The following is a 114,418-nucleotide window of genomic DNA, read 5'->3' as shown; positions in this document are numbered from 1 at the left end:
GGGCGGGCGGCTACACGCTGTGGCCGGAAACGCCGTCGGCGGATTTCCCGCTGACGCTGGATCTGCGCCGGCCGCCGGGGCTTTGAGCGGCCTGTAGGAGAATGTGAGTGAAGACCACGAGTGCGCAGGCACAGCCCGAAACCGGACCGGCCGAAAAGCCGGCCCGCGGCTATGCGCCACTCCCCGGCGTCGCCGATGAGATGGTCGACACGGACGGCCATGTCCGCCCGGTCTGGCGCCATTTCCTCTCGGCGCTGGAGCGGATGGACGAGACGGAGCTTTCCGGCCGCTTCGCCCGCGCCGACCGCTACCTTCGCGATGCCGGCGTGTTCTACCGTGCCTATGGCAAGGAAACGATCACCGACCGCGCCTGGCCGCTCTCCCATATTCCGGTCCTCATCGACGAGGCCGAATGGGAACAACTCTCGCGCGGTCTGATCCAGCGCGCCGAACTGCTCGAAGCCGTGGTGGCCGATATCTACGGCAAGAACGACCTTGTCGCGAACGGTCTCCTGCCGCCGGCCCTCGTCGCATCCAACAACGAATTCCTTCGGCCGCTCGTGGGCGTGCAGCCGGCCGGCCAGCATTTCCTGCATTTCGTGTCCTTCGAGATCGGCCGCGGGCCTGACGGCAACTGGTGGGTGCTTTCGGATCGAACGCAGGCCCCGTCCGGCGCGGGCTTCGCGCTGGAAAACCGCGTGGCGACGACACGCGCCTTCTCCGACGTCTATGCCGAAACCCATGCGCACCGTCTCGCCGGTTTCTTCGGTGCCTTCCGCAACGCCTTGCAGGCGGGCAAGCCGGCCGAAGACCGTATCGCCGTCCTGACACCCGGGCTTGCCAACGAGACCTATTTCGAGCACGCCTATATCGCCCGCTATCTCGGCTTCATGCTGCTGGAGGGGGAGGATCTCACCGTCGTCGGCGGCAAGGTCATGGTGCGCACCGTCGCGGGCCTGAAACCCGTCGGCGTGCTTTGGCGACGCCTCGATGCCGCCTTCGCCGATCCGCTCGAACTGAACCAGAACTCCCATATCGGCACGCCCGGCATGGTGGAGGCGTTGCGCGCCGGTTCCGTCACCTTCGTCAATGCGCTTGGCGCCGGTATCGTGGAAACGCGTGCTTTCCTTTCTTTCCTGCCCAATATCTGTCGCCATCTGCTCGGCGAGGATCAGCGCCTTCCCTCCATCGCCACCTGGTGGTGCGGCCAGGAAGACGAGCGCGCCCATGTCGCAGCCCATATCGAACGCATGATCGTCGGCCCTGCCTATTCGACCCGGCCGTTCTTCGACGACAACGAGCAGTCCGTCCTGGGTTCCTCGCTGCGCGAAACGGCAAAACGGTCGATTACGGAATGGCTTGAGACGGATGGCCCGAGCCTCGTCGGGCAGGAAGCCGTCACGCTTTCCACCACCCCCGCCTTCGTCGACGGCAAGCTCGTGCCGCGGCCGATGTCGCTTCGGGTCTTCGCCGCCCGCACCCGCGACGGCTGGCAGATCATGCCCGGCGGCTTCGCCCGCATCGGCGCTGGCGACAACGTGTCGGCGATCGCCATGCAGGAGGGCGGTTCGGCGGCGGATGTCTGGATCGTCAGCCAAAAACCGGTGGAGCGCACCAGCCTGCTGCCCGCGGAAGAGGTGTTCATCCGCAACATGCCCGGCAGCCTGCCGAGCCGCGCGGCCGACAACCTCTTCTGGCTCGGCCGTTATATCGAACGCGCCGAGGGCGCGTTGCGCATCCTGCGGGCCTGGCATGGCCGCTATGCCGAATATGCCGATCCGTCCCAGCCGCTGCTGAAGGATGTCACCGATTATCTCGACGCGCTCGATATCGACACGTCGGAAGCCGTGCCGACAAGCCTCATCCGCAACATCGACAGCGCCGTCTTCTCCGCCAGCAACATCCGCGATCGCTTCTCGCCCGATGGCTGGCTTGCGCTGAACGACCTGTCAAAGACCGCCCGGCGCTTCCACGTCAGCGTCGAGCCGGGCGATGACGCGACGCGGGCCATGACCGTCCTTCTGCGCAAGCTCGCGGGCTTCGCGGGCCTCGTGCATGAAAATATGTACCGCTTCACCGGCTGGCGCTTCCTGTCGATCGGCCGCTATCTCGAGCGCGGCCTGCACATGACGCGCCTTCTCGGGCACATGTCGGGTGAGGATGCCCCTGACGGCGCGCTCGACATGCTCTTGGAAATCGGCGACAGCGTGATGACCCACAGACGTCGCTACAACGTCGCCACGGCGCGCCTCACCGTGACCGACCTGCTCGCGCTCGACCCGCTCAATCCGCGCTCGATCCTCTATCAGCTCAACGAGATCAAGAACGAGGTCGAGCAGCTGCCGAACGCCTATGCCAACGGCCAGATGTCGCCGTTCTACCGCGAGGCGATGCGCCTGCATGCCGGCCTTGCCGTGATGACGCCGGAGACGATGACCGACGCTGTCTACAAGCGCTTCGAGGCGGAGCTCGAAAAGCTTTCCGATATCCTTGCGCAAACCTATCTGAGCTGAGCGGGAGGAAGACGCTGTGACCATGCTCTACGACGTCAACCTTCACATCGGCTACCTCTATGACACACCCGTTTCCGGCGGCCGGCATATCGTGCGTGTGCTGCCGCTTTCGCTCGGCCGGCGCCAGCGGCTGGTCGCCGGCACGATCGGCGTTGCGCCGGTGCCCGGCGAGCGTGTCGATCACAGCGACTTCTTCGAAAATCCGATGAGCGCGATCCTGTTTCGCAGCAACCACGAGCGGCTGGACATCCGCATGCAGGCCCGCGTTCATGTCGACGTGCCGCAAACCGCCGCGGACTTCTCGCCGCGCCTGGAGGCGCTGCCGTCGGAGATCGCCGGCCATTGGTCGCTCGATGCCAATTCGCCGCATCATTACACCGGCCCCAGCCCGCGCCTGAAGGACTGCCCTGAAATCGCCGACTACGCCCGCAGCACCGTCAACCCGGATATGACCGTTCGCGAGATCGCGACGGCGATCTGCGCACGCATCCACAAGGACTTCACCTACGATGCCAAGGCGACGAGCGTGGACACGACGCCGCGCGAAGCCTTCAAGCTGAAACGCGGCGTGTGCCAGGACTTTACGCATGTGATGATCGTCGCGTTGCGCAGCCTCGGCATACCCGCAGGCTATGTCAGCGGCTTCCTGCGCACCATTCCGCCGCCGGGCAAGGAGCGCCTGGAGGGCGCGGATGCCATGCATGCCTGGGTGCGCTACTGGTGCGGCCGGGTCAATGGCTGGATGGAACTCGACCCGACCAATAATATCCCCGCCGGAAACGATCACATCGTCGTCGCCTATGGCCGTGATTACGCCGATGTGGCCCCCGTCATCGGCGTTCTCAAGGGCTACGGCGAACACCAGACCAGCCAGGCGGTCGATGTGGTTCCGGTGCGCCAATCGGCCTGAATTCCCGTTTGGAAACAGAACCGCGCGCGGAATTGCGGCATCGGCGCAATTTTACGAAAACTATACCACGCCTTCCAACCGTTGAATAAGACTTCGCTGATAGGTTCACCGCATATCAGGGCAATGGCGGGTGACTCTCATGACGAAGAAGACGCAAGGACGGACGATTCTATCGCGGCTGCTGAAGGATCGCTTTGGCAATTTCGCCATGGTGACGGCCGTCACGATCCCCGTCATCCTCGCCGCCGGCGGCGTCGCCATCGACATGACCAAGATGGTATTGGCGAAAGCCGAGCTTCAGGATGCGACCGATGCCGCAGCACTTGCGGCGGCCTCCGCTCTGGCCAACGAAAAAAAGACCGCGACGCAGGCAAAGCAGATCGCCGAAGAGCTCTTTGCCATGCAAATCAGCGGCACATCCGGCGTCGTCAAGGAAGGGGACACCACGATCGTGGACGCTGCCCCTATCATCAACATCTCGCAAAAGACGACCGAGAGTAATGGCAAGATCTACAACATCGACATCACAGCAACCTATTCCGTGAAGTTCAGCGCCTTTACGAGGATGCTCGGTCACGACGGCATCAAGCTTACCGCAAAGAGTTTCACGGAAAGCGCGACCGAATCCAAGAACGCACTCTCGATGTATCTCGTGCTCGACAAATCGGGCTCGATGCTCGCGAATACCAACGAGAAGATCATACCCGAAAAAAGCTGTACACAATACAATGACAGCGGTTCTTCCATCGGCACTTTCAGCCCTTGCTACATCAAGAAAATCGAGGCCCTGAAATTGGCGGCGGCAAGCTTGTTCACGCAGCTCAACGCCGCGGACCCAAAGACGATGTACGTGCGAACAGGCACCGTCTCCTATAACAGCTCCATGTCCACGGCATCAAACTTGGTTTGGGGCACGGGCGCATCCCTCACCCAAGTGAATGCGCTGTCTGCAGGTGGCGGCACGGCCTCAGGTGCTGCAATGGAGGCAGCCTATAACAAACTGAAGGCATCGACCGAAAACGATGAGCACAAGAAAAAGAACGGCCAGGTTCCGACCAAATACATCATCCTGATGACCGACGGTAACAACAACAACACGTCCGACGACACAAAAACCAAGGACATCTGCGCGAAGGCGAAGGCTGACGGGATGGTGGTCTACGGCGTGGCTTTCATGGCGCCGACGCGCGGCCAGCAGCTTTTGAAAGCCTGCGTGAGCGAGCCCGGAAACTATTTCGCGGCGGAAAAAATGGATCAGCTCGTCGCCGCATTCAAGGCGATCGGTGAGCGTGCCGCCGCCATCATGTCGCGTCTTACGAAATAAGCCCGAATTTTGCTTCGGATCGGGCCCGTCTTGCTCCTGCAAGGCGGGTTTTCCGTATTTTCATGGCATGTAAGACACTTCGAAAATGCATGCGTCCTTTCTTGAAAACGCATATTGCAAGCGCTTCGGATAGATGCATAAATTGATTTAAACGCGCTTTTCGAAGCACCGAAAACCGACTGACGCGAGGGGCATAGTTCGCCGATGATGAACCGGGTTAACAGCAACGACCTCACTCCGGCGCCCCGCACCTCAGATGTCGAACAACTGGCGGTCGAACTTCTCGAACGGCTGAAGTATCGTATCGGCAAGGACCCGAAAGTCGCCAAGCCGCATGACTGGCTGACGGCTGCCATTCTCGTCGCCCGCGACCGTATCACCGACGCCTGGATGGACTCGACCCGCCGCACCTATGCGACGGGCGCCAAGCGCGTCTACTACCTGTCGCTGGAGTTCCTCATCGGCCGCTTGATGCGCGATGCCATGACCAATATCGGCATCATGGAAGAAATGCGCCAGGCCCTCGCCTCGCTCGGCGTCGATATCGATGTCATCGCCGAACTGGAGCCGGATGCGGCGCTGGGCAACGGCGGTCTCGGCCGTCTTGCCGCCTGTTTCATGGAGAGCATGGCGACCGTCGACGTACCGGCCTATGGCTACGGCATCCGCTACGTGCACGGCCTTTTCCGCCAGCAGATGGCCGATGGCTGGCAGGTGGAACTGCCCGAGACCTGGCTTGCCCATGGCAACCCCTGGGAATTCGAGCGGCGCGAGAGCTCCTACGAGATCGGTTACGGCGGTGTCGTCGAAACGATCAATATCGGCGAGGATAAGCAGCGCTTCGTCTGGAAGCCGGCAGAGCGCGTCATCGCGACCGCCTACGATACGCCGGCCGTCGGCTGGCGGGCGAAGCGTGTCAACACGTTGCGCCTTTGGGCCGCCAATCCGATCGATCCGATCCTGCTCGAGGCCTTCAACGCCGGCGACCACATCGGCGCGCTGAAAGAAAGCAACAAGGCCGAGAGCCTCACGCGTGTTCTCTACCCCGCCGATGCCACCCCGGCCGGCCAGGAACTGCGCCTGCGACAGGAATTCTTCTTCTGTTCGGCCTCCTTGCAGGACATCCTGCGCCGCCATCTCCAGCAATACCCGGATTTCACGTCGCTGCCGGATGCGGTCGCGATCCAACTCAACGACACGCATCCCGCCGTCTCCGTCGCCGAGCTCGTCCGCCTTCTGAGCGATGTGCATGGCCTCGACTTCGATACGGCGTGGGACATCTCGCGCCGCACCTTCTCCTACACGAACCACACCCTGCTTCCCGAAGCGCTGGAAAGCTGGCCGGTGCCGCTGTTCGAGCGCCTGCTGCCGCGCCACATGCAGATCGTCTACGCGATCAATGCGAAGATCCTCCTGCAGGCCCGCAAGGAAAAGGACTTCGAGGACCAGCGGATCCGCAGCATCTCGCTGATCGAGGAATCGGGCGAACGGCGCGTGCGCATGGGCAACCTCGCCTTCGTCGGCTCCCACTCGATCAACGGCGTTTCCGCACTCCACACCGAGCTGATGAAGGAGACCGTCTTTGCGGACCTTCACAAGCTCTATCCCGACCGCATCAACAACAAGACGAACGGGATCACGCCGCGCCGCTGGCTGATGCAGTGCAATCCGGGCCTGTTCAACCTGATCCGCGAAGCGATCGGCGATGCGTTCATGGACGACGCCGAGGCCCTGACGGCGCTCGACGCCTTCGCCGACGACAGGGACTTCCAGGAGCGCTTCGCGGCGATCAAGCGCGAGAACAAGAACCGCCTCGCCAATCTCGTCGGCAGCCGCATGGGCGTGCGCATCGATCCGACCGCGATGTTCGACATCCAGATCAAGCGCATTCACGAATACAAGCGCCAGCTTCTCAACATCATCGAGGCGGTCGCGCTCTACGATCAGATCCGCTCGCATCCCGAACTCGACTGGACGCCCCGCGTCAAGCTTTTCGCCGGCAAGGCGGCGCCGAGCTATCACAACGCAAAGCTCATCATCAAGCTCGCGAACGATGTCGCCCGGGTGATCAACAATGACCCGGCCGTGCGTGGCCTGCTCAAGGTCGTCTTCGTGCCGAACTACAACGTCTCGCTTGCAGAGATCATGGTTCCCGCCGCCGACCTGTCCGAGCAGATCTCCACCGCCGGCATGGAAGCCTCGGGCACCGGCAACATGAAGTTCGCGCTGAATGGCGCCCTCACCATCGGTACGCTCGACGGTGCCAATGTCGAGATGCGCGACCATGTCGGCGAAGAAAACATCGTCATCTTCGGCATGACGGCGGAAGAGGTCGCAACGGTGCGCGCCGAGGGGCACAATCCGCGCGCCATCATCGAGCAGTCGAAGGAGCTTTCGCAGGCGCTCGCCGCCATCTCCTCCGGCGTCTTCTCTCCTGACGACCGCACTCGTTTCACCGGCCTCGTGGATGGCATCTACAACCACGACTGGTTCATGGTGGCTGCCGACTTCGACGCCTATGCCAAGGCCCAGCGCGAGGTGGACGGCATCTGGAACGACAAAACGTCGTGGTATTCAAAAACAATCCGGAACACAGCGCGTATGGGCTGGTTTTCCTCCGACCGCACCATACGTCAATACGCCAAGGAAATCTGGAGAGCTTGATGACCACACCGCCGAACAAAGGCACGACGGACCAACCGTTAGAGCTTCTGGCGAAGGCGGACATCGATGCAATCCTCGAAAGCCGGCACTGGGACCCGTTCGCCGTGCTCGGCCTTCATGCCTCGGGCGACCGATATATCGCCCGCTGCTTCCTGCCCGGCGCGACGGAAGTGACCGCCCAGACACTGGCCGGCAAGGAGATCGGCACGCTGCAGCAGCTCGACCCCGCCGGCATCTTCGCCGGCGAGGTGTCGGTCAGGAAGTTGCAGCCCATCCGCTACCACGCCCGCAATGAGGGCGGGGAATGGGTGGTGATCGACCCCTACAGCTTCGGTCCGGTTCTGGGCCCGATGGACGATTACTACATCCGTCAGGGCTCGCATCTGCGGCTCTTCGACAAGATGGGCGCCCATCCCATGACGCTGGAAGGCGTCGACGGCTTCCACTTTGCCGTCTGGGCTCCCAATGCCAAGCGCGTTTCCGTCGTCGGCGCCTTCAACGCATGGGACGGTCGCCGGCACATGATGCGCCTGCGCCGCGACACCGGCATCTGGGAAATCTTCCTTCCCGAAATCGGGCCCGGCCACGCCTATAAATACGAGATCGTCGGGCCGGACGGTGCGCTTGTGCCGCTCAAGGCCGACCCTTTCGCGCGACGCTCGGAATTGCGCCCGGCCAACGCGTCCGTCACCACCGGCCAGATCGACCAGAAATGGGAAGACGAGGCGCATCTGAAACATTGGGCCGAGGCCGACGCGCGCCGTCAGCCGATCTCGATCTACGAGGTCCATGCCGGTTCGTGGCAGCGCCAGCACGGCGGCGGCTTCCTCACCTGGGACGAGCTGGCCGAACGTCTCATACCCTACTGCGTCGACATGGGCTTCACCCATATCGAGTTCCTGCCGATCTCGGAGTTTCCCTTCGATCCGTCGTGGGGCTACCAGACCACCGGCCTCTATTCGCCGACCGCGCGCTTTGGCGAGCCGGACGGGTTCGCGCGTTTCGTCAACGGCTGCCACAAGGTCGGCATCGGCGTCATTCTCGACTGGGTGCCGGCGCATTTCCCGACGGACGCGCATGGCCTCGGCCGTTTCGACGGCACCGCCCTCTATGAGCATGAAGATCCGCGACAGGGTTTTCATCCCGACTGGAACACCGCGATCTACAATTTCGGCCGCGCCGAGGTTCTCTCCTATCTCGTCAACAACGCGCTCTACTGGACCGAGAAGTTCCACCTGGACGGCCTGCGCGTCGATGCCGTGGCCTCGATGCTCTATCTCGACTATTCCCGCAAGCATGGCGAATGGGTGCCAAACGAGTATGGCGGCAACGAGAACCTCGAGGCCGTGCGCTTCCTGCAAACGATGAACGCGCGCGTCTATGCCGCCCATCCCGGCGTGCTGACCATCGCCGAGGAATCCACCTCCTGGCCGAAGGTCTCGGCGCCGGTGCATGACGGCGGCCTCGGCTTCGGCTTCAAGTGGAACATGGGCTTCATGCACGACACACTGCAATATCTGTCGCGCGAGCCGGTTCACCGCAAGTTCCACCACAACGACATGACCTTCGGCCTGCTCTACGCCTTCACGGAGAACTTCGTGCTGCCGCTCAGCCATGACGAGGTTGTGCACGGCAAGGGCTCGCTGATCGCCAAGATGCAGGGCGACGACTGGCAGAAGTTCGCCAATCTCAGAGCCTATTACGGCTTCATGTGGGGCTATCCCGGCAAGAAGCTGCTGTTCATGGGGCAGGAATTCGCCCAGTGGCAGGAATGGAGCGAGGAACGCGCGCTCGATTGGAACCTGCTCGAATACCCGCTGCATGAAGGCATGCGCCGACTCGTGCGCGACCTGAACGGCACCTATCGGCGCAAGGCGGCGCTACACGCGCGCGATTGCGAGGGCGACGGCTTCGAATGGCTGATCGCCGACGACCGCGAGAACTCCGTCTTCGCATGGTTGCGCAAGGCACCGGGCGAAAAGCCGATCGCCATCGTCACGAATTTCACGCCCGTTTACCGCGAGAACTACGGCGTGCCGCTTCCGGCAGAGGGACGGTGGCGGGAGATACTGAACACCGATGCCGAAATCTACGGCGGCAGCGGAAAGGGCAATGGCGGCGCCGTCCAGGCAAAAAGACACGGCGATGGAACGATAACAGCCAATATCACGCTGCCGCCGCTGGCGACGCTGATGCTCGAGCTGGATGCATAAAACAAGAATCGGGAGGAAACCTATGGAGCAGAAGCGCATTCAACCCCTTGCCCGTGACGCCATGGCGTATGTCCTGGCCGGCGGACGCGGCAGCCGCCTCAAGGAACTGACCGACCGGCGGGCGAAACCCGCCGTCTATTTCGGCGGCAAGGCGCGCATCATCGATTTCGCGCTGTCCAATGCGCTGAACTCCGGTATCCGCCGCATCGGCGTGGCCACCCAGTACAAGGCGCACTCGCTGATCCGCCACTTGCAGCGCGGCTGGAACTTTTTCCGTCCCGAACGCAACGAAAGCTTCGACATCCTTCCCGCCTCCCAGCGCGTCTCCGAGACGCAGTGGTATGAAGGCACCGCCGACGCCGTCTACCAGAACATCGACATCATCGAGGATTACGGCGTCGAATACATGGTCATCCTTGCCGGCGACCATATCTACAAGATGGACTACGAGCTGATGCTTCAGCAGCACGTGGATTCCGGCGCTCAGGTCACCATCGGCTGCCTGGAAGTGCCTCGCATGGAGGCGACCGGCTTCGGCGTCATGCATGTCGACGAGAAGGACGAGATCATCGCCTTCGTGGAAAAGCCGGCGGACCCGCCCGGCATTCCCGGCAATCCCGAGATGGCGCTTGCCTCCATGGGCATCTACGTGTTCCACACGAAGTTCCTGATGGACCTGCTGCGCCGCGACGCCGCCGACCCGACATCCAGTCGCGATTTCGGCAAGGACATCATTCCCTACATCGTGCAGCACGGTAAGGCCGTGGCCCACCGCTTCACCGCTTCCTGCGTGCGTTCCGATTTCGAGCGCGAGGCCTATTGGCGCGACGTCGGTACGGTCGATGCCTACTGGCAGGCGAATATCGACCTCACCCACATCACGCCGGAACTCGACATCTACGACAGCTCCTGGCCGATCTGGACCTTCGCCGAGATCAAGCCGCCGGCCAAGTTCGTGCATGACGACGAGAACCGCCGCGGCTCGGCCATCTCCTCGCTCGTCTCGGGCGACTGCATCATTTCCGGCTCGACGCTGCACCGCAGTCTTCTGTTCACCGGCGTGCGGGCGAACTCCTACTCACGGCTCGATGGTGCGGTGGTCCTGCCCAATGTCATGATCGGGCGTCACGCGCAGCTCAGGAATGTCGTCATCGATCGCGGCGTCGTCATACCCGAGGGCCTTGTCGTCGGCGAGGATCCGGACTTCGACGCCAAGCGTTTCCGCCGTTCCGAGAACGGCATATGCCTCATCACCCAGAACATGATCGACAAGCTGGAGCTCTAACCCGGACATGAATATCCTTTCGGTGGCATCCGAAGTGTTCCCGCTCATCAAGACGGGAGGCCTTGCCGACGTTGCCGGCGCGCTGCCGCTCGCATTGGCGGGACATGGAATACGCGTACGCACGCTGATGCCCGGTTATCCGATCGTCATGCAGCGCCTCGCCAATACAAGGGTCGTCGCCACCTTCGACGATCTGCTCGGTGAGCCTGCCCGCATTCTCGCAGCGACCCACGAGGGGCTCGATCTCCTCGTGCTCGACGCACCTGCCTTCTTCGACCGCGCGGGCGGTCCCTATACAGACGGCAACGGAAACGACTTCATCGACAATTGGCACCGCTTCGCAGCGCTCTCCTTCGCCGGTGCCGAAATCGCCCGGGGACTGCTGCCGGACTGGCGGCCGGACATCGTTCAGGCGCATGACTGGCAGGCGGCGATGACCACGGTCTACATGCGCTACACCGGCCTGCAGCACATCCCGACCATCCTCACCGTGCACAACCTGGCGTTCCAAGGCCAGTTCGGAGCCGATATTTTCGGGCAGCTGCGCCTCCCGCCGGAAGCCTTTACCGTCGACGGCCTGGAATATTACGGCGACGTCGGTTTCCTCAAAGGCGGTCTGCGTACGGCGTGGTCGATCACCACAGTCAGCCCAAACTACGCACAGGAGATCATGACGCCGGAATACGGCATGGGCCTCGAAGGGCTGCTCAATGCCCGTTCGGCAGACCTGGAGGGCATCGTCAACGGCATCGACACCGGCGTCTGGAACCCGGAAAGCGATGCGCATATCGCCAGGCCCTATACGGCGGGCTCGCTGAAGCAGCGTGCGGTCAACCGGCAGGCGGTCGCCGAGCGTTTCAACATCGAGCAGGATGGGGGTCCGATCTTCTGCGTCATCAGCCGCCTGACCTGGCAGAAGGGCATCGATATCATCGCCGATGTCGCCGACTGGATCGTCGAGCAGGGCGGCAAGCTGGTGGTTCTCGGTTCCGGCGACCAGGGGCTGGAAGGCGCCCTTCTCGCCGCCGCCTCGCGGCACCGCGGCCGTATCGGCATCGTCATCGGTTACAACGAGCCGCTGTCGCATCTCATGCAGGCCGGCGCGGATGCCATTCTCATCCCGTCGCGCTTCGAACCGTGTGGCCTCACCCAGCTCTACGGTCTGCGTTACGGCTGCATCCCCGTCGTGGCCCGCACAGGCGGCCTTGCAGACACGGTCATCGACGCGAATGAGGCAGCCCTGTCCGCCCGTGTCGCCACCGGTTTCCAGTTCACGCCCATCAATGCGGATGGCCTGCGCCAGGCGCTGCGTCGCGTCTTCAAGGCCTGGCGTGAGCCGAAGGTCTGGGGCCGCATCCAGAACCAGGGCATGAAATCCGAGGTTTCCTGGGAAAGCAGCGCCGCCCGCTATGCCGACCTTTTCTCCAGTCTCCTGACGCGAGCCAACCTTTCCTGAAGAGTATCAGCTATGACCATCAAGACCGTAACGACCGCGCCCTATACCGACCAGAAGCCCGGCACGTCCGGCCTGCGCAAGAAAGTGCCGGTCTTCCAGCAGCAGAACTATGCGGAAAACTTCATCCAGGCGATCTTCGATTCGCTGGAAGGCTTTGAAGGCGAGACGCTGGTGATCGGCGGCGATGGCCGCTACTACAACCGCGAGGTCATCCAGCTCGCCATCAAGATGGCGGCCGCCAACGGCTTCGGCCGCGTTCTCGTCGGGCGCGGCGGCATCCTCTCCACGCCGGCTGCCTCCAATGTCATCCGCAAGAACAGGGCGTTCGGCGGTATCGTGCTTTCCGCCAGCCACAATCCGGGCGGGCCGACCGAAGACTTTGGCATCAAGTACAATATCGGCAATGGCGGCCCTGCGCCGGAAAAGATCACCGACGCCATCTTCGCCCGCACCAAGACCATCGACAGCTACAAGATCGCCGATGTCGAGGACGTCAATCTCGACCTGGAAGGCACGCACGAAATCGCCGGGATGACCGTCAACGTCATTGATCCCGTCGCCGATTATGCCGAGCTGATGGAGCAGCTTTTCGACTTCGAGGCCATCAGCGGCCTGCTCGCCGGCGGCTTCCGCATCGTCTTCGATGCCATGAGCGCCGTGACCGGCCCCTATGCCAAGGAAATCCTCGAAAACCGTCTTGGCGCCGCCAAGGGCTCGGTGCTGAACTTCATGCCGCTGCCGGATTTCGGTGGCCATCACCCCGATCCCAATCTCGTCCACGCGCGCGCGCTCTATGAAACGATGATGGCCGATGACGCGCCGGATTTCGGCGCCGCCTCCGACGGCGACGGCGACCGCAACCTCATCATTGGCCGGGGCATATTCGTCACCCCCTCCGACAGCCTCGCCCTCCTGGCCGCCAACGCGCATTTGGCGCCCGGCTATGCGCAGGGCCTTGCCGGCATCGCCCGCTCGATGCCCACGTCGGGCGCGGCCGACCGCGTTGCCGAAAAGCTCGGCATCGGTCTCTACGAGACCCCGACCGGCTGGAAATTCTTCGGCAACCTGCTCGATGCCGGCCTTGCCACGATCTGCGGCGAGGAAAGCGCGGGCACAGGCTCCAACCACGTGCGCGAGAAGGATGGCCTCTGGGCCGTGCTGCTGTGGCTCAACATCCTGGCGGTTCGCAAGGAAAGCGTGCTCGACATCGTCAAGCAGCACTGGGCGAGCTTTGGCCGCAACTACTATTCACGCCACGACTATGAGGAGGTCGACAGCGAGGCTGCGAACGGCCTGATGGCCAACCTGCGCGACCAGCTCGCGACCCTGCCCGGCAAGCGCTTCGGCGCGCTGACGGTCGAGACCGCCGACGACTTCGCCTATAACGACCCGGTCGATCAGTCCGTCAGCAGGAACCAGGGCATCCGCATCCTGTTCGAAGGCGGCTCACGCGTCGTCTTCCGCCTCTCTGGCACCGGCACATCCGGCGCGACGCTGCGGGTCTACATCGAGCGCTACGAGCCGGATGCGACCCGCCACGACATCGACACGCAGGAAGCACTGGCGGACCTTATCGCCGTCGCCGACGAGATTGCCGGCATCAAGACACGGACGGGCCGCCAAGAACCCAGCGTGATCACGTAAGATGGCCCTCACCCCTCCTTCCTTCGCGCCGGGCGCCACGCTCTCCGGGGACGGAGTGGAGTTTTCGGTCTATTCCCGCGATGCCGCCCGCGTCGATCTCTGCCTGTTCGACGCCAGCGACGACAAGGAACTCGCCCGCCTCGCCATGGGTCGGGACGAGAACGGCTTTCACCGCGTCTTCGTCGAGGGCGCGCAGGAAGGAACACGTTACGGCTTTCGCGCCGATGGCATCTACTCGCCCGACCATGGCCTGTGGTTCGATCCTGCCAAGCTGCTCGTCGATCCCTATGCAAAGGAGCTAGACCGCCGCTTTGTGCATGACGTTCGCCTGACACAGTTCGGCACCGAAACGGCCGATATCGTGCCGAAGGCCATCGTCACGTGCGACCGACCCGTCGAGGTGAAGCCACCGCTTTTCCGCCCCGGCGGGTTCATCTACGAGATCGCGGTGCGTGGCTTCACCACGCTCAATCCCGACGTGCCGGAGGCCATGCGCGGAACGGTCGGCGCGCTGGCTCATCCCTCGGTGCTCGCACACCTGAAGCGCCTCGGTGTCGATGCCGTCGAGCTCATGCCGATCACCGCCTGGATCGATGAGCGGCATCTGCCGCCGCTCGGCCTTTCGAACAGCTGGGGCTACAATCCGATCGCGCTGATGGCGCTTGATCCGCGCCTGGTGCCCGGCGGGATGCAGGAGCTTGCCGATACGGTCGCCGCACTCAGGGCCGAGAATATCGGCGTGATCCTCGACCTCGTCTTCAACCATTCCGGCGAAAGCGACCGCCACGGCACGACGCTCTCCATGCGCGGCCTCGACAACCTCACCTACTATCGCCACGTGCCGGATCGGCCGGGCGAGCTGATCAACGATACCGGCTGCGGCAATACCATTGCAGGCGAACATCCCGTGGTGCGCCAGCTGGTGCTCGACAGCCTGCGCCATTTCGTGCGTCAGGCCGGGGTCGACGGTTTCCGCTTCGATCTCGCAACCATTCTCGGCCGCGAGGCCGACGGCTTTTCCGCCAATGCCTCCCTCTTGGCCGATATCTGCGCCGATCCACTGCTGAAAGACCGCGTGCTGATTGCCGAACCCTGGGATATCGGACCCGGCGGCTACCAGCTCGGCAACTTTCCCGCTCCCTTTCTCGAATGGAACGACCGCTATCGCGACGACACGCGGATGTTCTGGCGCGGTGACAGCTACAAGCTCGGCGCTTTCGTCACGGCGCTCGCGGGCTCCTCCGACATCTTCTCCCGCCATGGCGGGCATCGCACACGCAGCGTCAACTTCCTCGCCGCCCATGACGGTTTCACGCTCATGGACCTGGTTTCCTATACGCACAAGCACAACGAGGCGAACGGCGAGGACAATCGGGACGGTCACAGCGAAAACCATTCCTGGAACAACGGGGCCGAGGGCGCGACGACGGACGGCGTGGTGCTTTCCGCCCGGCGCGCCGATGTTAAGGCCCTGCTCTCCAGTCTGTTCCTTTCGCGCGGCACGGTGATGCTGACGGCGGGCGACGAAGGCGGCCGGTCGCAGCAGGGCAATAACAACGCCTACTGCCAGGACAATGCAATGACCTGGCTCGACTGGAAGGGTCTGGACGAAGGCCTGATCGAGCATACCGCCATGCTATCGGCGATCCGCAAGCGCTTTCCGGCCCTCACGGAGACGACGTTTCTGAACGGAGACGGCGATGTTGAGTGGCTGACCGCTGCCGGCACACCGATGACAGTCGAGGACTGGGAGCAGCCCGGGGCGGCGACCTTCATGGCCCTTTTCAAGACGCCGGATGTGCAGCAACGGCGCACCGTCCGCCTCGCGGTTATCGTCAATCGGAGCCATGGCGAACAACCGCTCGCCCTCCCCTTGTCGGACGGCCGCGAATGGGTCAGCCTGCTTACCGTCGGCCAAGCGCCCAACGTGATGGTGGGCGCACGCACGGTCGAAATTCTTGTCGAAAACTACTGAAATTCATTGCCCGGCCAAAGCGCGTCTCTAGAACGAATCCCGATCGATCAATGGAAGGCCCTATGCCCGCAGATATTCATTTGAAAGATGTGCCCGCACTCGTGGGAAGCGAACTCGGCGTTTCCCGCTGGTTCGTCGTCGACCAGACGATGATCGACCGTTTCGCCGACGCCACCGAGGATCACCAGTTCATTCACACGGATCCCGTGCGCGCGGCGGCCGAGACGCCGTTCGGCGGAACCATCGCGCACGGTTTTCTCACCCTGTCGCTGCTCTCGGCCATGAACTTCGATTGCGTGCCGCGCATCCTCGAGCAGACGATGGGCATCAATTACGGGTTCGACAAGGTCCGCTTCATCACGCCGGTGAAAAGCGGTGCACGGGTGCGCGGCCGGTTCGTGCTCGACGAAGCGCGCTTCCGCGGCGCGGGCATGGTGACGATCCGCTATGACGTTTCCGTCGAGATCGAGGACGAGCGCAAGCCGGCGCTCACCGCCGACTGGATCACCATCATTCAGTTCGATCCAAAGGATCGGCCGGAGAACGTCTAAAAAATCCCGCCTCGAAGGCGGGATTTTTCATCAGAGACCGGCGTCTTCCGCGCCTTCCGAGAGAAGGCCGAAGGCATAGGGCGAAAACGAGCGCCAGCATTCGACGCGATAGTCTTCCTCTCCGGTGCGCAGCAGGACGATCTCGATCTTGCCGAGCACGGTGCGTGTCGCAGCGCCGACCGGGAAGGCCCCGTTATTCAGATCGAGCGGGCAGGCGCTGGCAATCGCCGCGCCCGCATCCGGGCCGGAAACGATGATGCCCACATTGCGGTGAGAGACATCCGTCGCCGAATGCAGCGCCGAAACGCCAGCAGCAATGCCCATCAGGTCCGCGCCGGTCTCGTCGATCAGCAGCCATTCGTCCGGGCCGAGCCAGAGCGCGTGGCGACCACCGACCGAGGCGGAAGTCTTTGGACGCTGCGGCAGTTCGAGGCCGAAGGCCAGGGAGAGCGTACCGATGGCATCCGCGCCGGCGCGCAGCGAAAGACGGGTTGCGGGTGCGGCAGGCGTGACGCGTGCACCGGCGGAACCGCCATGGCTGCGGCCAAGCGGCGGCTTGCGAAGAGCTTGATCAGCCATTGAGGCGTCCTCCTTCCTTGTCGACAAAGACCATGTCGCTGACCTCGACCGCGATGGTACGGTCCGGCATCGGCACGTAGAGCGTCTGGCCCAGGCGGGCCTGACCGCCGGCGACCAGCGCCAGGGCGATCGACCGGCCGCAATTCTCCGACCAGTAGGACGACGTGACATGGCCAAGCATGGTCATGGGCTTGGGCTGGTTCGGATCGGCGACGATCTGCGCGCCTTCCTCCAGAACCACGTTCGGATCCTTCGTCAGCAGGCCGACGAGCTGCTTGCGGCCGTCCTTGACGAGATCCGGCCGCTTGAGGCCGCGGATACCGACGAAGTCCGTCTTCTTCTTGGAGACGGCCCAGCTGAGGCTGGCGTCGTGCGGCGTGACCGTGCCGTCCGTATCCTGGCCGACGATGATGTAGCCCTTCTCGGCGCGCAGCACGTGCATGGTCTCGGTGCCGTAGGCACAGGCGCCGAGTGGCTCCGCCCGTGCCCAGATGGCCTCCCATACCGCCTGGCCGTAATCGGCGGGAACGTTGACTTCGTAGCCCGCTTCACCGGTGAAGGACATGCGGAAGAGTCTCGTCGGCACGCCGCAGATCTTGCCTTCGCGCACGCTCATATGCGGGAAGGCCTCGTTCGAGATGTCGATGCCTTCGACCAGCGGCTCCAGGATTTCGCGCGCCTTCGGGCCCTGCACGGCGATGACCGCCCACTGTTCGGTGGTCGACGTCAGCCACACCTTGAGATGCGGGAATTCCGTCTGGAGATAGTCTTCCATGTGGTGCATGACGCGCGGCGCGCCGCCCGTCGTGGTGGTGACGTGGAAGCGATCCTGCGACAGGCGGCCGACGACACCGTCGTCATAGACGAAGCCGTCTTCGCGCAGCATGATGCCATAGCGGCAACGGCCGGGCTTCAGCGTGTCCCAGGCATTGGTGTACATAAGGTTCATAAACACTTCGGCATCGGGACCGACGACTTCGATCTTGCCGAGCGTGGAGGCGTCGAAGAGACCCGCGGCATTACGCACCGTACGGCACTCGCGGTTGACCGCGTCGTGCATCGTTTCGCCCGAACGCGGATAGTACCAGGCGCGCTTCCAGTTGCCGACATCCTCGAAGACGGCGCCATGCGCTTCTTCCCAGGCATGCATGGGCGTCTTGCGGGCCGGGTCGAAAAGCGCGCCACGCGAATGGCTGATCAGCGCACCGAAGGTGACGGGCGTGTAGGGCGCGCGGAAGGTCGTGAGGCCGATCTTCGGAATCTCGCGGTTCAGCACTTCGGACGCGATGGCGAGGCCATGGATATTGGACAGCTTGCCCTGGTCCGTCGCCATGCCGTTGGTGGTGAAGCGCTTGATGTGCTCGATCGAGTGCATGCCTTCGCGCACGGCAAGGCGGATATCCTTGGCACAAACGTCGTTCTGGAAGTCGACGAAGGCCTTGACCGTGGTGTCGGCACCTGCGCCTTCGCCAGCACCTGCCATGCCGCCGGTCCATTCGAAGGCGCTTTCGCCACGAAGCTCGACCTTGACGCCATTTTCGTTGCCGGTGGCACGTGCCATCAGCTCGCCGGCAGCCAGCGATTCCTCGATGGTCGCCTGAAGCCCGTCCGTGCCGTTGCACGAACCGACCGACAGGCAATCCTGCGCATAGGTGCCCGGCAGGAAGCGGCCCGAAGCGGCGTCATAGGCCACCTTGCCGCGCGACTGCGAGAAGAGATGCACGGAGGGCGTCCAGCCGGCCGACATCAAAAGCGCGTCGATGGGGATCCAGCGCGCCGAGCCGCCGCCGTTGCGGGCGACCGACATGGCGGAGACACGCAGCTTGCCCTTGGTGTCGACGACGGAATGACCGGTCAGAACCTCGATGCCGAGCTTTCGGGCTTCAGCCAGGACGGCCTCGCCGGGCTTCTCGCGGTTATCAACGATGGCGGCGATGGTGACGCCCGCCCGCTTCAGGTCGAAGGCGGCCTCATAGGCAGAATCGCTTGCCGTATAGACGCCGACCTTGCGGCCGACGGCGACGCCGAAATGGTTGAGATAGGTGCGCGCGGCCGAGGCGAGCATGATGCCCGGACGGTCGTTGTTGGCGAACACCATGTGGCGCTCGATCGAACCGGTCGCGAGAATGACGCGCTTGGCGCGGACCTGCCAAAGACGCTCCCGCGGCAGCTTCTTGTCCGGCTTGGGGAGATGATCGGTGACGCGTTCGACGAGGCCGACGAAATTGTGGTTGTAGTAGCCGAAGGCCGTCGTGCGGGTGAGAACGGTGACGTTCTCCATCGCCTTCAGCTTGGCAGCCGTCGCCTGCGCCCAGTCGTAACCGTTCTGGCCGTCGATCTTGACGGAGGTGTCGAAGTGCAGCGCACCGCCGACTTCCGGCTGCTCGTCGACGAGGATCACGCGGGCGCCCGCTTCAGCGGCGGCAAGCGCGGCGGAAAGGCCGGCGACGCCGGCACCGGCAACCAGCACGTCGCAATGCGCGTAGCGGTTGGCATAATGGTCCGGATCGTCTTCCGTCGGCGACACGCCGAGGCCGGCGGCCTTGCGGATGAAAGGCTCGTAGACCTTCTCCCAGGCGGCCTTCGGCCACATGAAGGTCTTGTAGTAGAAGCCGGCAGCGAAGAACGGCGACAGCAGGTTGTTCACGCCGCCGATATCGAAGGCGAGCGAGGGCCAGCGGTTCTGCGATTCCACCTTCATGCCGTCGAAGACTTCCTGCACCGGCGCGCGGACATTCGGCTGGCGGCGCGCGGCATCGCGGGCGACATCGATCAGGGCATTGGGTTCTTCCGGACCGGCCGAAAGAATGCCGCGCGGACGATGGTACTTGAACGAACGGCCAACCAGATGCACGCCGTTGGCGAGCAGCGCGGAGGCGACGGTATCGCCCTCAAGCGCGTGATAGGTCTTTCCGTCGAAGGTGAAACGCGCTGTCTTGGCGGGCGTCAGGCGGCCCTGACCGGCAATGCGATTGGCGCCGCTCATTTCGCGGTTCCTTCCGTGGCTTCATAGGTTTCGACGGTTTTCTCGGTGGCGGGAGAAACACCGGGAATGACGGGCTTCGGCTCACCGGCCTTGTAGGTCAGGTAGAACTTGTCGCTGACGGTATCGCGCGCCGCGTTGAAGAAGCGGCCGCAGCCATGGATGTGGCGCCAGCGCTCGAAGATCAGCCCCTTCGGATTGTCGCGCAGGAAGAAATATTCCTCGAACGCCTCGTCCGTGACGTCGGCGATATCGGTCGGGCGCGCGATATGTGCATCGCCACCGTGGCGGAATTCGAGCTCGGAGCGCTCTTCCTCGCAATAGGGGCAGTAGATGAGAAGCATCGGGTTTCTCCTGTCCCGCGCCGGCAGGCCTCAAGCCGCCGGACGCGCGGGTGAATAACGGGGTCTCAGTGCGCGACGGCCGCGGCCGCTGCCTCGTCGATGAGGCGGCCGGTGCGGAAGCGGTCGAGCGTCAGGCCGGCGGCCAGCTTGTGCGGCTCGCCCTTCGCGATGAGATGCGCGAAGAGGTGAGCGGAACCGGGCGTGGCCTTGAAGCCGCCGGTGCCCCAGCCGCAGTTGACGAAGAGGTTCTTCACCGGTGTCACGCCCTGGATCGCGGAACGATCCGGCGTGTTGTCGGTGATGCCGCCCCACTGGCGCATCATCTTCACGCGGCGGAACATCGGGAAGAGTTCGCAGATTGCGTCCAGCGTATGCGTGATGATCTGCAGGCCGCCCGTCTGGGAGTACGAATTGTACTGGTCCGTACCGGCGCCGATGACGAGCTCACCCTTGTCCGACTGCGAGATATAGGCATGCACCGAGTTGGACATGACCACGCAGGGGAAGATCGGCTTCATCGGCTCGGAAACGAGCGCCTGCAGCGGCACGGAGTGCAGCGGCAGCTTGACGTCAGCCATCGACAGGATGACCGAGTTGTGGCCGGACGCCGAAACCGCGATCTTCTTGGCGCCGATGAAGCCCTTCGAGGTCTCCACGCCCGTCACGGCGCCGTCAGGCCCACGGCGGATGCCCTTCACTTCGCAGTTCTGGATGACATGCACGCCGCGATCCGATGCCGCACGGGCATAACCCCAGGCGACCGCGTCGTGGCGGGCCGTGCCGCCGCGGCGCTGGAGGGCAGCACCGTTGATCGGATACCGGGCGGATGCCGAGATATCGAGAACCGGAACGAAGTCCTTCGCCTGCTGGGGGGTCAGCCATTCGTTGTCGATGCCATAAAGGCGATTGGCGTGGATATGGCGGCTGAAGGACTGCTTGTCGTGCACGTTGTGCGACAGCATCATCACGCCACGCGGCGAGTACATGACGTTGTAGTTGAGGTCCTGGCTCAGCCCTTCCCAGAGCTTGAGCGAGTGCTCGTAGATGTCCATGCTCTCGTCATAGAGATAGTTCGAGCGGATGATGGTCGTGTTGCGGCCGGTATTGCCGCCGCCGAGCCAACCCTTTTCGATGACGGCGACATTGGTGATGCCGTGCTCCTTGGCGAGATAGTAGGCTGCGCCCAGGCCATGGCCGCCGCCGCCGACGATGATCACGTCGTATTCCTTGCGCGGCTCGGGGGAGGTCCACTGCGCCTCCCACCCCTTGTGGCCGCGCATCGCCTCCCGGGCGACGGCGAAAACCGAATATTTGCGCATCCCGTATCCTCAATACCTCGCCGGTCGCGCCGGCTGTTTCCTGCCCCGATAAAAAGCAAATCCTGGCGTTTCGCGCCGTATCCTTTGCGACGCATTCAGGCGCACCTTGTACCACATGCGACATGACCGGCATCCGCGCTTTGCTGGCGATTTACGCCGGGCTCATGCAAATATCCTTAACACGTACGCCGACAGGCTGGACTTTCCCGCAGCGATCTGATATCCGACCCGCCAATTGCCGGCCCGTTGGGCTGAGCGAACGTCATCCATTTGCCTCGCGACCAGTCCTCGCCTGGCTTAAAACAACCAAAGGAACGGGATTCTCGTGCAGGTACTTGTCCGCGACAACAACGTTGATCAGGCTCTCCGCGCTCTCAAGAAGAAGATGCAGCGCGAAGGCATTTTCCGTGAAATGAAGATGCGCGACTATTACGAAAAGCCGTCTGAGAAGCGTGCGCGCGAGAAGGCTGAAGCCGTTCGCCGCGTTCGCAAGCTCGCTCGCAAGCGTGCACAGCGCGAAGGCCTCGTCAGCGCACGTCCGGGCGCCCGTTAATCGGCCGTCTTTTAGACGTTTTCGGATGCAAGACCGGGCGGGGGCGAATATATCGCCGCCGCCTTTTTTGACGTGAACGGATGTTTTTTCACCCTTATGAAAGACGTTCCGTGCAATTTCGGGCGCACCCGCTACAATCACCCGCCGGAATTGCTGACAAAGCCGTAGCGGTTTCCTTGCGCATGAGGCGTGAGAGAAGCTTACTTTGAGGACTCGCACTTGAATATGGCTGCATCTACCGGGTTTCTGAACAATCGCTTTCCCGCCGCCGACATGCGTCGCTCCCTGATGGCCGCGGTTGCCGCGACATCGCTCGCCGTTCTTCTGGCCGGCTGCCAGTCGACGACCTCGACGGATGTCCTCAAGGTCGAACGCGCCCAGGGTTCGCAGCAGAACATCGCGTCGCTTTCGGCCGTGATCGCCGCCAATCCGCAGGATCCCGAAGGCTACAACGTGCGCGGTTCGGCCTATGGCCGCGCCGGCGAAAACCGCCGCGCGCTGGACGATTTCAACCGTGCGATCGAACTCAATCCGCGCTTCTACCAGGCCTATGCGAACCGCGCGCTCGTGCAACGCAGCCTGGGCGATCAGGCGCAGGCGGTGTCCGACTACAACACCGCGCTGCAGATCAACCCGCGTTATGACGTGGCCTATATCGGTCGCGGCAATCTCTACCGTCAGGCCGGCCGCCTGGACGATGCGTTCCGCGATTTCAACCGCGCCATCGAACTCGATACGACCGATCCCCGTGCCTACCACAATCGCGGCCTGATCTATCAGGCACGCCGCCAGCATCCCAAGGCGATCGAGGATTTCTCGAAGGCCATCTCGCTTTCGCCGAACTCGGCCGAACCCTATAACGGCCGCGGCATTTCCTATGCGGCGCAGGGCGACGACGACAACGCGTTCTCGGACTTCAACACGGCCATCAACCTGGATGGCAAGCTGGCCGAGTCCTGGGCCAACCAGGCGCTGATCTACGAGCGCCGCGGCGAAATGGCCAAGGCTTCCCGCTCCTACTCCCAGGCGCTGCGTCTCGACCCGAACTACAAGCCGGCCAAGGATGGCCTCGCCCGCACGCGCGGCGCGGGCAACAAGCCCCAGCCCGCCTGACAGGGCGCTTGCGCTTTCCCAAACAAAAAGCCCGCGATCGTCTCGCGGGCTTTTTCAGTTTCAGACCGGCGCGAACCGTCTAGTGGTTCATCGCCTTGACGATATCGTCCGTCATCTTCTTGGCGTCGCCCAGCAGCATCATGGTGCCGTCCTTGTAGAACAGCGTGTTGTCGATGCCGGCATAGCCGGAGCCGAGCGAGCGCTTGACGAAGAGGCAGGTCTTGGCCTTGTCGACGTCGAGGATCGGCATGCCGTAGATCGGCGATGACTTGTCGTCGCGCGCGGCCGGGTTCGTCACGTCGTTGGCACCGATGACATAGGCCACATCGGCCTGTGCGAATTCCGAGTTGATGTCCTCGAGTTCGAACACTTCGTCATAGGGCACATTCGCTTCGGCGAGCAGCACGTTCATATGGCCGGGCATGCGGCCCGCGACCGGATGAATGGCATACTTGACCTCGACGCCGTTCTTCTTCAGCGCATCGGCCAGTTCACGTACCGCGTGCTGTGCCTGAGCGACCGCCATGCCGTAACCGGGCACGATGATGACCTTGCTGGCATTGGCCATGAGGAAGGCCGCATCGTCGGCCGAGCCCTGCTTGACCGTGCGCTGCACGCCATCGTCGGTCGCCGCCGCACCGCTGTCGCCGCCGAAGCCGCCCAGGATGACCGAGATGAACGAGCGGTTCATGCCCTTGCACATGATGTAGGACAGGATCGCACCCGAGGAGCCGACCAGCGCCCCGGTGATGATGAGCGCGAGGTTGCCGAGCGTGAAGCCGATGCCGGCTGCCGCCCAACCCGAATAGGAGTTGAGCATGGACACGACGACCGGCATGTCCGCGCCGCCGATCGGAACGATCAGGAGCACGCCGAGCGCCAGGGCAAGAATGACGATCAACCAGAAATCGAAGTGGCTTTCCGACAAGGTGAGCCCGACGATGAAGAAGACGATCGCGGCCAAGAGCACGATGTTGATCACATGCCGGTAAGGCAGCATGATCGGCTTGCCGGACATGCGCCCGTCAAGCTTCAGGAAGGCGATGATCGAGCCGGTGAAGGTAATCGCGCCGATGGCCGCACCAAGCGCCATTTCGACGAGCGCCTGACCGTGGATCTCACCGACCTGGCCGATGCCGAAGGACACCGGCGAGTACAGTGCGGCAGCGGCAACCAGCACGGCGGCAAGGCCGACGAGCGAGTGGAAGCCGGCGACGAGCTGCGGCATCGAGGTCATGGCGATGGAGCGCGCGATATAGGCACCGGCACCGCCGCCGATGGCAATGCCGAGCACGATGAGCACGAGACCGCCGAAGGACGGCGTTGCCAGAAGCAGCGTCGTGCCGATGGCGATACCCATGCCGATCATGCCGAGCATGTTGCCGCGGCGGCTGGTCGTCGGATGCGACAGGCCGCGCAGGGCCATGATGAAGAGCACCCCGGAAACGAGGTAGAGGAAGGCTGCGAAGTTTGCGTTCATCGGGCCGCCCTCACTTCTCTTTTTTCTTGTACATCGCCAGCATGCGCTGGGTGACGAGGAAGCCGCCGAAAATGTTGACGGAGGCGAGGATGAGCGCAACGAAGCCGAAGCCCGTCGCCACACCCGAGAGCGAGATGCCGACCGCCAGAAGCGCGCCGACCACGATGACCGACGAGATCGCGTTGGTGACGGCCATCAGCGGCGTATGCAGCGCAGGCGTGACCGACCACACCACGTAGTAGCCGACGAAGATCGACAGCACGAAGATCGCCAGGCGGAAGACGAAGGGATCGATCGCACCGCCGGAAACGCCATGGGCCGCAGCTGCCGCCGCATCCGGCACATATTCGGATGCCGCGCGAACGGCTTCGACAGCACGTTCTAGATCAGTGATTGCCTTGTCGAGAAGTTCGTTCGCCATCACTTGCCCTCCCCTTGCTGAACGGAGCCGCCGAAGTTCGGATGCACAACGGCGCCGCCGTTGGTCAGCATCGTCGCCTTGACGAGTTCATCCTCGACATTGACCGAAACCGATTTCGTTTCCTTGTCGACCATGGTCTCCAGGAACGTCAGCAGGTTCTTGGCGTAGAGCGCGGAAGCGGAGGCCGCGATGCGGCCCGGCACGTTGAGATAGCCGATGACCTTGACGCCCTCGACCTCGACGATCCTGCCGGGCTCGGCGCCTTCCACATTGCCGCCGCGTTCGACGGCGAGGTCCACCGCAACGGAGCCGTTGCGCATGGCGGCGAGCATCTGGCGGGTCACGAGGCGCGGGGCCGGGCGACCCGGAATGAGCGCCGTCGTGATGACGATGTCCTGCTTGGCGATATGGTCCGCCACCAAAGCGGCCTGCTTCGCCTGGTACTCTTTCGACATCTCTTTCGCATAGCCGCCGGCGGTTTCGGCAGCCTTGAACTCATCGTCCTCGACGGCGATGAACTTGGCGCCGAGTGAAGCGACCTGCTCCTTGGCGGCCGGACGCACGTCCGTCGCGGAAACGGCGGCACCGAGGCGGCGGGCGGTGGCGATGGCCTGAAGCCCTGCCACGCCGGCGCCCATCACGAAGACCTTGGCGGCCGGCACCGTGCCGGCTGCGGTCATCATCATCGGCATGGCGCGGTCGAATTCATGGGCCGCATCGATGACGGCCTGATAGCCGGCAAGGTTGGCCTGCGAGGACAGGATGTCCATCGACTGGGCGCGCGTGATGCGCGGCATCAGTTCCATGGCGAAGGTGGTGAGGCCGGCGTTCGCCATCTCGGCGATGGCGACTTCGTTGCCGTAGGGATCCATCGTGGCGATGACGATGGCGCCGGGCTTGTAGGTGGTGGTTTCCCCTGATGTGGGCCGGCGCACCTTCAGAACGACATCGGCGGACCTGGCCTCTTCGGCCCCGACGATGCGCGCGCCGACAGCTTCATAGTCGGCATCGAGAATTCGGGATTTAAGCCCCGCTCCGGCCTCGACGAGCACGTCCAGCCCGAGGCCTTTCATTCTCTTGACGGTTTCCACGGAAGCCGCGACACGACCTTCTGCCGTATCACTTTCACGCGCAACAAAAACACACTGACTCAAACCGTGGTCCTCCCCCCGAGACTGGCCGTGTAGAATCGCGGCGCCGGATGGCGCCGGAACAAGCTGCGGAATGCAGATGTCTGGATTAACGAAGCAGGAAGAAACCGGCGACGTTGAGAATGATGAAAAGCAGGAAGGCGCTGAAGAAGCCGGCGCTGGTGAAGAAACCGGCAGCCATGGCGATCAACAGGGCGACGCAGATCAGCGTGCCGTACTTGGCGCCTGCAATGAAGAGATTGTAGGTCTTCTCGTGCTCGGGATAATCCATCGGAGCGCCCATTTCGATCGGTCCGGTATGATGTTCAGCCATAGTCACCTTCTCCTAAGCAGCCACGCTCGCCAGCCGGAAATCCCCCATCCGATGAGCGCTTACATCCGTCGGGCCTGCGTAGCGGCCCGGCTCTTCCCCAAGCGCCAGAAGCGCACGTTGTTCAGGCCATACACAATGGAACGCCAAAGCGCAACGGCAAGGGTGACTTAGCCTTGGCCACTTTCTCCTTCCGAAAACGATGCAGGCCGGTTTCGGGTGAAACCGGCCTGCACTGCGACATAAGGGCGCAAGGCTCATCCAGCGTAAGCGCCGCCCGATAGCTGTATCCGGCGATGGCTGTCGGCAAGGCGCGCTGTCGGCCGTACCGTCAACGGGCTGAACGGCATATCGTCACCGCGGGCAAAAAGCATGCGCCGCTCGAAAGGCTCCGACTGGAAGAACGGGAAACGGGCATAGAGCGAGGACCGCACGTCCTTGCAGCGCGTCGCCATCAGCATCAGGTCGATGATGAATTTGCCCTGGTTGCTTTTCGGCGATGCCACGAAGTCGCCATCGAACACCCGCTTGTAGAAGGCTGCATGCGCCGGCTTCACCATCTGGAGAACGCGATCGGCATCGAAATAGTCGGCCGCCATCGTCGCCAGGCGCAATGTCAGATACGGAATGGCCGGCATCTCGCTCCAGATTTCGGGATCGGCCGCCAGACGCACCGGGTCGATCAGCGTCAGGCCCGCATCGAGAAACGCCTTGGTCTCGTCCGGGAACACCTTGCCCGACGAGGTCACGCGGTGATCGGGCGTGACGTGGTGCAGACGAACCGTCGAGATCAGGCGCTCTTCGTAATAGATGCCGAAGACATAGGCATGACTGTCGAAGTCGACTTCATCGATGAGAAGCGGCGTCTCCTCGCCCAGATGCATCACGCTGCCGGCCTTGTAGGCCTTGTAGCGGATGCGGGCGATATCCTCCATGTCCTCGCTCGTCTCGACGCGGCGGTACTCCACCCCGTCAAGCAGCCCCAGCAGTTTCTCAGAAAAGCGATTGGCCACCGTTCCAACGCTCGCCATAGCCCAACACCCCCGAATACACACCGGCGATACGACATCCCCGGACTGATAATCAGCGATATAAGACAATTTGTGTAAAATACCATTCATTAACCTTAATATATGGTTAACGCTAAATTTGCATAAACTGATGCAAGCGGTGGGTTTTCGAGTGAACGGGGGATGGATCAGGCGACGCGGCGGCCGCGGCGGCGCGCTTCACCCGGCTTGCGGGCGAGGCTTTCATAGCGGTCGCGAAGGGCATCAGGCGACATCGGCGCCGCAAAGACATAGCCCTGCACCAGATCGGCGCAGTGATACTTGTTGATAAGCGCGAGCTGCTCCTGCGTCTCGACACCTTCGATGACGATGCGCAACCCGAGTTCCCGCGACAGGTTGACCGTGCCGCGCAGAAGCTTGAAACGGCGCGCGTCCTCGCCGATGTTGCGCACGAAGGACCGGTCGATCTTGATGACGTCGAGCGGAAGCTGATCGAGATAGCTGAGGCTCGAATAGCCCGTGCCGAAATCGTCGATGGCGATGGTGATGTCGCGGGCGCGCAGTTCCTGCAGGATGGCCTGCACCTTGACCGGCTCTTCCATCAGGCAGCTTTCGGTCACCTCCAGATGCAGGCGGTGCGGCGCAAGCCCGGCCGCCTCCAATGCTTCCGTCACAACGCCGATGATCGACGTTCCACGCAGGTCCTGAACGGAGAGATTGACGGAGACGCTCATATGCGGCGGCCACGTCGCGCAATCGGCGCAGGCGCGGTTGATCATGAAGCGGGTGATCTCGGAGACGATGCCCATCTCCTCGGCAATCTGGATGAAGACATTCGGCGCAACGGCGCCGCGTTCGGGATGCGTCCAGCGCGCAAGCGCCTCGCAGCATTCGATACTCGTGCCATCAGGGACGAACATCGGTTGGTAAGCGACGGACAACGCATCGGCGGCCAAGGCTTCGCGCAGGTCTTCCTTGAGCTTCTGGCGATCCACGTAGCGGGCGTCCATCTCTTCTTCGAAGACGGTGACGCTGCCCTTGGCTCGGGACTTCGTCTCGAACAGCGCGAGGTCGGCGCGGATCTGCATTTCATCCAGCCGGAACTCGTCGCTCGGCACCATCACGCATCCCGCACTGAACGAGACGAGGAAGGTCATGCCGTCGAACTCATAGGTGCCGCGCAGCTGCTCATGGAAGCGGCGCATGCGTGCCTCCAAGTCGCGACGATTGGCTTCGTTCGGGAAGAACAGGATGAATTCATCACCCATCAGATGGCTGACGACGATCTTGTCCGTCGCAAGCCGACGCAGCCGCTCGCTGATCGCGCAGAGGAGGCGGTCGCCCGTAATGTGTCCCTTCATGTCGTTGACATGTTTGAAATCGTCGACGTCGAGCACCATGAAGCCCACCATGCCGGGCTTCTTGCGCTCCGTAAGCGCATCCTGAACGAGATCGGAGAAGTAGGCGCGATTGGGAAGCCCGGTCAGGCTGTCGTAACGCACCATGTGGAGGATCTTGTTTTCCGCCCGCACACGCGCTGTGACATCCTCGAAAATGAGCACGGCGCCGCCGTTTTCCCGGCGCGCCGCGGTGAACTCGAGATACAGTCCCTCCCTGACCTGCAAGAGAGCACGCGAGCGGTCACCGCTCAGAAGCTCCTGGAGCTGGCGCAGGATCGCCTTGCTCTGCTCCAGGTTCAGGAACGTGTTGCGCACGCCGTAGCGCAGGACGAGATCGAGGTGGCAATCCTTCAGCCGGTCCTGGCTGCCGAGATGCAAAAGCTCGCAGGCACGCCGGTTGGCCACCAGAATGCGATGGTCCGCATCCAGCATGAACAGGCCGTGCGGCATGTTGTTCAGCGCCGTGTCGAAACGGTCGGCGATCGTTGCGAGGTCGCGCGCCGCAAGCACGTTCTCGTACAGGAACGTGCGGACGCCGTTGGCCATGGAACGCGTGGTCATCGCGAAAGGCAGGACAAGCGTGGCGAGAACCGCGTGATAAAAATCCTGTAAAGCCAGGAAGCCGGCGGCGATTGGCAGGCAGGCCGCGAGAACCATGTAGTTGACGGTCCTCGGCGAGCCATAGTTTCGACCGACGACCGACACCATGGTGCCGAAGGTCACGGAGATACAGGCGATCTCCGCAAAGGCATCGCGGCTGACGACCAGGCTGTAGCAACAGGCCGTGCCCAGCGCGAATGTGGTGCCGACCGCGCCCAGATTGTACCAGTTCTCCCAATAGCGGATGCCCGCCATGTCGAGCGCGGTTTTGTCAGCGCGGTCGAACCGGCGCATGCCATGCGCGCGCAGCGACCAGATGAGCACGACGAACGCGCTCCACAGCAGGAAGAAGGGATCGGAGGTCTTAGCGAATACGAAGGCGAACGTGATGACATGCGAAATCATGCCCACGAAAAGGGTCTGACGGTTTCCGTACAGCGAGCTGACGAACGACAGGTATACATCAGCCGGCAGTGTGTTTTGACCCTTATCCGTCATGGACTCGGCACTCCCTATGGCATGCGAGGGTTACCGGCCAAAATTTAATGAATGATTTCGGGAGATTACCCAATAACGGGGGACTCACCCGGCAATTTTCGCGCGCACCCCCAACCCAGGAAGAACAGTTTCAACCAAATATTGCAAAATAAAGGCGGAAAGTAAAGATACTCAACCCTCCATAGGCTGATTGCGCAACTATAGGGATGAGGATACGCGAAAGTATTTATCCAAAAAGCGTACGAATAACTGCTGGGTACAACCTAAATTCACAAATGTTTGGTTAACAATTATTTTCGAATCCACCCGCGGAAAATAGTGGTCCCACGGATGATGGGCACCGGTGAGGAACGGCGGCCGTCGTCATTTCGCCTGAAAAGAGGAATTGACTGAAACAGGATTTGATATCAAATCCTGTTTTGGTATTTCTTACCCTGGAGCCCAGCATGTCGAAACCCGTCGTCGCCATTCCCGCCGATATCAGGGAGATCGAAGGCAACGTCTGGCAGGCAACCCCGAACCAGTATGTGCGCGCCGCCGTGAAAGGCGCCGATGTCACCGTCTTTCTCGTGCCGGCGCTTGATGCGGACAACGACTTCGACGGCATCCTCGACCGGGTGGATGGGCTTCTCGTCAGCGGCTCGCGCACGAATGTGCATCCTTCGCTTTACGGCAAGGAGGCAACCGAAGCGGAAGGCCCCTATGACCGCGCCCGCGACGCGACCAGCCTGCCGCTCATCAAGCGCGCGCTGGAGCGCGGCATTCCGTTGCTTGCCATCTGCCGCGGCATTCAGGAGCTCAACGTCGTGCTCGGCGGGACGCTTGCCAACGAGATTCAGGAACAGCCCGGCATATGGGACCACCGCAAGCCCGACACGCCCGAACTCGATGTCGCCTATGGCATCCGCCAGAAGGTGATCGTCAAGGAAGGCAGCTGCCTTGCGGGCGTCGTCGGCGCCGGGGAAATCCAGGTCAATTCGCTGCACCGCCAGGCCATTTCGGACATGGCGCCGCGCTTGGCCGTCGAAGCGGTCGCGGAAGACGGCACGATCGAAGCGGTCTCCGTCATCGGCGCGAAGGCGTTTGCGGTCGGCGTACAGTGGCACCCGGAATATTGGGTCGGTTCCGATCAGCCTTCCAACAAGCTGTTTGCCGCCTTTGGCGAGGCCGTGCGCGATTACGCTGCGACAAGGCACGGCATTGCGCATAGGACGGCGGCCGAATAGGTCGCTCAGTCCGCCGCGATGAAGGTGACCATGGCATCGGCCGGTTCGACGGCCTCATAAGCCAGACCATCGCCATCGACGACTGTGAGAAGCGGCTCGCCGCGCGCATCCAGCACATCGACGGTACCGTCGCCGTTCTGCGTCCATGTCCGCGCACCGGCAAGGCCGGGCCATACGGCATCGCAATCCGGACCGGCGGTAAAGCGCGTGCTGCGTCCCGAGATCGCCGCACCGCGTTCGGCAAGGCAGGCGGTCTTTGCGACAGCGTTGGTGATCGTGTAGCTGTGACCGGCCGACGGGCTGGGAATGGAACCCGACACCATCGGATCCACGTCCGGAGCCCGGTCACGGGCGGCCCAGAGCCCCAGGGAGACGACAGCGGCCAGAGCGGCGATTGTGAGCGTCTTCATGGAAATCTCCTTCGCGCGATTCGACACGAAAAGCATGCGCTCGCAAGCTTGCCGAATGGTTAACGAAGACTTTCCGGATGCTGGCCTGATTTGCGGGTAAAGGGCGTTTCCGGCACCGGCGTCACGGCCTGGCCGCGCTCGAACCAGGCGAAGAGATTATCGGCAACGAGGTCGGCCATCGCGTCGCGCGTCGCAACCGAGGCGGACGCGACATGCGGCAGAAGCGAGACGTTCGGCAGATCGAGCAGGCCGTCAGGAACGTTCGGCTCGTCATAGAACACGTCGAGCCCGACGGCGGCGATAACGCCGTCCTTCAGCGCAGCGATAAGCGCCGGCTCATCGACGGTCCAGCCGCGTCCGACATTGATCAGCACCCCGTTGCCGCCCAGCGCCTGGAGGATATCAGCATCGATCGTCCGATGCGTTTCCGGCGTCTTGGGCACGATCGCGATCAGGATATCGACCGCCTGCGCCAGGGCCATCAGCGAGGGATGGTATTCATAGGACACGCCTTCGCGCGGCCGGCGGGTGTGGTAGGCGATGTCGACGCCGAAGCCTTCCAGTCGCCGTGCGATCGCCAGGCCGATGCGCCCCAACCCATAGATGCCGGCCTTGCGACCGCGAAGGCTGAGCGGCGAGAGCGGAAAGGCGCCATCGCGCTGCCAGCGCCCTTCGCGCAGCCACGCCTCTGCCTGCGGGAAACGGCGTACGGTGTTGAGCAGAAGCCCGATCGCCGTATCGGCAACCTCGTCGTTCAAGACGTCAGGCGTATTGGTCACGACGACGTCGCGTTCGACAGCCGCCGACACGTCCACGCCATCATAGCCGACGCCGAAACTCGCGATGATCTCAAGCGCCGGCAGATGCGCGATCATCGACGCGTCGAACCGCCCGGAAACCGCCACCCCGGACACCGAGGCGGCTTCGGACCGCGCCACCAGCGACGGGTCCGCGCTGTCGATGCGCACGATGTCGAAAGCCTCCTTCAGGCGATCGACGACACGTTCACGGATGATGCCCGGAATAAGGATGCGCGGCTTGCCCATGGACGTCGACCTCTCAACCTTCCGGATGCGGCTTCAGCGGTCCGGTGGACTGGCGAATGCGCATTTCCGGCTTGATGAGATGGATGCCGTCAGGCTCGTGGCTGCCGGACAGCTTGTCGAGGAGCGCACGCGCGGCGTTGCGTCCCACTTCCGACTGGCCGTTCCACACCGTGGTGAGCGCGGGCGTGGCGATTGCCGCCTCCTCCAGGTCGTCATAGCCGGTGACGGAGACGTCGCGACCGGGCACGAGGCCGGCGCGCGCGATGCCGTTCATCAGGCCGATGGCCACGAGATCGTTCCAGCAGACGGCTGCCGTCGGCTTCTGCGGCAGCGACAGGAAATGCACCGCCGCCTCGAAACCGCCCTGCTTGGTGCGTGGCCCCGGAATGCGCAGGCTGGGATCGACCTCGATATTGGCCTTGCGCAAGGCGTTCACGTAACCTTGGTAGCGATCGCGGCCGGTGGAGGTCTGGTCCGTGCCCCCCACCATCGCGATGGTGCGATGACCAAGGCCGATCAGATGATTGGTGGCAAGCGAGATTCCATAGCTGTCGTCACCGCGGAAGATCGGCACGTCCAGCCCCTCGATGGAGCGCGCGATCAGGATCGCCGGCATGCCGTTGTCCTCGGCAAGCCGGATATCCTCCGGCGGCGTGCCGATCGCCGGCGACATGATGACACCGTCACCGCCGAGCTGAAGCAGGGTCTCGACGAAGTTGCGCTGTTTTTCGACCGAATCGTAGTGGTTGGAGAGGATGAAGGTCTGCCGGTCCCGGTCCAGCTCGCTTTCGATGGCCTTCAGGATTTCCGCGTAGAACGGGTTCATGATGTCATGCACCACGACCCCGATGATGCCGGAGCGCGACGTGCGCAGGCTCGCTGCGCGACGGTTGTAGATATAGCCGAGCGCGCGGGCCTGCTCCTTGATCCGGTCGCGCGTCGACGCCGCCACCAGCGGGCTGTCCCTCAGCGCAAGCGACACCGTCGCCGTGGAAACGCCGAGCGTCTCCGCGATGGTGGAAAGCTTGATTTTCTGTGCCACGACCCCTCCCCGGCGACCGCGCCATCCTGCGCGTTTAAAACCGTTTATTTAAACAGTTTAAATCTCGTCGGCAACTGTCTTTTCGCTGTCCCGGGCGTCGTCGGGCCCTGCGCCGTGCAGGTTTTCGTCCATGGCCCGCAGCAGTTTCAGGAGATTGCGGACGTCCTTTTCGCTCAGGCCCTCGGCAGCCTGCTGCTCGCTCAATCGTCCCGCCTCGGTGATTTTCTCGATGGAGGCATGCCCCGCCTCGGTGAGATGCACGACGGTCAGGCGACCATCCGTGCCATCCGCCCGCCGTTCGACGAAACCCTGCGCTTCGAGCCGCCCGATCGTGCGCGTCATGGTCGGTGCCTTGACGCCGAGCCGGTTGGCAAGCGCCCCGGCGGTCAGCCCGCCCTCTTCGGCAAGCGCGAGGATCACCCCATCCTGACCGGCATAGAGGCCGGTGGCGAGCAGATTGCGGGAAAGCACCGTACGCATGGATCGTGCCGCATTCACGACGGCCGCAGCAAGACCCGAGCCGGAAACGGCATCGTGCGATTTCTTCTTCTTGGCCTTCTTTCCGTCCTTGCCGTCTTTGTGCTTCTTGCCCATCGATCGCCTCGCTCCACGCCCTTGCATCACGGGCCTGTCCTTGTATGACTCAGGTTGAAGGCTGGCGGCAAGTGAGGATCGGAGGCAGGCATGGCGCATCCGAAGATGCGGTGGACCGAAAACGACCCCATGTTTGCGCCGGCGGACCGCGCGGGCTGGATTGCCGTGTTGCCGCTCGGCGCCCATGAGAGCCACGGCCCCCACCTGCCGTTCGAAACCGACACGCTGATCGCCGAGGGCATTGCGGAGCGCCTGATGGCCGTCCTGCCGGCGCACCTGCCCGTAACCTTCCTGCCTGCAGAACCCATCGGTTATTCGCCGGAGCATCTCGACGTGCCCGGCACACGCTCGCTGGACTATGCCGTCGCTATCGAACGGTGGCTGCGCATCGCCGAGGATCTCAACCGCTTCGGCCTGCGCAAGCTCGTTCTGCTAAACGCGCATGGCGGCAACGCACCGCTGATGACCATCGTGGCGACGGAAGCGCGCGTGCGTTTCGATATGCTTGTCGTGGCGACGGCCTGGACGCGGTTCGGCCAGCCGGACGGGTGGATCAAGCCGGAGGACAAGGCGATCGACATCCATGGCGGAGACATCGAGACCTCCGTGATGCTGGCGCTGCACCCCGAAAAGGTACGGATGGACAAGGCGGAGCGCTTCGGCTCCCGTCAGACGGAATTCGCCGCGCGTTTCGCCCATCTGCGCGCCTACGGCCCGCACGCCTTCGGCTGGAAGATGTCCGACCTCAATCCGCTGGGCGTGGCCGGAGACGCCAGTGCCGCGACGGCCGAAAAGGGCGAACAACTGATCATGCACGCCGTGCGCGGTCTTGTCGGCCTTATCGAGGATGTTGACGGATTCGACGTCGAAACACTTCGCTGACGGCATTTGCGCTGGCCCGTTCGATCTCCTATATCAGTCGCGACGACGGACCAGACGTCCCATCCCTCGAGGTTCCCATGACCGAAACAGCTCTTCCCAAGCCCATTCCCGTCACCGTGCTCACCGGCTATCTCGGTGCCGGCAAGACGACGCTGCTCAACCGTATCCTCACGGAGAACCACGGCAAGAAATACGCCGTCATCGTCAACGAGTTCGGCGAGATCGGCATCGACAACGACCTGATCGTCGAGTCGGATGAAGAAATCTACGAGATGAACAATGGCTGCATCTGCTGCACCGTGCGCGGCGACCTGATCCGCGTCGTGGAAGGCCTGATGCGCCGCCCCGGCCGCTTCGACGCCATCATCGTCGAGACGACGGGCCTTGCCGATCCGGTTCCGGTCGCCCAGACCTTCTTCATGGACGACGATGTTCGCCAGAAGACCGAACTCGACGCGGTCGTCGCACTGGTCGATGCCAAGCACCTGCCCCTGCGCCTCAAGGACAGCCGCGAGGCCGAGGACCAGATCGCCTTTGCGGACGTCGTGCTCATCAACAAGACCGACCTCGTCAGCCCCGAAGAGCTTGCAAGGATCGAGGCAACGGTGCGCGTGATCAACCCGTCCGCCCGCATCCATCGCACGACCCGCTCGGATATCGACCTCACCAAGGTTCTCGACCAGGGCGCTTTCAACCTGGAGCGGGCGCTCGAAAACGATCCGCACTTCCTCGATCACGATCATCCTGACCATGTCTGCGGCCCCGATTGCGGCCATGATCACCATCATCATGGGCACGACCACGATCATCACCACCATGATCACGATCATCACCACCACGATCATGACCATGACCACCATCACCATGGTCATGACCACGGCGTCTCGCCGATCCATGACGTGACGGTGCAGTCGATTTCGCTGCGCGGCGGCGAGATGAACCCGGAACGCTTCTTCCCCTGGATCCAGAAGATCACCCAGACGGACGGCCCGAACATCCTGCGCCTGAAGGGCATCATCGCCTTTGCCGGCGACGAGGAGCGTTATGTCGTGCAGGGCGTACACATGATCGTCGAAGGCGATCACCAGCGCGCCTGGAAGGACGGCGAGAAGCGGGAAAGCCGCCTCGTCTTCATCGGCCGCGATCTCGATCGCGAGAAGATCGAACGGACCTTCAAGGCCTGCGAGGCACAGAAGGCATGACGCCGGACAGTGTGACACGGTTTTCGGATAACGCCATACGCAGGAAAGACGTGTAATGCCGACAGTCGCCCCTCTCGATCTCGACGGCCATGTCGTCGCGACCGCCTTTCTCGGCGACGTGCCGTTCTTCGCCTCCGCCTCCGGCGTCATCCATCGTCTCGATCATGGCCAGAAGGCCACAGAGGCGCATGACGGCCTGCTGGCCTGCGTGCGCGACGAAGCAAACGATACGCTGATCACCGGCGGCGAAGACGGCAAGGTGCAGCGCATCGCCGCCGACGGCACCGCGACCTTGCTGGCGGAGGTGCCGCGCAAGTGGATATCCGTCGTGGCGGCCGGTCCGCAGGGCGCCGTCGGCTTCGCCGAGGGACGCACGGCACGCGTACGGCTGGCAGACGGCACGATCAAGGAATTTCCCGAAAGCCGATCCGTCGAGGGCATGGCCTTCGCGCCGAAAGGCCTGCGCATCGGGATCGCCCGTTACAATGGCGTTTCGCTGCACTGGGTCGCGATGGCGGCCCAGCCGGTCGAACTGGAATGGAAGGGCGCGCATAACGGCATCACCTTCTCGCCGGACGGCCGCTTCGTCGTCACCACCATGCAGGAAAACGCCCTGCACGGCTGGAAGCTCGATCCGAAAGCGGGTGCCGACACCCGCCATATGCGCATGACGGGTTACCCTGCCAAGGTGAAATCGTTCTCCTGGTCCGCCAAGGGCAAATGGCTCGCGTCTTCCGGCGCGCCCGCCGCCATCGTCTGGCCCTTCTCGGCCAAGGACGGCCCGATGGGCAAGCCGCCGCTCGAACTCGGCACCCGCGCCGATGTCATGGTCACCTGCGTCTCGTGTCATCCGGCGGAAGATGTCGTCGCCATCGGCTATTCCGACGGCATGGTTCTGGCGGCCCGCTTTGCCGACAGCCGTGAAGTGCTGCTGCGCCGCCCCGGCAAGGGTGCCATCACATCGATGGGCTGGAACCGCAACGGCAAGCTGCTTGCCTTCGCCAGCGAGACGGGCGACTGCGGCGTCATCGATCTGGCCGGCTGATCTTCCGCACCCCCCTAGAATGAGGAACCCGGGAGAGCAAGCTCTCCCGGGCCACTGACCACAGGGACAGGGTGGGGATTACGGTCAGTGTCTGCGCTTCTTGCAGCCGCAATCGCTGCCGCCGCTGCCGCTCAGGATGCCGAGGGCCGAGCCGTTGAGCACGCCCGAAAGCGTGCCGTTCAGGCTGTTGTTCAGCACGCCGTTCAGGACATTGTTGTCGCTGAGGACGTTGCCGACGCCCACGCCGACGCTCGGGGCGATCACGATGCCGCCGGTCTTGGTCTTGTTGCCGCTGAGGATGCCGAGGCCGAGCAGGCCGCCGGCGGACGCCTGGCCGGCACCGGCAAGAGCGATCACGGTAGCGATTGCGATGATGCGGGTCTTGTTCATGGTCTCTCTCCTTTGGTTGCGCACCTCAAAGATGCACAACTAAAAGTAATGTAAGATTCCATCAACACAACCGGATTTGCCCGATATAGCAAAGAGTTAACCATAACGTAGACAAGTTTAACGAATACTTCCGGAATGCAACCATTGCGGAAGTATCGCGGGATTTACCTGCAATATCTCAACCTTTGAGGGTTTTTTAACCACATAAGTCCAGGATTTCGAGCCGATAACCGATATGGGGCGCGGAACCGGATGCGTATTTCACAGGCCATGCTGGCCACGATCCTGCTGGTGGCAGGCGGCAATCCGTCGCTGGCGGATTCAACCATAGATTACACATTCGGTAGTGGCCGCACATCGAATATCTTCAAGGACACGACGCGGCTTCCCGCCTCCTTCGCCGAAGCAGCGCTGAGCCTTCGCGGCAGCTTCGACCTAGAGGAAACCGATATCGCCTATGCGGTGACGACGCGGGCGCGGCGGGTGCCCCGCTACCGTTTCGCGGACGAGCGCGCGGCAGGCATTGAAATCGGCCTTGCGCGCGATATCGGCAAGGCTGTCAAGTTCACGCTTCGCGGCAGTATCGAACACCGGCAGACGGGCGATGTCCTGCTCGCCCTGCCCGGCCTTCTCATCGGCTACCGGCAGGCGGACATTCTTGCCAATGCCAGCACGGGCCTCACGATCGAGCACGCGGGCGGCAAGAGCCACCTCACGGCATCACTCGCCCGCTTCGGCCCCGGCAAGGCGCGATTGACAATTCCGGGACTGCCGCGTGTGCAGCTTGAGGGCGGCAACACGCTCTACGAAGTAACGGCAGGGCATATCCGCCCGCTGCTCGGCGGCGAGGTGGGTGCAACGGTGCAGTATCGCACCAACCGTATTCCAGGCGATCCCCAGGACAATTTCGAGCGCTACCCCGCACGGACCCTGCGCGGCTCGATCGCCTTCGGCCGCGTGTTCGGCGCCGTGACATTGCTGGCGGAGGCGGGTCTGGTGCGCGTTGAGAGCCCGGACCTGGGCGCGAGCGTCGATCCGACCCGTCCGTTCCTGAAAACCGAACTCACCTGGGCGATCACCGACACGGTGGCGCTCAAGGGAAAGCTGTCACGGGATATCGCACTTGCCGACATCGATGATCCCCTGGGCGAGGATGTACGGACGCTCAGCCTGGCGCTGGAAACCGCGCTGACGGAGAAGCTGAAGCTCAGCCTCGCCTTCGAGCAGGCCTACAGTGACTGGCTCGCCTACGACTATCGGACACGCACGAATGCCACGACGGCGACCCTCACCTACACGCTCGCGAAGGGCGCGGCCGTGGCGCTGGAATACAGCCACCTCGTGCGCAAGGAGACCGACGAGACCGCCGACTTCAAGGTCAGCGGTCTCGCTGCGCGGTTCCAGGGCTCGTTCTGAGCCTCACCACTCCAGTTCCAGATGGGGCCGGCCGTTCGAGGTCTTCTCCAGCGTCCGCCCCGTTTCGTCGACGGTGCAATTCACACGCTGGCGGAAGGCGGAGAAACTGTCGAAGGTCACCACATCGACGGGCGTGTCGAAATGCAGTGTCATGCGATAGCGGCCCGGCTGGCTGGTCAGCGCCTGCACGCCGATGACCTCGGCATCGAACGGCTGGCCAAGATAGGTGCCGCGCACGCGCGAGCCAAGCATCCAGGGATTGAACGGCGGCCGGTTGCCGACCGCGGCATGCAACGTATTCCAGTCGCGAAAGCCGTATTGGGCCGCGATCAGCTCCAGGGCACGTGAATGCGAAACGGGCTGCATCTCGTCCGCAAAGCGCACACGCAGCCGCTTCGCCTGGTCTTTCAGGGTATCGATGGAAGGAAGGGGCGTCGAGAGAGGACGCATGTCGGAACTCCAGTGTCTGCATGCGTCATTTCGGAGGGAGCCCGCATTGCCACCGGTTCGCATGCGTGATGCTGGAAGACCGATTATCCTAAGAGAGACTTCACCAAAGCTTGCGCTCGCGGACGGCAGGGGCTCTCACCCTGCACTGCACATAGGTCTTCGCGGCCCGTCTGTCAAATCTCCCGCTTGCACGAGGGCCGGAAGCGTGGGAGCATTTTCCCAGGAGGAACCACCATGACATCCGTTACCCTCATCGCCTTCGCCGCCGTCGCCTTCATTGGCATTGCCACGCCCGGCCCCACTGTGCTTCTCGCCCTCACCAACGGTTCGCGCTACGGCATCCGCCGGGCACTTCCCGGAATGGTTGGCGCCGTTCTGTCAGACTTCGTGCTGATCGGCGCAGTCGCGCTTGGCCTCGGCGCGCTGCTGGCGGCTTCGGAATTCTGGTTCTCGGTCGTCAAATGGCTGGGTGCGGCCTATCTCGCCTTCCTCGGCATCCAGATGCTGCGTTCCACCGGCTCGCTCGGCCGCACTCTCGACGACATGCAGGCCGCCGACCGCAAGACGTCGCAGGCGATCTTCTCCAAAAGCCTGCTGGTCGCCGTAACCAATCCCAAGGGCTACCTATTTTTCTCGGCCTTCCTGCCCCAATTCATCGATCCAGCAGCCCCTCAGACGCAGCAATATGCACTGCTCGCGCTTGTCTTCGCAGCCATCGATTTCCTGGTAATGTTCGGTTACGCAGCACTCGGCTCGCAGGCCGCGCGCATGCTCAAGACATCGGGCGCTGCTTGGCTCGACCGCGTCTGCGGCGGCGCATTGCTGGCGCTTGCGGGCTCACTCGCCTTCTATCGTCGCGCCGCGAACTGATCAGCTCTCAGCCGTGCCAATGATCTTCGCAAGGAGGTCATGCAGGTTGTCGCGATAGCCGGAGCGGGCGGAAGGATCGCCCTCTTCGGACGTCATGGCGACGGTCAGGCCGAGGTCGGGCACGATATAGAGCATCTGGCCGCCAAAACCCCAGGCATAGTGAACCGTCTTGCCGCCGATTACCCGCTCGAACCATCCGTAGCCGTACCCGTCGTTGGAAAAGCGCGAATTGGTGCGCGACTGCCAGGATTGGCAATTCCAGTCCTCCGGCACGAGCTGCGTGCCGTCGGCGGTGCGCCCGCCATTGCGATAGAGCTCGCCGAAGGCCAGCAGCGAGCGTGTGCTCATCGCCATCTGGTTGCCGCCGAGATAGATGCCCTGCGGGTCTCGGTCCCAGGCACCGATGCGGAAACCGTCGAGCGGGCCGAGCCAGTCGCGCGCCAGCGCCAGTGTCGACTTGCCGCCGACCTTCGTCAGGATAGCCGAGAGAAGATGCGTCGAGCCCGTGGAATAGAGCATTGCCCCGCCCGGATCGTCGACGAAGGGCATGGCGAGCGCCGCACGCACCCAGTTGCGGCTGGCGACCCAGCGCCCGTAATTGCCGCCGGAGGTGCGCTCCAACCCCGCCTGCATGGAAAGCAGGTTGCCGATGGTGATGCGGCCGAGCCGCGGGTCACGTTCCGCCGGCAGGTCGCTGGCAAGGATGGGCGCGATCGGCTGGTCGACGCCTTCGAGCAGGCCCTTGGCGATGGCAATGCCGACGAGGGCCGAGATGATCGATTTCGACGCCGACTTGATGTTCGCGCTTTCGGCCGGCGTATGCCCGCCATAACCGCGCTCGGCGACGATCTTGCCGTTATGCGCGACGACGACCGCCTTCAGCTGCGACAGCGACGAGGCCGCAGACAGCGTCTCGGCGACCGTCCGCGCCGGCTGGGCGACAACGGGTTCCTGCGCGCGGGCGCCGGCGAGCGGGAATGCCAGGGCAAGGCCAATGATGAAAAGCTGCTTCCTCATGGGAAGGCAGATAGGCGACGGGCAGCGCAATTTCATGGCCGATGGCCGGGCTTCACGCAGTATTGAGAACCTGTGAGCACCCGGCCATAAGCCGATTCGTCCTCAGAAGCGGTAGGTGATACCGGCACCCACCAGCCACGGATCCAGCTTCGCCTTGCCGGTCAGCGGCGTCCCTTGGTAGTTGACCTTCCATTCGGGCTCCAGGAACAGTTTCTTCACGTCGAAGTTCACGCCCCAGTGCTGGTCGATCATATAGTCGAAGCCGACCTGCAGGGCCGCGCCGACCTTGTTCTTGACGTCGAGATCGGTGAAATCACCGGAACCGGACTGGTTATAGAACAGCGTATAGTTCACGCCCGCGCCGACATAGGGCTTGAATGCACCGAAGTCGGTGAAGTGATATTGCAGGGTCAGCGTCGGCGGCAGGAGCCAGGTCTTGCCGACCTTGCCAAGGCCGGCGATGGAATCCGCCGCGTTCACGTTCGCATAGGTGGTGCCGAGGATGAGTTCCGCCGCGATATTGTCCGTGAAGAAGTAGGAAATGTCGAGTTCCGGGACGACCGTATTGGAATAGGTCAAGCCCGAACCCGGGATCGCGTCCACATAACCCGAATCGTTCGTGATGACGCCAAGCCCGCGCACGCGGATCTGCCAGGGGCTCTGCGCCGCGATATCCACCGGCGCCTCCGCGGGCGCCATGCGCTCTGCAAGATCAGCCGCAAAAGCCCCGCTGCCGATCAGCGTCACCGCCGCGGCAAGCGCCGCGCGCCTGATCCGCACAATCCCATCTCTCTTCATGTCGTCTCTCCATCATCACGACTCGTTTTGCGACGCGACTATGAGAGCCCGGCGCTGGAGAAGCCTTTGAGATGGATCAAGTGAGAGGCATGCGAATGGACGATTGCATGGAAATCGACCGGAGACTTGTCAAACGTCCAATTAAAACAATGACAAGCGTCAAGAATGGAAAGGCCGGCCCGCAGCCGGCCATTCCTCAGGCAGCCTTTCGCGCAGCCGGCATCACGCGGCGGCGACCGCTGGGAACGAGCACGCCCGCTGCACCATCCAGCCAGCCGTCCTTCAGTTCCAGCGCGAGGAAGCGGCGGCGCTCGAAGGGACCGGGCATGACGAGATGCTGCGCCTTGGCGGCGAAAAAGCCGAAGCGCTCGTAATATTCAGGGTCGCCGACCAGAAGAACCGCACCGTGTCCACGGTCGCGCGCCTCGGTGATGGCAGCCCGCATCAGCGCGGCGCCGATGCCCTTGCCTTCATGCTCGCAATCGACGGCGAGCGGGCCGAGCAGGAGCGCCGGCACGGCATTGCCATCGGCATCGACGCCCGCTTCGACATTCCACAGACGCACGGTGCCGATCACATGCCCTTCGGCATCACGCGCAACGAAGGCAAGGCCTTCGGCCGGCAGGCGACCGCGGCGCAGCGTCTCCGACGACTTGCGGAAGCGCGCCTCGCCCATGACACGGTCGAGCAGACGCTCGCGCGCAACGACATCGCCGGCATTCTCCTGGTCGATGGTAAAGGCGGAATGCGCGAAGAACGCGCGGACAGAATCAAGAACAGTGGCCATCTCTGGGCCTCCCGTGCTCAAAACCGATTCAAACGGTATCCGGAACGAATTGTGAAGATGGCGCTCCCGCAGGGACGGGAGCGCCGGGGCGGTCAGATGACAAAAGCCTTGAGCGGCTCGAAGCCGTTGAAGGCGACCGCCGAATAGGTCGTCGTGTAGGCGCCGGCGCTTTCGATCAGAACCTCGTCACCGATCGAAAGGGTGATCGGCAGCGGATACATGTTCTTCTCGTACATCACGTCGGCCGAATCGCAGGTCGGGCCGGCGAGCACGCAGGGCTCCATCTCGTCGGCATCGCGCGCCGTGCGGATGGGGTAGCGGATCGCCTCGTCCATGGTTTCGGCAAGGCCGCCGAACTTGCCGATGTCGAGGAAGACCCAGCGATGCGCGTCGTTGTCGGACTTCTTCGAGACGAGAACGACTTCAGCCTTGATGACACCCGCATTGCCGACCATGCCGCGGCCCGGCTCGATGATGGTTTCCGGGATCTGGTTGCCGAAATGTTTCTTCAGCGCCGAGAAGATCGCCTTGCCATAGGCTTCGGCCGACGGGATATCGCGCAGATACTTCGTCGGGAAACCGCCGCCCATATTGACCATCTTCAGCTCGATGCCCTGCTTGGCCAGCTGCACGAAGACGCGCTTGGCATCGGCGAGAGCCGCATCCCACGCGTCGAGCTTCGTCATCTGAGAGCCGACATGGAAGGACACGCCATAGGACGTCAGGCCCAGCTGGTGCGCATAGACGAGCACGTCGACGGCCATCTGCGGCACGCAGCCGAACTTGCGCGACAGGGGCCATTCCGCACCTTCGCCATCCGTGAGGACGCGGCAGAAGACACGCGCGCCGGGAGCGGCGCGTGCGACCTTCTCCACTTCCTCATGGCTGTCGACGGCGAAAAGGGAGACACCGAGCGCATGAGCGCGCGCGACATCGCGTTCCTTCTTGATCGTGTTGCCGAACGAAATGCGGGTCGGGGTCGCGCCGGCATCGAGCGCCATCTCGATTTCTGCGACAGACGCGCAATCGAAATTGGAGCCCATGCTGGCGAGAAGGCGCAGGATTTCCGGCGCCGGGTTGGCCTTGACGGCATAGTAGATCGCGCTGTCCGGCAGGGCGTGGCGGAAAGCCTTGAAATTGTCGCGCACCACGTCGAGGTCGACCACGAGGCACGGGCCGTCGGGACGTCGGGTGTTCAGGAAGTCGATGATACGTGCGGTTGCCATCTCGGTATTCCCCATATCCAGGTTGCTCCGGGAAAATCCCGGAGGACAAAGGGCGGATACGAACACGCTCTGGAACCAGCCGGTGGAGACCCCGGTACCAAGCATGCGCATCAGCGCGAACGGTGAACCGAAGCCCGCCTAGGCTTCAATTCGGCTTTGTCTGCCTTGGATTGGTGGGAAACCCGACCGCACGTCCGGCAATGAAGGTGTGCCTCTTCAGTAACCCCGGCTGATGGAAAGCCGGCAGACACCAGAAAGGCCCGCACCGTCGTTGCTTCAAGATGTCCTCGCATTTCCCGGTTGGCCGGAATAGCGACTGGAGCGGTTAGTTCCAGGTACCTTACCGATGATCCTCACCAAATCGAGGGTCGGCGGACACCCACAGGCACGTGCGACTTTGGGCAGCACGGGAGATAAGAAGAATCGCTGTCGTAATCAAGAGCTTTTTTTGCGTGGCGCTATTGAAAATAATCCGCCAGCCACGACATTCGCGAAACTGGCTTTCGATGGAACTTTTTTCTACGATCGGCGACCCAAGCGCCGTCTTCAGCCGCAGGCCGCACCCGCGATCCAGCGGCACGTCTATTTAAGTGGGGACACATGGACACTTTGACCCGAATCCGGGCCTTCATCGACGTCGTCGACGCCGAGGGATTTTCCGCTGCATCGCGCAAGACCGGCCGGTCCAAGGCGCTTCTGTCCAAATATGTACGCGAACTGGAAGACGAACTCGGCGCTCTGTTGCTCAACCGCACCACCCGCCAGTTCTCGATGACCGAGCCCGGCCACACCTATTACCGCACCGCCTCCGATATCCTGAAGGAGATCGACAACCTCGCCGATCTCGTGCGCGAAAAGAACACGGACCTGCGCGGCAAGCTGAAGGTTTCGGCGCCGCGCACCTTCGTCGATGCCGAGATCGGCCAGTCGCTGATCGATTTCGGCAAGGAATATCCGGAACTGTCGCTTGAAATCGTCGCCGACGACCGCTTCGTCGATCTCGTCGAGGAAGGCTTCGACGTGGCGATCCGCATCACGCGGCTGGAGGATTCCGCCCTCATCGCCCGCAAGCTCGGTGATTTCCTTCTCAAGATCTGCGTGACGCAGGAGTTCCTCGACCGCACCGGGCCGATCAATCACCCGAGCGATCTCGCCCACCTGCCCTGCATCATCGACACGAACGGCAAGTCGCACAGCAACTGGCGCTTCGTGGATGACAAGGGTGCGGGTTTCAGCGTGCCGGTCGGCGGGCATATCGAGGTCAACAGCCCGACCGCCGCCATACGCGCGGCCGCGAGCGGACTCGGCGTCGCCCAGGTGCCGGCGTTCATCGCGCGGCCCTGCCTGGATGCGGGGCAGGTCGTTTCGATCCTCGAGGATTATCTGCCGACCGACCGCGGCATCTATGCGATCTACCCGCACAGACGCTATCTGCCGGCCAAGGTGCGCACCTTCGTCGATTTCCTGCACGGCTGGTTCCGCCGCAATCCGGGCATAGAGGCCTGAGGGTCCCAATTCCGACCCATTTGCGTTAGATTCATCCGGTCGATTCCTATCGCCGAGAGGACTGAACTTCATGCGCTTCCTGCCTCGCCTGCTCGCCGGAGCAGCCCTGCTGGCGCCGGCCACCGCCTTCGCCCATCCGCACATCTTCGCGGAGGCACGGCTGGAGGTGACCGCAAACGAGGACGGCACCATCAGCGAACTGCGCAATGTCTGGCGTTTCGACGAGATGTTCTCCGCCAGCGTCGTGATGGACTTCGACAAGAACGGCGACAACCAGCTCGATCCGGACGAGCTTGCCGAAATCGGCAAGACGGTGCTCGAATCGCTGGAGGAGTTCAGCTACTACACCACCATCACCGAGGACGGAAGAACCGTGAAGGTGGCCAAGCCGGATGCAATCAATGTCGATTACAAGGACGGCCAGCTCCTGATGTTCTTCACGGTGAAGCCGGGCGAAGTCATGCCGCTCAAGGGCAAGCTCACCTTCGGCGTCTATGATCCCACAATGTATGCCGCGATGGATTTCGCCTCCGACGACGATCTCGTCGTGGTCGGAAACAAGTTCGCCGCCTGCAAGCGCGAGGTGGTGCGTCCGGACCCCGACGAGGTTCTGGCCCAGAACCAGGCCAGCCTGACCGAGGCATTCTTCAACGATCCCGCCGGCACCGACATGTCGAAGATGTTCGCCACCCGCCTGGAGTTGACATGCTGACCCGCAACCGCGCCATCGTTTTTGTCACCGTCACGCTGGCCATCGCCGCCACCGCAACGTTCGCCCATGCACAGTCGCCGCTCGGCATCGGCGCTGCGGAGCCTGGTTTCAACACCAACGGCGCTTTCGGCGGGCTGTTCTCGTGGATCAACGCCCAGCAACAGGGCTTCTACCGCATGATGACCGGCGCGCTGAAGGATATGCGCGAAAACCCCTGGGCGGCATCCACGCTGGTCGGCCTCTCCTTCGCTTACGGCGTGTTCCATGCCGCCGGCCCGGGCCACGGCAAGGCGGTCATCTCGTCCTACATGCTGGCGAACGAGGTGGAACTTCGGCGCGGCGTACTGCTCTCCTTCTTGTCCTCCATCCTCCAGGGTATCGTCGCCATCCTGCTGGTGGGCGCCGCCTATCTCTTCCTGCGCGGCACGACCGTCTCGATGACGGACGCTACCCGGGCGCTGGAGACGGGAAGTTACGCGCTCATCACGCTTTTCGGTGCGTGGCTGCTCTTCCGGAAACTGCGTCCGGCACGCCGCGCGTCGGCGCTGGGCGCGCAGGCCGTGGAAGTCCATGACCACCACCATCACCATTCGCACGGGCACCATCATCATGCAGGCGAGGTTTGCTCGACCTGCGGCCACGCGCACGCGCCGGACCCGTCGCTCCTGAAAGGCGACCGCTTCGCGCTGCGCGAAGCATGGTCGGCCATCGTCGCGGTCGGTCTTCGCCCCTGCTCCGGTGCTTTGATCGTTCTGAGCTTCGCGCTGCTCAACGGCCTTTACCTCGGCGGCATGCTTGCCGTTCTGGCCATGTCGATCGGCACGGCCATCACCGTCTCGATCCTCGCTACGCTCGCGGTCACGGCCAAGGGTGCTGCCGTGCGCTTTGCCGGCAACGGCTCGGCAGCCGTGCGTGTCGGCACGGCGATCGAGATCGCCGGCGCACTGATGGTCATGGTCCTGGGATTGCTCCTGCTCGGAGCCTCGCTCCAGCTCTAGTTTCCGTGCTTGCGCTGATAGCGCGCCCGCAGCCAGAAGAGCAGGAAGAAGCACAGCACCATCGCCGCGCCGAAGGCGCCCGCCAGCCATGGCGAAAGATCGCCCAGCGCGATCATGATCCTGGGCACGAAGTAGAACACCACGCCCGTTCCCAGCAGAATGAGGATGGCGGCAATCGCCGTCGACCGTCCCTTGTTGTCGCCGCTCATGCCGCACCTCCTGCCACGATGTCCGCCCTTATATCCTCGAGCCGGCGCTTCTGGTTGCCATCAGCATCGAAATTGTCGGGTGCCAGCCAGGCCTCGAAGGCCTTTGCGATCACCGGCCATTCGCCGTCGATGATGGAGAACCAGGCCGTGTCGCGGTTCTCTCCCTTGGAGAGCATGTGCTGGCGAAAGACCCCTTCGAAGGAGAAGCCGAGACGGGCGGCGGTGCGTTTGCTGGCCGCATTGTCGTTGTGGCACTTCCATTCATAACGACGGTAGCCGAGGTCTTCGAAGACGTGCCTGGCAAGCAGATATTGCGCCTCTGTGGAGAGCGGCGAACGCGACATGCCGCTGCCATGCGCAATTCCGCCAATCTCGACGACGCCGTTCGCCGGGTCAGGCCGCATGTAATGCGCCATGCCGACGACCTTGCCATTGGCTTTGTCCACGATGACCTCACGCACCCAGCCGGAGGTGACTACCGCGTCCGACCAGGCATCGAAAGCCTCGATGCCGGTAAAGTCGGGCTGCGCGAAATAGCGCAGCAAAGGGTTGATGGCCATGCCGCCGAACGCATCCCACAACGCGTTAAGATGGCGCGCACGATCATAGGGCTCCAGCCGCACGTAACGGCCTTCGAGCAAAACGGGAGCGGGAGGCGGTGCCCCTTTCCAGTCCTTGAGATCGCGCATGATATCCTCCATCGGTCGTCCCGAAGGGATAGAGCAGCGGGCGGTTGCGCGCAATGCGCAAAGCAGGGAGCGGCGTTCCGCCGCCCCCCGATACAATCAGACGGTGGCAGCAGAAACCGTCGCCTCGATATGGTCGACCAGCGCATCCGCCAGTCCAAGACGGCCGGCGAGGAGATCGAGATAACCGCGCTCGGCGCGCGACTTCGGCTCTATGGCAAGCCGCGAGGCCGTATAAAGCTCGACGCGCTGTTCTTCGGTCTGCGCGGCCGCGACGATGGCATCGATATCGATCGGGTTGGCAAGTTCCGTTTCCAGGAACGCCGCGGCATCGTCGCCGAGGCCCGACACCTTCAGCTTGTCGATGATGCGGGCACGCTCGGCATCGTCGATATGGCCGTCGGCACGGGCGGCTGCGATCATGGCGCGCACGAGGATGAGCGCGAAGTCGCTGCTCACCGCTTGCGGATGAAAACCGGAATCGGCCGGAGGCGGCAGAAGTTCGGGCGTGCCGCCCTGCGCGGTTTCGGCGGGGTTCTGACCGTCCCGGTAATTCTTGTAGGCCTGGTAGCCGAGGCCGGCGATCGCGGCGAGGCCACCGATCTTCAGAGCGGAGCCGGCAACCTTGCGGCCGCTGTCTGTGCCCAGCAGGACACCGGCAATGGCGATGCTGGCGAGCGGATTGTCCTTGGCAAGCTGCGTGACCTGACCTGCGCGATCCCGCACGGTTCCACCGGCGCCGGGCACCTGCGAACCGAGGAACTGATCAAGCAACTTCTTCGCGTCAAACATGGGCGGTCTCCGTTGTTCCTGCCGACTATCAGGCAAGATAGGAATGACCTTTGCCGATTACAAACGCATAACGGGCGGCCAGGGCCGCCCGTCTGCAAATTCCGAGAATTGCGATCAGCCCTTCAGGGCAGCCGCTTCGGCGGCCAGTTTCTCGATGCCCGCCCAGTCGCCCCTGGCGACGAGGTCCTTCGGCGCAACCCATGATCCGCCGACACACACGACATTCGGCAGCGAAAGATAATCGCGGGCATTGGCAAGCGAGATGCCGCCCGTCGGGCAGAACAGCGTGCCGGCAAGCGGCGACGACAGCGATTTCAGATAGGCCGCACCGCCCGCCTGCTCGGCGGGGAAGAACTTCAGCACTTCGTAGCCTTCCTCGCGAAGGCCCATGACCTCGCTTGCCGTCGCCGCGCCCGGCAGGAGCGGAATGTCGGAATCGGAGGCCGCATCGATCAGCTCCTGCGTGGTGCCGGGGCTGACGATGAACTGCGAACCGGCCTCGACGGCCGCTTCGAACTGCGCGGCATTGAGGATCGTGCCGGCGCCGGCCACAGCGCCCTCCACTTCGTTGGCCACGGCGCGGATCGCTTCGAGGGCGGCAGGCGTACGAAGCGTGATCTCGATGGCCTTCAGCCCGCCGGCGACGAGCGCGCGCGCCAGGGGAACGGCGGTCTTGACGTCATCGATGATAAGAACCGGCACGACCGGCTGGAGCTTCAGGACGGAAAGCAGCTTGGCATTCTTGTCGCTCATGACACCACCTTTTTAAAACGATTGAATTGAAATCGGGCATATCGCGTCTGCGACCACGTGTCGAGCCTTACGCGCAATTCTTGGACTTGTCATGACACCTGTATCGTGTAGTGTTTGCCCGCTCCTGACGTGTCTCCAACAGCGAAAGCGTGCCTATGGCAAAAGAGATCGAACGGAAGTTTCTCGTGTCGAGCCAGCGGTGGCGCGCCTTCGCGGATGAAGGCATCGCCATAAGACAAGCCTACATCGTCGCGCAGGATGACCGCTCTCTCCGGGTGCGGATCTTTGACGACGGACGCGCGCGCATCACCCTGAAGATCGGCCATGCCATCCTTGTCCGCGACGAATACGAGTACGACGTCGATCGCGACGAAGCCGAGGACATGCTGCGCCATGCGATCGGCAAGGTGATCGAGAAGGTGCGCTACCGTGTGCCCCACAAGGGCCATGTCTGGGAGATCGATGTCTACCAGGGCGTCCATCGCGGCCTGGTCATTGCGGAGGTCGAGCTTTCCTCCCGCCTCGACGAGCCGGAGCTGCCCGATTGGGTGGGCCGCGAAGTGACCGGCGAAAGCCGGTATTCCAACCAGTCGATGGCGCTCGGCATCAGCAACGGCGCCAGCCTGCGCCAGCTCACCTGAACCGCTACGTCACGCCGCATTGCGGGAAATGCGGCGACGCGGTATGTGGCGACCATGACAAACGAGATTGCCTCACCGACTGAAGAGAGCGGCTTCCTGGTGGCCGCGCTTTACCATTTCGTCTCCGTTCCGCGCTTTGCCGAACTGCGCGCGCCCTTGCAGGCACTCTGCGAGGAGAACGGCGTGCGCGGCACGCTGCTGCTCGCCCATGAGGGCATCAACGGCACCATCGCCGGTCGCGCCGCCGGCATCCGCGCGGTCCTCTCCTTCCTGCGCAGCCAGCCGGAATTCGCCGGTCTAGAACATAAGGAAAGCCATGCGGCCGACATGCCCTTCCTGCGCATGAAGGTGCGGCTCAAGAAGGAGATCGTGACCATGGGCGTCGAGGACATCGACCCCACCCGCTCCGTCGGCACCTATGTTGCGCCGGCGGACTGGAACGCGCTCATCTCCGACCCTGACACAATCGTCATCGACACCCGCAACGACTACGAGACCGCCATCGGCATGTTCAAGGGCGCGGTCGATCCCAACACCAAGACCTTTCGCGAGTTTCCCGATTGGGTGCGCGAAAATACCGGCCTGCACAACAAGCCGAAGATCGCCATGTACTGCACCGGCGGCATCCGCTGCGAGAAGGCCACCGCATTCATGAAGGAACAGGGCTTCGACGAGGTCTACCACCTCAAGGGCGGCATCCTGAAATATCTTGAGGAGATTCCGCAGGAGGAAAGCCTGTGGGAGGGTGCGTGTTTCGTCTTCGACGAACGTGTCTCCGTCACGCATGGCCTTGAGGAGGGCGAGCACCGGCTTTGCCGCGCCTGCCGTCATCCGCTCACGCCGGAGGATATTGCGTCACCGCTCTACGAGGCCGGTGTGTCCTGTCCGCATTGCCATGCCACGCGCAGCGAGGACGATCGCCTGCGCTTCCGTCAACGACAGAAGCAAATGGACCTGGCACGGCAGCGCGGCGAGCGCCATCTCGGCAAATAACGCCGGCGCCGGCATCAGCCGGTGCGATGGTTGCCCTTCGGAAATTGCCCGGCCAGCGCGCTGTACCAATGGCCGCTCTTCTTCACCGTGCGCACCTGCGTTTCGTAGTCGACATGCACGATGCCGAACCGCATGCGGTAGCCTTCCGCCCATTCGAAATTGTCCATCAGGCTCCAGGCGAAATAGCCGCGCATCGGGTAACCTTCACCGATCAGGTCCGCGGTGACGCCGAGATGGTCGGCGATGTAGTCGAGCCGCATCCCGTCATTCACCGCGCCGTTCTCGACTTCGGTGTTGTCGCAGGCGCCGTTCTCCGTGATGTAGCAATCCGGAAGCGCGTAAGCGGCGTTGAGCTTGCGGACGAGGTCGCCGAGTGCCGGCGCATAAACCTCCCAGCCGATATCGGTCTTCGCAGCGGAAACCGGTGGCGCATCGACCGTTGCCGGGAAGAGCGCCGCCTCCGACGGATCATGCGCGACGCGCATCGGCGTGTAGTAGTTGAGCCCCCACCAATCGAGCGGCTGGGCGATGGTCTCCATGTCGCCCGCCTCGATCTTCGGCATGCTATGTCCGAGAGCGGACAGGAATCGCTCGGGATACGCGCCCTTGAAGACCGGCCCGAAGAAAACGCCGTTGTGGAAATCGAAGGCGCGGTCGGCAGCGGCCTTATCCTCATCGCTGTCGCTGCCGGCATAGATGCTGTGCGCGTTCAGGACGAGCCCGACCGGCAGGTTGGGCCGTTCGGAGCGAATGGCGGAAACACCAAGTCCATGCGCGAGGTTCGTGACGTGCAAAGCGTGCAGCGCGGCGTCCATGTTACGCTCGCCGGGCGCGTGGATGCCATAGAGATGGCTGAGCCACACGGAGCACCATGGCTCGTTGAAGGTCGCCACCGCATCGAGCCGGTCGCCGAGGCGCGCGATCGTGGCTTTGGCGTAGCGCTGGAAGGCATAGGCCGTCCGGCGCGCCGTCCAGCCACCATCGCCGGCCAGCATGAGCGGCAGGTCCCAATGGTAGAGCGTCGCGAACGCCTTGATGCCGCGTGCCTTGAGGCCATCGACAAGGCGGTCGTAGAAGTCCAGCCCCTTCTCGTTTATCGGTCCCGTCCCCTCCGGAATGATCCGCGGCCATGCGATGGAGAAGCGGTAGGCTTCCACGCCGAGATCCTTGATCAGGTCGAGATCCTGGTCCAGCCGGTTGTAGTGGTCGCATGCGACATCGCCGTTGTGGCCACCATGGACCCGACCCGGCATGTTGGAAAAGGCATCCCATATCGACGCTTTCCGGCCGTCCGCCTTGGTGGCGCCTTCGATCTGGAACGCGGCGGTCGCCACGCCAAAGACGAAATCGCCGGGAAAGCGGTCGGCAAGAATCTTGGGATCGGTCATGGCGGCCCTTTCAGTATGATGAAACCACTGCAACGTTGCCGTAAAAGTGGCAGCGTGAAAAATCAAACGGTTTCTGAGAGCTACGGCGCGCGCTGACGACCGTCTTCTATTCATATGTAAATCAGATGACACTTAATCAGTAATTAGGCTTCGTCGCCTAAGCTGCGTCAGGTTCTGCGGGGATAAGGGCGTGGTACTCAGAATTCCGAAGCATCTCGTGCGCAAGGGCATGTTCATCGAAACGGTGGAATGCCCGGTTACCGAATTTCAGGCCCGACGCTTTCTGATCAAATCCGAAGATGCGGTTCGCGCCATTCTGGCCACATCAGCCACCCACGCCCTGGTCAACCAGCAACAAAGCACGATCGACGTGGATGCCGTGATGAACGGCGCTGCGAAGGCGCAGGAAGAACAACGCCAGCATACACTCGAAACGGTGTCCCAATCGGCGCGCTCCCTGCGCGAAAGCTTCCTGGCGGCGCAAGCCGGCACGCTGAAGATCGAGACGCTGGGGCCGGTCGCCGACGAGATTGCCGAGCGCATCGAGGCCGCACCCGATGTCTTTCTGGAGGTCACGCGCCTCAAGACGAAGGATGAAGGAACCTATGTTCATTCGCTGGCCGTCAGCGCGCTGATGATGCAGCTCGCCCGCGCGCTGGGATACGATGACGATGCCGTACGCGAACTGGGCGTCGCCGGCCTGCTGCATGACGTCGGCAAGCTGATGGTTCCCAACGCCGTGCTGAACAAGACCGGCAGGCTCGACGCGAACGAACGCCAGCTGGTCCGCAATCACCCGGAAGTCGGCTATCGCATGCTTAAACAGCAGGGCAATGTTTCCGGTATCGTTCTGGATGTCTGCCGGCTGCACCACGAAGCCCTTGACGGCACAGGCTACCCGCTCGGCCTGAAGGGCGACAGGATCAGCGCCGAGGTGCGGCTGGCCACCGTGTGCGACGTCTTCGAGGCATTGACGAGCGCCCGGCCCTACAAGAAGGCCTGGTCGACGAGGGATGCCATCAACTGGATGTTCGATCACAACCAGATGTTCGACACGAAGCTGGTGCTACGCCTCGGCAGCATGTTCTCATGATGGCATGCAGCCGCCGCGAAGATGCGGCGGCCACCGGATTGCTGTTGTCAGACCTTGATCCAGGCGCCGTTCTTCTTTGAAGACTGCACGCAGGCATCGACAAAGAGCATGCCCTTCAGCCCATCGTCCACCGTGGGATAGACAACGGCGGCATCGACGGGCGCGCCATTGCGCTTGGCATAGATCGCGCGGGCAGCTTCCGAATAGATATTCGCAAAGCCTTCGAGATACCCCTCCGGATGACCGGACGGAATGCGGCTGACACGGCCGGCTGCGGCGCCGGCCCCGGCGCCGTTGCGGGTGATCAGGCGCTTCGACTCGCCGAAGGGCGTGTACCAGAGGTAGTTCGGATCGGCCTGCACCCATTCCAGGCCACCCTTCGTGCCATAGACGCGAACCTTCAGGCCATTTTCGTGGCCGGGCGCGACCTGGCTGCACCACAGCATGCCCTTGGCGCGCGCACCGTCCTTTTCCTTGAAGCGCATCAGGACATGGGCGTTGTCGTCGAGCTTGCGGCCCGGCACGAAGCTGTCCAGGTCGGCCGAGAGTTCTTCAAGCTCGAGGCCCGAGACGAAGCATCCGAGATTGTAGGCGTGCGTTCCGATGTCGCCCGTCGAGCCACCCGCGCCCGACTTGGAGGGGTCCGTCCGCCACGCCGCCTGCTTCTGGCCGCTCGACTCGATATCCTCGGTCAGCCAGTCCTGCGGATATTCCATCTGCACCAGGCGGATGGTGCCGAGATCGCCGTTTGCGATCATCTCGCGGGCCTGCCGCACCATCGGATAGCCGGTATAGTTGTGGGTCAGCACGAAGAGGGCGTCGCTTTCGTCGGCCAGCTTCTTCAGCTTGCGCGCATCGCCGAGCGTCGAAGTCAGCGGCTTGTCGCAGATGACGTGGATGCCGCGCTTGAGGAACTCCTTGGCCGCCTCGTAGTGCACATGGTTGGGCGTGACGATCGCCACCGCCTCGATACCGTTCTTCAGCTTGGCCTCGCGGATCGCCATTTCCTTGAAGCTGCCATAGCTGCGGGCCGGGTCGAGGCCCAGTTCGCGCGCCGACTGCTCGGCCTTTTCAGGCGAGGACGACAGCGCGCCGGCGACCAGTTCGTAGTGATCGTCGAGCCGGGCTGCCATGCGGTGCACCGCACCGATAAAGGCGCCGGAACCACCGCCGACCATGCCAAGCCGGATCCGGCGTTCGCGCGTTTCGTTCGCGCTTCCTTCGATTGCCATCGTGTGTTCCTCCTTAAAGACCCAGCATGCGCCGGTTGGCCGCCTCGTCGGTACCGCCGTCGGCAAAGTCGTCGAAGGCCTTGTCCGTCACGCGGATGATATGCGCCTTGACGAATTCCGCGCCTTCGCGGGCACCGTCCTCGGGATGCTTCAGCGCGCATTCCCATTCGACCACGGCCCAGCCGGCGAAATCGTTGGCCGCCATCTTGGAGAAGACGGCGCCGAAATCCACCTGCCCGTCACCCAGCGAGCGGAAGCGGCCGGCGCGGTTGACCCAGCCCTGGTAGCCGCCATAGACGCCCTGCCGGCCCGTCGGATTGAACTCCGCATCCTTCACATGGAACATGCGGATACGATCCTTGTAGATGTCGATGTTGTCGAGATAGTCAAGGCATTGCAGCACATAGTGCGAGGGGTCGTAGAGCATGCAGGCGCGGGCATGATTGCCGGTGCGCTCCAGGAACATCTCATAGGTTATGCCGTCGTGCAGGTCTTCGCCGGGATGGATCTCGTAGCAGACGTCCACGCCATTCTCATCCGCATGGTCGAGCAGCGGCTTCCAGCGCTTCGCAAGCTCGTCGAACGCGGTCTCGACAAGACCGGCCGGGCGCTGCGGCCAGGGATAGACGAACGGCCAGGCGAGCGCGCCCGAGAAGCTCGCCATGGCGTTCAGGCCGAGATTGCGCGATGCGGTCAACGCGAGCTTTACCTGTTCGACGGCCCATTCCTGCCGGGCCTTCGGATTGCCGCGCACTTCCGGTGCGGCGAAGCCGTCGAAGGCCTCGTCATAGGCGGGATGCACGGCGACCAGCTGGCCCTGAAGATGGGTGGAAAGCTCGGTGAGCTCGACGCCGTTCTCGCGCGCTTTGCCGGCGAATTCGTCGCAATAGGTCTTGGATTCCGCCGCCTTCTTCAGGTCGATCAGCCGCGCGTCCCAGGTGGGAACCTGCACGCCCTTGTAACCGATATCGGCGGCCCACTTGGTGATGCTGTCCCAGGAGTTGAACGGCGCGGCATCGCCGGCGAACTGTGCAAGAAACAGGGCCGGGCCCTTGATCGTCTTCATATTCGGCTTCCTCCCATGCACCCGGCCGATCCTCGCGGCCGGTTGAAGATATTCTTGCGGTACGTACCGCAGATTTTAAAAACTATCGACCTTTGACAGTGCGGGCAATGCGAAATCGACGCGCCCGCCAATGAAAGGCCGCCCGGAACGAGGTGTCCCGGGCGGCGCATCAGGAATGGATCAGAACGGCGAATCCGGGAAGTAGAAGTCCTTCGCGTTGTCCTTCGTCACCAGCGTCGCGTCGATCGTGTAGACGCCGCGGACCGGAACCTGGCCGTAGAAGTGGGCAGCCGCCATCTCAAGGGCGGTACCGACCATCGCCGGCGGATAGAGAACATCGACGGGGATCATCTTGTCGCCGTCCATGACCTTCTTGATCATGTCCTTAGAACCGGCGCCCGCGACGACATACTGGATGTCCGTGCGGCCGGCCTGCTCGATGGCCTGGAGAACGCCGACGGCCATATCGTCGTCCTGGCACCATACGACATCGATCTTCTGGTACTTGGTCAGGTAGTCCTGCATGACCTTGAAGGCATCGTCGCGGTTCCAGTTACCGTACTGACGGTCGAGAACCTTGACGCCCGAGCCTTCGATGCCCTTGTCGAAGCCGTTCTGGCGCTCCTGGTCGATCGGGATCGGCATGCCGCGGATAACGACGACTTCGGCTTCCGGCGTGGTCTCCTTGATGTACTGACCGGCCACTTCACCGAGCGCGAAGTTGTTGCCGGCGACATAGAGATCGCGCACGGTGCCGTCGTTGACGCTCGGCGCACGGTCGACAAGCGCGACGAAGGTGCCGTTGCCCTTGATTTCCTTGATGGCGTTGACCAGCGGATCCGGATCGGTCGGCAGGATGACGAGCGCGTCGATGCCCTGCGTGGCAAGATCCTGCACGGCATTCGCCTGGCTTGCCGGATCCGGCGAGGTCTTGACCACGACGTTGAGGCCCGAATGGCTTGCCATCAGCTGCTTGGCGACACGCTCGGCATGATAGATCACGCCTGCCGTCCAGCCGTGGCTGGCGGCCGGGATCGAGACCCCGATGGTGACCTTCTTCTCTTCCTGTGCGTGGGCGAAGCCGGCAAAGGCGGCAACCGCGGCGACCGTCAGGCCCAATAGTTTCTTGCGCATGAGTTTCCTCCCAAAAGCAGGTCTTGCTTCGTGGCCGGGCGACCTGTGAACCCGACTGTTCTCCCACAACCCCGGCCGCCTTGTGCTGTGGCCGGAATTGCTTGGGCTTACGACTTGCGTACCAGCGAGCGCTGGACGAGCATCGCAATGATGATGATCGCACCCTGGATGGCTCCGATCAGATATTCGCTGATGAAGTTGGAAAGCAGCATGATATTGCCGACCAGTTCGAGAATGAAGGCGCCGCAGATGGTGCCCCAGACGCGCCCTGCCCCGCCCTTCAGCGCCGTGCCGCCGACGACGACGGCAGTGATCGCCTGCAATTCCCACAGAATGCCGGTGGTGGCCGAAGTGGAGCCGAGACGCGGCACATAGAGCAGCACCGCAATCGCCACGCAGACACCCTGGATGACGAAGGCAATGGTGCGCACGCGGTTCACCGGAATGCCGGAATAGCGTGCGACATCGCTGTTGGAACCGACAGCGACCACATGACGGCCATAGCGGGTGCGGTAGAGAACGAAGGCTGCGACGATCGTCACCGCCAGGATGACGACGATCGGAACCGGCACGCCGAGAATGCTGCCGAAATAGGCCGGCCGATAGAGCGCCTGCAATTCCGGTTCGCGCAGCGTGATCGCGCCGCCCTGCGATAGCCAGGTGGTGAGGCCGCGATAGATGCCCATCGTGCCGAGCGTGGCGATGAAGGGTTCGATCTTGCCGACGGTGGTGATCAGGCCGTTCGCCAGGCCGCAGCCGGCGCCGATGATGATCGTCAGCGCCACCGCAGCCGCCAGCATCAGCGACGGATCGGCAATCGCACCGGAATTCATGAAGAGGATCATGATGCTGGCCACGAAGGCCACCATAGACCCGACCGAAAGATCGAGGTCGCCCGACGAGATGACGAAGGTCGCGCCAACCGCGATGATCGCGATGAAGGCGCTGCGTGTCGCCACGTTCGCGAGATTGTTGAGCCCGATGAAATTCGGATTGACCAGCGCACCGACGATCAAAAGCAGTGCCAGCGCCGCAAAGGGCGCGACCGCTCTCAGGTCGATATCTCGCCAGGTGCGGCCCCTCGCGCTGGTTTCTGCCGCGTCTTCGCTTGCCGTCATGTTCGTCCCCGACGTGAATGCGTTGTTGTGTTGCCGCCCGCCCTTTAAGGGTCAGGCAGCGGTCTTTTTCTTGAGGCCGGCCGAGTAGCGCATGATCTCCTGCTCGGAGATCTCTTCGCCTTCGAGAATGCCGACGATCCGCCCTTCCCGCATCACCGCGACGCGGGTGCAAAGCCCGATGATCTCCGGCATCTCTGAGGAGACGACGATGATCGACTTGCCGTCGCGCGCGAGCGCGGAGATGAAGTGATAGATCTGCTGCTTGGTGCCCACATCGATGCCGCGCGTCGGCTCATCGATGATGATGACGTCGGGCTCGGTCTCCATGACCTTGGCGAGAAGAAGCTTCTGCTGGTTGCCGCCCGACATGCGGCCGGCGACGACGCGGCCGTCGCGCACGCGGATGTCGAAGCGTCGGCGCGCCCGCTCCAGGGCGGCCGCTTCGCTCTTCGGGCTCAGGTAGCCATGGTCACCGTGCCGATCCAGCGATTGCAAGGTAAGGTTCGCCGTCATGCCGGAGTTCAAAAGCAGGCCCTTGTGCTTGCGGTCCTTGGTCATGTAGGCGATGCCGACGCGATTGGCGGCATGCACATCGCCTGCCGGCACCGGCGTGCCGCGCACGGACACTTCTCCCGCCGTACGGGACCTGAGACCGGCAACCGCTTCCATCAACTCCGTGCGCCCGGACCCGATAAGGCCGGAGAAACCGAGGATTTCGCCCTTGCGCACATCGAAGCTGGCGTCCTGCACGTAATGCGTCGACAGTCCCGTGACGGAAAGCATCACGTCTTCGTCGACGCTCGGCTCCTGCTTGGCCGGGTAAAGGCTGGAAAGCTCGCGGCCGACCATCAGCTGGGCAATGGACTCGCCGTCGAGAATGCTGGTCGGCGCCGTCTTCACCCATTGGCCATCGCGCAGCACGGTGACGCGATCGGTCAGCTCCATCACCTCGTCCAGCTTGTGCGAGACGAAGACGAACGAGGTGCCCCGCTCGCGCAGCTTGCGCACCTGGCGGAACAGGTAATTGGTCTCCTCGCGGGAGAGAACGGCCGTCGGCTCGTCCATGAAGATGATGCGCGCATCGCGGCTGATCGCCTTGGCGATTTCCACCATCTGCTTGTCGGCGATGGATAGCGAACTGATCAGCGCATTTTCATCGACATGAGAGCCGAGCTGATCGAGCACGCGGCGCGTTTCCGCACGCATGAACTTGCGATCCAGCACCCCGAAGCGCGTGACTTCGCGCCCGAGGAAAAGGCTCTCGGATACCGTCAGGTGCTCCGCGAGATTGAATTCCTGGTGGATGATGACGATGCCGAGCGCCTCGGCCTGGCCGTTCGGCGGCAGCTTGATCGGCTGGCCGTCGAGAAGGATTTCACCGGAGGTGGGCTGCTCGAAGCCCGAAAGAATCTTCACCAGCGTCGACTTGCCGGCGCCGTTCTCTCCCATCAACGCATGGATTTCGCCGGCGCGCAGCTCGAAGTTGACGCTGAACAGCACCTGCACGCCGTTGAACGACTTCGAGACACGGCGTGCGGCTAGAACAACGGGTGCGCCGTCGGCAACGTCCGAATTCATCGATTTCCTCCCTGCGGCTCCTCGACCGCTTGAGCCCTATGTAAACCTTTACACGATCTATGTAAAGGTTTACATCATCGGACATCAGGAATTTTCATCAAGCGTCGTTTGACCCTCGGGCCAGTCTGTGTAGTGTCCCGCAAATCGTTTGCACCAGCCGTTCCGGATAGAGAATCGTTTCGCATATCTGGAACCGTCGCCGCCGAGTGAGAGCCAGTTTGTCGATGTCCAGCCCAGCCACGATCGAGGATGTCGCGCGTATCGCGCAAGTCTCGATCGCGACCGTGTCGCGGGCGATCCACACACCGGAGAAAGTGGCCAACTCGACGCGGCTGAAGGTGAACCAGGCGATCGCCATCACCGGCTACACGACCAATGCGATGGCGCGCAGCCTGCGGCTTGGCCGGTCGAACATGATCCTCGTGGTCGCACCCGACATCGGCGATCCGAACTTCTCCAATATCCTCGTCGGCCTTGAGAACGAGGCGCGCGCGCACGGCTACGGCATCCTGATCGGCCATACGCAGAACGATCCGCAGCGCGGGCTGGAATATCTGAAGTTCCTCAATTCGAACCAGGCTGCCGGGCTGATCCTCTTCACCGGCATCCTGCCCTTCGGGCACCAGAGCATGACGGCACGGTTGCCGCCCAGCGTCGGCGTCTTCGAGCCCGTCTATAATGGCGGCATTCCCTATGTCGGCGTCGACGATATCGAGGGCGCACGCAAGGCGATCGATCTGCTGATCGCCGAAGGCCACCGCAAGATCGCCTTCGTCGGCGATTCACGCACGCGCCTCGCCTATGCCCGCCGGCGCCAGGGTTATGACGCGGGGCTGGACGCGGCGGGCGTACCGGAGAGCGACCGGATCGTGCTGGAGGGCGACGGCACCATCGAAAGCGGACGGCTTGCGCTGGAACAGCTCTTCATGCGCGACACGCTGCCGAGCGCCTTCATGTGCGTGAACGACCAGACGGCCATCGGCGTCATGATCGGGCTTGGCGCGCGCGGCTATGACATTCCGAAAGACTTCTCCGTCACCGGTTTTGATGACGTCCCGCAAGCGAGCTTCATGAGCCCGTCGCTGACGACGATCCGCCAGCCGCGCACGGCCATCGGCAAGAGCGCCATGGCGCTACTCTTTGAACTGCTGTCAGACAGCGAGCCGGCCGAAACGGAAATCCTGCTGCGCCCCGACCTCATCGTGCGCAATTCCGTCTCGGCACCTTCGCGGCGTTTCCAGAAGCGCTAAACCTCAGCCGTAGCGCCGCTCTTCGGCAAAGGATGCTGCCTGGGCGCGCCCGGCCGAGACCTTGAAGCTGTCGACCAGCCCTTTCAGCTTCGTGCTGATCTGCATCAGATTGTGCGTGGCGGCATTGGTCTCTTCCACCATGCCGGCATTCTTCTGCGTCATCTGGTCCATGCTGACGACGGCGGTGTTGATCTCTGAAATGCCGGCGGATTGCTCGCGCGCGGAGCTGGCGATGGCATCGATATGCCCGTTGATATGGACCACCTGCTCGCCGATATGGCGCAACGCCTCGCCGGTCTTGTTGACCAGGGATACGCCGAGCAACACATCCTCGAAGGACTTGTCGATCAATGCCTTGATTTCCTTGGCGGCCTCGGCGGATTTCTGCGCGAGTTCGCGAACCTCCTGCGCCACGACGGCAAAGCCCTTGCCCGCCTCGCCGGCCCGCGCAGCCTCGACGCCGGCATTGAGCGCCAGAAGATTGGTCTGGAAGGAAATCTGGTCGATCACGCCGATGATCTGGGTGATCTGACGCGAGGAATCCTCGATCGCGCTCATCGCCGATACGGCCTGCTCGACGACGTCGCCGGAGCGGCGCGCCTCTTCGGTGGCGCTGCCCACGACGCGCCTCGCCTCCTCCGCGCGGTTGGCGGCTTCGCGTGAGATCGTGGTGATTTCCTCGACCGCCGCCGCAGTCTCTTCCAGCGAAGCCGCCTGCTGCTCCGTCCGCCTGGACATGTCGTCCGTCACAGCCACCAGCTCGCTGGAATTGCCGGCAGCGTCCTCCGCCGCGGCGGCAATGGAGCCCAGCGTATCGTCGAGCTTGCCGATGGCGGCGTTGAAATTGGATCGCAGCCGCTCGAACTGCGGCGCAAGCGGCTTGGTGATGGACGCCGTCAGATCGCCCCCGGCCACGCGGTTCAAAGATGTATCGAGCGCGGCAAGGGCCTCCTCCTGCTCGGCATTCTGCGCCTGCCGTTCGGTCTCGACCTTGTCACGCTCTTCCTGCAACGCTTCGAGATATACCGAGATCGCATAGTCCATGTCGACGAGCGCGGCCTTGACGATGGACGAAACCTCCTCGCTCAGCGCCGCTGCCTTCTTGCGGAAGAGGAAGCCTTCAAGATGCTTGGCGATGACGTTCTGAAGGATGGAATCGAGGATCAGCGCATAGCCGCCGATATACCAGCGCGGCTCGAGCCCGAGGCGGGCATGCGTCTTGCCGATCATCGTGACCGCGTCGACATACTGCGCATCGAATGTCGCCGAACCGATCAGTTCCCAATGCTTGATCTGGCGGCCCTTCGCGCCCTGGATATGCGCCTCGCTGGAAAAGAAGCGCGCGGTCTCGGGCGTCGCGCGCGCCTTGCGGTAGAATGTGTCGAGCGCACCGTCCAGCGAAGCGGAAATCGTCGGCAGGACGCGCTTCAGCGCTGCGCGCTGCGTCACGTCGAGATCGACAAACTGGAGGCGGTCATTCAGCTGCTTGGTCTTGGCATCCTGCGCGGTCATCGGAAATAGTCCTGGTGGCCGCCCCGGAATCAATCAAAGGTTGAGGCCACAACACCCCTGATTCCCTTTAACTCTTGGGAATGATGGTAAATAAAGCCTATATCGCCACGGAAAATCGCACAAAACTTGATAGACATCAATTTTATAACGTAATGCGGACAACTGAAACGATACAAAATACAACCGGCCTAAGACTAGAAGCCTACATAACGTAACGTAAGGCAGTACATCTGCCACGAGCGAGGCTTCAACCGTCTGAAACGAAGAAGGGCGCCAGCGGCGCCCTTCGTATAGTCTGTAAAGCGCAATCAAACGTAGCGGTTCACCACGTTCTCCAGATATTCCTGACGGCCGGAGCGCGGCTGCGGATTGACGTTTCCGTTGACCACATAGGCTTCCAGCGCTTCCAGCGACGAACCGCCCGACAGGATCTTCTGCGCTTCCGGCGTCTGCCATCCGGCATAACGATCGGCGAGCGGCGCCGACAACGCCTTGTCCTCGATCATCTTCGCCGCAGCCTTCACGCCGCGCGCGCAGCAATCCATGCCGCCGATGTGACCGACCAGCAGATCCGCGGGATCGATCGACTGGCGGCGCAGCTTCGCATCGAAATTGGTGCCGCCCGTCGTGAAGCCGCCACCGGACAGAACCTGGTAGAAGGCCAGCGCCATTTCCGGCACATTGTTCGGGAACTGGTCGGTGTCCCAGCCGGACTGATAGTCGTTGCGGTTCATATCGATCGAACCGAAGATGCCGAGCGCATTGGCCAAAGACAGCTCGTGCTCGAAGGAGTGGCCGGCCAGGATGGCATGGCCCTGCTCGATATTGAGCTTGACCTCGTTTTCCAGGCCGTACTTCTTGAGGAAGCCGTAGACCGTCGCGACATCGTAGTCGTACTGGTGCTTGGTCGGCTCCTGCGGCTTCGGCTCAATGAGGATCGCGCCCTTGAAGCCGATCTTGTGCTTGTACTCCACCACCATGTTGACGAAACGGCCGAGCTGGTCGAGTTCCTGGCCGATATTGGTGTTGAGCAGCGTCTCGTAGCCTTCACGGCCGCCCCACAGCACATAGTTGTCGCCGCCGAGGCGGTGCGTGGCGTCCAGGCAGGTCTTCACGGTCGCAGCGCCGAAGGCGAAGACGTCAGGGTCGGGATTGGTGGCAGCGCCGCCCATGTAGCGGCGGTTGGAGAACAGGTTTGCCGTGCCCCACAAAAGCTTGACGCCGGTCTCGGCCTGCTTCTTCTCGAAATAGTCGACGATCTCGTTGAGGTTCTTCGTGTTCTCGATGAAGTCCTTGCCTTCCGGGCGCACATCCGCATCGTGGAAGCAGTAGAACGGCACGCCGAGCAGATGGAAGAACTCGAAGGCGACGTCTGCCTTGAGCTTGGCTGCCTTCATCGTGTCGTCGAACCAGGGACGCTCGAAGGTCTGGCCGCCGAAGGGGTCGCCGCCCGGCCACACGAACGTGTGCCAATAGGCGACGGCGAAGCGCAGATGGTCCTCCATGCGCTTGCCCAGGACAATCTCATCCGGATTGTAATGGCGGAAGGCGAGCGGGTTGGTGCTCTCGGGGCCTTCATATTTGATCTTGGCGATATCGCCGAAGAAGCCGGTGGACATGGTGTCTCCTCTCGTTTTCGTTGGTCAGTAGGCAGCGCGGATCGCCGGGTAGAGGCGGCGGTAGCGCTGATAGGCATCCTCGTAGGCGGCCGACAGCGCTGCCTCCGGATGGATCGTCTCCGCCGTCGCCGGAGGTGTCAGGATGTCCGTCGGGTTGGCGCCGGTCGCAGCGATCAGGCCGAGGCGTGCCGCACCGAAGGCAGCGCCGAAGTCACCATCCGCCGGCAGGTCGACCGGCAGGCCGAGCGCGGTGGCGATGGACTTCAGCCAGTAGCGCGAACGCGATCCGCCGCCGATGGCGGTGACGCGCGTGAGCGCGGTGCCAGCGGATTTCAGGGCTTCCAGACTGTCGCGAATGGCGAATGCGACCCCTTCCAGCACGGCTTGGGTCAGAACCGTGCGGTCGGCCTCATGGCCGAGACCGAGGAAGGCGCCGCGGATCGTCGCGTCGTTATGCGGCGTGCGTTCGCCGGAGAGATAGGGCAGGAAGGTCACGTGGGACGGCGTCTTCAGCGTATCGCCCAGCTCCTTCGTCAGGTCGGCGGCGGACGCGCCGGTGACGCGGGCGTGCCAGTTCAGCGCATCCGTGGCCGAGAGGATGACGCCCATCTGGTGCCAGGTGTCGGGAAGTGCGTGGCAGAAGGCGTGCACGGCGCTTTCCGGATTGGGCAGGTAGCGGGCATTGGCCGCAAAGAGCACGCCGGATGTGCCGAGCGAGACGAAAGCCGTGCCCTCGCGCACCGTTCCCATGCCGCAGGCGGAGGCCGCGTTGTCGCCGGCGCCGCCGGCAATGACGATGCCCTCGCGAAGGCCCCACTTCGCGGCAAGCTCCGGCCGCAACGTTCCCGCCGGCGCGGTGCCTTCCACGAGACCGGGCATCTGGCTTTCATCGAGCCCCGTTGCTGCAAGCAACTCGCTGGACCATTTGCGTGCGCCCGTGTCGAGCCAGGATGTGCCCGCCGAATCCGACATTTCCGAGAGATGCTCGCCGGCGAGCCAGAGGCGCAGGTAGTCCTTGGGCAGCAGCACCCAGCGCACCCTGGCGAAGATATCCGGCTCATTGTTCTTCACCCAGGCGAGCTTGGGCGCGGTGAAGCCCGGAAAAACGATATTGCCGGTGATCTTGCGGAAGCGCGGATCGGCATCCAGCGCTGCCGCTTCGCGGTAGCTGCGCGTATCGTTCCACATGATGCAGGGCCGGAGAACCTTGTCATCGGCGTCGAGAAGCGTCGCACCGTGCATGTGGCCGGAAAGACCGATGCCGCGCACGGCGGAAAACGCGTCGGGATGGGCCGAGCGCAGGCCGGCGATCGCTTCTTCCGTGGCGCGGATCCAGTCGGCCGGATCCTGCTCGGACCAGCCGTCGTGCAGCCGCGTGGTCGTGACTTCCTTGCTGGAGGCCGAGCCGACGACGGCCTGGTCGTCGCCGATCAGCATGGCCTTGACGCCCGATGTGCCGAGATCGATCCCGAGATACATGCGCTTCTCCCTAATTGCCGGCCGCGCCGGGCGTATCATCTGCGCCCGGTTCGGACGGAAGATTGTCCTTGATGAAGATTTCGAGCCGGATGCGCTCCTGAGCGGCAATCACCGGCAGGCCATCGGCCTTGGCGCGTAGCACGCGAATGGCGCTGCGCACCTCATGGCCGGCATCCTGGTTGAGCACGGCATCGACCAGTCCGCCTTCGAGCGCGGCGCGGGTCTCGTCGGTCACTTCGTGGGCGATCACGCAGAGGCTTCGGGCCGCGCCGGTCGCAGCAAGCGCCTTCACCAGTCCCCGGTTGCCCGCGCCGAGGCTGTAGATGCCGGCAAGATCGGGCACGTCGGCGAGACATTTGGCGATGAGGCCGAAGGAAAGCTCGGGATCGTCCTGTCCTTCCAGCACGGGCAGGACCGCGCGGGATACCGGCATGGCCGACATGGCGGCCAGGAAGCCTTCAAGGCGTTCACCGTGGTCGCGCACCCGCATCGAGCCCGCGAGCACGGCGACCGGCCCGGGCCTCTCGCCCAGGAACCGCCCCATCAGGCTGCCGGCGGTGCGGCCCGCGGCGATGTTGTCGACGCCGATGAAATGATCGCGGCCGGAATTGGCAAGGTCCGATACGAGGGTGACGAAGGGTATGCCGGCCTCGCGCGCCCGGCCGATCGCAGCCAGCACCTCCGGCGCATCGACCGCGACGGCAGCGATACCGGCAACCGCCCGTTCGATCGCACCGTCGATTTCCCGTGCAAGAGCACGACCATCGAAGGCCGGAACCGTCACCACGGAAAGCTGCGTGCGCTCGACCATCGAATGGGCACCGGCGCGACGAACCTCGTCCTCCAGCCCGCGCATGAACGGATTGTCGCCCTCGGGCAGGATGAAGACGAGCGGATAAACACGGCTCTTGGCAAGATTGGCCGCAGCCACGTCGCGGACATAGCCGAGCTCGGCAATGGCCCCTTCGACCTTGGCGCGCGTCACGCCGCGAACGCCCGGCCGATCGTTCAGAACCCGATCGACGGTCGCGAGGCTGACGCCTGCCCGTTCGGCAATGTCGTGAACTGTCGGTCGCATGTCTCCTCCGTGGCCAGACCCTTAGAGGAGTTTTTGATGTACGTAAATCAAAAAATGGATCGACGCTTCGAAAGCGGCTTTTTTAACCGCTCAGGCGCTTGCTGAAAGCGTGGGTGAAGACGATGTCCGTGGCGCTCGTCCCGGCACGGGCGAGCACCACGTCCATGAACCGATCCGTGACGCGGACCACGGCAAGACCGCCCATGAAGGCCGCGACTGGCTTGAAGATGTCGTGGCCGTCGCGGTTGTAGATCATCGGCGTCGGGTGTTCGTGGCCGTGAAAAATGCCGACGACATTGTATTTGGTCAGCGTCGCCAGAAGGGCGGCGCGCGCCTCCTCCGTCCACCAGTGCGCAGGACCGGAGCCGTGCGGATCGAAGGTCTTGGCGACGGGATCCCAGTGTTCGGTGGAAAAATCGTCCCAGCCATAGTGCTGGAACAGCACGACCGGCCGGCCGTCTGAAGCGTAGGTGGCAAGGTCCTGCTGGAGCCAGGGCAGGCCGCTGATCGCGCCCTTCGTGCCGTCGCCGCCGAAGCGCTGGAGCTGGACGAGATGCAGCCCGCTCCAATCCCAGGAATAGTTGTCCGAATCGATATCGTAATTGGTGACGGGAACCGGCGCCTTGTAGAAAACGGTGGAGCGATGGTTCAGCTCGACGTAGTCACGCAACTCGCGGCGGTACCAGTCGGCGTGCGGCGGCACGCCGTCCTGATCGAGGTCATGGTTTCCAAGCCCGGTATAGACGGGATAATGCACACGATCCGGCCCCGTGCCCTGCTGATAGCGGCTGGCGAACTGCTGAAGCTGGCGCCCTTCGCCAGGAACCTTCACCTGTCCGCCGCCATCATCCGTCATGTCGCCACCGAACACGAGACCGCGCGGCGTGGCGATCGGGCTTCCCGCGCCAGCAAGGCCCGTAGGCTTGCCATCGATCTCGCTAGGCCAGGCGTGACCGGCAATTCCGTTGACCGCTGCGACGTGCTTCAGCAAAGCCGCGTCGGTCTTGCCCTCATCCGCGCAATTCGGGCTGAGGGCGTCTGCGGAAACGAGGCAGGCATGCACGTCGCAGGAAAACAGGAAGGTGACGTCCGTCGCCGGACGCTGCGCCTGCGCGAGGCCACGCTGCCCCGGCAGGATCATCGAGAGGCCGAGCCCGCCGGCCGCGGCGAGCAGATGACGACGTGAAACGGAAATGGGCATGCGGGCCTCCGGACAGCGATTGTCGGCCCGCATTCTGATGGCATTGCCCAGGCGCGGGCAAGAGGCATGACGGGCAATCAGTGCCCGCCGCCACCGCCGACGCCGGATTGCGGCTTCTTGATGATGAAGGCGCATAGGACAAGGGTGCCGAACAAGACCGTCAGCAGCAGGAAGACATCCGCGAAGGACAGGATCGTGGCCTGCTGCTGGACGAGCCCCGACATCCTCTGGATGGCGATCGTGTTGCCGTCGAGACCGTGCGCATTGTAGTTCGACGCCATATTGCGCAGCTGGTCCATCGCTGCGGGATTGCCCCACTGCACGTGCTCGGAAAGCCGGGCATAATGCTCCTGCTGCCGCTGCGTCAGGATCGTGTTGATCACCGCGAGCCCGACCGCACCCCCAAGGTTTCGCGTCAGGTTGAAAACCCCCGAGGCGCCGCGGATCTTGTCGGGCGGCAGGGTTCCCAAGGCGACGTTGTTGATCGGCACCATGCAGATCATCAGGCCGAAGCCGCGCAGGATTTGGGGCAGGAGCAGCTCGTAGAAGTCCCAGTCCGTCGTCAGGCTGCTCATGATCCACGTGCCGTAGGCAAAACACGCGAAGCCGATCATCATCATGAAGCGCGGATCCATGCGGCTCGACAAGGCGCCGGCGATGGGCGCGGTGCAGAACATCGCAAGGCCGCTGACGAACATGGTTTCGCCGATCATCAGCGAATCGTAGCCGCGGATGCGCCCGAGATAGAGCGGATAGAGATAGGTCAGCCCATAGAGGCCAATGCCCATGACGAAGGAAAACAGCGAGCCAAACGCGAAATTCCGATTGCTGAAGGCACGCAGGTCCACCACGGGAAATTCCACCGAGAACACCCGATAGAAGAAGATCAGCCCGCCGATGGTCGAGGCGACGGCGCCCATGACGATATATTCGTCGTTGAACCAGTCGTTGGCATTGCCCTCTTCCAGCACATATTCGAGCGCGCCCAGGAAGACCGCCATAGCGGCAAGTCCGAGCCAGTCGAACTTCTTCATGAGGCTGAACTGCGGCTTGTCGAAATCGATGAGGTTCCAGGTCAGCACCGTCACGATGATGCCGGGCACGATATTGACGAGGAACAGCCAGTGCCAGGAGAAGGCATGGCTCAAATAACCGCCGACCGTCGGACCGATGGTCGGCGCAAGCGTCGCGACGAGGCCGATCATCGGCGAGACGACCGAGCGCTTCGACGGCGGAAAGATGGTGAAGGCGGCCGCGAAGACCGATGGGATCATGCCACCGCCGATGAAGCCCTGGATCGCGCGGTAGACGATCATCTGGTCGATGTTCGTCGCGGTCGCCGCAAGGGCGCTGGCAATCGTGAATCCGGCCGCCGACGTCGCGAACAGCACACGCGTCGAAACGATGCGCGCCAGCGTTCCGGACAGCGGGATCATGATGACTTCGGCGATCAGGTAGGAGGTCTGAACCCAGCCGATTTCATCTGCACCCGCACTCAGGCCCGCCTGAATTTCGGCGAGCGAGGCGGAAACGATCTGGATGTCGAGGATCGACATGAACATGCCGAAGACCATCGCGAAGAACGCGACCATCCGGCGGACGGGAACCTTGTCAGACTGCGTTGGCGCCGCCGTCAGGGCGCCAGCAGTCGGCTGAGCGGTCGCGGCCATCGCCCGCGCTCCTTCGTTCGTGAGGCCTATTCGGCTTTCGCCACTGCCGCCGTGTCGGTCGGCGCTGTCCGGCTGTCCACATCAACGACAACGCTGAGCCCGGCCCTCAGCTTGCCCGTATCGAGGGCATCCTGCGGGATTGCGATGCGGACCGGCACGCGCTGCGTGATCTTGGTGAAGTTGCCGGTAGCATTTTCTGCCGGCAGCAACGAGAACACCGAACCGGATGCCGGCGCAATTGACGTGACCGTACCGACGATATCGTCCTTGTCGAAGGCATCGACATGCAGGTGAACCTTCGAGCCCGGCACCAGATGCGCGATCTGCGTTTCCTTGAAATTGGCCTCGACGTAAAGCTGCGTGACCGGAACCAGCGCGGCAAGCCTCTGTCCGGCCGAGACGAGATCGCCGACCTGCACCGAAACATTGCCGACGACGCCGTCATAGGGCGCCTTCAGCACCGTGAAACCGAGGTCGCGCGCTGCCTTGTCGCTGGCCAGTTGCAGCGACCGGACCGTGCTTTCCGCCTCGGCGCGCTGCGCCTGCAAGACGGCGATGTTGGCCCTGGCCGAGACAATGTTGGCATCCGCGCCGACGAGGTTCGCCTTGGCCTGGTCGAGCGCGACGGTGGCGCTGTCCAGCGAGGCGGTCGTGCCGACAGCCTTCGAATTCAGCTCCTTCGCGCGCGTCTCGGCGACCTGCGCACCTTCGAGGGCGGCTTGATAGGCGGTCTTCTGCGCTTCCGCCTGGGCAAGGCTGGCCTTGGCACCTTCGATCTGCGCATCGATGCGGTTGAGCGCCAGCTTCTGAGTCGCAATCTGGGCATCCGCCTGCTCGTGGGCGATGCGGTAGTCACCGTCATCGAGCGTCACGAGCGGATCGCCGGCCTTCACCGTCTGGTTCGCCACGACGTTCACGGCCGCCACATAGCCGGAGACCTTCGGCGAGATGGAGGCAATGTCGCCCTCGATATAGGCGTCATCGGTCGAAATCATGAAGCGGCCGTTGGTCCACCACTCATAGCCGAACCAGCCGGCACCGGCCAGCAAGGCGAGCGCGATAACAGGCAGCAGCAGACGACGCCCGCCCTTCTTTTTCTCGGGCTCGCGCGCAGCATCCGCGGACGCGGACACCTCTGCGGCGGCCGGCGGGGCCTCGCCGGTCTCCGCCTCGAAATCATCGTTGACTGGACGGACCTTTGCCGTGCCGGCACCATGGGAAGTCGACATGCGAGCGTCACCATTCTCTGGATAATCATTCGAACTGAACTGTTCGGTTCGATTTGACATAATGCTATTTTTCCCCCATATCAAGTGAAATCGAACCAACCGGTTCGAAATAGTTCACCCAGGGTTTCGGACACACAACGCCAGATGGACACGACGGCAGACAGATCGACCGTTACGCAGCCGGGAAGGCGCGCCGCCGGAGAAGACCCGGCGAAGCGTGAACAGATTCTCGACGGCGCAAAACGCGTTTTCATGAAGCAAGGTTTCGAAGCCGCGAGCATGAACGACATCACGCGTGCTGCCGGCGTCTCCAAGGGCACGATCTACGTCTACTTCCAGAACAAGGAAGACCTGTTCGAGGACATGGTCGAGCGCGAGCGCAGCAAGCTCACGGAGTCGGTACGCCATGTGCTCGATGCAAATCAGGAACTGGAAAAGACGCTGGAGGAGTTCGGTACGCTCTTCGCCACCCATGTCACGAACGATTCCACCATCCGCGCCATGCGCATGGTGATCGCCGCCAATCATCGCCTTCCGAAACTGTGTCGCAATTTCTTCTCCACCTCGACGGTCAATCCCATGTCCGTTCTCCAGGCCTATCTGGACAGGCAGGTCACGGCGGGTGTCCTCGTCTGCGACGACACGGCTCATGCGGCCCGGCAGTTCATGGAACTCACCACGGTCGGCCTCTTCAAGCCCCGCATCTTCGGCGTGATGGAAGAAGCGCCGCTGAAAGCGACGATCGAGAAGAATGTAGCCTCCGCGATCCGGGTTTTCACCGCCGCCTATGGCGCAAGGCCCTGAAAGCGCCGCCATCGTCGCAATCTTATAACGAATTCGTGAAATAATGTGCGCCGGGTGGCTCATCCGCTTGTCAGCCGCCAATTTCCTCATACATACGGAACCGTTCACACACCGTACCTTGGAGAGGAACACACCGGATGGACAGCATTCTTGCACTCATGCAAGACCCGGCCGCTTGGATCGCACTCGTCACGCTCATCGTGATGGAAGTCGTCCTCGGCATCGACAACCTCATCTTCATCTCGATCCTGACGAACAAGCTCCCGGTGGAGCAGCGCGAACGCGCGCGGCGCATCGGCATCGGGCTTGCACTCGTTATGCGCCTCGCCCTGCTGGGCACGGTCGCATGGATCGTCAAGCTGACCACCCCTATTTTCGAACTCTTCGGCCACGGCTTCTCCTGGAAGGACGTCATCCTCATCGCCGGTGGTCTCTTCCTCGTCTGGAAGGCGACCAAGGAAATCCATCACAATGTGGACCCTATCGACCACAAGGAAGACATGGTCGGCCGCACGGTAGCAACGAACTTCGGCGCAGCGATTGGCCAGATCCTGTTGCTCGACCTGGTTTTCTCGGTCGACAGCATCATCACCGCCGTCGGCATGACGCCGCATCTGCCCATCATGGTCGTCGCCGTGGTCTTTGCCGTGGCTGTCATGCTGCTCGCCGCAACACCGCTCGCGAACTTCATCGAAAAGAACCCGACCATCGTCATGCTGGCGCTCGCCTTCCTGCTGATGATCGGAACGACGCTGATCGCCGAAGGCATGGGCTTCCATGTGCCCAAGGGCTACATCTACGCCGCCATGGCGTTCTCCGCTCTCGTTGAACTTCTCAACATGTTTTCTCGCCGGGCACGGCAGAAAAACAAGGGCACCACCCATCACTGACAGGAAAACCGGCGGGACATTCATCCCGCCGGTTTCTTTTGTGGGTGCCGATGAAGGTCGAAGGCGGACCGGACGGGTTGGGAGCTCGCCTGCCGTTTCGTTGGCCACGGGAAGAAACCGGAAAAATCCCCGTGTTCTCCATCGCCGTCGGGTCCGGTTGACACGGCCCGCCCTCCCCTTGCAAACCGTGCCGGAGACGGATTGTTCCTGAAAGAAGCGGCGCATATCTTCTCACGCCCACGGTGGAACCGCAGCCGTTCCGAAGGAATTTCCGCAGACATTTGCTTCATGCATGGATCCCGACATGACCCTAGAGCAGACCTTCGCCTTCGCCGTTATCGCGCTGATGATGGCGGCGTTCATGTGGGGTCGGTTCCGGTATGATCTGGTTGCATGCTGTTCGCTGCTTCTTGCGCTGGCGCTCGGCATCGTGCCCTTCGACAAGGCTTTTTCCGGGTTCTCCGACGACATCGTGATCATCGTCGGCAGCGCACTGCTGGTGAGCGCGGCCGTCGCGCGCTCGGGCATCGTCAACGTTGCGGTGAAGCGCTTCTTCCCGAACCTCACGGCAATGCGCGCCCAGCTTGCCCTGCTGCTCGTATCGGTCGCGGTGCTCTCGGCCTTCATCAAGAATATCGGCGCGCTCGCGATCATGATGCCGCTCGCCTTCCAGTTCGCGCGCAAATCCGGCGCGCCCGCCTCGAAGTTCCTGATGCCCATGGCCTTCGCGGCGTTGCTCGGCGGCCTCATGACCCAGATCGGCACCTCGCCCAACATCGTCGTGTCCCGCATGCGCCAGGAGATCACCGGCGAGAGCTTCACGATGTTCGACTTCACGCCGGTCGGCGCGACGCTTGCCGTCTGCGGCATTCTTTTCATGCTGTTCTTCAACCGCATCGTGCCGAAGCGCGGCAACAACAATGCCAGCATCGAGGAATCGCTGGAGGCCGCTCCCTATTCCTCGGATGCGACAGTTGAAGAAGGCTCGTCCTCCGTCGGCAAATCCCTGAACGAGGTGCTGCGCAATGGCGACGGCGAGGTGATCGCGACCGCCGTCATCCGCGGCAACACCCATCTGCGGCCGCTACCCGACATCGTCCTGCAGGCCTACGACACCATCTTGATGGAAGGCACGGCCGGCGGGCTCGACAAGGTGGTTTCGGCGGCAGGGCTCGCGCTCTCCGGAAAGCCGATCCTCCTGGAACGCGGAGAAGACGGAGAAATCAGCGCGATCGAGGCGGTGGTCGGCACGGAATCGCGCCTTGTCGACCTCTCGGCACGCAGCATCGGCCTTTTCCACTCCTATGGCATCAACCTGCTGGCGGTGAGCCGCCAGGGCCAGCGCCTGCGGGAAAAACTCTCGGAAGTGCGCCTGCGCCCCGGCGACCTCATCGTCATCCAGGGCAACGACCGCACCTTGCCATCGCTCCTGCCGGAACTCGGCCTTCTGCCCCTCGCCCAGCGCGAAATCCTGCTCGGTGCGCCACGGCGCGCCATGATACCCGTGCTGATCCTGGTGGCCGCCATGGCGGCCACCGCTTTTGGGATTGTGCCTGTCGCGACGGGATTCTTTGCCGCGGCCGTCGCCATGGTCCTGTTCAAAACCGTGCCGCTGCGTGAGGCCTATGCCGCGCTCGACGGGCCTATCCTCGTCATGCTTGCGGCCCTCATTCCCGTATCCGACAGCCTGCGCACGACGGGCGCCAGCGAACTCATCGCCGAATGGCTCGGCGCAGTCGCCGTGCACCTGCCGCCCTTCGGGGCCATAGCCCTGATCCTGCTCACAGCGATGGCCGTGACACCCTTCCTCAACAATGCCGCCACCGTGCTCGTGATGGCCCCGATCGCGGCGAGCTTTGCCGCCACGCTGGGCTACAGGCCCGAGGCTTTCCTGATGGCGGTTGCAATCGGCGCCGGCTGCGACTTCCTCACGCCCGTCGGCCACCAGTGCAACACGCTGGTCATGGGGCCGGGCGGCTACAAGTTCTCCGACTACCCGCGCGTCGGCCTGCCGCTTTCGGTCCTCATCGTCATCGTCAGCGTTCCGGCCCTGCTCGCCGTCTGGCCCGTACGGTAACAGGCCGAGTTTTTCTTGACGCGCCGGGCTGAATATGGTCTCACCCAGCCCAATGGAAAGCCTCTTTCCGCCGTGTGAAACGGCTCAAAACCGGGCTCTCCCCTCCATAAGTCAAGACGGGCCACATCATGAGCACTTCCGGAACCGCATCCGGCGTTCGCGTACGCATCGCACCCTCCCCGACCGGCGAACCGCATGTCGGCACCGCCTATATCGCGCTTTTCAACTATCTCTTCGCCAAGAAGCACAACGGCACGTTCATCCTGCGCATCGAGGATACGGACGCCACGCGCTCCACGCCGGAGTTCGAACAGAAGGTGCTCGACGCGCTGAAATGGTGCGGCCTGGAATGGTCCGAAGGCCCTGACATCGGCGGCCCCTACGGTCCCTATCGCCAGTCCGACCGCAAGGACATCTACGGTCCCTTCGTCGACAAGATCGTCGAGAGCGGCCACGGCTTCAAGTGTTTCTGCACGCCCGAGCGGCTGGAGCAGATGCGCGAGGCCCAGCGCGCCGCCGGCAAGCCGCCGAAATATGACGGCCGCTGCCTGCATCTGACGGCAGAAGAAGTGACCAGTCGCGTCGAAGCCGGCGAGCCGCATGTCGTGCGCATGAAGATCCCGACCGAAGGCTCCTGCAAGTTCGTCGACGGCGTCTATGGCGAGGTCGAGATCCCGTGGGATGCGGTCGACATGCAGGTTCTGCTCAAGGCCGACGGCATGCCGACCTACCACATGGCCAATGTGGTCGACGACCACCTGATGAAGATCACCCATGTGGCGCGCGGCGAGGAATGGCTCGCCTCCGTACCGAAGCACATCCTGATCTATCAATATCTCGGGCTCGAGCCGCCGGTCTTCATGCACCTGTCGCTGATGCGCAATCACGACAAGTCGAAGCTGTCGAAGCGCAAGAACCCGACCTCGATCTCCTATTACTCGGCGCTCGGCTACCTGCCGGAAGCGCTGATGAACTTCCTCGGCCTGTTCTTCATCCAGATCGCCGAGGGCGAGGAATTGCTGACCATGGATCAGCTCGCCGAGAAGTTCGATCCGGAGAACCTGTCCAAGGCCGGCGCCATCTTTGACATCCAGAAGCTCGACTGGCTGAACGGCCGCTGGCTGCGCGAGCAGCTGACGGAAGTGCAGTTCACCCAGCGCGTGCTGGAATGGGCCATGGAGAACGACCGCGTCCGCCAGGGCTTGAAGCTCTCGCAGTCGCGCATCTCCAAGCTCGGTGAACTGCCCGACCTCGCCGGCTTCCTGCTGAAATCCGATCTCGGCCTGACGCCGGAGTCCTTCGCCAAGGTGAAGTCCACGCCGGAAGAGATTCTGGACGTGCTGAACCAGGTGCAGCCGGATCTCGAAAAGATGCCGGAATGGACGGTCGAGAGCATCGAGGCGGAACTGCGCGCCAGCGCCGACAAGCTCGGCAAGAAGTTGAAGGTCGTCGTCGCCCCGCTCTTCGTCGCCGTCTCCGGCTCGTCGCGCTCGCTGCCGCTGTTCGACTCGATGGCCATTCTCGGCCGCTCCGTCGTGCGCCAGCGCCTCAAGGTCGCCGCGCAGGTGGTGGCCTCGATGGTCGGTAGCGGGAAGTAAGAAAGAGGGGTTCCCCCTCATCCGCCTGCCGGCACCTTCTCCCCGAGGGGAGAAGGAGAATATGGCGCCCACGACGCACTCCAGTCCCCTCTTCCTCGGGGAGAGGGTTAGGGTGAGGGGGTAGCCAGGGGCGGCGTTTTGCAATTAATTGCGCGGCAAGCGCCGCAACAGAGTTCGAAAAAATGACCGACACGAAGACAGAAACCGCCCTTTCCTCCGATCCGACGGAAGTCCGCCGCCAGAAGCTCGAGCAGCTGCGCAAGACGATCGGCGATGTGTATCCGGCGCATTTCCACCGCACGATGACCAATGCGGAACTGGCCGACAAATACGAGACGCTGGAACCGGACACGGAAAGCGGCGACGTCGTGACGGTCGCCGGCCGCGTCTATTCCTCGCGCAATTCCGGCATGTTCATGGACATCCATGACGCCTCGGGCAAGATCCAGATCTTCAGCCACAAGGATACGACCCCGCAGGAGGCCCGCGACCTGCTGCCGATGATCGATATCGGCGACATCATAGGCGTGACCGGCACCGTGCGCCGCACCAAGCGCGGCGAGCTGACGATCAACGCGCAAGAGATCGTCATGCTGACGAAGACGCTGCTGCCGATGCCCGAGAAGTGGCATGGCGTTTCGGATGTCGAGATCCGCTACCGCAAGCGTCACCTCGACATCATGACCAACGAGGAATCGAAGCTGCGCTTCCAGCAGCGGTCGAAGATCGTCTCGGGCATCCGCCGCTTCATGGAAAACGACGGCTTCATGGAAGTCGAGACGCCCATGCTGCACTCGGTATACGGCGGCGCAACGGCCGAGCCCTTCAAGACGCACCACAACACGCTGAAGCTCGACATGTACCTGCGCATCGCGCCGGAACTGTTTTTGAAGCGCACGCTGGTCTCCGGCCTCACCGACAAGGTGTTCGAGATCAACCGCAACTTCCGCAATGAGGGCGTGTCGACACGGCACAATCCCGAATTCACGATGATGGAGTGCTACTGGGCCTATGCCGACTACGAGGACATCATGGACCTCGTGGAACGCCTCTTCGCCGAACTGGCCGTCAAGATCCACGGCTCGACCGAATTCGCCTATGGCGACAAGGAGCTCTCCTTCAAGGGCCCGTTCAAGCGCGTGCCGATGCCGGACGCCGTCAAGGAAGCGACCGGCATCGACTTCCTGGCCATCAAGACGGACGAGGAAGCCCGCGCCGCCGCCAAGGCTGCCGGCTTCGAAGTCGAGAAGGACTGGACCTGGGGCGAGTGCCTTGCCTTCATCTTCGAAGAGAAGGTCGAGGGCACGCTGATCCAGCCGAGCCACGTCACCCATTTCCCGAAGGACATCTCGCCCTTCGCCAAGGAAGTGCCGGGTGAGCCGCGCCTCGTCGAGCGGTTCGAGACCTATTGCAACGCCTGGGAACTCGGCAATGCCTTCTCCGAACTCAACGATCCGGAAGAGCAGCGCGCCCGCATGGTCGAGCAGCTCAACCAGGCCCATGCCCGCGGCGAGAAGGACAAGCAGCTCGACGACGAGTTCCTGGATGCGATCGACCAGGGCATGCCGCCCGCCGGCGGCCTCGGTATCGGCGTGGACCGCCTGATCATGTTGCTCACCAACGCCCCGTCGATCCGCGACGTCATCCTCTTCCCGGCCCGCCGCGCAAAGGCGGACTGAGGCCGGATCATAATCCGAAAACACAAAGCCCCGTCACCGGCCGGTGACGGGGCTTTTTATCGAGATCGTGCAGCGCTGCCTTACGCTTCGATCGACACGTCGCCGATCGGCCGCGAGCAGCAGGCAAGGATGTAGCCTTCCTCGATTTCATCATCGAGAATGCCGCCATTGTGGTTCATCTCGACCTCGCCGGAAATCTTCATCACCCGGCAGGTGCCGCACAGGCCGCCTTCGCAGGCCGCGCCGATACGCACCCCGGCCGATCGCGCCGTCTGGAGGATCGTCTGGCCGGGCGGGCATTTCGCATCCTTGCCCGCCATGGTGAAGGTGACGGTCGAGACCGCGTTGGCATCGACCTCCTGCTCACCCGCACCCGCACGGATCGCGATTTCCTCCGGCGCCGGCGCGGCCGCCGGCTGGAAGCTTTCCTCGTGGTAGCGGTCCATGTTGAAGCCGCAGACCTTGAGCATGTCGCGCACGCCACGCATGAAGGGTTCCGGGCCGCAGCAGAAGACGGTGCGGTCACGGAAATCGGGTGCCAGCAGCGACAGCCGGGCGGCATCGATACGGCCGCGCACGCCGTGCCATCCGTCACGCGGATTGTGGCCTTCCACGACGAAGCCCAGCGACAGGTTGGGCATCTGGGCCGCAAGACATTCGAGCTCCGCCTTGAACAGCAGGTCTTCCGGCTTGCGGGCGCAGGTGACGAAGGCGACATCCGATTGCGGGCTGCAATCCGACATCCACCGCGTCATCGACATCATCGGCGTCACGCCGGAGCCGGCCGAGATGAAGAGGTACTTTTCCGCGGGATAGCGCACGAAGGAGAAATCGCCGAGCGGGCCGAAGGCCTTCAGCTTCATGCCGGGACGCAGATGATCGAACATCCACCGCGTGCCGATCGAGTTCTTCTGCGCCTTCACCGTCACGGCGACGGAGAAGGGACGCGAAGGCGTCGAAGACAGCGTATAGGTCCGCATGACGGGATCGTCTTCCGAGACCGGCAATTCCAACGTGACGAACTGGCCCGGCAGGTACCGGAACCAGTTGTCGCGATCGGAACGGAAGGTAAAGGTCATCACATCAGCCGTCTCCACCGTGACAGCGATGCACTCCAGCATATGCTGGCGATCGTTCCACGGCTGGAGTTCGTCGAAATGGCGGAAATCGCTCGTGGCCGTCATGTCAGGCGACCCGCGACAGCGGCTTCTTGGCGCCGTCGAGCCGCTCCACCATGAAGTTGGTGTACCACTCGACGAACTGCATCACGCCGCCCTCGTCTTCGGGCGAGTAGGGGCCGGGCTGGTAGGCCGGCGAGCGAATGCCGAAGGCGTTTTCCTCGACGATCCGGCGGTCCTGGTCGTTGGTTTCCGTCCAGACATGCGTAAGCTCGTCGAGCCGGTAGTCCACGCCCTCGACCGCATCCTTGTTGACCAGCCACTTCGTCGTGACCTGCGTCAGCTCGGGGCCGAGCGGCAGGACGCGGAAGGTGATGGCGTGATCGGCCAGCACATGGTTCCAGGTCGTCGGGTAATGGAAGAGCAGCAGCGTGCCGATATGGCTTTCCAGCACGTCGCTCGACAGCGGCCGCTGCACGGCGCGCGCGCCGGACATGGTGTAGCTCTCGGCATCCTGGATGAGCGGCATGCGGGCGGCACGGAACTGGCCAGACGGCGAGATCTTGAACTCGCTCGGCAGGCCGGCGGCTTCGCACTTCGCCCAGTGCTCCGCGATGACAGGATCATCCTTGGCGCCCTGTACGCCCGTCGCGCTCGGCGCTTCGGGATAGGTGCGGCAGAGTTCCGGATGGTTGGCGGCGCAGTGGTAGCACTCGCGGTTGTTTTCCCACACGAGCTTCCAGTTGCCCTTCTCGATGATCGTGCTCTCGAAAGCGACCTTCGTCTCGCCGAGGCGGTGGCGGGCGAGATAGGGATCGACGAGATTGCGGAACGGCGCGAAATCGGGCGCCTCGTCTGCAAGGCAGATGAAGATATAGCCGCCGACCGTCTGGCAGTGGATCTGCTTCAGGCCGTGCTGGGTCTTGTCGAAATCCTCGGCCATGTGGCGCGCGAAGAGCAGCGAACCGTCGAGTTCGTAGGTCCACTGGTGGTAGGGACAGACGAGCTTGGCGGAAGAGCCCTTGTGCTGCGTGCACACGCGCGAGCCGCGATGGCGGCAGGAATTGTGAAGGGCGCGAACGGTGCCGGTCCGGTCGCGGGTGACGACGACGGGATAATCGCCCACCTGCACCGTGAAATAGTTGCCGGACTTGGGGATCTCGCAGTCGTGGCCGATGAACAGCCAGTCGCGGTACCAGATCGTCTCAAGATCGAGCTTGTAGTAATCGGGGTCGATGTAGAAAGCCTGCTCGAGGCTGTGGCCTTCGCGCCGGTTCTTGAGCTTGCGGAGCACGTCGCTGTGAATGTCCATGCCGGATCCTCAGAATATCCAATAATTTGCCGAGGCGCGCTGAGGAGACGGCATCCGGGCGGCAAGCCGCACGGTCTGCACGCTTCCCGGCCGCCCGCCGCAGCCAGTCACGATCGTTACTCCAGGCTGGTTTCCGGGCTGAGGAGTGTCCTTGGCCGATCATGATCCGGACAGAAAGCCTCGCGGCTCGTCTGGGACCATGCCTTCCGGACCTGGTGCAGCGCCTTCCCGGACCTCCCGTCCAGTGGCTTCCTGCTGCACCTTGCTCCAACACCGTTGCGGGGGCAGCGCCGGATTTAAACCGGCTTCCCAATTCTCCACCCCTCCCTTGGAGGCGGGCACCTTGAGTGTTCTTATCTAACCGCAAGAATGTCCGGGCGGCATGCCGGAAAACGACATGCCATCATGTTTTGACGACAGCCGCCTTTGCAGGGGTTCCATCTGCATCGCTTTCATTAAGCCAAAGGTTTCAATGCGATGAGCCTAATTTTGCGGCGCTATGCGTATAGTTTTGGCAGCGGACTGCCAAATGACGTCAGGTTGTCATATTGCGACCACAAAGGGTGCATCTGGAAACGGCACGCTGTCGGAAAGGAAAGCTTAACGACGTTTCCATACTCTTTCGTCGATAAAGGCGCGACGATGGGGTGCGACGGGTGCAGCAGACAGGTTTCCGATACTACGACGCTGTCGCCTTCAAGCGCGCGAACCCGCCCCGATCCGCGCATACCGAATTCCTGCGCACGGGGCGGATCGATCGCACGCCGACCTGGAGCGCTACGGAAAAGCGGTATCTCAGCTACGAAGAAGTCGCCGAGCGCACCGGCCGCAAGCTGGAACGGGCCGGCAGCATCACCCACGGCCGCATCAACCGCTTCCACCAGTCCATCCAGTTTCCCCGCCTGATCTTTCACCGAACGCTCGCCGGCACGCCGCATCTCGGCTATTGCCACATCACCGTCGCCAAGTCCCGCTTTGCCGAATTCGAGAATGTTCAGTGGGCCTTCTACATGGCCAATTTCCAGGCCGAGATCGGCGCCGACAGCGACCACGGCGAGCAGTTTTTCGATAGCATCTCCCACACGCCGGGCCGCATGTATTTCGCCGTCGCCATCATGCCTGCGGAAGAAGCCGGACGGCTCAGGATCGACAGCAAGATACGCGGAAACGGCGTGCTGTTTCGCACCGATGACCCGAAGCTGGCGATGAAGAACGTTCTCATGCTTGGCGCAGGCAACGAGGCGCTGCGCAAGATCATCCGGGCGATGTAGCGGGGCAGCGACCGTTGGCTCAGGACGCCCGGTAGAGCATCCAGTCGCGACCGGAAGCGGCGGATTCGCCCGGTCCATGCACGACGACCCTGTCACCGCCGCCAGCCCGCGCCTCCGCCAATGCCTGTTCGCAGGCCGATGACAGAGCCAGCGCGCTATCGGCCCGGTCGGCCATGCAGACACCGGCGGACAGGGTCAGATGGCCGAGATTGCGGCCCGTGCGCGGATCGCGCAGCGCCACCGTCTCGAACGTATTGCGCAACTGATCGATGAGCCGCAACACCTCGGCTTCGTCCCCCGTGCGGAACAAGAACCCGAAGCGCAGGCCATCGAAACGGACGGCGAGGTCTTCACCGGGGAACACCTGGCGAATGAGGCCGCCATAGAAGGTCACAAGGTGATCCGAAAGCGCCTCGATCTGCGCGGGAGAAAAGCGCCGTCCTGCATCGACCTCGGCGATGGCGACCCCGCACAGCATGGGCAGTTCGGCATTGGCATAGACGCCGGCAAGCGCCTTGTTGAAGGCCCGGCGATTGCCGAGTTTCGTCGGCGGATCGATGAACTTCATCGCCTCGAATTCCGCCATCTCCTTCTGGATGCCGTCCATGACGACCGATTGCGCCGCGACCTTCTTCTCCATTTCCGCCGTGTGCGTGACACGCAGCTCCGTTGCCCGCTGGAGCGCCTCGAGCGAAGTGCCGAGCGCGCCCTCGCCCATGCCGCTGGCATTGCGGATCACCTGCGACGCTTCGCCGATCAGGCGGCCATAGTCGGAAAGCGAGGCGCGCTCCTGGCCGAGCAGGTCCATGAAATTGGCCATCTCGTTGGTGATCGCGCCCGCCGAGCGCTGCAGCACGCTCGCCTCGTGCTGATGCGGCAGGTATTTGCGCCCGAGCTCGTCGAGCCCCGCCTGGGTCTTGTATTTGCCGAGCGCAATGAACTCGCGCACGAGGTCGGGGTTGTTGCCCGCGTAGGCCTCGTAAACCAGCTCGTAGTTTCGCGGCAGGCCCTCGATGCCCATCTGCTTCATGGCCGTCGCAACGCGCAGCGCAACATCGATCGTGGAGGATTTCTTGTGTGTCATCAACCGGAACCTGTGGGCACAACCTGTTACCATCAGGCATATCAGTGCGCCCTTACGGCCAGTCTAATCAGGTCGCTCCAATTTTAGGCAATGGGCTGGCCTCTTGGCATTCGCTGCCAAAGCCCTGTAAAGGAAGCCGACGAAACGGAAGCGCGAAATGGCTGATATCGTGGACACGAGGACGGATGCGGCGGCAGCCCTGGAGCGCGCCTGCGAGGCCCTGTCCCGCGGCGTGCCCGTCGCCATTCCCACGGAAACGGTCTACGGCCTGGCAGCCGACGCCACCGACCCGCTGGCGATCACCCGCATCTATGAAATGAAGGGCAGGCCGCGCTTCAACCCCCTGATCTGCCACATGGCCGATCTCGCGATGGCGGAGCAACACGCGGTCTTCGATCCCCTGTCGCGGGCACTCGCGCAAGCCTTCTGGCCGGGACCGCTGACGCTCATTGTGCCGATCCGTCCCGAAAGCGCCATCCATCCGCTGGCGCGTGCCGGCCTGGATACGGTCGGCATCCGCGTGCCGGCGGGCTTTGCAAGCCGTCTGCTCACCGCCTTCGGCCGCCCGCTGGCGGCACCCAGCGCCAACACGTCAGGCAGGATCAGCCCGACGACGGCTCGCCACGTCGCCGATGACTTCGGGGACAGGCTGGAACTGGTTCTCGACGGCGGTCCGGCAGCCGTCGGGCTCGAATCCACCATCCTCAAGGTCGAGGGCGACGCGATCCGTCTGTTGCGGCCGGGCGGCCTCGATGTCAGCGAGATCGAACGCGTGACCGGCCGGCGCGTCCAGCGCAACGAAAAGGCCGGTGCCGCCATCGAGGCCCCCGGCATGCTGGCCTCGCACTATGCACCCGTGGCGCCCGTGCGGCTTGACGCAAGCGACGTCAAACCGGGCGAAGTGCTCATTCGCTTCGGCGGCGCACCGCTTCCCGGCGAGGATGCCGCAGCACTCGTGCTGGATCTGAGTCCGGCCGGCAACCTGGCCGAAGCGGCCGCCAATCTGTTCGGCTATATGAAGCGTGCGGACGCGACCGGTGCCGGCTCCATCGCCTTCTCGCCGATCCCGGAGACCGGCCTCGGCGAGGCCATCAACGACCGCCTGCAACGGGCCGCCGCGCCGCGCGGCTAGATTTATGACGGCATTCCCCGGCGCCGATGCAATGCGTTTGGGCGGGAGATGCACAGGAAGGAACGACGACGCATGGTCCAGGCGACCCTTTCCCCCGACCTCATCGCGCGGTTCGCCGCCATCGTCGGCCCGGCACACGCCCTTGTCGACGACGGCGATATCGCCCCCTACCTGATCGAAAGCCGCGGCCTGTATCACGGTGTCTCGCCACTGGTGCTGCGGCCCGGAACCGTGCAGGAGGTTGCCGATATCCTGGCGCTCGCCACGGAAACGCGCACGGCGATCGTGCCGCAGGGGGGCAATACCGGCCACGTCGGCGGCAGCGTCCCGCGCGAAGGGGCCGCCGACGTCGTGCTCTCGCTCTCCCGCCTCAACCGCATTCGCGATGTCGATCCGGTGGGCGATGTCATCGTCGCCGACGGCGGCTGCGTTCTGGCCGACATCCAGGCGCAAGCCGAGGCGGTGGGCCGGCTCTTTCCGCTGTCGCTCGGCTCGGAGGGCTCCTGCCAGATCGGCGGCAACCTTTCCACCAATGCCGGCGGCACCGCCGTGCTCGCCTATGGCGGCATGCGCCAGCTCTGCCTCGGGCTTGAGGTCGTTCTGCCGACGGGCGAGATCTGGAACGGGCTGCGCCGCCTCAAGAAGGACAATACGGGCTACGATCTGCGCGACCTCTTCATCGGCGCGGAGGGCACGCTCGGCGTCATCACCGGCGCCGTGCTCAAACTGTTTCCCCGTCCACTCGGCCACGAAGTCGCCTTCGCCGGGCTGAAATCGGTCAAGGACGCGCTGGCGCTGTTCGAACGCGCTTCCAGCCGGTGCGGTACCGCGCTTACCGGGTTCGAACTGATGCCGCGCCTCGGCGTCGACTTCACCACACGGCACATTCCAGGCGTCCGCAACCCGCTTGCCACCGTGCATGACTGGTATGTCCTGATCGACATCTCGACCTCCGATGCCGCCGAGACCGCCACGCGCATGATGGAGGCACTTCTGTCCGAAGGTTTGGAAGCCGGGCTGGTCGAGGATGCGGTGGTCGCGGCAAGCGAGGAACAGCGCAAGGCGCTCTGGCACATGCGCGAAAGCATGTCGCCGGCGCAAAAGCCGGAAGGCGGATCGATCAAGCACGATATCTCGGTGCCGGTTTCCGCCATCCCGGACTTCATGGCGGAAGCGGACGCCGCCGTCATGGCGGCCATTCCCGGCGCGCGCATCTGCTCCTTCGGGCACATGGGCGACGGCAATATCCATTACAACATCTCCCAGCCCGTCGGCGCCGACAAGCAGGCGTTCCTGGACCGTTGGCGGGAAATCAACCACCTCGTCCACGGCATCGTGCTGAAATACCACGGCTCGATTTCAGCCGAGCATGGCATCGGCCAATTGAAGCGCGACGAGCTTGCCGCGGTGCGCGCGCCGATCGAGATGGACCTGATGCGCAGGGTCAAGCGCGCCTTCGACCCCGCCGGCATCATGAATCCCGGCAAGGTCCTGAAGGCCTGACGTCAGGCGCCGCCGGTGCGCAGCTGCGCCAGCGACATCATGAGATCGGCGCTGATACCGGCCGAACCATTGCTGGTCAGCACCGACAGGGCGGGATCGGTCGTGGCCTGATTGTCCAGATCGTAGAGCACCGAGAACTTCACGATCATCTTGGACACCTTTTCCGGGTCCTGCAGGTCCTTCAGGTCGAGATGGCGCTTGATCATGTCGGCCTGCGCATCGATGTTGGCGCTGCCGACCTCGTCGGGCAATTGGAACAGCGTCTTGAAGACCGCAAACAGCGCGTCGTCGGCAAGGATGTCGTAGGCGCTGCCGACCGATGGAGCCTTGCGCTCGAAATAGAGTGCGAGGCGCACGCCGGCATTGTCGCTGCCTGCCTCCTCTTCCAGCATCTGTCGGACATGGCTGTCGATGGTCTCGTAGATGCCGCGCCGCGACTGCACGGCATCGGCGTCCGGCTGCACGACCCTGCCATCGGAGTTGAAGTTGAAGGAAGCGACCATCTTGCGGTAGGCGCGATTGGACTGCTGGTTCACGAAGCTCTTGGGGTCGTCGAGATCGGAGGTGAAGATCTTCGCCATGAACTCCGCATCGACGCTTTGGGTGTCGATCCCGTTTGCCGTGAGCACGAAAGCCACGAGGCGTTCGTCCGACAGGAATTCCTTGACGGTCTCCACCTTCTGCATCTGGGCGGAGTAATATTCCGCCTCCTTCTGCGCCAGTTCCTTGTCGTCTTTCGTGCCGAAACGGGATTTCGCCGTGAGATAGGCGCGCGACATCACGAGAATTTCGGCTTCCGACTGTGCCAGCTTTGGGGCCGTGACATTGCCGTCCGGCCCGAAATTGAACGCCTTCGCCAGCTCGACGAAGCGCTCGTCCTTCAATTGATACACGTAGCTTTTCGGATCGTTGAGATCGCTTTTCAGCACATTCTTGATCGTAAACGCCGAGACCTTGGCCGGATCGATGCCGAAGGCCTTCAACGCGAAGCTGTAGAGCGTGGACTCGCCCAGGAAGTCCTGCACGGTCTTCACCGCGCCGATCTGCCCCTTGAAGCGCTTGATGGCGAGTTCGTCGGCCTCTTCGTCCTTGTCATTGTAATGTGTGAGATAGGCGCTGGCGGTTTTCGCGGTCTGCGTGGCCGTCTGGGCGCTGTCGCCTGCCGCAAGCGAGCCGTCTTCCTGGAAATTGAAGGCCGCCCGCAGCGCGATGTATTTCGCCTTGTCGGCACCGCCGAAGGCGTTGATATAGCTCGACGGGTTGTCCGGATCCGGATCGCTCGTGATGATGTTGCGGATCGTCAGGCTGCCGACCGACAGCTTGTCGAGCCCGTAGGCGACCTTGAGATAGGAGACGAGACGCGCGTCGTCGGCGAGTTCCTGCGCGGTGGTGATGCTGCCGATCCGGCTTTCGAAATAGTCCTGATGGATCAGCGCCGCAGCCGTCGTCACACGCGGATTGGAAAGCGTGTAGAGTTCCTGCGTGCTCGTCTTCTGGCTTGTATCCTGAGCTGTTCCGGCCGCAGCCGTCCCGTCTGCTGCGAAGTTGAACGCTGCCGCGAGCATGAAGTACTTGTTGGCGCTCGAAATGATCGTGTCCTGACGCGCGATCTCCGTCTTGAGCGACGCGATGCGGGACGCCGCCTCCGCGCGCGGAACCAGCACCGCATCGAGATCGGCCACGGCGGCCTGCTTTTCGACCAGCTCGGCCTGGTAATCCGACCGGCGGGTCTGGAGGGTTGCCTTCGCCGCCTCCTTGCTGTCGATGAGCGCCTGCAGCTCCGCGGCGCCAAGCCCATCTGGATTGGTCGAAAGCCGGGCGATCTCGGCATCCAGATCGGTGATCTGCGTCTGCAAGGCCGGAATATCGGTTTCGAGCTTGGTGATACGGGCGAGATGCGTCTCGCGCAGCTGTAGCGGCGCCAGTGCATCGCTCGCCACCTGCCTGGCCTCCTGCGCCGCCGTTACGCCACCACCGAACTGTGTGTTGATGTAACTGGACGGATCGTTCAGGTCGCTCGACAGCGCCCCACGCACGGCCTCGCGCGAGTATGTCTTGGGATCGATACCGAAGGCCGTGAAGACATAGCTTCGCAGCCGGTCATTGTTGAGAAGCTGATCGACGTTTGTGACCTGATCGATCACGGCGTTGTAGTAACGGCTCTCTTCCTTGATCGCCGCTCCGGCATTGGCGGCGCCCGCCGTATAGAGGCCGATGACCTCATCGAGCTGCGCCTCGGTCTGGGCCGTCGCCGTCGTGGAGGTGTTGAAGGTGAAGGCGCTTGCGAAGTTCCGGTAGCGCTCGTCCGTCAGCTTGTTGGCAAAGCTGTTGGGATCGGCGAGGTCGCTGTCGAGCACCTTGCGCATGAAGGCCTTGGCATAGCCCATGTCGTCCAGGCCATAGGCCTTGACCGCATAGGAGTAGAGCCGGTGATCATCGAGGAACGCGTCGACCGAGGTAACCTTGCCGATATTCTCCTTGTAATAGGCGGCGTCGCGCGCATTGACCGTCTCCGCCGCCGTTCGGTTCAGCGACTTCAACAGGTCCTTCGCGATGAGGTTGTAGCTCGTATAGGTCGACAGCATCGGGAACCGTTCCTTCCAGTCATCGGCAAGCCGATCGGCGTCATTTTCGCTGCCGAGCCTTGCCCCGGCCTGTCGGGCCGGCACGCCACACATCGCGCCGCCGGCATTCATAAGTTCGAAACCCTAGCCGGTTCGGTTTTGCTAACCATCGGGAACCGCAAAGTTTTCTTAACCGCAATTTTTAAGCGGCTCGGAAGGGGCTGCGCCTATTCTCGCCCTCAGAGGACGGAAAGTCCCGATGAGAAGACCGGAAACCGGCTCTCAAGGAAAACAAGGGTGAAAGACATGCTGAATACCGTTTCCAAGCCGGCATGGGCCGGCAACACGCTCCGGCTCGATCCCAAGCGCTTCCCGCAGCAGGTATCGTTCGAGCTGCGCGCCGAGGGAACCGATGCCACCATCACCCTCGACGAGCGCGGCGCCGTTTTGCGCAAGGTCCTGCCGTCGAGCGGGCTTCCGCTTTCCATCGCGCTGCCTGCCCGCGCCTTCAAGGGCGTCGCCGCGCGCGCCATCGACCATGGCAACGGCGACGTGACCGTTACCCTCGAACTCCACCACGACGACCCGGACCTCTGCATTCCGCTGCTGGTGGCGCACGATCTTTGCGATATCGCCGCCGACTGGCGCAGCTGGTCGGATGCCTACCGCATTCCGATGCTGATGGTGGAGGCCGACGGCATCGCCCGGCCCCTCGATGAAAACCTCACCGTCGGCAGCCGCCCGGCCAAGCCGCGCCGCCGCCATTCCTACTTTGCGGACCGCCGTCCGCGTTTCCTCGTGCGCCGCACGACGGGCAAGCTCGGCGTCCAGATGAAGATCGACGGACGGGAAATCATCGCCCGCCGTTGAGCATGCGCTGACCTCCATGAAAAGCCGGCCGTTCCCTGCGGCCGGCTTTTTCGCGTCCCCCTGTTCCCGCAGGAACAGCCGTCTCCGCCCCTCCATGCCACATAGCGTCAACGCCGGCCCGGCCGGAAACGAGCGCAAGGGACGGATCACATGGCAAAGCTCTTCACCGCACTCCTCATCCATCTGCGCAAGGCGGATGCAGCCCTCGTCTCGCACGGCCGGCCGCCCCGCCGCGGCTTCGAGCTGGCCATGCATCCCGCAACGCTCCGCCGCACGGGCCTTTGCCCGCAGAACAGTGCGCGCCGGGGCTAAGGATCAGGCGAAAGGAATGGCGACGGCCAGCGCGAGAAAGATGCTGAGGCCGACGACGCCGTTGAACTTGAAGAGCGCCAGACACTGCTCCGGATCGTCGATGTCGAGCGTCCTGATCTGCCAGGCCAGCATGAAAGCCGCGACGACGAGCCCCAGCCAGGCGACGATGCCGACGTCGGCAAGCCAGAACGAGGCGGCGATGAGCGCAACGGTCAGGCCGTAAAGGGCGACAAGCCACGGCTTGGTCCGATCGCCGAACAGGCGCGCGGTGGAGCGCACGCCGATCAGCGCATCGTCTTCCTTGTCCTGATGGGCGTAGATCGTGTCATAGCCGACCGTCCACGCGATGGCGGCGACATAGAGGGTGCCGGCGGCCAGGGAGAGCGTCCCGAATTCGGCGGCCCAGCCCATCAGCGCACCCCAGGAAAACGCCATGCCGAGAAAGAACTGCGGCCAGTCCGTGAAGCGCTTCGCAAAGGGATAGATTGCGACGATCAGCAACGAGACGATGGCAAGCAGCACGGCGAAGCGGTTGAATTGCAGCAGCACGACGAGGCCGACCAGCGTCTGCAGGAGCATGAACACCTTCGCCTGCCGGCGCGTGACGCGACCGGATGGCAGCGGGCGCGAGCGGGTGCGCGCCACCGCATTGTCGATATCGTGGTCGACGAGGTCGTTATAGGTGCAGCCCGCACCCCGCATCGCCACCGAGCCGATGAAGAACAGCACGAGATGGAAGACGAAGCGCGTCCAGTCGAACGTCCCGGCGGCGGCCGCGACATTGGCGGCGAGCGCAGTCGACCAGAAGCACGGCCACATGAGCAGCTGCCAGCCGATCGGCCGGTCCCAGCGGGCAAGCTGCGCATAGGGCCAGAGCGCGCGCGGCAGCACGCGATAGACCCAGTTGTTGGACGGTGCGTCGGCGACGCGGCCGGAATCGGTCGAGGTGGTGATCATGCACCTTGATCGCAAGCGCTCACGTTCCGGTCAAGCGTCACGCCGTCGCAACCGTGAGCCTGCGACGGCGCCCTGTTGCGGTTTAGCGGAGCGTGAAATCGAACTTGTAGGTCGCCGCGACGCCGATCAGGAACTGATCGCGGTCACCGCGCTGCTTGACGAGGCTCGAATCCGCCGCCGGGCCGACGAGGCGTTTGTATTCCGCAAAGGCGCTGGTCTCGATCTTCTCGTTGACCTGCCAGGTGATCGCCGCACCCGCGCCGACGGACTGGATGCCGCCGCCCGGATCGTAGGCCGCGAGACCGGACGCGGCGACTTCGCTCGGCTTCACGCCGTAGTAGGTCTTCATGTAGTCCTTGGACGCGATGGTCATGCGCGGGCCGGCCGAGACGCGGACATTGGGCACGACGTCGACGAAGGCATCCGCCGCGATATCGGCGACCACACCATGATGACTGCGGATGCCGTGGCGCACTTCGCCGCGCAGGCGCAGGAAATCCGTCGGATAGACCTCGGCGAAAGCACCGAGTTCGCCGCCGAACTTCACCGGCGTCAGGCCCTTCAGATCGTCCGAATCGCCCTCGTCGCGCGGCATGATCAGCTTGCCGGTCGCGCCCGCGCGGAAGGCGCCATTATCGATCAGCGCGAAGGACGGGTTGTCGTTGCGCGAGGAGAAACGAACCGTGCTGCCGGCCTTGCCGAGCGAGATCAGCGGCGTGACCTGGAAAAGGTACTTCTTGGAGCCTTCGTAACGCGGAGCGGAGAAGCCCGCCGCACCCACCTTCAGATACCAGTCGCCGGACCAGAAATAATCGCCGGCACGGGCGGATATGGGCGCAAACAGAAGCGCAGCCGCAGTCATTGCGGTCGTAACACGGATACTCAAAACACAATCCTCGTTTGACCGACGGCCCCGCAGTAGGCCGCCGTGAACTTTGATTGCCTAGAATTATCCATGTTTGATTACCGATTCGCTAACCATCGCGTTCCCGCGACTGGTACGAGGACGTGCAGCTGATCGACACCGAACTGGAAAACCTCGGCCGTCCCGTCGCGGAAAAGGGTGCCGCCACCCTCTGAAGCCGCAGGCCCTTGACCTTTGCGCCCCGTCCCCTTAACCCGCCTGCTAATCACGGACGGATCGAGGGTACGGGCATGAAGGTTCTGTTGATCGGATCAGGCGGACGCGAACACGCCCTTGCCTGGAAGCTGGCGCAGTCGCCGCTGCTGACCACGCTCTATGCCGCACCCGGCAATCCCGGCATAGCCGAATGCGCGACGCTCGTCGCGCTCGATATCGAAGACCACGAAGCCGTTGCCGCCTTCTGTGCCGATAACGGCGTATCCTTCGTCGTCGTCGGTCCGGAAGCGCCTCTGGTCGCAGGTTTGGCCGACGTGCTGCGCGCCAAGGGCATCGACGTTTTCGGCCCGTCGGCGGCGGCCGCCCAGCTCGAAGGCTCCAAGGGCTTCACCAAGGATCTCTGCGCGAAATACGACATTCCCACGGGCGCCTACCAGCGCTTCACCGATGCAGCCGCCGCCAAGGCCTATGTCAACGAGCAGGGTGCGCCCATCGTCATCAAGGCCGATGGCCTTGCCGCCGGCAAGGGCGTGACCGTCGCCATGACGCTGGATGAGGCACTTGCAGCGATCGACGATTGCTTCGACGGCGCCTTCGGCGCGGCCGGTGCCGAAGTGGTGGTGGAAGCCTTCCTCGACGGCGAGGAGGCGAGCTTCTTCTGCCTGTGCGACGGCGTGAACGCCCTGCCGCTCGCCTCGGCGCAGGATCACAAGCGCGTCGGCGACGGCGATACCGGACCCAATACGGGCGGCATGGGCGCCTATTCGCCCGCCCCGGTCATGACGCCTGACATGGTCGAGCGCACGATGAGGGAAATCATCGAGCCGACAATCCGCGGCATGGCGGCGGATGGCCATGCGTTCCAGGGCGTGCTTTTCGCCGGCCTGATGATCACCGCCAAGGGTCCCGAACTCATCGAATACAACGTGCGTTTCGGCGATCCCGAATGCCAGGTGCTGATGATGCGCCTGGACAGCGACCTGCTGCCGATCCTCCACGCATCCGCCGTTGGCCGGCTCGACAAGGTCACCACGGAATGGCGCGACGCGCCTGCGCTCACCGTCGTCATGGCATCGAAGGGTTATCCGGGCGCCTATGAGAAGAACACGCCGATCCTGTCGCTGCCGGCGGATGACGCGGCGACGAAGGTGTTCCACGCCGGGACAGCCCTGAAGGACGGACACCTGGTCGCGACAGGCGGCCGCGTTCTCAACGTCACCGCCGTCGCGCCGACGGTGGCGGAAGCGCAAAAGGCCGCTTATGCCGCCGTCGACGCCGTGACATGGGACAACGGCTTCTGCCGCCGCGATATCGGCTGGCGCGCCGTCGCCCGCGAACAGGCCTGAGGCCCGGCCGAAACGGGCCGGTTTGCTCAAATTTTACCATCTCTCCTGACGGGACCGTAACCGGTAACGGCTATTCTTCCCTCAACCATGAGGGAGACCCGTTGATGCGTACCCTGCTGCCGACCTTTGGCTTGCTCCTGCTCGCCGCGCCTGCCTTTGCCGGTTCGATCGAGACCATGCCTGCCACCACGTCATCCTCGAGCATCTCGACGGTGCGCTGCGATGCGTGCCCCGCGCTGAAGCCGAAGGCAGAGACCTCGACCTATCACGTCGATGCCATCGCACCGGGCACGCAGAAGATCGAAATCCGCGAACAGAACGGCGAGCGCAAGGTTTTCCGGACGGAAGCGTGGATGGGCGGCTCGCCCGTGCTGTTCGTCAACAAGGCGCCCGCTGAAACCGTCCAGGCGGCCGAGGCTGAAAAGCCGCTGGACGAGAACGCCGCGGCCGAAACCGTCGACACCAGCGCCAAGACGAGCGCGCTGGGAACCGATGCAGCGCGCGAAACAGCGACCGCAGCCGTCGCCACCTCACGGGAGTTTGATCCGACAAAATTTGAACTTCGCGTGGAATGACCCCATATTGGAGGAACCCTGCCTCTCGGTCCCTCCAGACTGACGGGAATTCGCGAAAGCGGACGTTGCGCCCCTGACCTCAAGCAGGGGCGTATGCGTGTCAGGCGGTCTCCGCGAGATCACGCGCCAGCGCATCCACTTGCCCGTCGGAATAGACGGCAATGCCGTTGCGGCGCAAAAGCGCAGCCGTCACGCCCTTCCCGACATGCCGGACGCCGGAAAACGAGCCGTCATAGACAAAGCCCGAGCCGCAGGACGGGCTACCGTCGATCAACAGCGCATGCCGGCAGCCATGCGCCAGCGCCACATCGAGCGCGATACGCGCGCCTTCGATATAGGCCGCCGACACATCCCCGCCGGAAATTTCCAACACGCGCGCCCGCCCGTCGAGCACATCGTCGCCATCCAGACCGTTTTCGATTTCGGCAGGCGGCCGTGGCACGGCAAAGCCGCCGGCCAGTTCGGGACAGAGCGTCACCAGCCGCCCGGCCGCACGCCAGCGGTCCACGGCCTCATGGAGCAGCGGCTTGGCCGATCCGTTGTAGCGGACCGGCAGACCGGCGAGGCAGGCGCTGATGAGGATCTTTCCTGTCATCAGCGCAGCACCTCATCCCGCGATCTTGGAGAAATCGGCAACCGTGCCGGTCGCCGCGCGAATGGAAGACAAGAGCGCCAGCCGGTTGGCGCGGATCGCCGGGTCTTCGTCATTCACGAGAACGTCGGTGAAGAACTGGTCGACCGGCGCGCGAAGCGTCGAAAGCGCGGCCATGGCGGAGCGGAAATCCTCGCCGGCCACGGCCGCCGCGGCATCCCTGGAGGCTGTCTCGATCGCGGCATAAAGCGCCTTTTCGGCACCCAGTGTCAGAAGATCGGGCGAGACGGCGACTTCGATCACCGTGCCCTTCTTCTCCTCGGCAGCCAGCAGCTGCGTCGCGCGCTTGGTGCCGGCGAGCAGGTTGCGCCCCTCCTCCGAGGTGATGAACGCCGTCAGTGCTTCCACGCGACGGGCCACCATCAGGAGATCGTCGGCGTCAGGCGTCAGGACCGCGTCGATCAGGTCATGGCGCGCGCCCATGTCGCGCAGGTAGACCTTCAGACGGTCGTGGAAGAACGACACGAGGTCGGCATCCTTCACCACGGTCGAGAGCGGCAGCCGGATGTTCTTTTCGAGCAGCATGCGGATCACGCCGAGCGCGGCGCGGCGCAGTGCATAGGGGTCCTTCGAGCCGGTCGGCTTTTCGTCGATCGCCCAGAAGCCGATCAGCGTATCAAGCTTGTCGGCCAGCGCGACCGTGAGGCCGACCTTGCCCGACGGCACCCGGTCGGACGGGCCCTGCGGCTTGTAGTGATCCTCGATGGCCTCGGCCACCGACGCATCCTCACCCTGCAGGAGCGCATATTTGCGGCCCATGATGCCCTGGAGTTCGGGGAACTCGCCGACGGCCTCCGTGCGCAGGTCCGCCTTGGCGAGCACCACGGCCCGGTCGACCAGCGCCGGATCGGCGCCGATGATCGGGGCGAGTTCGGCTGCGAGCGTGCGGATGCGCGCGACGCGCTCGCCCTGCGTGCCCAGCTTCGCGTGGAAGGTCACGTTGAGAGCGTCGAGCTTGGCCATGCGCTGGTCGAGCGGCTTCGAAAGATCGAGACCGAACTTTTCGGCCGAGGCCTGCAGCGTGTCGAGATCCGGCAGGTCGCCCTGGTCGCGCAGCCAGAAATGCTTGGCATCGGAGAGCCGCGCACGCACGACCTTGCCGTTGCCATGCACGATCTCCTTGCCGCCATCCTTCGCCTCGATATTCGAAACGAGGATGAAGTGGTTGGAAAGCGTGTCGGCGCCCGGCTTGCGGGTCACGAAACACTTCTGGTTCGTCTTGATCGTCAGGCGGATGATTTCCGACGGGATCGACAGGAAATCCTCCTCGAACGTGCCCATCAGCACCTGCGGCCATTCGACGAGACCGGACACCTCTTCCAGCAGCCCCTCGTCCTCGACCAGTTCAAGACCGTTGGCAAAGGCGATATTGTTGGCGTCGGTCGCGATGATCTGCTTGCGGCGCTCGGCATCGAGCACGACCTTCGCCTTTTCGAGGCTGGCGGCATAATCCTCGAAGCGGCGCACGGTGATCGGCTCCGGCGCGTGGAAACGGTGGCCATAGGTGACATTGCCGGCGACGATGCCGCCGATCTCGAACGGCACGACGCGGGTTTCCTCGGTTTCCGAACCGAAGGTGCAGACGATGGATTGCAGCGGGCGCACCCATTGCAGCGAGCCGGGCCTGGCCGATTCCGCGCCGGAGCGCATCGGCTTCGGCCAGGGGAAGTTCCTGATGATGCCGGGCATCACCTCGGCGATGATCTCATCGGCTACGCGGCCCGGCTTGACGACGTGGGCGACGTAAAAGTCGCCCTTCTTCGGATCGCTGTGAACGTGGGCCTCGGCAATCGAGGCAAGGCCCGCCTTGCGGAGGAAGCCCTGGATCGCCTGCTCCGGCGCGGATGTTGCCGGGCCCTTGATATCCTCGCGCACGTCGCTGGAGCGGGCGTTGAGGCCGCGGATATCCAGTGTCAGGCGACGTGGGGTCCAGTATTCGCGTGCGCCCTCATAGGTCAGGCCCGCCTCGACAAGCGCATCGGTGACCAGCTTCTTCAGGTCGCCTGCCGCCTTGCGCTGCATGCGGGCAGGGATTTCCTCGGAGCGGAGTTCAAGCAGAAGATCGGGCATGTCAACTTTCCTCACCCTCTCCGCCGGGAGAAGGTCGGCACACCGGCCGGTACGGGGTCAAAATCGTGTGCTTCTGCTAGCAAAGTTGGGCGGTGCTGTACAACGGCAAAGTTGCCGTGCGGCGGATGGAACCGCCGTCAGTGACCGCTCGCGGCAACCTCGTGCGAGCCTTCCTCGGCCGTGTCGGCAGAGGCGTGGCCATCGGCCGGCGCCTCGTGGCCGCCCTCCTCCGGCTTCGCCTCGCCATGCCCGCCGGATTTGCCGGCCTCGGCCACCGCATTGGGATCGACACAGTCTTCCCGTTCCGTCATGGCGGTGACGATGGTCTTGATCTCGTCGAGCGAAAGCTCCTTGCGTTCGCCGTAGAATTCGCCGTTGCCCGCCGGCTTTCCATCCGTATAGCGGGCGACGAAGGGCGCGCTCATGCCGGGAATGGCCGAGGGGTCACGCGCGAAAAGCACTTCGGCGCCGATGGCACGGCCGCGCATGTCGGCCCGATAGACCGGACCGGCGGCATCGAGCATGATCACCTGGTAGAGATCGGCCTCTTCCGCATTGGAAACCGCACCGGCGACACGCAGCGCGGTCTTGACGCGAACCTCGCCGTCCTTGGCGTCGGAGCGCACATATTTGCGCAGCCACTGCTGCCCGTCGCGATCAAGCCGCACGGTGGTGACCGTCGTGCAGGCGGCCCCTGATACCGTTTCCGTCGAGGGGCCGAGCAGAACGTCGCGCCCGACGAAGATGGCGGCGGCACCGGACGCACCGGTCAGCACCGTTACACCGGCAACAATGATCAGAAGCTTCCGGGACAAGCGGAACGAGATCGGGAGCAGCTTCACGGGCGACGGACTTCTCTTGGAACGCAGAACAACGAACGCGCCGAGAGCGCGCGAACTGAGCGCACTCTACAAGCAGGGCGTTTCGGAAGTTTTAAGGGGGACGGGTTCATTTCGGCACATAGTTGCGAATGATTTGCAATAGCGTTGACAGCGGCCAAAAGCGCCCTATAGTTTAATGCAACTCATTCGCAAAAGCAGTTTAGGACCCTTCATGTTCCGCCGTTCGTTCAATGCCCTTATCCTCAGCCTGCCCCTTCTCGCCGTAGCGCCCGCCTTCGCCCAGGAAAAGCCGAAGGTGGTGACGACGTTCACGATCATCGCCGATATCGCTGCCAATGTTGCCGGTGATGCCGCAGTGGTGGAATCCATCACCAAGCCGGGTGCGGAGATCCACAACTACCAGCCGACGCCGCGCGATATCCTCAAGGCGCAGGACGCCAAGCTGGTGCTGTGGAACGGTCTCAACCTGGAACTCTGGTTTCAGAAATTCCTCGCCAATCTCGGCGACGTGCCGAACGTCGTCGTGAGCGACGGCATCGAACCGATGAGCATCGTCGAGGGCCCCTATCAGGGCAAGCCGAACCCGCATGCCTGGATGTCGCCGGACAATGCGCTTGTTTACGTCGAGAACATCCGCAAGGCGCTGGTCGCGCTCGATCCGGCGAACGCCGCGACCTATGACGCCAATGCCAAGGCCTATGGCGAGAAGATCAAGGCGCTCGACGAGGAGATGAAGGCGAAGATCGGCGCGCTGCCGGAAGAGAAGCGCTGGCTCGTCACCAGCGAAGGCGCCTTCAGCTACCTCGCCCGCGATTTCGGCCTGAAGGAACTCTTCCTCTGGCCGATCAACGCCGACCAGCAGGGCACGCCCAAGCAGGTGAAGGCCGTCATCGACGCGGTGCGCGAGCACAACATCCATGTCGTCTTCAGCGAAAGCACCGTCTCGGCCGACCCGGCCAAGCAGGTCGCGGCCGAAACGGGCGCAGCCTATGGCGGCGTGCTCTATGTCGACTCGCTGAGCGAAGCGGACGGCCCCGTCCCGACCTATCTCGACCTCTTGCGCGTGACGTCGGAGACAATCGTGGAAGGCCTCTCGAAATGATGATGGGAAGCAAGCCCAGGAAGGTCGACGGCATCGTCGCCGACAATGTGACGGTCACCTATCGCAACGGGCACACCGCCCTTCGGCAGGCCAGCTTCTCCGTGCCGAAAGGCACCATCACCGCCCTTGTCGGCGTCAACGGCGCCGGCAAGTCGACGCTCTTCAAGGCGATCATGGGCTTCGTGCCCATCGCCGCCGGAAATGTGACGATCCTCGGCCTTTCCGTACAGGAAGCCTTGAAGAAGAACCTCGTCGCCTATGTGCCGCAGGCCGAGGAGGTCGACTGGACCTTTCCCGTGCTGGTCGAGGACGTGGTAATGATGGGGCGCTACGGCCACATGAACTGGCTGCGCATCCCCTCCAAGCGCGATCACGAGATGGTCGACGAGGCGCTTTCGCGCGTCAACATGAGCGCCTATCGCAAGCGCCAGATCGGCGAACTCTCGGGCGGACAGAGAAAGCGCGTCTTCCTCGCGCGGGCGCTTGCGCAGGAAGGCCAGGTGATCCTGCTCGACGAGCCGTTCACCGGTGTCGACGTCACCACCGAGGAGCAGATCATCGAACTGCTCGGCAAGCTGCGCGACGAAGGCCGCGTCATGCTGGTTTCCACGCACAATCTGGGCAGCGTCCCGGATTTCTGCGATCGGACCGTCTTCGTCAAGGGCACGGTCATCGCCTCCGGCCCGACCGCCGAGACCTTCACCGAGGCCAATCTCGAAAAGGCCTTCGGCGGCGTGCTGCGCCACTTCATTCTCGGCGGCCAGGACCTGCACGACGACGAGGACAAGCGTTCGGTCAAGGTCATCACCGACGATGAGCGCCCGTTCGTCATCTACAGCGAGCGCGAGCAGGAGAAGGTGCCGTGACCGACCTGCTCCTCGAGCCCTTCACCTATGGCTACATGGTCAATGCCATGTGGGTGAGCGCGCTGGTGGGCTGCATCTGCGGCTTTCTTTCGGCCTATCTGATGCTGAAGGGCTGGTCGCTGATCGGCGACGCGCTCTCGCACTCCATCGTGCCGGGCGTGGCGGGCGCCTATATGCTCGGCCTGCCCTTCGCGGCGGGCGCGTTCCTGTCCGGCGGGCTTGCCGCCGCGGCCATGCTGTTCCTGAACCGTCAGACGCGGCTGAAGGAAGATGCCATCATCGGCATGATCTTCTCCTCCTTCTTCGGCCTCGGCCTCTTCATGGTGTCGCTCTCGCCCACCCCGGTGAACATCCAGACCATCGTGCTCGGCAACATCCTCGCCATCACCCGCGAGGACACGATCCAGCTCGCCATCATCGGCTTCGTCACGCTGGTCATCCTCCTTCTCAAGTGGAAGGACCTGATGGTCGCCTTCTTCGACGAGAGCCATGCCCGCTCCATCGGCATAAACCCGACGGGCCTGAAGATCCTGTTCTTCACGCTGCTCAGCGCCTCCACGGTCGCCGCCATGCAGACCGTCGGCGCCTTCCTCGTTGTCGCCATGGTGGTGACACCGGGCGCAACCGCCTACCTCCTGACGGACCGCTTCCAGCGTCTCATCGTGATCGCCGCCGCGCTCGGGGCGGGAACGAGTTTCGTTGGCGCCTATCTTTCCTATTTCCTGGATGGCGCGACCGGGGGCATCATCGTCGTGCTTCAAACGGCGATCTTCCTCCTTGCCTTCCTGTTCGCACCGAAACACGGATTGCTGGCCGCCCGCCGCAAAAGCCGGCTGGCGCTTGCAACCACCGAAAGCCTTCCGTCATGAGCGAAACGCTTGAACTCGCGCTCCTGCCCTTCCAGCTCGGCTTCATGCAGAATGCCTTTCTGGTGACGCTGATGATCGCCGTGCCGATGGCACTGCTATCCTGCTACCTCGTCCTGAAGGGCTGGTCGCTGATGGGCGATGCCGTCTCCCATGCCGTGTTGCCCGGCGTCGTCGGTGCCTATGTGCTCGGCCTGCCCTTCGCGGCCGGCGCCTTCGTCGCGGGCCTGTTCTGTGCGCTGGCGGCCGGCTACCTCAAGGACAACAGCCGCGTGAAGGAGGATACGATTCTCGGGATCGTCTTTTCCGGCATGTTCGCGCTCGGCCTGGTGCTCTATGTGAAAATCCAGCCCGATATCCACCTCGACCACATCCTGTTCGGCGACATGCTGGGTATCGGTGCTTCCGACCTTCTGGAAACCGCCGTCATCGCAGCGGCCTCCACAAGCTTCATTCTCGCCTTCCGCAAGGATCTGCTGGTCCATGCCTTCGACCGGCAGCACGCGTCGGCCATCGGGCTGCCGGTCAGGCTGCTGCATTACGGGCTGCTGGCCGTGCTGTCGCTCGTCGTCGTCGGCGCGCTGAAAGCTGTCGGCATCATCATCGCCATCGCCATGCTGGTTGCGCCGGGGGCCATCGCCGCGCTCCTGACGCGCCGCTTCCCGGCCATGCTGGCCGTCGCCGTGCTCGTCGCCGTCGGGTCCTCGTTCTGCGGTATCTGGCTGAGTTTCATCATCGACAGCGCACCGGCACCGACCATCGTGCTTTTGATGTCGATCCTCTTCGTTTTCGCCTTCCTGCGGCAGATCGCCCGCAACCGCAGGCCGGCCGAACAGGTCTGATCGAGACGCTTTGCGCGCTGTCGACAGCCATGCCGTTTGCGTTTATCGTCCCGCGCAAACGGCCGGCATGCTTCGGCCGCCAGCGTGGAAATCGACACAGACGGGACGGCATGGCGCATATCGGAATCGTCGGCGGCGGCATCATCGGCTGCGCCACAGCCCTTCATCTGCTTGAGCAAGGCCACAGCGTCACCGTTCTGGAGCGCGACGCCGGCGGCCTTCCCGCATCCGTCGGCAATGCCGGCATCCTGGCGGTGCCGGAAATCGACCCGATCGCCCGTCCGGACATGTTGCTCTCCGTTCCGAAATGGCTGCTCGATCCGCTCGGCCCACTCACCCTGCGATGGCAGGACCTGCCGGCACTTGCCCCGTGGCTCATCCGGTTGCTGCTCTGCGCCCGCGCCGGCAAGGTCGCCGCCAGCCGCGCCGCCCTGCTGCATCTCATGAAGACGGCCGAGGCCGACCATGTGCACCTCGGCCATCTCGCCGGTATTTCCGGCCATATGCGCGACACCGGCGCGCTGACGGTCTTCGATAACGTTGCCGCGCGCGACAAGGCGTTCGCCCACGAGGCGGAGAATGCCCGGCTGATCGGCTGCAATGTCGAGAAACTCGATCCGGAAGAGGCACGCCGCCGCGTGCCGGCCCTGCAGGGCACCTTCGCCGGCGCCATCTTCAACGATGGCTACCGCACCTTCGATTATCCGCTGACCTTCCTGCGCCGCTTGCAGGCTGTATTGCGCGAGCGCGCCACGTTGCTGGATGCGACGATCGCGTCCGTGGCGCAGGCCGCAGACGGCGTGACCGTCAGGACCGAGGGCGGGCGGGAGTTCACCTTCGACAAGCTGGTGATCACCGCCGGCGTCTGGTCGCGCCGCTTCGTGGCCGATCTCGGCCTGAAGGTGCTCCTGGAAACGGAGCGCGGCTACAACACGACCTTCATGAACCCGTCGACGATGCTCGAAATGCCGGTGTTCTTCTCCGAGCACGGCTTTGTCGCGACACCCTTCGAGAACGCCTTGCGCATCGGCGGCGCCGTCGAGCTCGCATCGCCGGAAGCGCCTACAAACTACAAGCGCGCCGCCGCCATGCGCAGGAAGATGCGCCGCTACGTGCCCGATCTTCAGGAGGAAGGCGGCACGGAATGGATGGGGCGTCGCCCCTCGACACCGGATTCGCTGCCGGTGATCAGCCTGCACCCGCGCGACCCGCGTATTGCCTTCGCCTTCGGCCACGGCCATCTCGGCCTGACGCTTTCCGCCACGACCGGACGCCACGTCGCCCGGCTGCTGGCCGGCGAACGCGACGATGCGCTTGCCCCCTTCTCCATCACCCGCTTCCAGTAAGCGGCACCTCTCATAAGAACAACAAGACAGAGAACCATATGCATAAGGTAATTTTCGACACGGACCCGGGCGTCGATGACGCCATGGCGCTGCTGTTCCTGCACAACCATCCCGAAATCGACCTGATCGGCATCACCACCGTCTTCGGCAATGCCTCTATCGAGACGACCACGCGCAACGCGCTGTTTCTCAAGCGCGAATGGGGCATCGATGCCCCCGTCGCCAAGGGCAACGGCCAGACCTACGATCCCGCACGCAACACGGCCGACTGGCCGGTGATGATCCACGGCCATGACGGACTGGGCAATATCGGCGTGCCCGAGACGATCGATCTTCCCGTCGATCCGCGTCCTGCCCACCGCTTCATCATCGACACCGTTCGCGCCAATCCGGGTGAAGTGACGCTGATTGCCGTCGGCCGCATGTCGAACCTCGCCGACGCGCTGCGGGAAGACCCTGACATCGCGAACCTCGTGAAGCAGGTCATCATCATGGGCGGCGCCTTTGACGTGCCGGGCAACATCACGCCCGCCGCCGAGGCCAATATCCATGGTGACCCGGAAGCGGCCGACGTGGTGATGGGCGCATCTTGGAACGTGGTCGTCGTCGGTCTCGACGTCACGATGAAAACCGTGATGACGCGCAAGCGCCTTGCTGAACTCACCGCAGCCAACGGCAGGCACCTGAAGCTGCTCTCCGATATCTCCCGGTTCTATATCGATTTCTACGGCCGGCACGTGCAGGACGAGGGCATGGTGGTGCATGACAGCTGCGCCTGCGTCTACCTCGTCGCACCGGAATTCTTCACCACCCGCCGCGGCGCGATCCGCGTCGTGACCGGCGGTATCGCGGACGGCCAGACCATCCAGAAGCCGGACGGTCGCGCTTTCCCGCCGGGCGACTGGGACGGCCTGCCGAGCCAGCACGCCTGCATCGGCATCGACGCGGAAAAGGTTATGGCCCTGCTTGACGAGACACTGGTGCGTTAAGAAGCAGCCGGCGCACTACTGAGGCGTCGCCGGCAACTGCCAGTCGATCGGCTTGCGGCCATGCTTTTCGAGAAAGGCATTTGCCTTGGAGAAGGGCTTGGTGCCGAAGAAGCCGTTATGCGCCGAGAGCGGCGAAGGATGCGGCGAGCGCAGCACGAGGTGACGGCGGCTATCGACGAAGGCCGCCTTCTTCTGGGCGTAGGAGCCCCAGAGAATGAAGACGACGGGCTTTTCCTGCTCGTTCACCACGCGGATCACCGCATCGGTAAAGCGTTCCCAGCCCTTGCCCTGATGTGAGGCCGCGCGGCCCATCTCCACCGTCAGCACGCTGTTCAACAGCAGCACGCCCTGTTTCGCCCAATGCTCCAGAGAGCCGTGCCGCGCCGGGGGAATGCCGAGATCATCCTGCAATTCCTTGTAGATGTTGACGAGCGAGGGCGGAATACGCACGCCCGGCTGCACCGAAAAGGACAGTCCCATGGCCTGTCCTTCGCCGTGATAGGGATCCTGGCCGAGGATGACGACGCGCACCTCGTCGAGCGGCGTCAGATCGAGCGCCCGGAAATATTCCGCGCCCTTGGGAAAGATCCGCTTGCCCTCCTGCTTCTGTTCCAGCAGGAAGGCTTTCAGCTCCGCCATGTACGGGCTGGAGAATTCCGCCGCCAGCGGCGCCTTCCAGCTCTCGCCGATCTTCACGTCGCCAGCCGTCATATCCTGCTCCCGTCACACATTTCGAGACCGGGAGTTTAACGCCTGACGGCGCGATCGACCGGCCAAACGGCCGGTCATCCACAGCTATCTCAGGAAACGCCGAGCACCGTCATCAGGCTTTTCATCCGTGCGGCCGCCAACTCCGGCTTGTCGAGCACATTGGCCTTGTCGGCCAGACGGAAAACATCCGCATAATGCACGACACCGCGGGCGGACTGCATGCCGGCCGGCATGGTGAAATGATCCTGGTGGCCATTCAGCCAGGCAAGGAAGACGACGCCCGCCTTGTAATACTGCGTCGGCGCTTCGAAGATCTTGCGCGACAGCGGAACCGTCGGTTCGATAATGGCCCGGAACGTTGCCACGTCGCCTGCCGCAAGTGAAGCCAGTGCCTGCGAGGCCTGCGGCGCGACGGCATCGAAGATGCCGAGCAGTGCGTGGCTGTACTTCACCCCGTCGCCTTCGATCAGTTCGGCATAGTTGAAGTCGTCACCCGTGAAGCAGAGCACCCCTTCCGGCAGGCGATTGCGCAGCGCCACTTCGTAGGCATTGTCGAGCAGGGAGATCTTGATGCCTTCGACCTTGGCGCGGTTCTCCCCGATGATCGAGATGACCGTATCAAGTGCCGGCTCGAAATTCTGCGAGCCCCAGTAACCCCGCAGTTGCGGATCGAACATGTCGCCCAGCCAGTGCAGCACGACCTTGTCCTTCGCCTGGCCGAGAATTCGGCCATAGACCTTGCGGTAGTCGTCCGGCGAGCGAGCGATGCGCGCCAGCGCCCGGCTTGCCATCATGATGGAGCGCCCGCCCTGCTTTTCGACAAAACCGACCTGCTCCTCATAGGCCCTGATGACATCATCAAGGGAACGGGCATCCACCGGGTTGAGGTGATCCGTGCCGGCACCACAGGCGAGGTCCGCGCCCGGCACCGTTTTCGCCTCGGCAAGCGAGCGGCGGATGAGTTCCTGCGCACCGGCCCAGTCGAGCCCCATGCCGCGCTGCGAGGTGTCCATCGCCTCGGCAATGCGAAAGCCGAGCGACCAGAGGTGATGGCGAAAGGCCATCGTGCGCTCCCAGTCGATGGCCGGCGCCTCCCAGGGCCGGGCGTCGCGGCGCGGATCGGAAACCACATGCGCGGCGGCATAGGCGATGCGGTTGAACGACGGCGTGGCTGCCGGGCGCGGTGTGGGCGTGCCCACCAAGGCATAGGCTTCTGTTCCGCCATCGGCGAGCGGCAGGGAAAGGCTGATTGACACGACATCCTCCCAAGGGTTTTCAAGCGCAATAATTTAGATCGTTCCAAATTTCAAGAGGCATTGCGATCTTCGCTTTCTACTTTGACCGCCCACGTCACGATACGGCCCTCTTCATCAAAACCGCCAAAACGCCCGTGGATGCACTGACGTTGCGCGACAGGATGCCTTAAAGAAGATCGACGACACCAAGATGCCGAAAATCCACTTGACATATTTGGAACGTTCCAATTAATTACCCGCCAACAAGCGAGCGAAAAGCTCGATGTCGGGAGGATGACAGTGAGCAAAAGCCGGGTGACCGTTGTCGACATTGCGCGCGCCGCCGGCGTGTCGAAGTCGACCGTCTCGCTCGTCCTGCAGGCAAGCCCGCTCGTCAATGAGGCGACGCGCGCCAAGGTGAACGCGGTCATCCGCGAGCTTGGCTATGTCTACAATCGCGGTGCGGCAAACCTGCGCCAGTCCGCCTCGTCGCGCATCATCGGCATCATCGTGAACGATCTGACGAACTCGTTCTTCGCCGAGCTCGCCGTCGGCATGGACATGGTCATGCAATCCGCCGGCTATGTGCAGTTCCTGTCGAACTCCGCCGAAAGCGTGGATCGCCAGCGAGAGGTCGTCGCCTCGATGCGCGAACACGGCATTTCCGGCCTGATCATCTCGCCAGCCCGGGGAACGGAAGCCGCCGACCTGAAACCGCTGGCCGCCAGCGGCATCCCGGTCGTATCCGTGGTGCGCAATGTGGTGGGCGCCAAGGTCTCTTCCCTCGTTTCCGACAACTATGCCGGCGCGAAGGCCGCCGTCGCACACCTCGTCTCGCTCGGCCACAGCCGCATCGCCTTTCTCGGCGGCATCGCCAACACCACCGTCTTTGCGGAACGGGTGCAGGGCTGGCGCGATGCGCTGGTGGAAGCAGGCTTCGAGGCGCCGGATATGCTGGTGATCGGCTCGACGGCCTCGCGCGCCGGTGGCGTCGCCGCCATCGAGCGCGCCCTGTCGCTGCCCGCTCCGCCGACGGCCGCGCTCTGCTTCAACGACGCGGCCGCCTTCGGCGTCTGTGACGGACTGCGCGCCGCCGGCAGGGAGCCCGGCCGCGACTTTGCAGTGGTCGGCTTCGACGACGTGATAGAGGCCGAGACCGCCGTGCCGGCGCTGACGACGGTTTCCGTCGATCCGCAGGGCATGGGCCGCCGTGCCGCGCAACTGCTGCTGAAGCAGATCAATACGGGCAAGGTGGAGCCCGAAGCCATCGTCGGTTCCGTGCGCCTCGTCGTGCGCCAGAGCTGCGGGGCGGGAGAAAAAGCAGGGAGGATGTCTGCATGACGCGGTGGGGTTTGATCGGGGCAAGCACGATTGCCCGTGAATGGATGATCGGCGCAATCCGCGCCACCGGCGGCGACGTCGTCTCCGTAATGAGCAGCAACGCCGAACGCGGCCGCAAATACGCCGACGACCACGGCATCGCCAAGGCCGTCACATCGCTCGACGACCTCGTGAAGGATCCCGCGATCGATGCCGTCTATATCTCCACGACCAATGAACTGCATCGCGACCAGGCGCTCGCCGCCGCGAAAGCCGGCAAGCATATCCTGTGCGAAAAGCCGCTCGCCATGTCGCTGGACGACGCCCGCGCCATGGTGCAGGCCGCGAAGGATGCCGGTGTCGTCCTGGCGACCAACCACCATCTGCGCAACGCGGCCACCCACCGCGCCATGCGCAAGGCCATCAAGGCCGGCCGCATCGGCACGCCGCTGGCGGCCCGCGTCTTCCATGCCGTCTACCTGCCGCCTCATCTGCAGGGCTGGCGCCTCGAAAAGCCCGAAGCCGGTGGTGGCGTCATTCTCGATATCACCGTACACGACGCGGATACGCTGCGCTTCGTTCTCGACAGCGACCCGGTGGAAGCGATCGCCCTCTCGCAATCGGGCGGCATGGGCAAGGCCGGGCTGGAAGACGCCGTGATGGGCGTGCTGCGCTTCCAGAATGGCGTGGTCGCGCAGTTCCACGATGGCTTCACGACGAAATTCGCTGAAACGGGGCTTGAAGTGCATGGCACCGAAGGCTCGCTGATCGGCCGCAACGTCATGACGCAGCGCGCGACCGGGTCTGTAACGCTGCGCGATGCCGACGGCGAGCACGACCTGCCGCTCGACCAGGCGAACCTCTATGAAACCGCGCTTTCGGCTTTCCATGCCGCCATCGCGGGCAACGGAAAGCCCTCCGCGACGGGCGAAGACGGCATCTGGTCGCTGGCGACGGGGCTTGCCGTGGTGGAGGCCGCGCGCAACGGCGGCGCGGTCAAGATCGCGCCCGGCATTTGAGACGAAATTCGGAACGGACAATGGGCAAGCACATCACACCGCGCGAGGCCGCAGACCTCATTCCTGACGAAGCCGTCGTTTCGGTCTCCTCGTCGTCGGGCCTCGGCTGCCCGGACCTCATGTTGCAGGCGATCGGCGCGCGTTTCGAAGAAACCGGCCACCCCAGGAACATCACCACGCTGCACCCGATCGCAGCCGGCGACATGAGCGGCATCAAGGGTGTCGACCATATCGCCCGGAAGGGCCTCCTGAAGAAGATTATCGGCGGCTCCTATCCCTCCGGCCCCTCCTCGTCCGAGCCGCCTCTGATCTGGCAGATGATCACCGGCAACGAGATTCCGGCCTACAATATCCCCTCGGGGATTCTCTTCGATATGCATCGCGAGGCCGCCGCCAAGCGGCCCGGCGTCATCACCAAGGTCGGCCTCGAAACCTTCGTCGATCCCACCCGCGAAGGCTGCGCCATGAATGCCGCGGCGTCGCAGGAACCGGTGGTGGAGAAGATCACCTTTGCCGGCGAGGAATGGCTTTACTTCAAGGCCATAGCACCGCAGGTGGCGATCATCCGCGCCACGACGGCCGACGAGCGCGGCAACCTGACCTATGAACATGAGGGCGCCTATCTCGGTGGGCTCGACCAGGCGCTGGCCGCCCGCAACAATGGCGGCATCGTCATCGCGCAGGTCAAGCGCATCACCAAGGATGGCGCGCTCAAGCCGCACGACGTGCGCGTCCCCGGCGTGCTGGTCGACTATATCGTCGTCGATCCGGACCAGAAACAGACGACGCAGACGCTCTACGATCCCGCCATTTCAGGCGAGATCTTCCGGCCGCTGGACACATTCCGCGTGCCTGAATTCAACATCCAGAAGGTCATTGCCCGGCGTGTCGCGCAGGAGCTCGAGGCGGGCAGCGCCGTCAATCTCGGCTTCGGCATTTCCGCCAATGTGCCCCGCATCCTGCTGGAAGAGGGTCTGCACGGCGCGGTGACCTGGGTGATCGAACAGGGTGCCGTTGGCGGCGTGCCGCTGCTCGACTTCGCCTTCGGCTGCGCCTCGAACGCCGATGCCTTCATGCCCTCGCCCTATCAGTTCACCTATTTCCAGGGCGCGGGCTTCGATGCGTCGCTGCTGTCCTTCCTGGAGATCGGCAAGGATGGCTCGGTCAATGTCTCGAAGCTTTCCTTCCGGCCGCATGTGACGGCCGGCGCCGGCGGCTTCGTGGACATCACGGCGCGGGCGAAGAAGATCGTCTTTTCCGGCATGTTCAACGCCGGCGCGAAGCTCGCCATCGAGAACGGCAAGCTCGTCATCGAGAAGGAAGGCAAGCTCAAGAAGTTGGTCGATGCCGTCGAGCATGTCACCTTCTCGGGCCCGCGCGGCGTCGCGCAGGGTCAGGACATCACCTATGTCACCGAGCGCTGCGTGCTGAAGTTGACGCCCGCAGGCATCGTGCTGACCGAAATCGCGCCCGGCGTCGATCTCCAGGCCCATATCCTCGACCAGTCGGAATTCGATCTCATCGTCTCGCCGGATATGAAGGTGATGGACGCCGCGCTCTTCACGGATGCGCCGATCGGCCTGACACTGCCGCAGAAGGCCCCGCGCACACTGGCGAGGGACAACCATGGCTGAGCCGCGCATCAGGGTGAGAGTCGAGGGCGCCGTTGCGATCATGACCGTCGCGCGGCCGGAAAAGGCGAATGCCTTCGACATCGACATGCTGAAGGAACTTTCCGCCGCCTGCGACGACGTCGAAGCCAATGCGGCCGTGCGCGTCGCGATCCTGACCGGCGAGGGCAAGGCCTTTTCCGCCGGCGGCGACATCCGCGCCTGGGCGGGCATGGAAGCCAATGAGTTCGGCCACGCCTGGGTGCGTTTCGGCCACCGGGTCTTCGAACGGCTGGCGACGCTGCGCATGCCGCTGATCGCCGCGGTCAACGGACACGCGCTGGGCGGCGGGCTGGAACTGGCGGCCGCCGCCGATATCCGCATCGCCGAAAGCCAGGTGAAGATCGGCCTGCCGGAGGCCGGTCTCGGCATGGTGCCCGGCTGGTCCGGCACACAACGGCTGGTCAAGCGCTTCGGCGCACAAGCCGTGCGGCGCATGTTGCTGGGCGGCGAGGTGCTGACGGCAGCGGAGGCCCTGGCGCTCGGCATCGTCGATCAAGTCGTCGAAACGGGCACGGCCGTTGACGCGGCCCGGGCCTATGCGGCCCGCATCGCTGTACGCGGGCCGGCCGCGACGGAAATTTCCAAGCTAATGATTTCCGTGGCGAATGGTGAGGATAACGGCGCGGCGGTGGAAGCGCTCGGCTCCATCCTCGTCGCCAAGACCGGGGACCTCAAGGAAGGTGTCGCCGCCTTCACGGGCAAGCGCCCCGCAGATTTCAAGGGAGAATGGTGATGACCGCGCATGTGAAGCCGAAGGCGCTGGAGAACTTCAAGGCACGCGATTTCCGCATGCTGATCGACGGGGCGTGGACGCAAGGTGCTGACAACGCAATCGAGCGCGTCGCGCCGGGTCACGGCGTCGTCGTCAGCCGCTATCCGGCCGGCACGAAGGCCGATGCCGAACGCGCGATAGCCGCCGCGCGGAGAGCCTTCGACAACGGCCCATGGCCCAACATGACCGGGGCGGAGCGCTCCAATATCCTGCTCAAGGCCGCAGACCTCATCGCCGCACGCGCGGACGAACTGGCGTTTCTCGACACGATCGAAAGCGGCAAGCCGATCAGCCAGGCCAAGGCCGAGCTGGGCGGCGCCGTGGATATCTGGCGCTATGCCGCGGCCCTCGCCCGCAACCTGCACGGCGAAAGCTACAACACGCTCGGCGATGGCACGCTCGGCGTCGTGCTGCGCGAGGCCATCGGCGTCGTGTCGATCATCACGCCGTGGAACTTCCCCTTCCTGATCGTAAGCCAGAAGTTACCTTTTGCGCTGGCGGCAGGCTGCACGACGGTCGTGAAGCCTTCGGAGATGACCTCCGGCTCCACGCTGGTTCTCGGCGAAATCCTCATCGAGGCCGGCGTGCCCGCCGGCGTCGTCAACATCGTCACCGGCACCGGCCCGGAGGTAGGCAGCGCGATGACGACGCATCCCGATGTCGACATGGTTTCCTTCACCGGCTCCACTGGTGTCGGCCGTCTCACCATGGCCAATGCAGCGCAGACGCTGAAGAAAGTCTCGCTGGAACTCGGCGGCAAGAACCCGCAGATCGTCTTCCCGGATGCCGATCTCGACGCCTTCGTCGACGCCGCCGTGTTCGGCGCTTATTTCAATGCCGGCGAATGCTGCAATGCCGGCTCGCGGCTGATCCTGCACGCGTCCATCGCGCATGACGTGACGGCGCGCATCGCGGAACTCGCGAAGAAGGTCAAGGTCGGCGATCCGCTCGATCCCACGACCCAGGTCGGCGCGATCATCACGCCGCAGCATCTCGACAAGATCGGCGCCTATGTCGACAGCGCGTCGAAGGCCGGCGCCTCGGTCGCACTCGGTGGCGGCGCGCTCGATCTCGGTCTCGGCCAGTTCATGGCGCCGACGATCCTCTCCGGCGTCAAGCCCGATATGGCCGTCGCCCGCGAAGAGGTTTTCGGGCCGGTGCTGTCGGTGCTGACATTCGATACGACGGAAGAGGCTATCCGCATTGCCAACGCCATCGACTACGGCCTGTCGGCCGGCGTCTGGAGCCGTGATTTCGATACGTGCCTCACCATCGGCCGCAAGGTGCGCGCCGGCACGGTCTGGATGAACACCTTCATGGACGGCGCGTCCGAACTGCCCTTCGGCGGCTACCGCCAGTCCGGGCTTGGCCGCGAACTCGGCCGCCACGCGGTGGAGGACTACACGGAGACCAAGACGCTCAACATGCATATCGGCGCACGCACCGGCTGGTGGATGCCGCGATGAACCGGATGGCCCCGACAACCAGGAATGGGACCGGCCGCGCCGCCCGCTCAGGGCGTCGGGAAACCGAATTGCGGTCCCAGCAGCATAGTCAGGTCTTCGGCACTCTCGCCGGCAATGCGGCGCAAGAGCAGCCGCCCCATCGCTTCGCCGGCAGCAGGCAGGTCTTCGTAGATGGTCTCGACCTTCGGCTGGATCTGACTGAGCAGGCGCGACGTCTGCTTGGCGACGATGTCGTATTCCGCGCAGAGCGTGAGGCCATTGTCGCTCATGCCGGTAATGGTCGCGAGCGCGGAGACCTCGCCGGGACAGGTATAACCGTCCGGCGGGTCGGGCTCGGCGCTGCGGCGGCGCACGTGGTCGCGGATCATGTCGGCGGGGCTGTCGAGATCGAGCGTCTCGGGGATCTCGTAAGCGACTCCCGCCTCGCGCACGGCGGTCATGAAGCCGTGCAGCATATACTGGTGGAACGTCAGCCGCCGGGGCGGCAGGATGATCGTGACCTTGCGCCGTCCCTTGGCGATCAGCCGCTTGGTCGCTTCATAGGCGAAGGCGAAGTTGTCGTAGTCGACGAAGGCATGCGGCGTGGAGAATTCCGTGCGCCCATGGGTCACGAAGGGAAAGCCGTTTTCCAGAAGCAGCCGCACGCGTGGATCGAAGGGCTCGGTGCGCGAAAAGATCAGGCCATCGGCCATGCCGTTGCGGATGATGTAGTTGACGGCATCGACATTGTTGCCGTCGAGAAAGTTCGGCGTGACGATAAGGTGGTAGGACGTCGCCTGCAAAGCGCGCGCAAGCCCATGCATGATCGAGGTGCCGAAGCCGAGGATTTCCTCGTGCGGGTCGAGCAGCACGGAGATGACGTTGGTACGGCCGGTCTTGAGACGCTGGGCGGCGCGATCCGGCAGGTAGCCGATTTCGGCAGCGACCGCATGAACGCGGCGGCGCGTGCTCTCCGAAATCTGCGGCGCATTGCCGAGCGCCCGAGAGACCGTCGTGATGGCAAGGCCCGTCATCTCGGCAATGGTTTTCAGCGTCGGCTTGCCCGCCCGGGAGACATTCGAAACGGCTTCTCGGACGGCGGACTTTTCGGTTGGAGACACGGCTGCAATTCTTCGGCTCGGGACGATCAATCGCCCGCACAATATCGAGGCGCCCAAAGCTCTGCAATCTTGCAGCGCACAGGAATTTATAACGTTTGCAATGCAGTGCACAATGTTTGGCCCCGCCCTAAAAATGGGCTGCCATCCCGAATGACAGGCCTTCTGAAATCGTGACCGGACGCTAAGCCACGGCGTCTTGACTTCGGAAATTTACAACGTTTTAAATTACACCGGCATTGAGCCAGAGAGACAATTCCGACGCCGCATGCGTCGGGGACATCGGCGGGAGGAGGTTCTCGCCCTTGAACTTGCAACCGGGAGGAAAACGATGCGCAAGTTTGTGACGACCACCGCGATCGCCGCGGTCATGATGGGCCTGGGCGGCACCGCCGCTCGCGCCGCCGAGAATGTGGAAGTGCTGCACTGGTGGACCTCGGGCGGCGAAGCCGCAGCGCTCGAAGTCCTCAAGAAGGACCTCGAATCCAAGGGCATCACCTGGACCGACATGCCGGTTGCCGGCGGCGGCGGCACGGAAGCCATGACCGTGCTGCGCGCCCGCGTCACGGCCGGCAATGCGCCGACCGCCGTGCAGATGCTCGGCTTCGACATCCTCGACTGGGCCAAGGAAGGCGCGCTCGGCAACCTGGACGAAGTGGCCAACAAGGAAGGCTGGGACAAGGTCATCCCGACGGCCCTCCAGCAGTTCTCCAAGTATGATGGCCACTGGATCGCAGCACCCGTCAACGTTCACTCCACCAACTGGATGTGGATCAACAAGGCGGCCCTCGACAAGGCCGGCGGCAAGGAGCCGACGAACTGGGACGAACTCGTCGCCCTGCTCGACAAGTTCAAGGAACAGGGCATCACGCCGGTCGCCCATGGCGGCCAGCCGTGGCAGGACGCGACGATCTTCGACGCGGTCGTGCTCTCCTTCGGCAACGACTTCTACAAGAAGGCCTTCATCGATCTCGATCCGGAAACGCTGGGCAGCGCCCAGATGAAGGAAGCCTTCGACCGCATGACGAAGCTGCGCTCCTACGTGGACGACAACTTCTCGGGCCGCGACTGGAACCTGGCATCCGCCATGGTCATCGAAGGCAAGGCCGGCGTGCAGTTCATGGGCGACTGGGCGAAGGGCGAATTCATCAAGGCCGGCAAGAAGCCCGGCGAGGATTTCGTCTGCATGCGCTATCCGGGCACGCAGGGCTCTGTCACCTTCAACTCCGACCAGTTCGCGATGTTCAAGGTCGCGGCTGACAAGGTTCCGGCCCAGCTCGTCATGGCCTCGGCCATCGAAAGCCCGACCTTCCAGTCGGCCTTCAACGTGGTCAAGGGTTCCGCACCGGCCCGTACCGATGTCTCGGACGAAGCCTTCGACGCCTGCGGCAAGAAGGCCATCAAGGACCTGGCGGAAGCCAACGCCAACGGCACGCTCTACGGCTCCATGGCCCACGGCCACGCCAATCCGGCTTCCGTCAAGAACGCGATCTACGACGTCGTGACCCGCCAGTTCAACGGCGAGCTTTCCTCCGAGGAAGCCGTCGAGGAACTGAAGTCCGCCGTCGAGGCCGCGAAGTAAGCGAACGAGGCCTCCCTTCACACCAGCCCTTTCCCCGCAAGCGGGGAGAGGGAGACGGAGAGGTCGCGGCATCGATCCTTCTCCCCAGCGGGGAGAAGGTGCCGGCAGGCGGATGAGGGGGACGGCGCGCAAACGAACCGTCGGAGCCCCCGCATCCGACC

The 114,418-nt window shown here is 63.4% G+C and carries 100 protein-coding genes and 1 riboswitch (1 of these 101 cut by a window edge); of the genes, 51 read left to right on the top strand and 49 right to left on the bottom strand.

The window, feature by feature from the left end; translation table 11 throughout:
• From GR158_RS14350 to GR158_RS14300, 11 genes are all read left to right on the top strand, one after another.
• A protein-coding gene (locus GR158_RS14350) for a DUF2126 domain-containing protein (protein ID WP_160871550.1) crosses the window boundary here: on the top strand, positions 1-86 show its final stretch. Its footprint begins 3,256 nt before the window's first position; 86 of the gene's 3,342 nt are visible here — the last part of the coding sequence; its start codon lies off the left edge, out of view; its stop codon occupies positions 84-86.
• Positions 87-107: 21 nt separating this feature from the next.
• On the top strand, positions 108-2,513 hold the full coding sequence (locus tag GR158_RS14345) for a circularly permuted type 2 ATP-grasp protein (RefSeq protein ID WP_371731650.1): 2,406 nt from the start codon (positions 108-110) through the stop codon (positions 2,511-2,513).
• A 22-nt stretch (positions 2,514-2,535) separates the two neighbouring features.
• Positions 2,536-3,423 carry a transglutaminase family protein gene (locus tag GR158_RS14340; protein WP_160871654.1) on the top strand — a complete coding sequence of 296 codons (888 nt, stop codon included), beginning with the start codon at positions 2,536-2,538 and terminating at the stop codon, positions 3,421-3,423.
• A gap of 139 nt (positions 3,424-3,562) precedes the next feature.
• Positions 3,563-4,747, top strand: coding sequence for a VWA domain-containing protein (locus tag GR158_RS14335; protein WP_160871549.1), 1,185 nt, complete (start codon positions 3,563-3,565; stop codon positions 4,745-4,747).
• Positions 4,748-4,951: 204 nt separating this feature from the next.
• Positions 4,952-7,411: a glycogen/starch/alpha-glucan phosphorylase gene (locus GR158_RS14330; protein ID WP_371731649.1), complete on the top strand. Its 2,460-nt coding sequence runs from the start codon at positions 4,952-4,954 to the stop codon at positions 7,409-7,411.
• Positions 7,411-9,624 carry a 1,4-alpha-glucan branching protein GlgB gene (gene glgB / locus GR158_RS14325; protein ID WP_160871548.1) on the top strand — a complete coding sequence of 738 codons (2,214 nt, stop codon included), beginning with the start codon at positions 7,411-7,413 and terminating at the stop codon, positions 9,622-9,624. The genes GR158_RS14330 and glgB overlap by 1 nt, the downstream gene beginning before the upstream one ends.
• 22 nt (positions 9,625-9,646) lie before the next feature.
• Positions 9,647-10,909 (top strand): glucose-1-phosphate adenylyltransferase, encoded by a 1,263-nt coding sequence (glgC, locus tag GR158_RS14320; RefSeq protein WP_134645931.1) that lies wholly within the window; start codon positions 9,647-9,649, stop codon positions 10,907-10,909.
• Between the two features lie 7 nt (positions 10,910-10,916).
• Positions 10,917-12,365, top strand: coding sequence for a glycogen synthase GlgA (glgA, locus tag GR158_RS14315; RefSeq protein ID WP_160871547.1), 1,449 nt, complete (start codon positions 10,917-10,919; stop codon positions 12,363-12,365).
• Positions 12,366-12,377: 12 nt separating this feature from the next.
• Positions 12,378-14,009, top strand: a complete 1,632-nt coding sequence (locus GR158_RS14310) for an alpha-D-glucose phosphate-specific phosphoglucomutase (RefSeq protein WP_160871546.1) — start codon at positions 12,378-12,380, stop codon at positions 14,007-14,009.
• A gap of 1 nt (position 14,010) precedes the next feature.
• The gene (gene glgX / locus GR158_RS14305) at positions 14,011-15,984 is read left to right on the top strand and encodes a glycogen debranching protein GlgX (RefSeq protein ID WP_160871545.1); all 1,974 of its coding nucleotides are present in this window, start codon (positions 14,011-14,013) and stop codon (positions 15,982-15,984) included.
• A 62-nt stretch (positions 15,985-16,046) separates the two neighbouring features.
• Positions 16,047-16,535: a MaoC family dehydratase gene (locus tag GR158_RS14300; RefSeq protein WP_160871544.1), complete on the top strand. Its 489-nt coding sequence runs from the start codon at positions 16,047-16,049 to the stop codon at positions 16,533-16,535.
• A 30-nt stretch (positions 16,536-16,565) separates the two neighbouring features.
• Here the strand turns inward: GR158_RS14300 and GR158_RS14295 are convergent, their stop codons facing one another.
• From GR158_RS14295 to GR158_RS14280, 4 genes are all read right to left on the bottom strand, one after another.
• A complete protein-coding gene (locus tag GR158_RS14295; RefSeq protein ID WP_160871543.1) occupies positions 16,566-17,114 on the bottom strand; it encodes a sarcosine oxidase subunit gamma in 549 nt (182 codons plus the stop codon).
• Complete coding sequence (locus GR158_RS14290; protein WP_160871542.1) at positions 17,107-20,100, bottom strand: sarcosine oxidase subunit alpha; 2,994 nt, start codon at positions 20,098-20,100, stop codon at positions 17,107-17,109. The genes GR158_RS14295 and GR158_RS14290 overlap by 8 nt, the downstream gene beginning before the upstream one ends.
• Positions 20,097-20,441 (bottom strand): sarcosine oxidase subunit delta, encoded by a 345-nt coding sequence (locus GR158_RS14285; RefSeq protein ID WP_160871541.1) that lies wholly within the window; start codon positions 20,439-20,441, stop codon positions 20,097-20,099. The genes GR158_RS14290 and GR158_RS14285 overlap by 4 nt, the downstream gene beginning before the upstream one ends.
• 65 nt (positions 20,442-20,506) lie before the next feature.
• Positions 20,507-21,760, bottom strand: a complete 1,254-nt coding sequence (locus tag GR158_RS14280; RefSeq protein WP_134645947.1) for a sarcosine oxidase subunit beta family protein — start codon at positions 21,758-21,760, stop codon at positions 20,507-20,509.
• Positions 21,761-22,085: 325 nt separating this feature from the next.
• Here GR158_RS14280 and rpsU point away from each other — a divergent pair, with 325 nt between their 5' ends.
• The gene (gene rpsU / locus GR158_RS14275; protein WP_134645949.1) at positions 22,086-22,313 is read left to right on the top strand and encodes a 30S ribosomal protein S21; all 228 of its coding nucleotides are present in this window, start codon (positions 22,086-22,088) and stop codon (positions 22,311-22,313) included.
• 273 nt (positions 22,314-22,586) lie between these two features.
• The gene (locus tag GR158_RS14270) at positions 22,587-23,426 is read left to right on the top strand and encodes a tetratricopeptide repeat protein (RefSeq protein ID WP_246665665.1); all 840 of its coding nucleotides are present in this window, start codon (positions 22,587-22,589) and stop codon (positions 23,424-23,426) included.
• A gap of 79 nt (positions 23,427-23,505) precedes the next feature.
• Here the strand turns inward: GR158_RS14270 and GR158_RS14265 are convergent, their stop codons facing one another.
• The 6 genes from GR158_RS14265 to GR158_RS14240 form a co-directional block, all read right to left on the bottom strand.
• Positions 23,506-24,906 (bottom strand): NAD(P)(+) transhydrogenase (Re/Si-specific) subunit beta, encoded by a 1,401-nt coding sequence (locus tag GR158_RS14265; protein WP_160871539.1) that lies wholly within the window; start codon positions 24,904-24,906, stop codon positions 23,506-23,508.
• A gap of 10 nt (positions 24,907-24,916) precedes the next feature.
• Positions 24,917-25,327: an NAD(P) transhydrogenase subunit alpha gene (locus tag GR158_RS14260; RefSeq protein WP_023515780.1), complete on the bottom strand. Its 411-nt coding sequence runs from the start codon at positions 25,325-25,327 to the stop codon at positions 24,917-24,919.
• On the bottom strand, positions 25,327-26,481 hold the full coding sequence (locus GR158_RS14255; RefSeq protein WP_160871538.1) for a Re/Si-specific NAD(P)(+) transhydrogenase subunit alpha: 1,155 nt from the start codon (positions 26,479-26,481) through the stop codon (positions 25,327-25,329). Before GR158_RS14255 ends, GR158_RS14260 begins: the two co-directional genes overlap by 1 nt.
• An 85-nt stretch (positions 26,482-26,566) precedes the next feature.
• Positions 26,567-26,791, bottom strand: a complete 225-nt coding sequence (locus GR158_RS14250; RefSeq protein WP_134645957.1) for an aa3-type cytochrome c oxidase subunit IV — start codon at positions 26,789-26,791, stop codon at positions 26,567-26,569.
• Between the two features lie 254 nt (positions 26,792-27,045).
• Positions 27,046-27,819, bottom strand: a complete 774-nt coding sequence (locus GR158_RS14245) for a hypothetical protein (protein WP_134645959.1) — start codon at positions 27,817-27,819, stop codon at positions 27,046-27,048.
• A 167-nt stretch (positions 27,820-27,986) separates the two neighbouring features.
• The gene (locus GR158_RS14240; protein ID WP_134645961.1) at positions 27,987-30,296 is read right to left on the bottom strand and encodes a bifunctional diguanylate cyclase/phosphodiesterase; all 2,310 of its coding nucleotides are present in this window, start codon (positions 30,294-30,296) and stop codon (positions 27,987-27,989) included.
• A 446-nt stretch (positions 30,297-30,742) separates the two neighbouring features.
• Here GR158_RS14240 and GR158_RS14235 point away from each other — a divergent pair, with 446 nt between their 5' ends.
• Positions 30,743-31,522: a gamma-glutamyl-gamma-aminobutyrate hydrolase family protein gene (locus GR158_RS14235; RefSeq protein ID WP_134645963.1), complete on the top strand. Its 780-nt coding sequence runs from the start codon at positions 30,743-30,745 to the stop codon at positions 31,520-31,522.
• Positions 31,523-31,527: 5 nt separating this feature from the next.
• Here GR158_RS14235 and GR158_RS14230 read toward each other — a convergent pair whose 3' ends face one another.
• Genes GR158_RS14230 through GR158_RS14215 form a run of 4 tightly spaced genes read right to left on the bottom strand, consistent with a single transcriptional unit; the run spans position 31,528 to position 34,614 of the window.
• A complete protein-coding gene (locus GR158_RS14230; RefSeq protein WP_160871537.1) occupies positions 31,528-31,932 on the bottom strand; it encodes a hypothetical protein in 405 nt (134 codons plus the stop codon).
• 59 nt (positions 31,933-31,991) lie between these two features.
• Positions 31,992-32,978 (bottom strand): 2-hydroxyacid dehydrogenase, encoded by a 987-nt coding sequence (locus GR158_RS14225; protein WP_160871536.1) that lies wholly within the window; start codon positions 32,976-32,978, stop codon positions 31,992-31,994.
• 13 nt (positions 32,979-32,991) lie between these two features.
• Positions 32,992-34,020, bottom strand: coding sequence for a LacI family DNA-binding transcriptional regulator (locus GR158_RS14220; protein ID WP_134645969.1), 1,029 nt, complete (start codon positions 34,018-34,020; stop codon positions 32,992-32,994).
• Between the two features lie 57 nt (positions 34,021-34,077).
• Positions 34,078-34,614, bottom strand: a complete 537-nt coding sequence (locus GR158_RS14215) for a MarR family winged helix-turn-helix transcriptional regulator (RefSeq protein WP_134645971.1) — start codon at positions 34,612-34,614, stop codon at positions 34,078-34,080.
• A 90-nt stretch (positions 34,615-34,704) separates the two neighbouring features.
• On the opposite strand from GR158_RS14215, the gene GR158_RS14210 reads away from it, so the two are divergent.
• The 3 genes from GR158_RS14210 (at position 34,705) to GR158_RS14200 (ending at position 37,743) form a co-directional block, all read left to right on the top strand.
• Entirely contained in the window at positions 34,705-35,496 is a 792-nt protein-coding gene (locus GR158_RS14210) for a creatininase family protein (RefSeq protein ID WP_160871535.1), read from the top strand.
• Positions 35,497-35,573: 77 nt separating this feature from the next.
• Positions 35,574-36,698, top strand: coding sequence for a GTP-binding protein (locus tag GR158_RS14205; protein WP_160871534.1), 1,125 nt, complete (start codon positions 35,574-35,576; stop codon positions 36,696-36,698).
• A gap of 55 nt (positions 36,699-36,753) precedes the next feature.
• Positions 36,754-37,743: a WD40 repeat domain-containing protein gene (locus GR158_RS14200; RefSeq protein WP_160871533.1), complete on the top strand. Its 990-nt coding sequence runs from the start codon at positions 36,754-36,756 to the stop codon at positions 37,741-37,743.
• A gap of 84 nt (positions 37,744-37,827) precedes the next feature.
• Here GR158_RS14200 and GR158_RS14195 read toward each other — a convergent pair whose 3' ends face one another.
• Positions 37,828-38,133, bottom strand: a complete 306-nt coding sequence (locus GR158_RS14195) for a hypothetical protein (RefSeq protein ID WP_230639993.1) — start codon at positions 38,131-38,133, stop codon at positions 37,828-37,830.
• Between the two features lie 252 nt (positions 38,134-38,385).
• Here GR158_RS14195 and GR158_RS14190 point away from each other — a divergent pair, with 252 nt between their 5' ends.
• Positions 38,386-39,549 carry an outer membrane beta-barrel protein gene (locus GR158_RS14190; RefSeq protein WP_160871532.1) on the top strand — a complete coding sequence of 388 codons (1,164 nt, stop codon included), beginning with the start codon at positions 38,386-38,388 and terminating at the stop codon, positions 39,547-39,549.
• A gap of 3 nt (positions 39,550-39,552) precedes the next feature.
• On the opposite strand, the gene GR158_RS14185 is transcribed toward GR158_RS14190, so the two are convergent.
• Complete coding sequence (locus tag GR158_RS14185) at positions 39,553-39,999, bottom strand: glyoxalase superfamily protein (RefSeq protein WP_160871531.1); 447 nt, start codon at positions 39,997-39,999, stop codon at positions 39,553-39,555.
• Positions 40,000-40,233: 234 nt separating this feature from the next.
• On the opposite strand from GR158_RS14185, the gene GR158_RS14180 reads away from it, so the two are divergent.
• A complete protein-coding gene (locus tag GR158_RS14180) occupies positions 40,234-40,869 on the top strand; it encodes a LysE family translocator (RefSeq protein ID WP_160871530.1) in 636 nt (211 codons plus the stop codon).
• Here the strand turns inward: GR158_RS14180 and GR158_RS14175 are convergent, their stop codons facing one another.
• The 4 genes from GR158_RS14175 to odc2 form a co-directional block, all read right to left on the bottom strand.
• Entirely contained in the window at positions 40,870-41,886 is a 1,017-nt protein-coding gene (locus GR158_RS14175; protein WP_160871529.1) for a serine hydrolase, read from the bottom strand.
• 102 nt (positions 41,887-41,988) lie between these two features.
• Positions 41,989-42,684, bottom strand: a complete 696-nt coding sequence (locus GR158_RS14170; RefSeq protein WP_160871528.1) for an OmpW family protein — start codon at positions 42,682-42,684, stop codon at positions 41,989-41,991.
• 196 nt (positions 42,685-42,880) lie between these two features.
• Positions 42,881-43,471 carry a GNAT family N-acetyltransferase gene (locus GR158_RS14165; protein ID WP_160871527.1) on the bottom strand — a complete coding sequence of 197 codons (591 nt, stop codon included), beginning with the start codon at positions 43,469-43,471 and terminating at the stop codon, positions 42,881-42,883.
• A 92-nt stretch (positions 43,472-43,563) separates the two neighbouring features.
• Positions 43,564-44,697, bottom strand: coding sequence for an ornithine/lysine decarboxylase (odc2, locus tag GR158_RS14160; RefSeq protein ID WP_134645991.1), 1,134 nt, complete (start codon positions 44,695-44,697; stop codon positions 43,564-43,566).
• 346 nt (positions 44,698-45,043) lie between these two features.
• Here odc2 and GR158_RS14155 point away from each other — a divergent pair, with 346 nt between their 5' ends.
• The 4 genes from GR158_RS14155 to GR158_RS14140 all read left to right on the top strand — a co-directional run bounded on the left by GR158_RS14155 (position 45,044) and on the right by GR158_RS14140 (position 47,913).
• Complete coding sequence (locus tag GR158_RS14155) at positions 45,044-45,310, top strand: hypothetical protein (RefSeq protein WP_134645993.1); 267 nt, start codon at positions 45,044-45,046, stop codon at positions 45,308-45,310.
• On the top strand, positions 45,298-46,203 hold the full coding sequence (locus tag GR158_RS14150) for a LysR family transcriptional regulator (protein WP_134645995.1): 906 nt from the start codon (positions 45,298-45,300) through the stop codon (positions 46,201-46,203). Before GR158_RS14155 ends, GR158_RS14150 begins: the two co-directional genes overlap by 13 nt.
• A gap of 70 nt (positions 46,204-46,273) precedes the next feature.
• Positions 46,274-46,915 (top strand): DUF1007 family protein, encoded by a 642-nt coding sequence (locus GR158_RS14145; protein ID WP_160871526.1) that lies wholly within the window; start codon positions 46,274-46,276, stop codon positions 46,913-46,915.
• Positions 46,909-47,913, top strand: coding sequence for a nickel/cobalt transporter (locus tag GR158_RS14140; protein WP_134645999.1), 1,005 nt, complete (start codon positions 46,909-46,911; stop codon positions 47,911-47,913). Before GR158_RS14145 ends, GR158_RS14140 begins: the two co-directional genes overlap by 7 nt.
• Here the strand turns inward: GR158_RS14140 and GR158_RS14135 are convergent.
• The 4 genes from GR158_RS14135 to GR158_RS14120 all read right to left on the bottom strand — a co-directional run bounded on the left by GR158_RS14135 (position 47,910) and on the right by GR158_RS14120 (position 50,353).
• Positions 47,910-48,122 (bottom strand): hypothetical protein, encoded by a 213-nt coding sequence (locus GR158_RS14135; RefSeq protein WP_160871525.1) that lies wholly within the window; start codon positions 48,120-48,122, stop codon positions 47,910-47,912. The two genes, GR158_RS14140 and GR158_RS14135, sit on opposite strands and share 4 nt — an antisense overlap.
• The gene (locus GR158_RS14130; protein WP_160871524.1) at positions 48,119-48,811 is read right to left on the bottom strand and encodes a GNAT family N-acetyltransferase; all 693 of its coding nucleotides are present in this window, start codon (positions 48,809-48,811) and stop codon (positions 48,119-48,121) included. Before GR158_RS14130 ends, GR158_RS14135 begins: the two co-directional genes overlap by 4 nt.
• A gap of 96 nt (positions 48,812-48,907) precedes the next feature.
• Positions 48,908-49,600 carry a tellurite resistance TerB family protein gene (locus tag GR158_RS14125; protein ID WP_160871523.1) on the bottom strand — a complete coding sequence of 231 codons (693 nt, stop codon included), beginning with the start codon at positions 49,598-49,600 and terminating at the stop codon, positions 48,908-48,910.
• 114 nt (positions 49,601-49,714) lie between these two features.
• Positions 49,715-50,353, bottom strand: a complete 639-nt coding sequence (locus GR158_RS14120) for a 2-dehydro-3-deoxy-phosphogluconate aldolase (RefSeq protein ID WP_160871522.1) — start codon at positions 50,351-50,353, stop codon at positions 49,715-49,717.
• Positions 50,354-50,508: 155 nt separating this feature from the next.
• Here GR158_RS14120 and GR158_RS14115 point away from each other — a divergent pair, with 155 nt between their 5' ends.
• A complete protein-coding gene (locus GR158_RS14115) occupies positions 50,509-50,994 on the top strand; it encodes a CYTH domain-containing protein (RefSeq protein ID WP_160871521.1) in 486 nt (161 codons plus the stop codon).
• 54 nt (positions 50,995-51,048) lie between these two features.
• The gene (locus GR158_RS14110; protein WP_134646011.1) at positions 51,049-51,987 is read left to right on the top strand and encodes a rhodanese-related sulfurtransferase; all 939 of its coding nucleotides are present in this window, start codon (positions 51,049-51,051) and stop codon (positions 51,985-51,987) included.
• A 14-nt stretch (positions 51,988-52,001) separates the two neighbouring features.
• Here GR158_RS14110 and GR158_RS14105 read toward each other — a convergent pair whose 3' ends face one another.
• Positions 52,002-53,375 carry a GH1 family beta-glucosidase gene (locus GR158_RS14105; protein ID WP_160871520.1) on the bottom strand — a complete coding sequence of 458 codons (1,374 nt, stop codon included), beginning with the start codon at positions 53,373-53,375 and terminating at the stop codon, positions 52,002-52,004.
• 190 nt (positions 53,376-53,565) lie between these two features.
• Here GR158_RS14105 and GR158_RS25520 point away from each other — a divergent pair, with 190 nt between their 5' ends.
• On the top strand, positions 53,566-54,468 hold the full coding sequence (locus GR158_RS25520; RefSeq protein WP_160871519.1) for an HD-GYP domain-containing protein: 903 nt from the start codon (positions 53,566-53,568) through the stop codon (positions 54,466-54,468).
• Between the two features lie 47 nt (positions 54,469-54,515).
• Here the strand turns inward: GR158_RS25520 and GR158_RS14095 are convergent, their stop codons facing one another.
• The 5 genes from GR158_RS14095 to GR158_RS14075 form a co-directional block, all read right to left on the bottom strand.
• A complete protein-coding gene (locus GR158_RS14095) occupies positions 54,516-55,700 on the bottom strand; it encodes a Gfo/Idh/MocA family protein (protein ID WP_160871518.1) in 1,185 nt (394 codons plus the stop codon).
• 13 nt (positions 55,701-55,713) lie between these two features.
• Positions 55,714-56,766 carry a sugar phosphate isomerase/epimerase gene (locus GR158_RS14090; RefSeq protein ID WP_160871517.1) on the bottom strand — a complete coding sequence of 351 codons (1,053 nt, stop codon included), beginning with the start codon at positions 56,764-56,766 and terminating at the stop codon, positions 55,714-55,716.
• A 180-nt stretch (positions 56,767-56,946) separates the two neighbouring features.
• Entirely contained in the window at positions 56,947-57,900 is a 954-nt protein-coding gene (locus GR158_RS14085) for a substrate-binding domain-containing protein (protein WP_160871516.1), read from the bottom strand.
• 107 nt (positions 57,901-58,007) lie between these two features.
• On the bottom strand, positions 58,008-59,018 hold the full coding sequence (locus tag GR158_RS14080; RefSeq protein WP_134646023.1) for an ABC transporter permease: 1,011 nt from the start codon (positions 59,016-59,018) through the stop codon (positions 58,008-58,010).
• A gap of 51 nt (positions 59,019-59,069) precedes the next feature.
• Positions 59,070-60,596, bottom strand: a complete 1,527-nt coding sequence (locus tag GR158_RS14075; protein ID WP_134646025.1) for a sugar ABC transporter ATP-binding protein — start codon at positions 60,594-60,596, stop codon at positions 59,070-59,072.
• 218 nt (positions 60,597-60,814) lie between these two features.
• Here GR158_RS14075 and GR158_RS14070 point away from each other — a divergent pair, with 218 nt between their 5' ends.
• Positions 60,815-61,846, top strand: coding sequence for a LacI family DNA-binding transcriptional regulator (locus GR158_RS14070; protein WP_134646027.1), 1,032 nt, complete (start codon positions 60,815-60,817; stop codon positions 61,844-61,846).
• A gap of 3 nt (positions 61,847-61,849) precedes the next feature.
• Here the strand turns inward: GR158_RS14070 and GR158_RS14065 are convergent, their stop codons facing one another.
• The 7 genes from GR158_RS14065 to GR158_RS14035 all read right to left on the bottom strand — a co-directional run bounded on the left by GR158_RS14065 (position 61,850) and on the right by GR158_RS14035 (position 71,634).
• The gene (locus GR158_RS14065) at positions 61,850-63,358 is read right to left on the bottom strand and encodes a methyl-accepting chemotaxis protein (RefSeq protein WP_160871515.1); all 1,509 of its coding nucleotides are present in this window, start codon (positions 63,356-63,358) and stop codon (positions 61,850-61,852) included.
• A gap of 308 nt (positions 63,359-63,666) precedes the next feature.
• Entirely contained in the window at positions 63,667-64,977 is a 1,311-nt protein-coding gene (gene xylA / locus GR158_RS14060) for a xylose isomerase (protein WP_160871514.1), read from the bottom strand.
• Positions 64,978-65,001: 24 nt separating this feature from the next.
• Complete coding sequence (xylB, locus tag GR158_RS14055; protein ID WP_160871513.1) at positions 65,002-66,456, bottom strand: xylulokinase; 1,455 nt, start codon at positions 66,454-66,456, stop codon at positions 65,002-65,004.
• 10 nt (positions 66,457-66,466) lie between these two features.
• Entirely contained in the window at positions 66,467-67,534 is a 1,068-nt protein-coding gene (locus GR158_RS14050; protein ID WP_134646035.1) for a LacI family DNA-binding transcriptional regulator, read from the bottom strand.
• A gap of 82 nt (positions 67,535-67,616) precedes the next feature.
• On the bottom strand, positions 67,617-68,735 hold the full coding sequence (locus GR158_RS14045; RefSeq protein WP_160871512.1) for a metallophosphoesterase: 1,119 nt from the start codon (positions 68,733-68,735) through the stop codon (positions 67,617-67,619).
• A 77-nt stretch (positions 68,736-68,812) separates the two neighbouring features.
• Positions 68,813-70,405, bottom strand: a complete 1,593-nt coding sequence (locus GR158_RS14040) for a DHA2 family efflux MFS transporter permease subunit (protein ID WP_134646039.1) — start codon at positions 70,403-70,405, stop codon at positions 68,813-68,815.
• A gap of 26 nt (positions 70,406-70,431) precedes the next feature.
• The gene (locus GR158_RS14035; protein WP_134646041.1) at positions 70,432-71,634 is read right to left on the bottom strand and encodes an HlyD family secretion protein; all 1,203 of its coding nucleotides are present in this window, start codon (positions 71,632-71,634) and stop codon (positions 70,432-70,434) included.
• Positions 71,635-71,913: 279 nt separating this feature from the next.
• Between GR158_RS14035 and GR158_RS14030 the strand changes: the two genes are divergently transcribed.
• The 5 genes from GR158_RS14030 (at position 71,914) to lysS (ending at position 78,682) form a co-directional block, all read left to right on the top strand.
• The gene (locus tag GR158_RS14030; RefSeq protein ID WP_246665655.1) at positions 71,914-72,438 is read left to right on the top strand and encodes a TetR/AcrR family transcriptional regulator; all 525 of its coding nucleotides are present in this window, start codon (positions 71,914-71,916) and stop codon (positions 72,436-72,438) included.
• A 137-nt stretch (positions 72,439-72,575) separates the two neighbouring features.
• Positions 72,576-73,328 carry a TerC family protein gene (locus GR158_RS14025; protein ID WP_134646045.1) on the top strand — a complete coding sequence of 251 codons (753 nt, stop codon included), beginning with the start codon at positions 72,576-72,578 and terminating at the stop codon, positions 73,326-73,328.
• A gap of 304 nt (positions 73,329-73,632) precedes the next feature.
• Positions 73,633-75,405 (top strand): SLC13 family permease, encoded by a 1,773-nt coding sequence (locus GR158_RS14020; protein ID WP_160871510.1) that lies wholly within the window; start codon positions 73,633-73,635, stop codon positions 75,403-75,405.
• A gap of 128 nt (positions 75,406-75,533) precedes the next feature.
• Positions 75,534-77,003 carry a glutamate--tRNA ligase gene (gene gltX, locus GR158_RS14015; RefSeq protein WP_160871509.1) on the top strand — a complete coding sequence of 490 codons (1,470 nt, stop codon included), beginning with the start codon at positions 75,534-75,536 and terminating at the stop codon, positions 77,001-77,003.
• A gap of 182 nt (positions 77,004-77,185) precedes the next feature.
• Positions 77,186-78,682, top strand: coding sequence for a lysine--tRNA ligase (gene lysS, locus GR158_RS14010; RefSeq protein ID WP_134646051.1), 1,497 nt, complete (start codon positions 77,186-77,188; stop codon positions 78,680-78,682).
• A gap of 80 nt (positions 78,683-78,762) precedes the next feature.
• Here lysS and GR158_RS14005 read toward each other — a convergent pair whose 3' ends face one another.
• Positions 78,763-79,866, bottom strand: coding sequence for a hybrid-cluster NAD(P)-dependent oxidoreductase (locus GR158_RS14005; protein ID WP_134646053.1), 1,104 nt, complete (start codon positions 79,864-79,866; stop codon positions 78,763-78,765).
• A gap of 1 nt (position 79,867) precedes the next feature.
• Positions 79,868-81,112 (bottom strand): aromatic ring-hydroxylating dioxygenase subunit alpha, encoded by a 1,245-nt coding sequence (locus GR158_RS14000; protein WP_134646055.1) that lies wholly within the window; start codon positions 81,110-81,112, stop codon positions 79,868-79,870.
• A 106-nt stretch (positions 81,113-81,218) separates the two neighbouring features.
• Positions 81,219-81,473: riboswitch (cobalamin riboswitch) on the bottom strand.
• A gap of 295 nt (positions 81,474-81,768) precedes the next feature.
• Here GR158_RS14000 and GR158_RS13995 point away from each other — a divergent pair.
• Positions 81,769-82,383, top strand: coding sequence for a DUF6656 family protein (locus GR158_RS13995; RefSeq protein ID WP_134646057.1), 615 nt, complete (start codon positions 81,769-81,771; stop codon positions 82,381-82,383).
• A 19-nt stretch (positions 82,384-82,402) separates the two neighbouring features.
• On the opposite strand, the gene GR158_RS13990 is transcribed toward GR158_RS13995, so the two are convergent.
• Positions 82,403-83,467, bottom strand: a complete 1,065-nt coding sequence (locus GR158_RS13990; protein ID WP_160871508.1) for a diguanylate cyclase domain-containing protein — start codon at positions 83,465-83,467, stop codon at positions 82,403-82,405.
• A 157-nt stretch (positions 83,468-83,624) separates the two neighbouring features.
• On the opposite strand from GR158_RS13990, the gene GR158_RS13985 reads away from it, so the two are divergent.
• Together GR158_RS13985 and GR158_RS13980 are read left to right on the top strand one after the other, a co-directional pair.
• Complete coding sequence (locus GR158_RS13985) at positions 83,625-84,599, top strand: L-threonylcarbamoyladenylate synthase (protein WP_134646061.1); 975 nt, start codon at positions 83,625-83,627, stop codon at positions 84,597-84,599.
• Between the two features lie 72 nt (positions 84,600-84,671).
• On the top strand, positions 84,672-86,102 hold the full coding sequence (locus GR158_RS13980; RefSeq protein ID WP_160871507.1) for an FAD-binding oxidoreductase: 1,431 nt from the start codon (positions 84,672-84,674) through the stop codon (positions 86,100-86,102).
• 2 nt (positions 86,103-86,104) lie between these two features.
• Here GR158_RS13980 and GR158_RS13975 read toward each other — a convergent pair whose 3' ends face one another.
• The gene (locus GR158_RS13975) at positions 86,105-88,798 is read right to left on the bottom strand and encodes a DUF1217 domain-containing protein (protein ID WP_160871506.1); all 2,694 of its coding nucleotides are present in this window, start codon (positions 88,796-88,798) and stop codon (positions 86,105-86,107) included.
• A gap of 174 nt (positions 88,799-88,972) precedes the next feature.
• Between GR158_RS13975 and GR158_RS13970 the strand changes: the two genes are divergently transcribed.
• Positions 88,973-89,536: a DUF6101 family protein gene (locus tag GR158_RS13970; protein ID WP_134646067.1), complete on the top strand. Its 564-nt coding sequence runs from the start codon at positions 88,973-88,975 to the stop codon at positions 89,534-89,536.
• A 150-nt stretch (positions 89,537-89,686) separates the two neighbouring features.
• Positions 89,687-89,848, top strand: a complete 162-nt coding sequence (locus tag GR158_RS13965; protein WP_160871505.1) for a hypothetical protein — start codon at positions 89,687-89,689, stop codon at positions 89,846-89,848.
• Positions 89,849-89,851: 3 nt separating this feature from the next.
• Here the strand turns inward: GR158_RS13965 and ubiA are convergent, their stop codons facing one another.
• Complete coding sequence (ubiA, locus tag GR158_RS13960; RefSeq protein WP_160871504.1) at positions 89,852-90,805, bottom strand: 4-hydroxybenzoate octaprenyltransferase; 954 nt, start codon at positions 90,803-90,805, stop codon at positions 89,852-89,854.
• An 82-nt stretch (positions 90,806-90,887) separates the two neighbouring features.
• Positions 90,888-91,691 (bottom strand): MipA/OmpV family protein, encoded by an 804-nt coding sequence (locus GR158_RS13955; protein ID WP_370359124.1) that lies wholly within the window; start codon positions 91,689-91,691, stop codon positions 90,888-90,890.
• A gap of 269 nt (positions 91,692-91,960) precedes the next feature.
• Here GR158_RS13955 and purD point away from each other — a divergent pair, with 269 nt between their 5' ends.
• Both purD and GR158_RS13945 read left to right on the top strand, forming a co-directional pair.
• Complete coding sequence (purD, locus tag GR158_RS13950) at positions 91,961-93,232, top strand: phosphoribosylamine--glycine ligase (protein WP_160871503.1); 1,272 nt, start codon at positions 91,961-91,963, stop codon at positions 93,230-93,232.
• A gap of 104 nt (positions 93,233-93,336) precedes the next feature.
• The gene (locus GR158_RS13945; RefSeq protein ID WP_160871502.1) at positions 93,337-93,807 is read left to right on the top strand and encodes a plant virulence effector HPE1-like domain-containing protein; all 471 of its coding nucleotides are present in this window, start codon (positions 93,337-93,339) and stop codon (positions 93,805-93,807) included.
• A 100-nt stretch (positions 93,808-93,907) separates the two neighbouring features.
• Here GR158_RS13945 and GR158_RS13940 read toward each other — a convergent pair whose 3' ends face one another.
• The 3 genes from GR158_RS13940 to GR158_RS13930 all read right to left on the bottom strand — a co-directional run bounded on the left by GR158_RS13940 (position 93,908) and on the right by GR158_RS13930 (position 97,371).
• Entirely contained in the window at positions 93,908-94,402 is a 495-nt protein-coding gene (locus GR158_RS13940) for a DUF523 domain-containing protein (RefSeq protein WP_160871501.1), read from the bottom strand.
• Positions 94,403-94,414: 12 nt separating this feature from the next.
• Positions 94,415-96,529 carry a glycine--tRNA ligase subunit beta gene (glyS, locus tag GR158_RS13935; protein ID WP_160871500.1) on the bottom strand — a complete coding sequence of 705 codons (2,115 nt, stop codon included), beginning with the start codon at positions 96,527-96,529 and terminating at the stop codon, positions 94,415-94,417.
• Between the two features lie 137 nt (positions 96,530-96,666).
• Positions 96,667-97,371, bottom strand: a complete 705-nt coding sequence (locus GR158_RS13930) for a hypothetical protein (RefSeq protein ID WP_134646079.1) — start codon at positions 97,369-97,371, stop codon at positions 96,667-96,669.
• Positions 97,372-97,582: 211 nt separating this feature from the next.
• On the opposite strand from GR158_RS13930, the gene GR158_RS13925 reads away from it, so the two are divergent.
• The 6 genes from GR158_RS13925 to GR158_RS13900 all read left to right on the top strand — a co-directional run bounded on the left by GR158_RS13925 (position 97,583) and on the right by GR158_RS13900 (position 103,382).
• Positions 97,583-98,473 (top strand): metal ABC transporter substrate-binding protein, encoded by an 891-nt coding sequence (locus GR158_RS13925; RefSeq protein WP_134646081.1) that lies wholly within the window; start codon positions 97,583-97,585, stop codon positions 98,471-98,473.
• A complete protein-coding gene (locus tag GR158_RS13920) occupies positions 98,470-99,339 on the top strand; it encodes a manganese/iron ABC transporter ATP-binding protein (RefSeq protein WP_305851973.1) in 870 nt (289 codons plus the stop codon). Before GR158_RS13925 ends, GR158_RS13920 begins: the two co-directional genes overlap by 4 nt.
• A complete protein-coding gene (locus tag GR158_RS13915) occupies positions 99,336-100,208 on the top strand; it encodes a metal ABC transporter permease (RefSeq protein WP_306037507.1) in 873 nt (290 codons plus the stop codon). Before GR158_RS13920 ends, GR158_RS13915 begins: the two co-directional genes overlap by 4 nt.
• On the top strand, positions 100,205-101,047 hold the full coding sequence (locus GR158_RS13910; RefSeq protein ID WP_160871499.1) for a metal ABC transporter permease: 843 nt from the start codon (positions 100,205-100,207) through the stop codon (positions 101,045-101,047). Before GR158_RS13915 ends, GR158_RS13910 begins: the two co-directional genes overlap by 4 nt.
• Positions 101,048-101,157: 110 nt before the next feature.
• Entirely contained in the window at positions 101,158-102,393 is a 1,236-nt protein-coding gene (locus GR158_RS13905) for an FAD-binding oxidoreductase (protein WP_160871498.1), read from the top strand.
• Between the two features lie 38 nt (positions 102,394-102,431).
• Positions 102,432-103,382, top strand: a complete 951-nt coding sequence (locus tag GR158_RS13900; protein WP_160871497.1) for a nucleoside hydrolase — start codon at positions 102,432-102,434, stop codon at positions 103,380-103,382.
• A 15-nt stretch (positions 103,383-103,397) separates the two neighbouring features.
• Here GR158_RS13900 and ung read toward each other — a convergent pair whose 3' ends face one another.
• Together ung and GR158_RS13890 are read right to left on the bottom strand one after the other, a co-directional pair.
• The gene (gene ung / locus GR158_RS13895; RefSeq protein WP_134646089.1) at positions 103,398-104,093 is read right to left on the bottom strand and encodes a uracil-DNA glycosylase; all 696 of its coding nucleotides are present in this window, start codon (positions 104,091-104,093) and stop codon (positions 103,398-103,400) included.
• Between the two features lie 89 nt (positions 104,094-104,182).
• Positions 104,183-105,349 (bottom strand): dihydrodipicolinate synthase family protein, encoded by a 1,167-nt coding sequence (locus GR158_RS13890; protein ID WP_160871496.1) that lies wholly within the window; start codon positions 105,347-105,349, stop codon positions 104,183-104,185.
• 279 nt (positions 105,350-105,628) lie between these two features.
• On the opposite strand from GR158_RS13890, the gene GR158_RS13885 reads away from it, so the two are divergent.
• Genes GR158_RS13885 through GR158_RS13865 form a run of 5 tightly spaced genes read left to right on the top strand, consistent with a single transcriptional unit; the run spans position 105,629 to position 111,578 of the window.
• A complete protein-coding gene (locus tag GR158_RS13885; RefSeq protein ID WP_160871495.1) occupies positions 105,629-106,669 on the top strand; it encodes a LacI family DNA-binding transcriptional regulator in 1,041 nt (346 codons plus the stop codon).
• Positions 106,666-107,667 (top strand): Gfo/Idh/MocA family protein, encoded by a 1,002-nt coding sequence (locus tag GR158_RS13880; protein ID WP_160871494.1) that lies wholly within the window; start codon positions 106,666-106,668, stop codon positions 107,665-107,667. The genes GR158_RS13885 and GR158_RS13880 overlap by 4 nt, the downstream gene beginning before the upstream one ends.
• Before the next feature lie 20 nt (positions 107,668-107,687).
• Positions 107,688-109,301 (top strand): acyl CoA:acetate/3-ketoacid CoA transferase, encoded by a 1,614-nt coding sequence (locus GR158_RS13875; protein ID WP_134646095.1) that lies wholly within the window; start codon positions 107,688-107,690, stop codon positions 109,299-109,301.
• Complete coding sequence (locus tag GR158_RS13870) at positions 109,294-110,073, top strand: enoyl-CoA hydratase/isomerase family protein (RefSeq protein WP_160871493.1); 780 nt, start codon at positions 109,294-109,296, stop codon at positions 110,071-110,073. Before GR158_RS13875 ends, GR158_RS13870 begins: the two co-directional genes overlap by 8 nt.
• Positions 110,073-111,578, top strand: a complete 1,506-nt coding sequence (locus GR158_RS13865; protein WP_160871492.1) for an aldehyde dehydrogenase family protein — start codon at positions 110,073-110,075, stop codon at positions 111,576-111,578. Before GR158_RS13870 ends, GR158_RS13865 begins: the two co-directional genes overlap by 1 nt.
• Positions 111,579-111,625: 47 nt before the next feature.
• On the opposite strand, the gene GR158_RS13860 is transcribed toward GR158_RS13865, so the two are convergent.
• Complete coding sequence (locus GR158_RS13860) at positions 111,626-112,678, bottom strand: LacI family transcriptional regulator (RefSeq protein WP_371731646.1); 1,053 nt, start codon at positions 112,676-112,678, stop codon at positions 111,626-111,628.
• Between the two features lie 367 nt (positions 112,679-113,045).
• On the opposite strand from GR158_RS13860, the gene GR158_RS13855 reads away from it, so the two are divergent.
• Positions 113,046-114,257: an ABC transporter substrate-binding protein gene (locus tag GR158_RS13855; protein ID WP_230640009.1), complete on the top strand. Its 1,212-nt coding sequence runs from the start codon at positions 113,046-113,048 to the stop codon at positions 114,255-114,257.
• Positions 114,258-114,418 lie beyond the last annotated feature (161 nt).

This window comes from Shinella sp. AETb1-6 (assembly GCF_009826875.1).
Lineage (GTDB): Bacteria > Pseudomonadota > Alphaproteobacteria > Rhizobiales > Rhizobiaceae > Shinella > Shinella sumterensis.
Note: the sequence above shows the minus strand (reverse complement) of the source record. Positions and strands in the feature narration are given on the sequence as shown.

What these genes read in the sequence shown, in the direction of transcription:
- GR158_RS14340 (WP_160871654.1), top strand. Translation starts at nt 2,536, where the DNA reads ATGCTCTACGACGTCAACCTTCACATCGGCTACCTCTATGACACACCC.
- GR158_RS14335 (WP_160871549.1), top strand. Translation starts at nt 3,563, where the DNA reads ATGACGAAGAAGACGCAAGGACGGACGATTCTATCGCGGCTGCTGAAG.
- GR158_RS14330 (WP_371731649.1), top strand. Translation starts at nt 4,952, where the DNA reads ATGATGAACCGGGTTAACAGCAACGACCTCACTCCGGCGCCCCGCACC.
- glgB (WP_160871548.1), top strand. Translation starts at nt 7,411, where the DNA reads ATGACCACACCGCCGAACAAAGGCACGACGGACCAACCGTTAGAGCTT.
- glgC (WP_134645931.1), top strand. Translation starts at nt 9,647, where the DNA reads ATGGAGCAGAAGCGCATTCAACCCCTTGCCCGTGACGCCATGGCGTAT.
- glgA (WP_160871547.1), top strand. Translation starts at nt 10,917, where the DNA reads ATGAATATCCTTTCGGTGGCATCCGAAGTGTTCCCGCTCATCAAGACG.
- GR158_RS14310 (WP_160871546.1), top strand. Translation starts at nt 12,378, where the DNA reads ATGACCATCAAGACCGTAACGACCGCGCCCTATACCGACCAGAAGCCC.
- glgX (WP_160871545.1), top strand. Translation starts at nt 14,011, where the DNA reads ATGGCCCTCACCCCTCCTTCCTTCGCGCCGGGCGCCACGCTCTCCGGG.
- GR158_RS14300 (WP_160871544.1), top strand. Translation starts at nt 16,047, where the DNA reads ATGCCCGCAGATATTCATTTGAAAGATGTGCCCGCACTCGTGGGAAGC.
- GR158_RS14295 (WP_160871543.1), bottom strand. Translation starts at nt 17,114, where the DNA reads ATGGCTGATCAAGCTCTTCGCAAGCCGCCGCTTGGCCGCAGCCATGGC.
- GR158_RS14290 (WP_160871542.1), bottom strand. Translation starts at nt 20,100, where the DNA reads ATGAGCGGCGCCAATCGCATTGCCGGTCAGGGCCGCCTGACGCCCGCC.
- GR158_RS14285 (WP_160871541.1), bottom strand. Translation starts at nt 20,441, where the DNA reads ATGCTTCTCATCTACTGCCCCTATTGCGAGGAAGAGCGCTCCGAGCTC.
- GR158_RS14280 (WP_134645947.1), bottom strand. Translation starts at nt 21,760, where the DNA reads ATGCGCAAATATTCGGTTTTCGCCGTCGCCCGGGAGGCGATGCGCGGC.
- GR158_RS14270 (WP_246665665.1), top strand. Translation starts at nt 22,587, where the DNA reads ATGCGTCGCTCCCTGATGGCCGCGGTTGCCGCGACATCGCTCGCCGTT.
- GR158_RS14265 (WP_160871539.1), bottom strand. Translation starts at nt 24,906, where the DNA reads ATGAACGCAAACTTCGCAGCCTTCCTCTACCTCGTTTCCGGGGTGCTC.
- GR158_RS14260 (WP_023515780.1), bottom strand. Translation starts at nt 25,327, where the DNA reads ATGGCGAACGAACTTCTCGACAAGGCAATCACTGATCTAGAACGTGCT.
- GR158_RS14250 (WP_134645957.1), bottom strand. Translation starts at nt 26,791, where the DNA reads ATGGCTGAACATCATACCGGACCGATCGAAATGGGCGCTCCGATGGAT.
- GR158_RS14245 (WP_134645959.1), bottom strand. Translation starts at nt 27,819, where the DNA reads ATGGCGAGCGTTGGAACGGTGGCCAATCGCTTTTCTGAGAAACTGCTG.
- GR158_RS14240 (WP_134645961.1), bottom strand. Translation starts at nt 30,296, where the DNA reads ATGACGGATAAGGGTCAAAACACACTGCCGGCTGATGTATACCTGTCG.
- GR158_RS14235 (WP_134645963.1), top strand. Translation starts at nt 30,743, where the DNA reads ATGTCGAAACCCGTCGTCGCCATTCCCGCCGATATCAGGGAGATCGAA.
- GR158_RS14230 (WP_160871537.1), bottom strand. Translation starts at nt 31,932, where the DNA reads ATGAAGACGCTCACAATCGCCGCTCTGGCCGCTGTCGTCTCCCTGGGG.
- GR158_RS14225 (WP_160871536.1), bottom strand. Translation starts at nt 32,978, where the DNA reads ATGGGCAAGCCGCGCATCCTTATTCCGGGCATCATCCGTGAACGTGTC.
- GR158_RS14215 (WP_134645971.1), bottom strand. Translation starts at nt 34,614, where the DNA reads ATGGGCAAGAAGCACAAAGACGGCAAGGACGGAAAGAAGGCCAAGAAG.
- GR158_RS14210 (WP_160871535.1), top strand. Translation starts at nt 34,705, where the DNA reads ATGGCGCATCCGAAGATGCGGTGGACCGAAAACGACCCCATGTTTGCG.
- GR158_RS14205 (WP_160871534.1), top strand. Translation starts at nt 35,574, where the DNA reads ATGACCGAAACAGCTCTTCCCAAGCCCATTCCCGTCACCGTGCTCACC.
- GR158_RS14200 (WP_160871533.1), top strand. Translation starts at nt 36,754, where the DNA reads ATGCCGACAGTCGCCCCTCTCGATCTCGACGGCCATGTCGTCGCGACC.
- GR158_RS14195 (WP_230639993.1), bottom strand. Translation starts at nt 38,133, where the DNA reads ATGAACAAGACCCGCATCATCGCAATCGCTACCGTGATCGCTCTTGCC.
- GR158_RS14190 (WP_160871532.1), top strand. Translation starts at nt 38,386, where the DNA reads ATGCGTATTTCACAGGCCATGCTGGCCACGATCCTGCTGGTGGCAGGC.
- GR158_RS14185 (WP_160871531.1), bottom strand. Translation starts at nt 39,999, where the DNA reads ATGCGTCCTCTCTCGACGCCCCTTCCTTCCATCGATACCCTGAAAGAC.
- GR158_RS14180 (WP_160871530.1), top strand. Translation starts at nt 40,234, where the DNA reads ATGACATCCGTTACCCTCATCGCCTTCGCCGCCGTCGCCTTCATTGGC.
- GR158_RS14175 (WP_160871529.1), bottom strand. Translation starts at nt 41,886, where the DNA reads ATGAGGAAGCAGCTTTTCATCATTGGCCTTGCCCTGGCATTCCCGCTC.
- GR158_RS14170 (WP_160871528.1), bottom strand. Translation starts at nt 42,684, where the DNA reads ATGAAGAGAGATGGGATTGTGCGGATCAGGCGCGCGGCGCTTGCCGCG.
- GR158_RS14165 (WP_160871527.1), bottom strand. Translation starts at nt 43,471, where the DNA reads ATGGCCACTGTTCTTGATTCTGTCCGCGCGTTCTTCGCGCATTCCGCC.
- odc2 (WP_134645991.1), bottom strand. Translation starts at nt 44,697, where the DNA reads ATGGCAACCGCACGTATCATCGACTTCCTGAACACCCGACGTCCCGAC.
- GR158_RS14155 (WP_134645993.1), top strand. Translation starts at nt 45,044, where the DNA reads ATGATCCTCACCAAATCGAGGGTCGGCGGACACCCACAGGCACGTGCG.
- GR158_RS14150 (WP_134645995.1), top strand. Translation starts at nt 45,298, where the DNA reads ATGGACACTTTGACCCGAATCCGGGCCTTCATCGACGTCGTCGACGCC.
- GR158_RS14145 (WP_160871526.1), top strand. Translation starts at nt 46,274, where the DNA reads ATGCGCTTCCTGCCTCGCCTGCTCGCCGGAGCAGCCCTGCTGGCGCCG.
- GR158_RS14140 (WP_134645999.1), top strand. Translation starts at nt 46,909, where the DNA reads ATGCTGACCCGCAACCGCGCCATCGTTTTTGTCACCGTCACGCTGGCC.
- GR158_RS14135 (WP_160871525.1), bottom strand. Translation starts at nt 48,122, where the DNA reads ATGAGCGGCGACAACAAGGGACGGTCGACGGCGATTGCCGCCATCCTC.
- GR158_RS14130 (WP_160871524.1), bottom strand. Translation starts at nt 48,811, where the DNA reads ATGCGCGATCTCAAGGACTGGAAAGGGGCACCGCCTCCCGCTCCCGTT.
- GR158_RS14125 (WP_160871523.1), bottom strand. Translation starts at nt 49,600, where the DNA reads ATGTTTGACGCGAAGAAGTTGCTTGATCAGTTCCTCGGTTCGCAGGTG.
- GR158_RS14120 (WP_160871522.1), bottom strand. Translation starts at nt 50,353, where the DNA reads ATGAGCGACAAGAATGCCAAGCTGCTTTCCGTCCTGAAGCTCCAGCCG.
- GR158_RS14115 (WP_160871521.1), top strand. Translation starts at nt 50,509, where the DNA reads ATGGCAAAAGAGATCGAACGGAAGTTTCTCGTGTCGAGCCAGCGGTGG.
- GR158_RS14110 (WP_134646011.1), top strand. Translation starts at nt 51,049, where the DNA reads ATGACAAACGAGATTGCCTCACCGACTGAAGAGAGCGGCTTCCTGGTG.
- GR158_RS14105 (WP_160871520.1), bottom strand. Translation starts at nt 53,375, where the DNA reads ATGACCGATCCCAAGATTCTTGCCGACCGCTTTCCCGGCGATTTCGTC.
- GR158_RS14095 (WP_160871518.1), bottom strand. Translation starts at nt 55,700, where the DNA reads ATGGCAATCGAAGGAAGCGCGAACGAAACGCGCGAACGCCGGATCCGG.
- GR158_RS14090 (WP_160871517.1), bottom strand. Translation starts at nt 56,766, where the DNA reads ATGAAGACGATCAAGGGCCCGGCCCTGTTTCTTGCACAGTTCGCCGGC.
- GR158_RS14085 (WP_160871516.1), bottom strand. Translation starts at nt 57,900, where the DNA reads ATGCGCAAGAAACTATTGGGCCTGACGGTCGCCGCGGTTGCCGCCTTT.
- GR158_RS14080 (WP_134646023.1), bottom strand. Translation starts at nt 59,018, where the DNA reads ATGACGGCAAGCGAAGACGCGGCAGAAACCAGCGCGAGGGGCCGCACC.
- GR158_RS14075 (WP_134646025.1), bottom strand. Translation starts at nt 60,596, where the DNA reads ATGAATTCGGACGTTGCCGACGGCGCACCCGTTGTTCTAGCCGCACGC.
- GR158_RS14065 (WP_160871515.1), bottom strand. Translation starts at nt 63,358, where the DNA reads ATGACCGCGCAGGATGCCAAGACCAAGCAGCTGAATGACCGCCTCCAG.
- xylA (WP_160871514.1), bottom strand. Translation starts at nt 64,977, where the DNA reads ATGTCCACCGGCTTCTTCGGCGATATCGCCAAGATCAAATATGAAGGC.
- xylB (WP_160871513.1), bottom strand. Translation starts at nt 66,456, where the DNA reads ATGTATCTCGGGATCGATCTCGGCACATCGGGCGTCAAGGCCATGCTG.
- GR158_RS14050 (WP_134646035.1), bottom strand. Translation starts at nt 67,534, where the DNA reads ATGCGACCGACAGTTCACGACATTGCCGAACGGGCAGGCGTCAGCCTC.
- GR158_RS14045 (WP_160871512.1), bottom strand. Translation starts at nt 68,735, where the DNA reads ATGCCCATTTCCGTTTCACGTCGTCATCTGCTCGCCGCGGCCGGCGGG.
- GR158_RS14040 (WP_134646039.1), bottom strand. Translation starts at nt 70,405, where the DNA reads ATGGCCGCGACCGCTCAGCCGACTGCTGGCGCCCTGACGGCGGCGCCA.
- GR158_RS14035 (WP_134646041.1), bottom strand. Translation starts at nt 71,634, where the DNA reads ATGTCGACTTCCCATGGTGCCGGCACGGCAAAGGTCCGTCCAGTCAAC.
- GR158_RS14030 (WP_246665655.1), top strand. Translation starts at nt 71,914, where the DNA reads ATGAACGACATCACGCGTGCTGCCGGCGTCTCCAAGGGCACGATCTAC.
- GR158_RS14025 (WP_134646045.1), top strand. Translation starts at nt 72,576, where the DNA reads ATGGACAGCATTCTTGCACTCATGCAAGACCCGGCCGCTTGGATCGCA.
- GR158_RS14020 (WP_160871510.1), top strand. Translation starts at nt 73,633, where the DNA reads ATGACCCTAGAGCAGACCTTCGCCTTCGCCGTTATCGCGCTGATGATG.
- gltX (WP_160871509.1), top strand. Translation starts at nt 75,534, where the DNA reads ATGAGCACTTCCGGAACCGCATCCGGCGTTCGCGTACGCATCGCACCC.
- lysS (WP_134646051.1), top strand. Translation starts at nt 77,186, where the DNA reads ATGACCGACACGAAGACAGAAACCGCCCTTTCCTCCGATCCGACGGAA.
- GR158_RS14005 (WP_134646053.1), bottom strand. Translation starts at nt 79,866, where the DNA reads ATGACGGCCACGAGCGATTTCCGCCATTTCGACGAACTCCAGCCGTGG.
- GR158_RS14000 (WP_134646055.1), bottom strand. Translation starts at nt 81,112, where the DNA reads ATGGACATTCACAGCGACGTGCTCCGCAAGCTCAAGAACCGGCGCGAA.
- GR158_RS13990 (WP_160871508.1), bottom strand. Translation starts at nt 83,467, where the DNA reads ATGACACACAAGAAATCCTCCACGATCGATGTTGCGCTGCGCGTTGCG.
- GR158_RS13985 (WP_134646061.1), top strand. Translation starts at nt 83,625, where the DNA reads ATGGCTGATATCGTGGACACGAGGACGGATGCGGCGGCAGCCCTGGAG.
- GR158_RS13980 (WP_160871507.1), top strand. Translation starts at nt 84,672, where the DNA reads ATGGTCCAGGCGACCCTTTCCCCCGACCTCATCGCGCGGTTCGCCGCC.
- GR158_RS13975 (WP_160871506.1), bottom strand. Translation starts at nt 88,798, where the DNA reads ATGAATGCCGGCGGCGCGATGTGTGGCGTGCCGGCCCGACAGGCCGGG.
- GR158_RS13970 (WP_134646067.1), top strand. Translation starts at nt 88,973, where the DNA reads ATGCTGAATACCGTTTCCAAGCCGGCATGGGCCGGCAACACGCTCCGG.
- GR158_RS13965 (WP_160871505.1), top strand. Translation starts at nt 89,687, where the DNA reads ATGGCAAAGCTCTTCACCGCACTCCTCATCCATCTGCGCAAGGCGGAT.
- ubiA (WP_160871504.1), bottom strand. Translation starts at nt 90,805, where the DNA reads ATGATCACCACCTCGACCGATTCCGGCCGCGTCGCCGACGCACCGTCC.
- purD (WP_160871503.1), top strand. Translation starts at nt 91,961, where the DNA reads ATGAAGGTTCTGTTGATCGGATCAGGCGGACGCGAACACGCCCTTGCC.
- GR158_RS13945 (WP_160871502.1), top strand. Translation starts at nt 93,337, where the DNA reads ATGCGTACCCTGCTGCCGACCTTTGGCTTGCTCCTGCTCGCCGCGCCT.
- GR158_RS13940 (WP_160871501.1), bottom strand. Translation starts at nt 94,402, where the DNA reads ATGACAGGAAAGATCCTCATCAGCGCCTGCCTCGCCGGTCTGCCGGTC.
- glyS (WP_160871500.1), bottom strand. Translation starts at nt 96,529, where the DNA reads ATGCCCGATCTTCTGCTTGAACTCCGCTCCGAGGAAATCCCTGCCCGC.
- GR158_RS13925 (WP_134646081.1), top strand. Translation starts at nt 97,583, where the DNA reads ATGTTCCGCCGTTCGTTCAATGCCCTTATCCTCAGCCTGCCCCTTCTC.
- GR158_RS13920 (WP_305851973.1), top strand. Translation starts at nt 98,470, where the DNA reads ATGATGATGGGAAGCAAGCCCAGGAAGGTCGACGGCATCGTCGCCGAC.
- GR158_RS13910 (WP_160871499.1), top strand. Translation starts at nt 100,205, where the DNA reads ATGAGCGAAACGCTTGAACTCGCGCTCCTGCCCTTCCAGCTCGGCTTC.
- GR158_RS13905 (WP_160871498.1), top strand. Translation starts at nt 101,158, where the DNA reads ATGGCGCATATCGGAATCGTCGGCGGCGGCATCATCGGCTGCGCCACA.
- GR158_RS13900 (WP_160871497.1), top strand. Translation starts at nt 102,432, where the DNA reads ATGCATAAGGTAATTTTCGACACGGACCCGGGCGTCGATGACGCCATG.
- ung (WP_134646089.1), bottom strand. Translation starts at nt 104,093, where the DNA reads ATGACGGCTGGCGACGTGAAGATCGGCGAGAGCTGGAAGGCGCCGCTG.
- GR158_RS13880 (WP_160871494.1), top strand. Translation starts at nt 106,666, where the DNA reads ATGACGCGGTGGGGTTTGATCGGGGCAAGCACGATTGCCCGTGAATGG.
- GR158_RS13875 (WP_134646095.1), top strand. Translation starts at nt 107,688, where the DNA reads ATGGGCAAGCACATCACACCGCGCGAGGCCGCAGACCTCATTCCTGAC.
- GR158_RS13870 (WP_160871493.1), top strand. Translation starts at nt 109,294, where the DNA reads ATGGCTGAGCCGCGCATCAGGGTGAGAGTCGAGGGCGCCGTTGCGATC.
- GR158_RS13865 (WP_160871492.1), top strand. Translation starts at nt 110,073, where the DNA reads ATGACCGCGCATGTGAAGCCGAAGGCGCTGGAGAACTTCAAGGCACGC.
- GR158_RS13855 (WP_230640009.1), top strand. Translation starts at nt 113,046, where the DNA reads ATGATGGGCCTGGGCGGCACCGCCGCTCGCGCCGCCGAGAATGTGGAA.